Genomic DNA, 113683 nt, shown 5'->3' with positions numbered 1-113683 from the left:
CCCCGGCCCGGCGAGCGCCCGCTGCACGGTGTCGCCGAAGGCGTGGACCTCCTCGCCCGAGCCGTTCTCCACCGCCACCCGGAACCGGCGCACCGCCCCCGCCCGGCCCAGCACCGCCCCCGGCCGGTCGTCGTACGCGAAGCTGCCCGCGCCGTGCGCGGGCACCGGGCCGGGCAGGGCCAGCACCGGCGCGGGCGTGGTCGGCTCGGGGCTCGGCGACAGGCTCGGCGAGGGGCTCGCCGACGGCGTCGGCGGGGCGCTCGACGGCCCGGACGGCTGGCCCGCCGACCCGTCACTGACCAGCACCTCGGCCCCGGCGGACGGCCGTTGCACCGCCACCGCGACGGAAGCCCCGGCGGCGGCCAGGAACGCGAGCACCACGATCACCGGTCGGCGGCGACCGGCAGGACGGGCGGGGGCGGATCGGCCGGCGGCGCGGCGCGGACGGGTGGCGGTGGGCATCCGGCTCAGCCTGCCATGTCGCGGGGTCGAGCACCCTCCTCCGTACCGCTGAGCAGGTCACCGTCGGGCGTGTCGGCGGGCCCCAGCATGGCGACGACCGCGCCGTCCCGCGTCCCGGCCGGCAACCCGTCCTCGCGCGTCCCGGCCGGCACCGGGTCGTCCCGGGTCTCCGCGAGCAGGGCCAGCACCGCCCGGGCCACCGTGCGGGGGACCTCCAGCTGGGCGACGTGGCCGACCCCGTCGAGCATCAGCAGCCGGCTGTCCGGGATCACCCGGGCGGCCTGCGGCGCCACCCGGACGTCGACCAGCCGGTCCGCCCGTCCCCCCACCACCAGCGTGGGCACCCGCAGGCCGGCGGCCAGCCGCCACAGCGAGTTCGGTCCCGGCAGGTACGACCGCAGGAAGCTGGCGACCAGACCCCGGAATGTCCGGACGTACGCGGCGGCGTAGTGGGCCGCCTGGTAGCGGATCCGGATCTCCTCGACCGCCTCCTGCCGGCGCTGCTCGCTGATCCGGGTCAGGTCGGCGATGCACGCCTCCATCACCTGCTGGGCCATCACCTCCGGGGCGAGCTGGGCCAGCCGCCAGGCGGCCAGCCGCTCGCCCCGGGGGATCGCCAGCAGCGGCAGCATCCGCCCCTGCAACGAGCGGCGGAAGTCGAGGAACGGCAGCGCCGGGGAGACCAGGGTCAGGGTGCGGACCAGGTCCGGCCGCAGCGCCGCCACCCGGACCGAGACCGCCCCGCCCAGCGAGTTGCCGAACAGGTGCACCGGACCCCGCTCGCTGTGCTCGATCCAGCGGACCACCCGGTCGGCGAAGGCCGGGATGGTGTACCGCCGGCCGGGCTCGCTGCGACCGAAGCCGGGCAGGTCGATCGCCTGCCCGTCGAGCCGGTCGGCGAGCAGCCCGGCCAGGTCCGTCCAGTTCTGCGACGAGCCGCCGAGGCCGTGCACGTACAGCGCCGGCTCGGCGTCCGGACCGGTGGCCGGGGTGTCCCGGACGTACGTGACCGTGCCGTCGAGGCGTACCGCCCGGCCGGGCCAGGGTGGCGGGACGTCGTGCGCGGGCAGGCGGTCGTCCGGCCAGAGGGAGGCGGGCTTCATGGCATCCAGTCTTCCCGCCGTGACCCCACCCAACACCGGCTCCCGGTCAGGCCAGCAGGGCCTCCAGCCGGCGGTTCACCGCCGCCAGGGTCGCCCGGACCATCGCCTGCCGGGGGTCACCGGCGACCAGGGCCGAGCCGGCGAGCTGCTCCACCCAGCCGTCGCAGACCAGCAGCACCACCACGGTGGCCACCTCGCAGTTGCCGAACGGCAGCACGGCCGCGTGCTCCACGAAGCAGCGGCCCCGCTCCGCGGTCGACGCGGCCCGCCCGAGCAGCTCGTCCACCGCCGCCGCGGCGGCCACCGCGCAGAGCCGGAGCACGTACCCGTCCACGGCCGGCCCGGTGGCGTGACCCTCGGCCGTCCGGTCGCCCGCGATGAGGCGTACCTCGACGGTCGCGTCGAGACCGAAGGTGCTCACCTGGACGTGGTCGATCACCACCCGGGGCCCCGGCGCGCCGCCGGTGTCCAGCGGTCGCGAGGGCGCGGTCTCCGTCGTGGTCATCTGGCCACCGGAGTACGACGTACCGACCGTCGCCGGGCTGCCGGTGGCCCCACCGGCCGGGGCGGTGGCCAGGGAGGACTCCTCCACCGCGGCGCGGCCCCGGTGCGGGGCGGCCTGCCGGCGGCGGCGCGGCGGCTCGACGCCCTCCTCGGCCGGCCGCTCGACCAGCCGGCCGGTGCGGGACTCGGGCGCGGCGGGGCGCCCCTCCCGTACCTCGGTCGGCCGGTCCTCCGCCGGCCGCGGCTCGGCGGCCCGCGACGCGGCCGAGCGGCGGCGGACCGGGGGCGCCGGGGTGGCCGGCGCGCCGGGCAGGTTCTGCGGGGCGGCGGCCAGGCCCATCCGCTCCTGGAGCAGGCGGGCCACCACCCGGCTCACCTCGGCCGGGTCGGCGCCGTCGGCCAGGTCGAGCCGGAGGCTGTGCGCCCCGGCGGGGGTACGGCGCAACGCCGCGTCCCGGACGCCGGGCACCTCGCGGACGGCGTCGAGGATCGCGTTGACGTCGAAGCCCTCGGGCCGTTCCCGCAGCGGCGCGGGCTCGTCGTCACGGCGCAGGTGGGTGGCGATGCGGGCGAGTTCCGGGGTCTCGGCGGACGGTTCCACGGCTGGCGGCTCCGGCACGACGGGCACGTCAGGTTCGGCGGGGACGCGCTGCGGCAGCACCGCCGCGGGCTCGGCCGGCCGGTGGTCGGCGACCGGCTCGGCCGGCGGCACCGGATCCGGGGCGGACCGGCGGGCCGCGTAGGCGGGCGCGCTCGTCGGAGTGGACGCGGGGGTGCGGTCGAATCGGGCCGGCCCGCTCGTGGCAGAGACCTGGCCCTCCGGGGTCGGCGGCTGGCCGGGCCGCTCGCCGGCCTCCTCGGCCACGCCCCGCGGCCGGTACGACGTGCCGTCGCGCTCCTCCGCCCGCCGGGTGCCACCCGCGTACCCGGACGGGGCGCCGGCGGACGTCTCCCGGGGCACGGGTGGGGCGCTGGTCGGTGCGGCGTGCGGCGGTGCGCTGAACGGGGTCACCGGGACGGGCGGCCCGGCCCAGGCGGGCCGTTCGGGGGTCTCCCGGGCGGCCGGCTCGGGCACCGGGTGCGGCTCAGGGTTGCCCCGGGACGGCTCGTACGCCGGGAACTGCTCGGCGCGCGCCGGCTCGTACGGCCGCGCCGGCTCGGGCGCCCACTCGGCGGCCCGCTCGTCGCGGGCCCGGCGACCGACCGGCCCGTCCTCCCGGTGGTCACGGCCCACCGGCTCCGCCTCGGCTGCCCGGCGACCGACCGGCTCCGCGTCTGCGGCGCGGCGGCCCGGCAACTCCTCCTCGGCGCGACGGCCGACCGGCTCGGGTTCGGCGGCGCGGCGGCCGACGGTCTCGTCCTCGCGGGTCGGTCGGGCGGCCGGCTCCTCCTCGCGGGCCCACGGTGGTGCCCAGCCGCCGCCCCAGCTCGGCCGGTTCCAGCTCGCGCGGGACCAACCCGGCTCGTCGGCGGGCGCGGCCCGGCGCTCGTTCGCCGGCCCGGCCGCCCGGTCGTCGGCGTTCATGGCCCGCGGCTGCTCGGCGCGGCGGTCCTCGCCCGGTCCCGCGTCGCGATCCGCGGGCGGCGCGGAGGCGGGACCGCCGGCCCAGCCCTGTTCGGCGACCGGCCCGGCCGGGGGCGCCGAGGCGGGACGGTCGGCCCAGTCCCGACCGGCGGGCGGCGCCGAGGCGGGGCGGTCGGACCAGTCCCGGCCGGCGGGCGGCGCGGAGGCGGGGCGGTCGGACCAGTCCTGTTCCGTGGGGGGCGTCGGAGCGGAGGGCTCGGCCCAGCCCCGGGAGAGCGAGGGCGGCTCGGTCTGGTGGCGGTCGGCCCACCCGCGGGAGAGCGACGGGGGCTCGTCGGCGGCGGCCCGCTCGACGGAGGGGGCGTGGAACCCGGGTGGCACCTCGAAGCCGGAGGCGGCGGCGCCGACCGGGGGCACCTGGAGGGCCGGGGGTGCGGACGACGGGACGCCGCCCTCCGCCCGGTACGGGGCGGGGCCCGCCGGCGGCTCGTCGGAAGCGTGCCGGGCCGGCCCGGACTCCGCGTCGGCGGCCGGCTGCTCCACCGCGGGCGCCGGCCGCTGGGCCGGTACGACCAGCCGGTCGCCGTCGGTCTCGCGGCGGGGCTCGTCGAGGGGCGGAGCACTCACCGGCGCCTGGCGGGTCACGGGCGACTCCTCCCCGGCGTGCGACACGCCGTTGACGTGGTGGCCGTTGACCCGGGCCGACGGCTCCGCGGCGGGCAGCCCCGGCAGCGGGGCCGGGAGGTCGCCGTGGCGGGGTGACGAGGTGGCCCAGCCGGCCAGGTCGGACCGGGGCCAGCCGCCGGGTGCCGGCGCGCCGCGGGCCCAGCCGGTGGCCGGGGGCGCCCACCCGCTGCCGGTGCGGGCCAGGTCGTCGTGCTGACCCGTCCCGTCGCCGTGCTCTCCCGGGGTGGCGGCTCCGGGTTGCCCTGATTCACTCACCGCGCGCTCCTTGGTCGCCCCCGCTGAGGCTACCGTGTGGTGACAGTGGCGATAAGTTACAGCGGCGGGCCAATTCCGGGACGGGTTCACGAGCCCCGACCGGTTCGGGTGATAAGTGCCGGCTCGTACGAAGAAACTCGGAGGTTCCCATGACCGCTGTGGGGAACGGTGCACAGACCGCCGGCCGGCCCACCCGCCTGCCCCGCTCGGCCCGACGCAAGCAGCTGCTCGCGGCCGCTCAGGAGGTGTTCGTCGCGCAGGGCTACCACGCCGCCGCGATGGACGACATCGCCGAGCGCGCGGGGGTCTCCAAGCCCGTGCTCTACCAGCACTTCCCGGGCAAGATGGAGCTCTACCTGGCGCTGCTGGACACGCACTGCGACGCCATCGTGGCCAAGGTGCACGACGCGATGCGCGGCACCAACGACAACAAGGAGCGGGTCGGCGCCTCGGTGCGCGCGTACTTCGACTTCGTCGACCACGAGAGCGAGGCCTTCCGGCTGGTCTTCGAGTCGGACCTGCGCAACGACCCGGCGGTCCGGCAGCGGGTGGAGCGGGTCGAGCAGGGCTGCATCGCCGCGATCACCGACACCATCATCTCGGACACCGGCGTCAGTCGGGCGCACGCCGAGCTGCTCGCCTCCGGCCTGGTCGGGGCGGCGGAGACGGCCGCCCAGTTCTGGCTGGCCGGGGGCCGGCAGGTGCCCAAGGCGGAGGCCGAGGCGCTGGTCGCGGCCCTCTCCTGGCGCGGTATCGCCAGCTTCCCGCTGCAAGGTGAGTCAGCCTGAACATCGGGCCGCCAGATCGGATAGCCTTCCCACGGCGGCTTTTTCGCCCCAGTTGAGGAGGCACAGTGGAGGTCAAGATCGGCGTGCAGTACGCGCCGCGGGAGCTGGTCCTGGAGAGCGCGCAGTCGCCGGCCGAGATCGAGCAGATCGTGACCGACGCCGTCGCCAAGGGTGAGGGCACCCTCTCCCTGACCGACGAGAAGGGCCGGCGGGTCATCGTGCCGGTCGGCAAGGTCGCCTACGTCGAGATCGCGGAGGCCGCGCCCCGCGCGGTCGGGTTCACCGTCCGCTGATTCCCTGCCGGCGCCGCCGTGGCGGGGCGCCCGCCACGGCGGCGCCGGGCTCAGTTGTTCAGCCCCGCGGCCGTCATCCGCGCGCTGTGCGCGTCGGTCAGCCGGCGGAACAGCGCCGGCACGTCGACACCCTCCCGGCGGGCGATCAGCGCGGTGAGCGCGCCCCGGTCGGCGGCGGCGACCCGCCCGGCCTGAGAGAGCGCCTCCCCGACCAGCCGCCGCGCCCACATGGAGAGCCGGTTGGCCACCCGCGGGTCGGCCTCGATGGCCGCCCGGATCTCGGCGGCGGCGAACTCGGCGTACCGGGAGTCGTGCAGCACGTCGAGGATGAGCTGGCGGTCGCGCCCGTCCAGCCCGTCGGCGATCTCCCGCAGGAAGTCGTCGGTGATCGCGTCCCCGACGTACGCCTTGGTCAGCGCCTCCAGCCAGTCCTTCGGCTCGGTCGAGTCGTGGTACGCCTCCAGCGCCTCGGCGTACGGGGCCATGGCGTCGTCGGGCGTCGCGCCGAGGGCGGTGATCCGGTCGGCGATCCACCGGTAGTGCGCGATCTCGGCGGCGGCCATCTCGCAGAGCGCCGCCCGGCGACGCAGGTCGGGGGCGAGGCGGGCGTCGGCGGCGAGCCGGTCGAAGGCGAGCAGTTCGCCGTACGCGACGAGGCCGAGCAGATCGACGACGGCGGGGTCAGGGGCGGGCACCAGGGCAGGCTACCGCCCCGATGATCTGTGGTCCAGGTCACACCAATCACCCCCGGGCGTCGGCCGGTCACCCGGAATGAGGACTCCCCAGGGCTGGTTCAGGTAGGATGAGACAGTTGCCGTGGGCACCGATCCGGTCAGCACCGCTGTTCGACAGCTCAGCTGATCACCGCCGGTCCCCGGCGCGCGTGCGGCCCGGTCCGGCTCGGCGTACCGCCCCCGACCGTGTGGCCCGCGCCATACCGATCGCGCCCTGAGGACATGAGGGGCGCACCACGAGAGGGCACCCCCACATCCATATGAGCGAGCAGATTCAAGGCCAGCCGCTGGCGGCCACCGCTCCGGTCCGTCCGGAAGCTCCCACCTTCGCCGCGCTCGGCGCCCGTCAGGAGACCGTAGAGGCCCTGGCCGCCGCCGGCATCACCCGCGCCTTCGCCATCCAGGAGTACGCGCTGCCGATCGCGCTGCGCGGCGTCGACCTGATCGGCCAGGCGCCGACCGGCACCGGCAAGACCCTCGGCTTCGGGATCCCGCTGCTGGAGCGGGTCTTCGCCCCGTCCGAGGGCAGCGACGGCCTGCCCCAGGCGCTGGTCGTCGTCCCCACCCGTGAGCTGGGCATCCAGGTCGCCAAGGACCTGGACGCCGCTGGCCGCACCCGCGGCGTGCGCGTGCTGCCGATCTACGGCGGCGTGGCGTACGAGCCGCAGATCGAGGCGCTGCGCAAGGGCGTCGAGATCCTGGTCGGCACCCCGGGCCGGCTGCTGGACCTGGCCAAGCAGAAGCACCTGCGGCTCGACCGGGTGCACGCGCTGGTGCTCGACGAGGCGGACCGGATGCTCGACCTGGGCTTCCTGGACGACGTCGAGAAGATCCTGGCGATGCTGCCGGAGGACCGGCAGACCATGCTCTTCTCGGCCACCATGCCGGACCCGATCGTCGCGCTGTCCCGGCGCTTCCTGCGCCGCCCGGTGACCATCCACGCCGGGCACACCGCCGAGACCGGCCCGTCGCCGCAGACCCAGCAGCTGGCCTACCGCACCCACTCGCTGAACAAGGTCGAGATCGTGGCGCGGATCCTCCAGGCGGAGGGGCGCGGCCTGACCATGATCTTCACCCGCACCAAGCGGGCCGCCGACCGGGTCGCCGAGGACCTCGACTTCCGCGGCTTCGCGGTCGCCGCCGTGCACGGCGACCTGGGCCAGGGCGCCCGGGAGCGGGCGCTGCGCGCGTTCCGCGCCGGCAAGATCGACACCCTGGTCGCCACCGACGTGGCCGCCCGCGGCATCGACGTCACCGGGGTCACCCACGTCATCAACTACGACTGCCCCGAGGACCAGGACACCTACACCCACCGGATCGGTCGCACCGGCCGCGCCGGCGCCAGCGGTGTCGCGGTGACCTTCGTCGACTGGGACGACATGCCCCGCTGGCGGATCATCGACAAGACCCTGGGCCTCGACATGCCGGAGCCGCCGGAGACGTACCACACCTCCGAGCACCTCTACACCGACCTGGACATCTCCCGGGAGGTCACCGGCACCCTGCCGACCGCCGAGCGCACCCGCGCCGGGCTGTCCGCCGAGGTCGAGGAGGACCTGGGCGGCGGCCGGTCCCGACGGGGCGAGCGCGGCGCGCGGCGCGGCGAGGGCCGGGGCCGGGAGCGCCGCCGGGGTCGCGAGGGCGACGCCGCCGCGCCGGCCGAGGGCGACCCGGCCGCCGAGGCCGCCGGCGAGGAGGGCACCCGCACCCCGCGTCGCCGCCGGCGCCGCCGCGCCGGCGAGGTGGTCGCCGGTGAGCAGCCGACCGCGGTGATCTCCACCGAGGGCGGCGCCGAGCCGGTCGCCGCCGCCGAAGGCGAGTCGGCGCCCAAGCCGCGTCGCCGCCGGCGCCGTCGTGGCGGCGGTGGTTCGGGCACCGGTACGCCGGCCGAGGCGACCGCCGACTGACAAGCGGAAAGTGACGGCCCTCGGACCCCGGTCCGAGGGCCGTCGTCCATCCCCTGTCCACTCCGCTCGCCGCAGTCCGGGGCCTCCCGACGCGGTTGACCTGCCGGTTCTCCGCAACCCGGGTGCATCACGCGCGACCGCTGCGCCGGTGGCTGCAGAGCTGCTCTGCAGCCATGGACGCGACACGACCGGGCGGGTGCACCGGGGCCGCTGCCCGTGACGACGAGGAAGATGGAGCAATGCCGGAACCGTTGGACACCGCCCTGACCGAGGTGCGGGCGCTGCTGCTCGACCCCGCCCTGACCCGGGCGGTCGCCGCCGGCCGACGCCGCGGGCAGCGCCCCACGGTGGTCCGGGCCGAACTGCGCCCGGTCACCCTCAAGGCCGGCCCCCGGCTCCAGATCTCCACCTCGGACGGCACCCGGCCGTACACCCGGAACGTGGCACCGGGCGCGGAGGCCGGCGCGGCCGTCGACGCGCTGCTCGCCGAGCCCTTCGGCAACTGGCACGTGGAGACGGCCGACACCACGCTCCAGCTCCGGGTGACCAAGTCGGGCGAGGCGCAGGTGCACCGGGCGGGGGCCAGCCGACCCGCCCCCGAGCCGGGCGGCCACGACCGGGCCAAGGACTGGCTGCTCGACCCGGGCGACCCGATCTTCGCCGAGATCGGCGGCTCGGCGGCCAAGCGCCGGCAGGTGGACGCGTTCCTGCGCGCGCTGGCGGCCACCCTGCCGGACGACCTCGCCGGGCCGCTGCGCGTGGTCGACCTGGGCTGCGGCAACGCGTACCTGACCTTCGCCGCGTACCGGTACCTGGCGCGGCGCGGGCTGGACGTCGAACTGGTCGGCGTGGACGTCCGGGAGGACCAGCGCCGCCGCAACACCGAGCTGGCCGAGCGGCTGGGCTGGGCCGACCGGGTGCGCTTCGTGGCCGGCACCATCGCCGACGCGGTGGTCGAGCCCGCCCCCGACCTGGTGCTCGCGCTGCACGCCTGCGACACCGCGACCGACGAGGCGCTGGCCCGTGCCGTCCGGTGGGGCGCCCGCTGGGTGCTCGCCGCCCCGTGCTGCCACCACGACGTGGCGGCCCAGTTGCGGGCCCGACCGGCGCCCGCGCCGTACGAGCTGCTCACCCGGCAGGGCATCCTGCGCGAGCGGTTCGCGGACGTGCTGACCGACGCGCTGCGCGCCGGGCTGCTCCGGCTGCACGGGTACCGGACCGAGGTGGTGGAGTTCGTCGACTCCGCGCACACCCCGCGCAACCTGCTGATCCGGGCCCGGCGGACCGGCGGCGCGCCGACCGCAGGCCAGCACGCCGAGTACCGGGAGCTGATCGACCAGTGGGGCGTCACGCCCCGGCTGGAGACGCTGCTCGCGGAGGCGGGGCCGGCGGCGGCGCGGAGCGCCTAGCGGACCGGTCACGCCGCCGCCGCGACAGTTGACGCGGGGCAAGCGAACCGATCGCGACCACGGGACCTTCCGACCGATCAGTCAGTTACTTCGGCACCCGGCCGTACTAACCTCTTAGGCGCACCGTCCGGTGCTCCGGCCGGGAAGGATGACCCCGCAGGATGGGTTCGGCAGACGTTTCGCCACAGATGGCCTTCGCGCGCTTCGTCCGGCGCGCCATCGACGACGCCCGCGAGGCACGCGGCTGGACCGTGACCGACCTGGCCACGCACACCGGCGTGGGGCGCTCCACCGTCTTCCGCTGGCTGGCCGGCGACTGGCAGGACTACCCCGAGCTGGCCAAGGTGCGCGGCTTCTGCGCCGCCCTCGACCTGCCCGTGGCGGCGGCCTTCCGTGCCCTGGGCCTGCCCGACGCCGGTCCGGTGCCCCGCCGTCGCGGCGGCGAGGACGCCCCGGTGGAGGCGGACGTGCGGGTGATCCTGGAGCGGCTGGCCGACCCGACCGTGCCGGCGGAGGAGAAGCACCACATCCGCGACCTGCTCCGCTACCTGGCCCGCCGCCCGGTCCGCCGGGCAGGTTGACCGCTCACTCGATGACCAGGGTGAACTCGGCGGTGCGGACCACCCCGCCGACCTGGAAGTCGAGGAACATCCGGTAGCGGCCCGGCCCGGGCACCGTCGTCCAGAACGTCACGGTGCCCGGCTCGACCTGCGGGTCGGGGTGTACGTGCAGGTAACCGAGGTCCCCCTCGCGCAGCGCGACCAGGTGGCCGTACGCGCCCAGGTAGCGCTCCAGCGGGGCGGGCGCACCACCGGTCCGGACGGTGAACCGCATCGGCACGCTCTCCCCCGGCTTCGGGGTGCCCTGGTGGTCGACGGTGAACCCGTCGACCGTGGTCGAGGCGGCCGGGGCCGGCAGCGGCCGGGGCGCGTACGGGCCGGCCGCGGCCAGGTCGACGCCGAGGGTGACGGCGGTCTGCCGGCCGTCGTCGGCGACCACGGTGAAGTCGGCGTACGCCCGCCAGACGCCCGCCTCCGGCAGGGTCAGCGGCACCGACCAGGTGCCGTCCGCCGCCATGGTCGGGTGCAGGTGCCGGTAGCCGGTGAGGTCGCGGCGCACCACGATCAGGTGCATCGGCTTGTCGTGCACGACGGCGAACCGGGTGGCCGGCCGACGCCGCTCGTCCCGGATCTGGAACCGCAGCTCACCGGCCCGGCCGACGGGGAACTCCACGGCCGACGGGGCGAGGGTCCAGCCACCCGAGCTGATCGACAGGCCCGCCGCGTCGGCGCCGCCGGCCTGGGTGACGTCGGCCCCGCCGTGCGCGTGCGCGCCGGTGCCCGGGGCGTGGGTGTGTCCCGCGGCCGCCGCCGGGACGCCGCCGGACGTGGCGTTCGGCGGCGGGTTCAGCCGGCCGAGGCCGAAGCCGAGCAGCACGGCGATCACCAGCCCGCCCACCACCAGGGCGAGTCGCAGCGTGCCCCGGTCCACGCCGAGGGGCGCACGAGGGTCGGCGGGCGACTCCGCGACGGCGGGCGACTCCACAGCGGCGGGCGGCTCCGCGCCGGTGGACCGGGCCAGCTCGGCGGACGGCGACTCAGGCAACGCCGCCGGCCAGGTCGTAGCCGGCCTCGTCGACGGCGGCCCGGACCATCTCCACCGGCAGCGGCACGGCGCTGATGACCGTGGCCGTGCCGGCGGCCAGGTCGACCTCGACCTGCTCGACGCCGGGCAGGGCGGAGAGCTCCTCGGTGACCGCCCGCACGCAGTGCCCGCAGGTCATCCCGGTGACGGCGTACATCTGGACGACGGGTCGCTGCTCGGTCATGCCGTCACCTCGCTGCGCTCGCTCATGGCATCACGGTACCGGCGACCGGAGTGCCGGCCCGCGGACGGTCCGTGACCGTGGCAACTCTCGCAATCCCGCCGGCCCGGGAACTTTCCCCGCCCCGCGGACGACAACAGCTCGGCGCCGCTGACGCCCCCGAAGCCGTCGACGACAACCTCAGCCGGCCACCGCGAGGGCCAGGGGCAGCACGTCCGGGGCGCCGGCCCGGCGCAGCAGCCGGGCCACCATGGTCAGCGTCCAGCCCGAGTCGACCAGGTCGTCGACGAGCAGCACCGGCCCGTCCAGCCCGGCCAGGGCGTCGGCCAGCTCGTCGGGCAGGGCGAAGGAGTCGTGCAGCGCGCGTACCCGCTGGGCGCTGTTGCCGCGCGGCCCGCCACCGGCGGACGGGCCGGTCGGCACGACCCGGCCGAGCAGCGGCAGCCGGCCCACGGCGGCGATCCGCTCGGCGAGCGAGCCGACCAGCGCCGGGCGGGTGCGGGAGGCCACGGCGACCACCCCGACGGGGCGGCGTGGCCAGGGGTCGTCGCCGTGCGCCCAGGCCTTCAACACCTCCACCACGGCCGCCGCCACGTCGTCCGGGACCGGGCCGTCCGCCGCCTCGGGCCCGACCAGGCCGCGCAGCCGCCCACCCCAGCCCAGGTCGGAGAGGCGTCCCACGGCCCGCCCCGGCAGCGCCTGCTCCGCCGGGGGGATGCGCCCCTTCAGGGGTACGCCCACCGCCTCCAGGCCGGTCGGCCAGAGCTTCTTCGGCGGGATCTCCACGCCGGGCCGGCCGAGGAACGTCTGCGCGGCGGTGAGGGCGGCGTCGGAGACCTCGGCGGTGAACAGCGGGCCGACGCAGTTGTCGCAGCGGCCGCAGTCGACCGCCCCGGTGTCGTCCAGGCACTCCCGCAGGTAGCGCATCCGGCAGCCGGACGTGGCCGCGTACTCCCGCATGGCCTGCTGCTCGGCGGTGCGGGCCTGGACGACGCGGCGCAGCCGGGCCTCGTCGTAGACCCAGGGCTCCCCGGTGGCCAGCCAGCCGCCGCGCACCCGGCGGACCGCGCCGTCCACGTCGAGCACCTTGAGCATCAGCTCCAGCCGGGCCCGGCGCAGGTCGACGATCGGTTCGAGGGCCTGGGTGGAGATCGGGCGGTCCGGGTGCAGCGCGGCGAGCACCGCCCGGACCTGCTCCTCGGGCGGGAAGGCGAGCGAGGCGAAGTAGCGCCAGATCGCCGCGTCCTCGACGCCGGGCAGCAGCAGCACCTCGGCGTGTTCCACGGCCCGGCCGGCGCGGCCGACCTGCTGGTAGTAGGCGATCGGCGAGGGTGGCGCGCCGAGGTGCACCACGAAGCCGAGGTCGGGCTTGTCGAAGCCCATGCCGAGGGCGCTGGTGGCGACCAGCGCCTTGATCTTGTTGTCGAGCAGGTCCTGCTCGGCGGCCCGCCGGTCGGCGTCCTCGGCCTGCCCGGTGTACGCGGCCACCGACCAGCCCCGGGCGCGCAGGAACTCGGCGGTCTCGCCGGCCGCCGCCACGGTGAGCGTGTAGATGATGCCGGAGCCGGGGAGCCGGTCCAGGTGGTCGGCGAGCCAGGCCAGCCGGTGCGCCGGGCTGGGCAGGTCGACCACGCCGAGCCGCAGCGACTCCCGGTCCAGGCTGCCCCGCAGCACCAGGACGTCCGGTCGCGCCGCGGCCGGAGCGGCCAGCTCGGTGCCCAACTGCTCGGCCACGTCCCGGGTGACCCGGGCGTTGGCGGTGGCGGTGGTGGCCAGCACCGGCGTCCGCTCGGGCAGCTCCGCCAGGAAGGTACGCAGCCGGCGGTAGTCGGGCCGGAAGTCGTGCCCCCAGTCGGAGACGCAGTGCGCCTCGTCCACCACCAGCAGGCCGGTGGTGGCGGCCAGCTTGGGCAGTACGCCGTCCCGGAAGTCCGGGTTGTTGAGCCGTTCCGGGCTGATCAGCAGCACGTCGACCGCGCCGGCGTGGATCTCGGCGGTGATCTCGTCCCATTCGTCGAGGTTGGCCGAGTTGATGGTGCGGGCCCGGATGCCGGCCCGGGCGGCCGACTCGACCTGGTTGCGCATCAACGCCAGCAGCGGCGAGACGATCACCGTCGGGCCGTGCTCCCCGCCCTCGCGCAGCAGCGCGGTGGCGACGAAGTAGACCGCCGACTTGCCCCACCCGGTGCGCTGGACGCAGAGCACCCGGCGCCGGTCCACGACGAGGGCCTCGATGGCCCGCCACTGGTCGTCGCGGAGCCGGGCGTGGTCACCGGCCAGCCGCCGCAGCACCGCCTCGGCCCGCTCCCGTACGGCCCCTCGATCCTGGCTCATCCGGCATTTCTACCAGGCGTCGGCCCGGCGGCCGGGATCACGCAGGGCCGCTCGGTGCCGGCGGCGGCAGGAAGAGCAGCAGGTCCCGGAGCTGCTCGGTCGCCGCGAGCGGCAGTTGGCAGCGTGCGCCCAGTTCCTCCAGCGATCCGTACGGGCCGCGCAGCCAGCGGTCGACGGCGACCTGCCGGCGCTGCTCGCCGCTCAGTCCGGGCAGCCCGGCCAGCACCTGGTCCGGGACCGCGTTCAGGTCGACCAGACCGCCGTCGTCGAAGGTTCGGGGCAGGTCGGGCCGGCCGATACGCAGCTCGTACCGGGCCGCCGGGTAGTGCTGGAGCAGGTAGCGGGCCTGTTCCCGACGTACCCGTTGCTGCTCGGCGACGCGCTGCCCGCCGCGCCAGAACAGGCGGCTCACCGCCGACCACAGGTCCGGGTTGAGCAGCAGCACGTGCACGGTCCCCACCAGCCAGCAGACCGCCGTCGCGCCGAGCAGGTACAGGAACTGCGAGTCGGGGAGTTCCTCGTTGTCCGGCACCTCCTGAAGCGTGACGACGGCCAGGCCGACGACGAGCAGGAAGTAGCCGACTCCGGCCACCGCGAGGCGCCAACTGCGCCGCCACAACGCGTACGCGAGGACGACCGCCCAGGTGAGAACGCCGAATGACAGCAGCGCGGCGGAGACGCCGGCGACGGTGGCGACGACGCGTACCCACCGGGCCGACCGCCGCTCCGTCCACCCTGCGCCGGACGGCTGGTGCACCCCGACGAGGAATCCCGGCGGGCCGGCCCCGACCGGTGCGGGAGCCGACCGTGCGGCGAGCGGCTCGGGTGCCGCGGAGGGTGGCTCGGCCACGGGCCGCTCGTCCGATCGGTCCGGCTCCGTCACCGCCGTCCGCTCCCCGGCGGGCCTCACGGTCGTGGCGACGGTTATTTCCCCGCCGGGAGGCCGGCGAGCAGGCGGGCCGGCGTCGACCGGGGCCGGGTGCAGCGTCGGGTCCGACCGCAGCATCCGGCCGTGCAGCTCCCGGAGTACCTCGCCGGGCTCGATGCCGTACTCCTCGCGCAGCAGCCCGGCGAACTCCCGGTACGCGGCGAGCGCCTCCGCCTGCCGTCCGCTGCGGTAGAGCGCCAGCATCAGCTGCTGCCGCAGCCGTTCCCGTACCGGGAACTCGCGGACCAGCTCGACCAGTTCGCCGACCAGTTCGCCGTGCCGGCCGCTGGCCAGCTCCAGCTCGACGCGGGTCTCCAGGGCGACGGCGCGCATTTCGACCAGCCGGTGCCGGGCGGTTTCGAAGAACGGCCCGGCGAAGCCGGTGAACGGCTCGCCCTGCCAGAGCTCCAAGGCGGCGGTCAGCTCGGCCAGCGCCTCGGACGTACGCCCCGCCGCGTGCCCCTGCCGGGCCCGGTGTACCCCGCGCTCGAACCGGACCGCGTCCACCGCCTCCGGCGGGACCCGCAGCAGGTATCCGGCGTCGGTCAGGGTCAGCACCTGCCCCGGCGTACGCGGGGATCGGTCGGGTTCGAGCACCCGGCGCAGCCCGGCGACGTACTTCTGTACCACGTTGGGGCCGTTCGCGGGCGGCTCCTCCGGCCAGACCGCGTCGACGATCTGCCCAGTGGGCACCGGACGGCCGGCGGAGAGCAGCAGCACGGCGAGCACCGCGCGCTGCTTGCCGGGGCCGAGGTCGAGCGGGCGGTCGGCGTACCAGGCGCGATGGGGACCGAGGAGCGCGAAACGCAGCTGCGCTGGTTCCGGCGTGCCCGGCGGCACCTGCGTTCCTGACATGCGACTTTCCGCTCCTGATGCCCGGGGCGAGGCCGGACGGCAGGGCCCGGCAGCCGGACGGCAGCATATCGGCAGCCGAACCGCCGTGGCGGGCCGCAGCATCGTCGTCGGCAGAGGCCACGAAAAGCGAGAAAGAGAAACTGCGATGACACAGGAAACGGGCAGCACCGGGACCGTCCGCCGGACGCTGGGCACGGTCGCGGCCGTGCTGGCCGCCACCACCCTGCTCGCGGGTTGCGGGCCGAAGAGCGAACAGGCCGCCGCACCGGGGACCGGCTCGGCCGCCAACCCGAGCGCCGACCCGAAGCGGGCGCTGTTGGCCGCCGTCCCCGACGAGGACGCGGGTACCTTCCGGTTCACCGGCAAGGACGCCTCCAGCAGCCTGAGCGGGCGGATCGACCCGGCCGCGAAGGCGATGGAGCTGCACCTGGCGATGCCGCCGGAGGACGGCGTCACCGTGAAGATGTCGTTCCTGGTCATCGGGGACAAGGTCTGGATGAAGGCGAGGTTCAGCGGGCAGCCGGGCCTGCCGAAGCTGCCCGACAAGTGGCTGGCGCTGGACAAGGCCAAGCTCACCGACGCCGACGGCGTGCCCAGCTACGACGGCGCGGACCAGGGCAACGCCGGCCCGCTGCTCGACGCGGCGACCTCGGTCGCGCAGCAGGGTCCGGGGACGTACGCCGGGTTCATCGACGTGACCGGCGGCGAGGCGGCCAAGGCGCTGGACGACGGCGAGGCGGCGGCGCTCGGCGAGGCCGGCAAGCACGTGCCGTTCACCGCGCAGGTGGGGCCGGACGGGCACCTCACCTCGCTGGTGCTGAAGATGCCGGCGGCCGGCGAGCGGAAGGCGTACGACTACGTCGTCAGCTACGCCGGCTACGGCAGCACCCCGAAGATCACCGAGCCGGCCGGAAGCGCGGCGACGAAGGCGCCGGCACTGGCGTACGAGCTGCTGAACAGCTGATCCCACGACGAGCGGAGGGGCGGCGGCCACACGGGGGGTCGCCGCCCCTCCTCGTCGGTTCCGACGGTCAGCGGCCGAGGACCGAGCCGCCGTTGACGCCGAGCACCTGGCCGGTGACGTAGCCGGCGGCGGGGCTGACCAGGTAACGGACGGCCGCCGCGATGTCGTCCGGTACGCCGGCCCGGCCGACCAGGGTCGCCGCGACCCGCTTGGCGTGCCCCTCCGGCGTCATCCGGTCGCCGAAGAACTCGGTCTCGGCGACGTATCCGGGGCTGACCACGTTGACCGTGATCTGGTCCGGGCCGAGCTGAGTGGCCAGGTCGTACGCCCAGCCGTGCAGCGCCGCCTTGGCCGCCGAGTACGGCCCGGCCCCGCCCCGCTGGGCGGCGATCGAGCTGAGCAGGAGCACCCGGCCGCCCGGACGCCGCAGGGCGGGCAGCAGCGCCTCGGTGAGCAGGACGGCGGTGAGCACGTTGGCGTCCAGGTTGGCCCGCCACCAGGCCGCCACGTCGACGAGGGTGTCGGTGGGCCCGCCCAGGTAGCCGCCGGCGTTGTTCACCACCGCGTCGACGGTCCGCTCCCCGACCGCCGAGACGACCCCGGCGAGCTGCGCCGGATCCGTCAGGTCCGCGGTCACCGCACTGACCGCCGCCGGCCGCCCGCACTCCGCCCCGATCCGCTCCGCGGTGGCCAGCAGCACGTCCGCCCGCCGCCCCACGATCAACACCTCGAACCCATCGGCGACCAGCCCCCCGGCGACGGCGGCCCCGATCCCGGTCCCACCCCCACTGACAACCGCGAACCGCTCCCCCACGCCCGCCCCTTCCACGTTGATCAAGGAGTTTGCGTCATCCTACGGCGGATTCCCGACGCAAACTCCTTGATCAACGGGGCGGTCACCTCCGGCGGAGGGTGGTCACCTCCGGCGGAGGGTGGTCAGCGGCGGCGGAGGGTGGTGAGGAGGGGGTGCAGGCGGGTGCGGAGGCTGGTGAGGCCGCCCGGGAAGAAGTAGACGGCCAGGATGAAGACGGTGCCGAGGACGAACAGGGGCTGGGACAGCGGGTGGCTGAGGAAGGCCGGGAGGCTGTTCACGGCGTCGCTGGAGCCGAACGCGGTCAGGCGGTGGTCCAGGTACATGTAGAGGATGCCGCCGAGCACCGGGCCCCACCGGGTGCCCGGACCGCCGAGCACCACCATGACCAGCAGCGACAGGGTCAGTTCGGACGACGTCACGTGCGGGCTCGCCCCGCCCACGACCAGGCAGTAGACCACCCCGCCGGCGCTCGCCAGCCCGCCCGCCAGGGTGAACGCGACCAGCTTGAACCGGTACGGGTCGAGCCCGAGCACCCCGATCCGCCGCTCGTCGTCGCGCAGCCCGGCCAGCACCCGCCCGGTCGGCGAGCCGCTCACCCGGTGCACCACGAAGACCACCAGGGCCAGGTACGCCAGCGCCAGCCAGTAGAGGTTCACCGTGTTGGCGACCCCCACGAGGGCGGACGGCAGCCCGGACACGTCCAGCGGCAGGCCCTCCTCGCCGCCGGTCCACCCACCGAAGTTCCGGGCCACCAGGATGGCGCCGACCTGGGCGAAGGCCAGCGTCACCATGGCGAAGGCGATGCCGACGGTGCGCAGCGCGACCGCGCCGAGCAGCGCGGCGAGGACCGTACCGCCGATGATCGTGAACAGCGCGGCCTGCCAGAGCGGCAGCCCACCCTTGGTGACCAGCACGTCGGTCCCGTACACGCCGGCGGCGAAGTAGAGGGCGTGCCCGAAGGAGAGCATCCCGGTCCGCCCGAAGAGCAGGTCGTAGCCGGCGGCCAGGCCGCCGAAGACCAGGCAGATGGCGAGCAGTTGCAGGGTGCCCGGCGAGTTCAGCGGCCCCTCGAAGATGCCCGGCAGGTTCAGCGTCGAGTACGGCACGATCGCCGCCACCAGCAGGGCGACCAGCGGGGCGTACGGGCGCAGCCCGTGCCACCGCGAGTGTCCGGGGGTCAGCTCGTCGGGCACCTGCGCGGGCGGTGCCTCCACCAGCGAGTCGGTCATGCGTGAGCCACCTTTCCGGCGAGGCCCTGCGGACGCAGCAGCAGCACCACGGCGAGCAGCCCGACCACGCAGATGTCACCCAGGCCGGACGTGCCGTAGTAGTTGACGAACTGTTGCAGCAGCCCCACCGCGACCGCCGCGTACGCGGACCCGACCACCGAGCCCATCCCGCCGATCACCACCACGATGAACGCGAAGATCAGCAGCGAGCCGCCCTGCCCGGGCGAGACGGTACCGAAGTAGACCCCGCCGAGCGCGCCGGCCAGCGCGGCGGCGGCCCCACCGATCGCGAAGACCAGGGTGAACGCCTTGCGGACGTCGATGCCGAGCGCGGTCACCATCTCCCGGTTCTCCACCCCGGCCCGGATGATCAGGCCGTACCGGGTGAAGCGGAGGAAGGCGAGCAGCGCCCCGAGCACCAGCACCGCGGCGACGATCAGCAGCAGCCCGGCGTTCGGCACGTTCGCACCGAGGAGCGAGGTCACGTCCCGGGTCCACGCCGGCCGCGGGAACGACCGCGCGTCGGCGCCCCAGGTGGCCTGGAGCAGCGCCACCCCGGCCAGCGACAGGCCGACGGTGACCAGCACCTGCTCGATGGTGCGGGAGTAGAGCGGCCGGATCAGCACCAGCTCGACCAGCACCGCGACCAAGGCCCCGGCGAGCACGCCGAAGGCGACCGCCACCACGAACCCGAACCCGTCGGGGCCGGCGCCGGGCAGGTTGCCCGCCGCCCACCAGGTCGCGTACGCCCCGACGCCGAGGAACAGGCCGTGCGCGAAGTTGAGCACGTCGGCGAGGCCGAAGACCAGGGAGAGGCCGGAGGCGACCAGGAAGTAGAGCGCCGCCAGGCCGAGCCCGGTCAGGGTCAGCAGGATCACCGTGCTCACGCGTGCACCTCCCCGGACCCCACCCCGAGCAGCGACTTGGTGAGCGCGGTCTCCAGCAGCAGGTCCTGCGCGTTGCCGGTCCAGGCCACCTTGCCGGCGGAGAGCACCACCGCGTCCTTCGCCAGCCGCCGCACCACGGCCAGGTTCTGCTCCACCAGCAGCACCGGCACGGACTCGGCCACCCGTTCCAGCACCTCGGCCACCTCGGTCACCACCTTCGGCGCCAACCCCTTGGTCGGCTCGTCGATCAGCAGCAGCCGGTTGTCGTTGAGCAGCACCCGGCCGATCGCGAGCATCTGCTGCTGCCCGCCGGAGAGCGAACCGGCCCGTTGCCGTCCGCGCCGGTCCAGCTCGGGGAAGAGCGCGAAGACCTTGTCGTACGCCGGGGTGATGCCCCGCCGTTCGGCCAGCCGCAGGTTCTCCGCGACGGTGAGCCCGGCGAACACGCAGCGGTCCTCCGGCACGTAGCCGAGGCCGCCGCGGACCAGCCGGTGGGTGGGGCGGGCCAGCAGGCTCTGCGCGCCCATCCGGATGGTGCCGCGCACCTCGCCGTTGCGCGGGGTCAGGCCGACGATCGCGCGCAGCGTCGTGGTCTTGCCGACGCCGTTGCGGCCGAGCAGCACGGTCACCCCGGTCGGCGCGACGTCGAACGACACCCCCTGGAGGATGTGCAGCCCGGCGATCCGCACCGACAGGTCCTCGACGCTGAGGATCGGTTCCGTCATAGCGACTCCCCCAGGTACGCCTCCTGCACGGTGGCGTTGGCCATCACCGTGTCCGGGGTGTCGCAGGCCAGCAGCGCGCCGTGGTGCATCACGGCGATCCGGTCGGCCAGCTCCAGGATCACGTCCATGTGGTGCTCCACCATGAGCACCGACCGCCCGCTGTCACCGGTCAGCGACTTGATGACGCTGACCAGTTCGGGCACGTCCTCGGCGCTGACCCCGGCCATCGGCTCGTCCAGCAGCATCACCCGGGGCTCCCCGGCGAGCAGCAGGGCGATCTCCAGCTTCCGCTTCTCGCCGTGGGCGAGGGTGCCGGCCAGCGCCGTACCCCGGTGCTGGAGGCCGACCCGGTCGAGCGCCGCGTCGGCGGCGGCGGCCACCTCCCGGTCGGCCGCCGCCCGCCGCCACAGCTTCATCGAGCCACCCCGGTGCGCCTGTACGGCGAGCCGGACGTTCTCCCGCACCGTCAGCGAGCCGAAGACCGAGGACGCCTGGAAGGTACGCCCCAGGCCGAGGCGGGCCCGCTTGTGCGGGGGAAGGGCGGTGATGTCCGCCCCGTCCAGCAGGACCCGCCCGTCGGTGGGCCGGCGCAGGCCGGTGATCAGGTTGAACAGCGAGGTCTTGCCGGCGCCGTTCGGCCCGATCACGCCGAGGAACTCCCCGGGCGCCAGGTCGAGGTAGACGGAGTCGACGATGGCGACCTCACCGATCCGCCAGGTCAGACCGCGGGTGGCGAGCACTGGTCAGCCCTTCATCTGGGTGACCGGCGGCGCGGTCTCGTCACCGGTCAGGGTCTTCTGCGCGGTCGCCGTGTACGCGGTGCCGCTGCCGGCCAGCTTGGCCTGGTACATCGGCTGGAGCAGCGCGTGGTCCTCGGCGCGGATGGTCATCTGGCCCTTGATGCTGTCGAACTGCCAGCCCTCCAGCGCCTTGATCATCTTGTCCACGTCGTCGCCGCCCTCCTGCGCGGCGCGGACGACCATCTGGGCGGCGGCGAAGCCGTCCGGGTGGAACAGGTCGAGGGTGCCGCCCGGGATCTTGGCCTTGGCGGCCTTGGCGGCGTCGGTGTCGCTGGCCCCGTCGAAGTAGTGCGACAGGAAGGAGATCTTGCTGCCGGCGGCGCCGAAGGTGGGCCAGGTGGCGCGGATGTCCAGACCGGTGACGACCGTGGTGGAGGAGAGGACGCCCTGCTGGTCGAGGGTCTGCCACATGGCCGGACCGGTGGTGCCGGCCCAGGCGACGAAGAGCAGGTCCGGCTTGGCGGCCTTGATCTGGCTGGCGAACGGGGTGAACTCGGTGGCGCTCGCCGGGGCCCGGACGCTGCTCACGGTCGCGCCGGCGCCGCCGATGACGTTCTTGACGGCGGCCTCGTTCGCGTCACCGAAGGCGCCGTCCTGGGCGAAGACGACGACCTTCTTGCTCTTCGCGTCGCCGATGAACGACTTGGCGGTCACCACGTCCTGGTACGACTGCCGGCCCGAGCGGAAGGTGTACTTGTTCGCCCCGGTCACCGCGTCGGTGGCGGCCGGGCCGGAGATGAACAGGACCTTGTTCTGCGCGGCGATCGGGGCGACCTGGAGGGCCACGCCGGAGGAGGTGGAACCGGCGATGATCTTCGTGCCCTTGCCGATCAGTTCCTTGGCCGCGGAGACCGCCTTGGCCGGGTCGCCCGCGTCGTCGACCTCGGTGAGCTCGATCTTCCGGTCGCCCACCTTGCCGGTGCCCTTGGTGGCGTAGTCGAGGCCGGCCTTGAAGCCCTCGATGTACTGCTTGCCGTAGCTGGCCAGCGGCCCGGACTGGGAATACACCAGGCCGACCTTGACCGGCGCGGAGTCTCCGCCGCCGGAGGCGGTGTCCTGCGGGCTGCCACAGGCCGTGGTGGCGAGCGCGGCCGCCATCATCGTGGCGGCGGAAAGGAACACCCGTCGCGTGTGCCGGATCGTCATTGCGACTCCAGAGGACAGGGGGAATGTCAGTTGTCGGCTCACGCTAGAAGTGACGTCACCCACGGGCTATGTGGCCGAAACACACAAGTCAGCGAGGGGGGATGGCCGGCTGTTACAACGTCGGCCACCGCACCGTTACGGCCGTGATCCCTGATGGCCGCCTACCCCATGGGCGGACCGGGCGATGTGTCCCGTTCCGCTACCGGGGCGCGGCGGTCCCGCAGTCGCCGTCGTGGTCGGCCGGCAGCGGGCAGCGCCGCCCGCCGTCGAGCAACCGGTCGCAGTAGACCCAGTGGCGTACGGACTGGGCGTCCTCGGTCGACACGGTGGGCCCCAGCCCCGCGAGCTGGCCGAGGCGTATGGCGTCCACATGAACACGGCCTACCGTGCCATGTCCCTGCTGCACGACCGCGAGCTGATCATGGGCCAGCCAGGCCGCTGCACCTACGTCGCCGAGCGCCCCGGACAGTAAATCCTCGACGCCTTTCGACCTGATGTCGTAAACGACTCAAAGAGGCCGGGCACCGGATTGCCGCACGGCCCGGACCTGCCCTGGGCAAGCCGGTCTGAGTCGTTGGTGATATCAGCTCGAAAGGCGCCGAGAAACACCCGTCCGCTGCCCACCGGCCACACCACGTCGAGGTCCGGGAACGGCGCGTGGGGCCCGGCAGCCGCCGGACCCCACGGAACAGATGCGCCGATCAGAGGCCCGCGCGGGCCGCCACGGCGGTGTCCGGCTGGTCGGTGAAGACGCCGTCCAGCCCCAGGCCGAAGAAGAGCTCGTACTCGGCCGTGATGTCGCCCCGGGCGTTCGGGTCGGTGCCGATCCGGTAGTCGGCCGGGAGGAACTGGTTCTCGGCGCGGAAGGTCCAGGCGTGCACGAGCAGCTTCTCCCGGTGCGCGTCCCGGATCACGGCGGTCGGCGCGAGCAGCTTGCCGGCCGCGTCCCGGGGCACGATCAGGTTCTTGTTCAGGCCGACGCCGTCGGCGTATCCGGCCACCCAGCGCAGGCCCGCCGCCGAGGCCAGGTCGGCGTAGGTCCGCCTGTCACCGGCGGCGGTGAAGTCGTACGGGCTCCCCGAGGCGTCCATCAGCTGGACCAGCCGTACGTCGATCATGCCGTCGAGCTTGCGCAGGTTGGCCGTCTCGAAGCTCTGGATGAAGACCGGGTCGCCGCGGTGGGTCAGCTCGTTGGCCTGCAGCGTCGCCACCAGCGGCTCCTCTAGCGGGAGCCCGATCGAGGCGAAGTAGCTGGGGTGCTTGGTCTCCGGGTAGACGCCGAAGCCGCTGGCGCCCCGGTGGCCGATCACGAGCGGCCGGTGGGCCGAGTGGGACCGCTGGACAGCAGACCGGGTCCGGTTGACCGGCAGTTGGTCGGTTCCTGACCTGCCGGTGAATCTGCGGACGGAAGATGACCTGGTGCGCCGCCTGCTCCGTAACCCCGTACGGCTGGTGCCGTTCGGGTTCCTGGCGGTGATCCTGCTCGGCACCGGCCTGCTGATGCTCCCCGGGGCCACCAGCGAGGAGCACTACACCCCGTTCGTCACGGCGCTCTTCACCGCCACCTCGGCCGTCTCGGTGACCGGCATGTCGGTCAACGACACGTCGAACTACTGGAACGACTTCGGTCTGGCGATGATCACCGTGCTCACCCAGCTCGGCGGCCTGGGCATCCTGACCGTCGCGGCGCTCGTGATCCTCGTCGTCTCCCGGCAGCTCGGCCTGCGCAACCGGCTGCTGGTGCAGGCGGAGACCGCCGAGTTCGGCGTCGGCGACGTCCGCCGGCTGCTGGTCCGGATCGCCGCGACGGTCTTCGTCACCGAGGCGGTGATGACGGCCGTGATCACCGGCCGGCTCTGGGGGACCTACCACTACTCGCCGCCGCGGGCGCTCTGGTCCGCCACCTTCCACTCCATCCAGGCGTTCAACAACGCCGGCTTTGCCCTGTACTCCGACGGCCTGGTCGCCTTCTCCCGCGACCCGTGGGTGGCACTGCCGCTGAGCCTGGGCGCGATCATCGGCGGCCTCGGCTTCCCGGCACTCTTCGAGGCCGTCCGGGAGTGGCGCCGGCCCACCGGGTGGGCGGTCGCCACCAAGCTGACCATCTGGGGCAGCGTCGTGCTGATCGGGCTCGGCTTCGGCTACCTGCTGCTCGCCGAGTGGACCAACCCGTACACCATCGGCACCTACGACGCGGCGGGCAAGGTGCTGGCCGCGTTCACCCAGATCGCGCTGAGCCGCACCGGGGGCTTCGACGTGATCAACATCGACCAGCTCAGCGAGGAGAGCTACCCGCTGTTCATCGTGCTCATGTTCGTCGGCGGGGGCAGCGCCAGCACCGCGGGCGGCATCAAGGTCTCCACCTTCTTCCTGCTCGCCTTCGTCATCTGGGCCGAGCTGCGCGGCGAGCCCGACGTGACGGTGGGCGGCCGGCGGGTCGCCACCGCGAGCCAGCGGCAGGCCCTGACCGTGGCGCTGATCAGCGTCGCGCTGGTCGTCAGCGGCACGGTGGGGTTGATCCTGCTGACCGAGAACGTCCGCAGCTTCGCCGCGCTCTTCGAGGTGACCTCCGCGTTCAGCACCACCGGCCTCTCCACCGGCCTCGCCCCGCAGCTGCCGGAACCGGGCCAGTACGTGCTGACCGCGCTCATGTACATCGGCCGGGTCGGCCCGCTCACCCTCGGGTCCGCGCTCGCGTTGAACACCCGACGACGCCTGTACCGCTACCCGGAGGAGCAACCCATTGTCGGCTAGGAAGACGGACGACAGCAGCATCGTGGTGATCGGCCTGGGCCGGTTCGGCGCGCGGCTGGCCGGCTCGCTGTTGCAGCTCGGCAACGACGTGCTGGCCATCGACCACAGCCAGGATCGGGTCCAGCGGTGGTCGTCGCAGCTGGAGCGGGTGGTGCAGGCGGACTCCACCGAGGAGGACGTGCTGCGGCAGGTGGGCGTGGCGGACTTCCGGCGGGTGGTGGTGGCCATCGGGGCCTCGGTCGAGGCGAGTGTGCTCACGGTGCTGGCCCTGGCCGAGTTGGGCATCCCGCAGATCTGGGCCCGGGCCACCTCCGAGAAGCACGCGAAGATCCTCGACTCGGTGGGCGCGCACCACGTGATTTTCCCCGAGGCGGAGACCAGCGAGCGGGTCGCGCACCTGATCGTCAGCAAGATGCTGGACTTCGTCGAGTTCGACGACGAGATCGCGATCGCCAAGGTGCGCGTACCGGAGTCGATGGTGGGACGGTCGGTGCGCGAGCTGACCCCGGACCAGTACGGGGTGATGGTGGTCGGCGCGAAGCTCCCCGGCGAGCGGTTCCGCTACGCCAGCCCGGACACGGTGCTGCGCCGCGACAGCGTGCTCGTCGTGGAGGGCAGCATCATCCAGGTGCAGCGCTTCGCCTCGCTGGGCTGAGCCTCACTTCTTCTTCGCCCCCGTGCCGCCGTGACCACCCGCCCTGCGGCTGCTTCACCTGCCTTTTCCCTTGCCGTCCTCCTTGCCCTTGCGGGGCTTCTCCGGCCTGACCCGGTCGCCCCCACCGCCCGAGGTGGTGTGGGAGCCGGTCTTCGCGGTGGTCGGCTTCGCCGGTGGCGTGGTCGGGGGAGGGGTCGTCGGCGTCGACCCGGCCACCCCGGAGACCTGCACGCCGCAGGTGCTGTCGCCGACCTTGAACTCCACCGGCAGCGGGTTGACCCCGGTGTAGCTGCCGGTCAGCGAGACCTTCCTCGACGCGCCCGGGGCCAGCGCCGACTCCGCGGCGGGCGGCTGGAGCAGGACCGTACGTCCCTGCTGGCGGACCGCCGGCTGGGCCGCCGTAACCGTCTGCCGGCCGGGGAAGGTGAAGCTCATCGTCCAGTCCCGCAGCTCCCGCCGGCCGGTGTTGGTCAGGGTCAGGTCGGCGGTGAAGTCCTTGCCGGTGTCCTGGCGCAGCACGTAGTCGACCGCGCAGGGGATCGGCTCCGGCAGGCTCATCCGGGCCTGCGTCGGCTCGACCCCGCCGCTGGCCGGGCTCTTCGAGGTCACCCCCCACATCGCGGCGGTGACCGCGACCAGGCCCGCCGCGGCCACCCCGGCCTCGACCTTGCGCCGCCGCGCCACGGCCTTGCGGGTACGGGTGCGGACCGCGGAGAAGGGCAGCGCGTCGGTCTCCGTCGACCAGGGCAGGATCGTCGTGCCCGCGTTCTCCATCAGCGCGGGGTCGAACCGGCCGAGCGCCGGGGAGACCGGCACGATCGCCGCGATCCCCGCCGCCTCGGCGAGGGTGCGCGCCACCTCGGCGGTCGCCGGCCGGTCCTCGGGGCGCTTGGCGAGGCAGCGCCGGACCAGCTCCTCGACCTCGTCGGGCAGCCCGACGACCGGGGGCATCGGGTCCGGGTCGTTGTACATGTGCGCCCGGAGCATCTGGGTGGTGGTGCTGGCCTGCCAGGGCAGCCGGCCGGTGAGCATCCGGTACAGCAGCAGGCCGACCGCGTACACGTCGGTGGCCGGGGAGACCTGGCCGTTGTCCAGCCGCTCTGGGGCCAGGTACGCGGGCGTGCCGAGCAGGGCGCCGTCCGGGCCCTTCTCGCTCTCCCCCACCAGCGCCGAGATGCCGAAGTCGACGACCTTCACCCCGGTCGGCGTGAGCATCACGTTGCCCGGGGTGACGTCCCGGTGCACCACGCCCCGGGCGTGCGCGGTGGCCAGCGCCGAGGCCACCTCCGCGCCGATGGTCACCGCCTCCCGCCAGGGCAGCTGCCCGCCGCGACCGAGCCGGCTGCTCAGCGGGCCGCCGTCGACCAGCTCCATGACCACGTACGGCACGGTCAGCCCGACCTGCTCGGACTCTCCGTAGTCGTACACGTTGGTGATGTTGGGGTGGCACAGCCGCGCGGCCGCCTGCGCCTCGATCCGGATGCGGTGCCGGAACGCCTTGTCGCTGGCAAGCCGGGAGGCGAGCACCTTGATCGCCACCTGGCGACCGAGCACCTCGTCGTAGCCGCGCCAGACCACCGACATGCCGCCCGCACCGAGCTGCTCGACCAACCGGTACCGCTCACCCAGCAGCTGTGCGCCGCTCCTGATCGCTGCACCCATGGTCGGTGCTGTTGCCCGGAGCTGGCCGTCGTACACCTGGCGGGTCGAAATCGGTCAGCGATGTCACCCGTTCAGGCGGTCGCGAGGAGCTGGTCCACCGGGGCGTAGTCGTCGGTCAGCACCAGCGCGTCCCCGACAAACGCGGTGAGCTCGTCCCCGTCCAGCAGCGTGGCCGGCTCGGGGAGCAGCCGCAGCCGGGGCGGGATCCCGGTCAGCGGCAGCGGCGCGTCCGAGGCCACGATCAGGAAGTTCGCGCCGTGCCGCCCGGCGATCGCGCCGGGCGGGGCGATCAGCGCGACGTGGCGGAACTCGGCCGCCACGGTGGCCAGCTCGGCCCGGATGAACCGGTCGGGCGGGTAGTCGATGACGTTCTGCACGTAGATCCCGCCGGGGCGGAGCACCCGCCGGATGTCGGCGGCCATCTCCCGGGTGGCCAGGTGCCAGGGCACCACCAGGTGGCCGAAGGCGTCACCGACGATGAAGTCCCGGCTGTCGGTCGGCTCCGCGCCGAGCAGCACCCGCGCGTCGCCCACCCGGGCGCGCAGCTGCGGCCCGGTGCGGACGCCCAGCTTCCGCCGGTCCAGGTCGACCAGGCCGCCGTCGATCTCGAAGACCAGGTTGTCGCTGCCCGGCCGGGTCGCGGCGAGGTAGCGCGGCATGGTGAAGCCGCCGCCGCCCAGGTGCAGCGCGTCCACCCGCCGGCCGTGCGGCGCGGCCAGGTCGGCGACCAGGCCGATCCACTGGGTGTACGCGTACTTGAGGTGGGTCGGGTCGGCCAGGTCGACGTACGAGTGCTCGGCGGAGTTGAGGAAGAGGGTGCGCCCCTCGGTCCACTGCTCGTCCACCTCGACCCGGGCGCAGTGGTACGCCGTCTCCACGTCGCACGGGTTCGGGGCGACCGCGGAGAGCCCCGCCCCGGCCAGGCCGAGCACGGCCAGGGCGGCCCTGGCCCGGCCCGGCGCGGGCAGCCCGGCCCCCGCCTGCCGCCGCAGGTACGCCCCGAGCACCAGCCCGGTCACCCCGAGGACGGCGGCCAGCCCGAGCACGATCACCGTGCTGGGCAGCGCCGCCACCAGCACGAAGCCGGTGACCAGGGTGGCCGTGATGCCGCCGAGGGTGCCGATGCCGGAGAGCCGCCCCACCACCTGCCCGGTCCGACGCAGATCGGCGAGCTGGAGCTTGACCACCAGCGGGGTCACCCCGGCCAGCAGCGCCGCCGGCACCAGCACCGCCAGCGCGGTCAGCAGGAGCACGGCGCTCGCCGCGCCGCCGCGCAGCGCCTCGCCGGCGTACCGGACGACCGGGAGGGTCACCGCGGTGGCGATGCCGGCCAGCACCAGCGCCGGGGCGAGCAGGGCGCGCGGGTCCCGCCGGTCGGCGAGCCACCCGCCCATCCACGCCCCGTACGCGATGGCACCGAGCGCCATGCCGATGACCGAGCTGGTCACCTGGAGGGTCACCCCGACGTACGGGCCGACCAGGCGGAGCGAGACGGTCTCCAGGACCAGCACAGCCCCGCTGGAGAGGAAGACCAGGAACGCGGCGAGCCCGTTCGGCAGGGCCCGGGGCGGGGTCGGCGCGGCCGGCGCGGACCCCACCACGACGTCGGACGATGTGCTGCTCACCGTCGCGATGTTACGCAGCGTTCGGGGCGAATCGGGTCAGTACATCGAAATATGAACATGGTTTGTGTGGTCGGCGGCCGGACTGCCGCCGCCGCTGTACGCCCGCCACCCGGTGTTCGGCATCCAGATCTGCCGGTACCAGATCACGTACATGATGCCGAGGCGGCTCGCGTTGTTCTTGGCCCAACTGGCCAGGCTGTCCCCGTACGCCTTGTCCCCGCCGGTGGCCGAGACGTTCTCGAAGCCGCCGCTGGCGGCGGAGAAGTCGCAGGCCCGGCCCTTGGGGTGCTCGCCGTCGCCGCCGCTGCGGTAGCAGGAGACGTAGCGCTTGTAGCCGGCCGCCTGGGCCTGCTGGAGCATGTGCAGTGTGCGCGGCGTGATGCAGCCGGAGGTGGTCGGGTCGTTCACCGAGCAGGACTCGGACGGCCACGAGCCGTCCGGGTTACGCGGGGCCGGCTTGGCCGACGAGGAGCCGCCGCTGAACCCGGAGCCGGCGCCGGAACTCACCTTGGCCAGCGCGATCTCGGCGTCCCGCTTCTTCTTCGCCAGGATCGCGAGCTGCTTCGCCTGTTCGCGCACCTCGGTGTCGATGGCCAGCTTGGCCTGGGCCGCCTGGGTCTTGGCCTCGTGCAGGTCGTGCAGCCGCTTGCTGTCCCGCTGGGCCATCACGTCCAGTTCGTTGGCGCGCTGCAGGAAGTCGTTCGGGCCGGAGCTGGCCAGCAGCATCGACACCGGGGTGAGCCGACCCACCCGGTACGACTGCGCCGCCACCTCGCCCACCTGCGCGGTCAGCTCAACCAGGCGTACCTCGATCTGCTTGTACTGCACCGCGAGCGCGGCCTGCCGGCGCTTGGAGTTGTCCAGCCGGGCCTTGGCCTCGATGTGCCCCTTGGCCGCCGCTTCCAGCGCGGCCCGGAGCTGCTTGCTGCCGCCCTCGTTCGGAGCGCTCGGGCTGGGCGCCGCCGCGGCCGCCCCGGCCGGGGCGAGACCGGCGCCGAGCAGCAGGGCCGCCGCGGCGAGCAGGGCGAGCAACGGCCGGCGGACGCGCCGCCGGATGAGCCTGGTCCTGGGCACGAAAGCGTCCTTCCGTCGACCGCCGGCCCCCCGGTTGACCTCTGCGCGGCGGCGGCTCCGCCGGCGCCGGACGGCGGCCTGCTGGCGGAAACCGCCGGTCACGATACCGGACCACGCCCGCCGCGCCAGGCCCGCGACCTGGGGCCACGCTCATCTTCTACGCAGCGTGCCGACGCCGTCCCGCCGAAGTGACGATCATGGGCGACGGGCGACAGGCGACGGGCGACGGGCGACGGGAAGTCGCATCTCCTCTCTGCCTGTCGAGCTGATATCAGTAACGACTCACCGTCGGCGGTCGGTGCCACGGCGGCATCACCGCGCCCCAACCACCCGGCTTGTCGGCGTGGGCGCTGAGTCGTTTCTGGTATCAGCTCCAAAGGAAGCGTCGACCCAGGTCGCCGCCGCCGGCAAGGAAGCCGTGATCCAGGTCGCTCCCGCGCCACGAGCGGCACCGCTCAGCCGTCCAGCAGCGCCGACCGCACCTCGTCCCAGATCTCCGCGCTGGCCGCGACCAGCAGGCCCCGGCCGTCGTCGGCGGGGTGGTAGTCGGTGCCGTCGAAGCGCCGGGCCACCCCGCCGGCCTCGCGCACCAACAGGGTGCCGGGGGCGTGGTCCCAGGGCAGGGTGCGCCAGAAGAGGACGAACTGCTGCGCGCCGGTGAGCACGTCCAGGTACTCCCGGCCGGCGCAGTGCTGGCCGGGCAGCAGTTCGCCGATCCGCGCGCCGCCGCCCTCCACCACCCGGCGGGTGTTTGGCGGGAGGAACCGGGTCATCGCGGTGCCGCGCAGCGCGCCGACCTCCGGGGCCGGCCCGGTGGTCCGCACGGTCGCTCCGTCCAGCCGGGTACCCGCCCCGGCCCGGCACACCGCCATCGTCCCGTCCAGCGGGTCGTACACCCAGGAGGCGGCTGGCACGCCGTCGGTCAGCAGCGCCACCATCAGGGCGAACGGCCGCCGGCCGGCGGCGAAGTTGGAGGTGCCGTCGATCGGGTCGACCAGCCAGACGTCGCCGCCGCCGCGCAGGTGCCGCAGCAGGTCCGGATCCTCGGCGACCGCCTCCTCGCCGACCACCACGGAGCCGGGGCGCAGCCGTCGCAGCCGGGCGGAGATCAGCTCCTCGGCCCGGCGGTCGGCGACCGTGACCAGCTCGCCGGGTGCCTTCTCGGCGATGTCCGCGTCGTCGAGCCGGCGGAACATCGGCACCACGACCTCCGCCGCGGCCTCCCGCAGCAGCGCGCCGACATCGTCCAGCAGCCGGTCAGCCACGCGGCGGCAGCTTGACCACGCTGACGAAGAACTCGTCGATCTGGCGGACCACCGAGATGAAGCGCTCGAAGTCCACCGGCTTGGTCACGTAGGCGTTGGCGTGCAGCTGGTAGCTGCGCAGGATGTCCTCGTCGGCCTGGGAGGTGGTGAGCACCACGACCGGGATCCGGCAGAGCTGCTCGTCCTTCTTGATCTCCGCCAGCACCTCCCGGCCGTCCCGGCGGGGCAGGTTCAGGTCGAGCAGGACCAGGTCGGGGGTGATCGCGTCCGCGTACTGGCCCTCGCGGCGCAGGTAGGCCAGCGCCTCGGCGCCGTCCGAGACGACCGTGAGGCGGTTGCGGAGCTTGTGCTCCTCGAACGCCTCCTGGGTCATCAGCACGTCGCCCGGGTCGTCCTCGACCAGGAGCACCTCGATCGGGCTCTTGCCGTCCGCCGGCGCGGTCATCCCACCGTCTCCTTCATGCCACCCGTTGTACCGTCTCCGGCCGCCCCCTCGGGCGTCTCCCCCCGTACCGACGCGTCCGCCTGCCCGACGACGGGCGATGCCGTCAGGGTGTCATCCGGACCGTCCACGGTCGCCGCCGACTCCCCGGTCGACTCCTCACCGGCCGCCGACTCGGCCTCCGCCCGCGCTGCCTCGACGTCCTCGGGGAGCGCCGGCAGGGTGAACCGGATCGCGGTGCCCTCCTCGGTGTCGGTGTCCACCCAGACCCGACCGCCGTGGTACTCCACGATCTTCTTGACGATGGCCAGGCCGATCCCGGTGCCCGGGTACGCGTCCTTGGAGTGCAGCCGCTGGAAGATGACGAAGATCTTGTCAGCGAACTCCGGCTCGATCCCGATGCCGTTGTCCCGGCAGGTGATCTCCCACTCGTCGTCGACCAGCCGGGCCGACACGTGGACCCTGGGCGGCACGTCCGGCCGGCGGAACTTGATCGAGTTGCTCACCAGGTTGGCCAGCAGGTTGGTCAGCAGCGGCTCCTCGCCACGGATCACCGGCAGCTCGTCCCAGGTCAGCTCGGCGTCGGCGTACTGGCGGGCCGCCTCGGTCTGGCCCGCGACGTCGCCCATCACCTTGTTCAGGTCGACCTCGGTGAAGCCGGTGGTGAGGCGGCCGATCCGGGAGAAGGCGAGCAGGTCGTTGATCAGTCGCTGCATCCGCTGCGCGCCGTCCACCGCGAAGGCGATGTACTGGTCGGCGCGCTCGTCGAGCTGGCCCGCGTACCGCCGCTGGAGGAGCTGGCAGAAGCTGGCCACCTTGCGCAGCGGCTCCTGGAGGTCGTGCGAGGCCACGTACGCGAACTGCTCCAGGTCACGGTTGGACCGGGTCAGCTCCTCGGCCTGCTTCTGGAGCTGGCTGTTGACCCACTCGATCCGCTCCCGGGCCTCGCGTACCTCGTCCAGCTCCCGGGCGATCTTCTGCCGCATCAGGTCGATGTCGTCGGCGAGCCGGCGGAACTCCGGCGGGCCGGACCCCTCGATGTGGTGCCGGTAGTCGCCCTCGGCGACCTCCCGCACCTGGCCGACCAGGGCGGCCAGCGGCCGGATCAGGCTCCGGTCCAGCGAGACCAGGGTGACCGCGCCGGCCACCGCCACCACCAGAGCAGCGATGATCAACAGCACCACGAGCACGTTGCTGGTGGCGTTCACCCGGTCGGCGGTCTGCTGCCGGACGACGAGGATCTCCTCCTGGAGCCGGTCGACCGCGGCCCGGATCCCGTCGAACTGCTGCCGGGTCTGGTCGGTGATCAGCGCCCGGCCGGCGGCCGGGCCGCTGCGCTCGGTCGTGGTGATCACCGGCTGGGCGACCTCGGTCCGCCACTGCTCCGCCCGCTGCTCGACGACCGCCAGCGCACTCAGCACGCCCGGGTAGTCGGCGGCCAGCTTCCGCATCTCGTTGGCGGTGTCGTGTTCCCGCTTCACGCCGTCCGCGTACGGGGCCAGGTCCTTGCGGTCGGCGTTCACCGCGTACCCGCGGACGGCGGTCTCCTGGTCGAGCAGGGCGCTCATCAGCTCCTGGGCCTGGACCCGGAGCGGACCCGTCTTGAGCAGCACCGCGTCGATCTGCTGCCGGTTCTTCGCGGCGAGGGCCGCCTCCGCCGCGGCCAGCCCGAGCAGCAGCACCAGCACCACGCCGAGCAGCGCCAGCACCCGGCGACGCAGGGTCCAGCCGTGCTGGTACGCCTTCATCGGCCACCGCCCCGGCTGACCAGCAGCATGGCGACGTCGTCGGCGAGCGGACCGCCGTTGAGCTGCTCGGCCCGGCCGACCAGCCAGGCGGGCAACTCCGCCAGGGACACCGACCGGTTGGCGGGGTCGGCGAGCAGGCCGGTGAGCCCGGAGACGTCCAACCGGTCGTCGCCCGTGCCCACCCGGCCCTCGATGAGGCCGTCGGTGTACATCAGCAGGGACCAGTCATCCGTGTCGAACTCCAGGTCGAAGGCAACGGTCCGGCGTGGTCGTACGCCGAGCAGCAGTCCCCCCTTGGCCGGCACCGGGGCGACCCGGCCCCCGCTGAGCAGCAGCGGCGGCGGATGTCCCGCGAGTCGTACGGTGGCCCGGTTGGCCGCCAGGTCGAGCCGGGTGGTCGCCACCGTGGCGAAGATCTCCTGGAGCCGCCGCTCGCTCATCAGCACCTGCTCCAGCGCCGGCAGCACCTCCTCGTCCGGCACCCCGGCCAGGATCAGGGCCCGCCACGCCACCCGGAGTTCCACGCCGAGGGCGGCCTCGTCCACCCCGTGCCCGCAGACGTCGCCGACGATCATCTCGATCCGGTCCGGCCGGGTCTGCACCACGTCGTAGAAGTCGCCGCCGATCAGCGCGGCGTGCCGGCCGGGACGGTAGAACGTGTGCACCGACACCTGATCGGTGGTCATCAGCGGCTGCGGCAGCAGACCCCGCTCCAGGCGGGCCGACTCGGCTTGGCGCAGCTCGACCTCGCGCAGCCGGCGGGCGTTCTCGTCGGCCCGCTTGCGCTCCACCGCGTAGCGCAGGGCGCGGGCCAGCAGCACCCCGTCGACCTGCCCCTTGACCAGGTAGTCCTGGGCGCCCTCGGCGACCGCGACGATGCCCAGGTGCTCGTCGGAACGGCCGGTGAGCACGCAGACCGCGGCCCCGCTGGACATCTCCAGCACCTGACGCAGCCCGTCGAGGCCCTGCGCGTCGGGAAGGCCCAGGTCGAGCAGGACGCAGTCGACCCCCATCACCCGCTGCCGGGCCTCGCTGAGGCTGGTGGCGACCAGCAGGTCGATCATGGCGTTGGTCTCGGCGAGCAGCTCCCCGACCAGGAAGGCGTCACCCTCGTCGTCCTCGACCAGCAGGACCCGCAGCCGCTCACCGGGCGGCAGGCTACCGCGAAGCCCGTGGCCGGCCTGCGGCACGACGGAGGAACCGGGCACACCGGTCCCCCGGTGCGGCCGGGTCACCGCCGCGAGACGCGGGAATTCGCTGGTGATGTCGGGCTCCTTCCGAGTGCCCTGCTGATCCTGTATCAGACAACGGTCGCACACAACACGACCGGAGTCGGCGCGGGCGGGGCGGGCGGACCCACCCTCGGAAGAGCGACCGGGCAGACGCCCGATGTTACGCCGCGACCGGGCCCGGGCACGGAACGCACCGGCCGGGCGGGGAGTGCCGCCGCCGGCCGTGGGGGTGCAGGATGATGCCACCCCCGACCCACCCCGAGGAGTTCCCGTGGGCGCACCCCCCACCCGCCCCGCCGACCGGGCGCTGGCCCGCCCGCGCCGCCGGCCGCTCGCCGCCGTCGTCGCGCTCGCCGCGCTGCTCGCCGTCGGCGCGGGCGTCCTGGTCGACCTGGCCACCCCGGCGCCGCGCCCGGCCGACGCGCCGGCGGACCAGTTCAGCGCCGCGCGGGCGTACGCGAATGTGACGGTCATCGCGGCGCGGCCGCACGTGGCCGGCAGCGCCGCCAACGACCAGGTCCGGGACCACCTCGTCGGCGTGCTGCGCGGGCTGGGCCTGGAGACCGAGGTGCAGGACACCGTCGCCCCGGAGGCCGGGCAGCTCAGCGGGGCCGCCGGCGGGGCGACCCTGGCCCGGGTACGGAACGTGGTGGCCCGGCTGCCCGGCACGGACTCGACCGGACGGGTCTTCCTGGTGGCCCACTACGACTCGGTGCAGTCCGGGCCGGGCGGCAACGACGACGCCGCCGGCACCGCCAGCATCCTGGAGGTGGCCCGGGCGCTGACCGCCGGCCCACGCCCCCGCAACGACGTGGTCTTCGTGCTCACCGACGCCGAGGAGGCGTGCCTCTGCGGCGCCTCCGGGTTCGCCGCCAGCCATCCGCTGGCACGGGACGGCGGGGTGGTGCTCAACCTGGAGGCGCGCGGGTCGACCGGCCCGGTGATCATGTTCGAGACGTCCCGGAACAACGCGAAGCTGGTGGACGTCTTCGGGCGCGCCGCCCCGCACCCGGTGGGCACCTCGTTCGCCGTGGAGATCTACCGGGCGCTGCCCAACGACACCGACTTCACCGCGTTCCTGGACCACGGCTTCGTCGGGCTGAACTCGGCGTACATCGACGGCGGCGCGGTCTACCACACGCCGCTGGACACGCCCGCCGCGATGGACCGGGGCAGCCTCCAGATGCACGGCGACAACGCGCTCGGGCTGGCCCGCGAGTTCGGCCGCACCGACCTGCGCGACCTGCGCTCCGGCCACGACGCCACCTACTTCCCGGTGCCGGGCGGGCTGGTCCGCTACCCCGGCTGGCTCACCCTGCCGCTGGCCCTGCTCGCCCTGGTCGCCGTCGGGGTGCTCGGCTGGCTGTTGGTCCGGCGCGGCCGGGCCACCGTCGGGAAGCTCGCCGCGGGCGTGGGCCTGACGCTGGTGCCGATCGTCGCCGCCCCGCTGGGAGCGTGGCTGCTCTGGGCGGCGATCACCACGATCCGCCCCGGGTACGCCGAACTGCTCGACCCGTACCGGCCGGTCTGGTACCGGCTCGCCGTGGTGGCGCTCGCCGCCGCGGTCCTGTTCACCTGGTACGCGCTGACCCGCCGCCGGGTCGGCCCGGCCGCGCTGGCGGTCGGCGGGCTCACCTGGCTGGCCCTGTTCGGGGTGCTGCTGGCGGTGCTGGTGCCCGGTGGGGCGTACCTGACCACCTTGCCCGCGCTGGCCGGCGCGCTCGCCGGCCTGGCGGCGCTGGCCACCCGGCTGGACGGCCCGTGGCCGGTGGTGGCGGTGACCCTGGCCGGCGCGGTGGCCGTGATCATCCTGCTGCCCACCGTGGTGCTGCTCTTCCCGGCGCTCGGCATGGCGATGGGCGCGGTGGCGGCGCTCTTCGCGGTGCTGCTCGGGCTGGCCGCGCTGCCGGTGGTCGACCTGCTGCACCCGCAGGCCGGCGGCCAGCGGGGCCTGGTGGCGCTGCGGGCCCGCCGGCTGGGCGCGGTGCCGGCCGTAGCCGCCGGGCTCGCCGCCGTGGTGCTCGCCGGGGTCGGCCTGGCCGTCGACCGCTTCGACGCCGCCCACCCGGTGCCGACCCACCTGATGTACGCCCTGGACGCGGACACCGGAAAGGCGCAGTGGCTCAGCCACGAGGACGAGCCCCAGCCGTGGACCGACGGCTACGTGAACGGCACCGCCGACGTGGCCGACGAGTTCCCCGGGCTGGGCGACGGCGAGTTGCGGGCCGACGCGGCACCGGCGGCGAACCTGCCCGCCCCGAAGGTGGAGGTGCTCTCGGACATCGAGACGTCCCACGGCGACCGGCGGATCCGCGTACGGGTGGTGCCGCAACGCCCGGTCCGCCTGCTCTCGCTTCACCTCAACGCCGCCGCGCTGGGCAGTGCCGGGTTGAGGGAGGCCACGGTCGCCGGGCGACCGGTCGACCTCGACGGTGTGCTGTCGCTGGGGTTCATCTTCCACGCGCCGCCGCCAGAGGGTGTCGAGTTCGACCTGACCTTCGAGCCCAGCGGGGAACCCCTGCGGCTGCGCGCCATGGACGCCAGCGACGGCCTGGACCAGATCCCCGGCTTCCGCCCCCGCCCGCCCGACGTCGGCATCGTTGGCTCCCACAGCTCCGAGATGCTGGCCGTCGCCAAGACCTACACCTTCTGACCCCCTCCCCCGCGATCTTGCACTTGTGACCCCGGCGAAAGGGACGAAAGTCCACCAAACGCCAACCACAACTGCAAGATCGCGGGGGAACCAGGTCGGAGGCCAAAAAATTCTTGGGACAGATGTCGAGAGGGGGAGGGTCAGCTTCTACCCCTGGATGAAGGACCGGATCGGAGCCCAAGGAGCAAATCGATGACGAAGGTCATGACCGGAGCCACCATGTCGTTGGACGGCTACATCGCGGACGCGTCGCACGGTGGGTTCGAGCACCTCTTCCAGTGGTACGGCAACGGCGACGTGGAGACTCAGATGGCCGGCATGACGGTGCGCACGTCAGCGGCGAGCGCGGAGCACCTGCGCGAACTGCACGAGCGGACCGGGGCGCTGGTCGTCGGCCGGCGGCTGTTCGACATGACCAACGGCTGGGGCGGCCGGCACCCGATGGACGTGCCGGTGGTCGTCGTCACGCACCGCGTGCCGGAGGGGTGGGACCGGGAGAGCGACTCGTTCGTGTTCGTCACCGACGGCATCGAGAGCGCGATCGACCGGGCGAAGGCCCTCGCCGGCGACAAGCAGGTCGGCGTCAACGGCGGCACCATCGCGACCCAGGTCTACGCGGCCGGCCTGCTCGACGAGGTCCACGTCGACCTCGTCCCGGTGCTGCTCGGTGCGGGTATCCCGCTCTTCGCCGACCTGAAGGTCGCACCCGTCCAGTTGGAGGGGCCGACGAAGATCGTCCAGGGCAACGGGGTCACCCACCTGGCCTACCGGGTACGGAAGTCGGCCTGACGAGCGGGGCCGGCGCGGCGACGCGCCGGCCCACCACTACTTCCAGCGGAAGTGGACGAAGAGGCGGCCGAAGTTCTTCGAGTCCTTCTCGACCCGGTGGTAGAGCTGCTTGACGTCCTTCTGGTCGAGGAACCGCAGCACCTTCTTCTTGAGCTGGCCGGAGCCCTTGCCGGGGATGATCTCCACCAGGGTGGCCTTCTTCGCCACCGCCTCGTTCATGATGTCGCGCAGGGCGCGGTCGATCTCGTAGCCCCTGTTGTAGATGTCGTGGAGATCGAGCTTGAGCTTCACGGAACCATCCTAGATACGACGAAAGGGCAGCCCAGCCGGGCTGCCCGTCGTCATGGCGTCAGCGACCGCCGCTGACCTTGCCCTCCACCCGGCGCAGCGCCGACGTGTAGTCGGCGTTGGTCGAGTACATGGCCGCCGCGATGCGCAGGTGCCGCAGCGCGTCGACGGGCCGGTTCAGCCGCTCCAGGGTCCGGCCCAGCACGTGGTGCGCGTAGTGGTCGCTCGGGTCCCGGTCGACCAGCTCGCGCAGCTGCTCCTCGGCCCGGTTGAGCTGGGCCGACTGGAAGTACGCGCGGGCCAGCAGCTGCCGTACCGAGGAGTTGCCGGGCTCCGCCTCGACGATCGGCTCCAGCAGCCGGGCCGCTCCGGTCGGGTCCCCCGCTTCGAAGAACATGGTCGCCCGCCGGTACTCCGCCAGAAGATCCATTCGACCCACCCCCTCGTGTCGCGCCGCCCTTTGTCCGACGCTGACACAACACCAGCCGTACCGCGAGTGTTCCGGGAGGCGGAAATCGCGCTCAGGGGGTCGGGTCGTACCGGTCGCCCACGAGTTCCCAGGCCCGGACACCGCCCACGATTCCGGCCGTGTTCGGGACGACCACGACATCGTCCCCCATCCGGGCCAGCTGGTCGGGGCGGATCAGCCGGGAGTTGCCGCCGCCGAGGTAGAGCCGGTCCCAGCGGAAGACCGGGCGCAGCCCGTCGACCACCTGCCGGATCCGCCGGGACCAGAAGGCGTCGCCCAGGCGTCGGCGTTCCGGCTCGCCGACGTACGTGTCGTAGGTGGTGTTCCAGCGCACCGGCGCGTGGGACAGCTCCAGGTGCGGGGCGAGCACCCCGCCGTCGAAGAGGGCGCTGCCCAGCCCGGTGCCGAGGGTCAGCACCAGCTCGCAGCCGGTCCCGGCGACCACCCCGGCGCCGTGCACCTCGGCGTCGTTGAGCACCAGCGCCGGGATCCCGAACGCCTCCGCCAGGGCGCTGCCCGCGTCGTACCCGGACCACTCGGCGACCAGCGCGGGGTCGACCTTGCTGCGCGGGCCGGAGCGGGTCACGTAGTGCGGGGTGGCGACCACCACCCCGTGCCGGATCATGCCGGGCATCCCCACCGTGAGCCGGTCCGCGGCGGGCAGCTTGCCGCCCAGTTCGAGCAGCGTCTTGACGAAGACCGCGGGCGGCAGCGGGTACGGCGTGGGCACCCGCAGCGGCTTGGCCCGCATGGTCCCGGCGGCGTCCAGCACGGACGCCTTGATCCCGCCGCCGCCGCAGTCGATCGCCAGAGTGGTCACCACGGGAGTGAGTCTCCCTCACCTCTGTCCCCCCGCGAGGCCCGGTCATCCGATCGGCCGCGGGTCGCCGGCTCGGTAGGCTCGCTCTCCTGATGAGCGCCACGTTGATTGCCAAGGACCTCACCGCCGGCCACGGTGACCGCCTGCTCTTCGCCGACCTGGACCTGGTCGTCGCCCCAGGCGACGTGATCGGGCTGGTGGGGGTGAACGGCGCCGGCAAGTCCACGCTGCTGCGTACCCTCGCCGGGCTGCAACCCCGCGAGCACGGCTCGGTGGCGTTGAACCCGCCCACCGCCACCGTCGGCTACCTGCCCCAGGAACCGGAGCGCCGGCCGGGCGAGACGGTCCGGGACTTCCTGGCCCGGCGGACCGGGGTGGCCGCGGCGCAGGCCGCGCTGGACGCCGCCACCGAGGCGCTCGCCGCCGAGGCCGAGGGCGCCGACGACGCGTACGCCGGGGCGCTGGAGCGCTGGCTCGACCTGGGCGGGGCGGACCTGGAGGAACGCGCCGAGCAGGTCGCCGCGGAGCTGGGGCTGACCGTCGACCTGGACCACCCGATGACCGCCCTCTCCGGCGGCCAGGCCGCCCGGGCCGGGCTGGCCTCGCTGCTGCTCAGCCGCTACGACGTCTTCCTGCTCGACGAGCCCACCAACGACCTGGACCTGGCCGGGCTGGACCGGCTGGAGCGGTTCGTCACCGGGCTGCGGGCCGGGACGGTGCTGGTCAGCCACGACCGGGAGTTCCTGACCCGGACGGTGACCCGGGTGCTGGAGCTGGACCTGCACCAGCGGCAGGTCCGGCACTACGGCGGCGGCTACGCGGCCTACCTGGAGGAGCGGGAGGTGGCCCGCCGGCACGCCCGCGAGGAGTACGAGGAGTACGCCGAGACCCGGGCCGACCTGGAGGCGCGGGCCCGGACGCAGCGCGCCTGGATGGAGAAGGGCGTCAAGAACGCCCGGCGCAAGGCCACCGACAACGACAAGATCGGCCGAAAGTTCCGCACCGAGTCCACCGAGAAGCAGGCGGCGAAGGCCAAGCAGACCGCGCGCCTGATCGAGCGGCTGGAGGTGGTCGAGGAGCCGCGCAAGGAGTGGGAGCTGCGGATGGAGATCGCCGCCGCGCCCCGCGCCGGCGCCGTCGTGGCCTCGCTCCGGGGCGCGGTCGTACGCCGGGGCGGCTTCACCCTCGGCCCGGTGGACCTCCAGATCGACTGGGCCGACCGGGTGGCGATCACCGGGGCGAACGGCTCCGGCAAGAGCACGCTGCTCGCGGCGCTGCTGGGCCGGCTGCCGCTGGACGAGGGGTACGCGGCGCTCGGCCCCGGCGTGGTGGTGGGCGAGGTCGACCAGGCCCGGGGGCTCTTCCTCGGCGACCAGCCGCTGGTGGACGCCTTCGGCGCGGCCGTACCGGAGCTGCCGCCGGCCGAGGTGCGGACGCTGCTGGCCAAGTTCGGGCTGCGCGCGGACCACGTGCTGCGGCCGGCGGCGACCCTCTCCCCCGGCGAGCGGACCCGGGCCGCGCTGGCGCTGCTCCAGGGACGCGGGGTGAACCTGCTGGTGCTGGACGAGCCGACCAACCACCTGGACCTGCCGGCGATCGAGCAGCTGGAGTCGGCCCTGGCCACGTACCCGGGGACGCTGCTGCTGGTCACCCACGACCGGCGGATGCTGGACGCGGTGAGCGTCAACCGGCGGCTCCGGGTGACGGCCGGCCGGATCGCCGAGGATTGATCCCGTGCCGGCCCGGTCGCGCCGGGTGACAATGACCCCATGCTCAAGTGGGAGTACGCGCTGCTGGTCCGCCGCCGCCAGGCCGCCACCACCGACACCGGGTGGGAGGTCGTCTTCATCTGGTACGGCCCGGACGGCTCGATGATCGACGTCACGCCGTACGGCGACACCGCGCTGGCCCACCTGAACCGGGCCGGTGACCAGGGCTGGGAACTGGTCGCGATGAGCGAGGATCCGTCCCTGCCGGGCAACAACGAGCTGCACCGCTACCACCTCAAGCGGCCGAAGGCCCCCGCCCCGCCGCCCCGCCAGCGGATGCGCGGCACCGGCCGGGCGCGGCGCACCATCGCCGGCTGACCCCGCCCGCACCGCGCCGTAGCGGCGGCGCGGGAGGCGGCTCTCCGCCGGATCGGAGCTGCGGATTCAGGCATACCGGGCGAGGATGCGGGTATCGCGCCGCGCGGAGGTGGCGCATGGTGGCGATGGCGCATTCCGCACCCTCGGCCGAGCGGCTGGTCAAGATCGACGGGTACCTCGCCGAGGCGTGGGCCGATCTGGCCGCGCACGACGACCGGCTGCGCGGGCTCGCCGTCGAGGTGCGCTTCGACCGGGGCGTGGCGCACCTGACCGGCGCCGTAGCCGATCCGGCCGAGCTGCGGCTGGTCCGGGACCTGGTGGGCCGCCTCGCCGGGGTGCTCGGCGTCTGGTCGCGGGTGGGCGTCGGCGGCCGGGCGCCGGTGGTGGTGGACCTGGGCTGCGGGGCGACCAAGCAGTGGCCAGGCAACCTGGGTCTGGACATCTACCCGGCGCGCGGGGTGGACGCGGTGGCCGACCTGTCCGGCTCGCTGCCGCTCGCCGACGACTCGGTCGACGTGTTCTTCGCGGTGCACATCCTGGAGCACCTGATCGACTTCCTGCCGCTGCTCGACGAGTGCCACCGGGTGCTCCGGCCGGGCGGCGTCCTGCACGTGATGAGCCCCTGGTGGCGGCACGTGAACGCGGTGGCCGACCCGACCCACGTACGGCTGCTGGACGTGCAGACGTTCAAGGGCATCTGCGGCCAGCGCCCGCCGGGCACCCCGCGCTGGTACCCGCTGCACGCCGGCTGCGACGGGGCCTCGATCTTCGCCGACCTGACGCCCCTGCCCGCCGACGCCCCGGCGCCGCCGGCGTCCCACCTCGCCCGGTTCTTCGACTGAAGACGGCCGGGGCGGCGGCCGGTCAGGGCAGGTCGGGGGCGCTCTCCCGGAGCGCCAGGTGGTGCGGAGCCACGAGTTCCCTCGGCGGCCCGTCCCGGTCCCCGGCGAGGCGGCCGGCGAGCAGGTCGACGGCGAGCCGGGCGATCCGCTCCTTGTCCGGGGCGACGGTGCTCAGCGTGGGGATGGAGAAGCGGCCGTCCTCGATGTCGTCGAACCCGGCCACCGCCACGTCCTCCGGCACCCGCAGGCCCGCCTCGTGCAGCGCGCGCAGGGCGCCGAGGGCGAGGGTGTCGTTGAAGCAGAAGACCGCGTCGGGGCGTACGCCGCCGGAGAGCAGGTGCCGCATCGCCGCCGCGCCGTCCGCGCGGTGCCAGGCCGGCGCGGGCGCCACCAGGCGCTCGTCGTAGCTGATGCCGGCCTCGGCCAGCGCCGCGGCGTAGCCGGCCAGGCGGAGCCGGGCGCTGGCGCCCTCCGGGGTGCGCTGGGAGCCGATGGCGGCGATCCGGCGCCGCCCCAGGCCGACGAGGTGCGCGGTGATCTGGCGGGCGGCGGCCACGTTGTCGATCATGACGTGGTCGGCGGGGCCGTGGTCGACCCGCTCGCCCAGCAACACCATCGGCATGCCGTCCAGGCCGGCGAGGTCGTCGGCGGTGAGCGCGAGCGGGCTGAAGATCAGGCCGTCGATCATGTGGTCGCCGATCCCGCTGGCCGCCTTCCGTTCCTGCTCCGGGCCGCCGCCGGTCTGGTCGATCAGCACCGTCCAACCGTGCTCGGCGGCCGCGGTGACGACGTGTCGAGCCAGTTCGGCGAAGTACGGGATGTCCAGCTCGGGCACGGCCAGGGCGATCACCCCGGTGCGGCCCTTGCGCAGGTTCCGCGCGGACAGGTTCGGCCGGTAGTTGAGCTCGGCGATGGCCTGCTCGACCCGGGCCCGGGTGTCCGGCCGGACGTGCTGGTAGCCGTTGACCACGTTGGAGACGGTCTTCACCGACACCCCGGCCCGTTCCGCGACGTCCTTGAGCCTGTGTCGCACCCTTCCTCCCCTGTCGGCGCTGCCGGCACTGTACCGCGTCGCCGGTTCTTTACAACGTTGGTTACAACGTTGTAGAAACTCCTTGTACGGGGTGACCGAGGTCACCTCAGCCGGTACGAGGAAAGGTGGCAACCCCCGTGCGGAACGCACAGCTGACGATCGACCCGGCCTTCACCGTCGGAGCGGCCGACCGCCGCCTCTTCGGCTCCTTCGTGGAGCACATGGGGCGCTGCGTCTACGGCGGGGTGTACGAGCCCGGGCATCCCACCGCCGACCCGCGCGGCTTCCGCCGGGACGTCCTGGACCTGACCCGCGAGCTGGGCGTCTCGGTGGTCCGCTACCCCGGCGGCAACTTCGTCTCCGGCTACCGCTGGGAGGACGGCGTCGGGCCGGCCGGCGACCGGCCCCGCCGGCTCGACCTGGCCTGGAAGACCATCGAGACCAACGCGTTCGGGCTGAACGAGTTCATGAGCTGGGCGGCCGAGGCGGGCGTCGAACCGATGATGGCGGTGAACCTGGGCACCCGGGGCGTGCAGGAGGCCTGCGACCTGCTCGAGTACGCCAACCACCCGGGCGGCACGCAGCTGTCCGACCTGCGCCGCAAGCACGGCGCCGAGGAGCCGTACGGGGTGCGGCTCTGGTGCCTCGGCAACGAACTGGACGGCCCCTGGCAGGTGGGGCACAAGACCGCCGACGAGTACGGCCGGCTCGCCGCCGAGACGGCGCGGGCCATGAAGATGATCGACCCCTCGATCAGCCTGGTCGCCTGCGGCAGCTCCAACCGGGGGATGCCGACCTTCGCCGCCTGGGAGGCGACCGTCCTGGAGCACACCTACGAACACGTGGACTACATCTCCGCCCACACCTACTACGACCCCTCCGACGGGGACCGGGCCAGCATCCTGGCCTCCGCCGTGGACATGGACAACTTCATCCGGGACGTGGTGGCCACCGCCGACCACGTGGCCGCCAAGCTGCGGCAGAAGCGCCGGCTCAAGATCTCCTTCGACGAGTGGAACGTCTGGTACCAGTCCCGCCTCCAGGCCGACCTGGACCGGCGGGGCTGGGTGGAGGCGCCCGCACTGATCGAGGACGACTTCACCGCGCTCGACGCGGTGGTGGTCGGCGACCTGCTGATCACCCTGCTGCGGAACGCGGACCGGGTCGGGGTGGCCTGCCAGGCGCAACTCGCCAACGTGATCGCCCCGATCCGCACCCGTACCGACGGGCCGGCCTGGCGGCAGAGCATCTTCCACCCGTTCGCCCTCACCGCCCGGTACGCCCGCGGCACCGTGCTGCGGACCGAGCCGGTCTGCCCCACCTACGAGACGAAGCGGTACGGCGAGGTGCCGGTCCTGGACACCGTCGCGGTACGCGACGAGGAGAGCGGCGAACTGGCCGTCTTCGCGGTCAACCGGGGCTCGAACGACCTCGCCCTGGACCTCGATTTGCGCGGCCTGCCACGACTCTCCGCTCAATCGCACACCACCCTCGCCGCCGGCGCCGAACCGGCGGCCACGAACACCGAGGCCGAGCCCGATCGGGTGACGCCCCGGCAGCTCAGCACCCCCACCGTCGAGGGCGGCCGCTGCACCGTGGCGCTGCCCGCCTGCTCCTGGAACCTGCTGCGCTTCGCGGCCCAGCCGTGACCAGGCAATACTGCATCCCGTCCCCCAAGGAGCACACATGATCCAGAACGAGATGAGCCGCCGGCGCCTGCTCGGCCTCGGTGTCGGGCTCGGCACGGCGGCCACCCTGGCCCTGGCCGGCTGCGGCGGCGGCAGCGCCACCAAGTCGACCACGGCCGGCAACGGTGGCAAGGACTACACCGGCCCCAAGGTCGACCTGAAGCTGTGGAACGGCTTCACCGGCGGCGACGGCGACATCTTCAAGAAACTCGTCGAGCAGTTCAACGCCGAGCACCAGAACATCGCCGTGAGCGTGATCACCTACCAGTGGGACGACTACTACAGCAAGCTCCCCGGCGCGGTCTCCAGCGGCAACGGACCGGACATCGCGGTCATGCACATGGACCAGCTCGCCACCTTCGCCGCCCGGGGCGTCATCACCGAGCTGGACGACGTGGCCAAGGCGCTGGAGCTCAGCGAGGGGGACTTCGCCCCCACGGTCTGGAAGGGCGGCCTCTACCACGACAAGCGGTACGGCATCCCGCTGGACATGCACCCCCTGGGCTTCTACTACAACAAGGCGGTCATGCAGAAGGCCGGCCTCGACCCGAACAAGCCGCCGACCACCCGGGAGGAGTACGAGGCGGCGCTGACCGAGCTGAAGAAGTCCGGCGTGCAGGGCTTCTGGGTGAGCCCGTTCCAGTTCACCGGCGGCATGACCTTCTACAGCCTGCTGCACCAGTGGGGCGGGACGCTCTTCGACGCCGATGTGGCGAAGGCGACCTTCAACTCGGATCCGGCGGTCGAGGCGTGCACCTGGCTGGTCGACATGATCAAGCAGGGCCACTCGCCGGCGAACGTCGGCCAGGACGCCGACTACCTGGCGCTGAAGAGCGGCAAGAACGCGTTCAACTGGAACGGCATCTGGCAGATCAACGACCTGAAGAAGAGCCCGAGCGTGCAGTGGGGCGTGGCGCCGCTGCCGAAGATCGGCAGCCAGCCGGCCGCCTGGGCGAACTCGCACAACTTCACCATCGTCAAGCAGCGCAGCGCCGACGCCAACAAGGTCTCCGCGGCCAAGGTGTTCATCAACTGGCTCAGCCAGCACTCCCTGGACTGGGCCAAGGGCGGCCAGGTGCCGGCCCGCAAGGCGGTCCGGGAGAGCGCCGACTTCACGGCGCTCACCGAGGTCAACTCGCTCGCGCCCGAGCTGGAGTACGCCGCGTTCCCGCCGGCCGTCCCCGGCCTGGGCGAGGTCATGACCACCTTCTACAACTCGTTCAACGAGGCGGCGCTGGGCAAGAAGTCGCCGAAGCAGGCGCTGGACGACGGGGTGGCCAAGGCGAACAAGCAGCTCGAGGACAACCGCAAGAAGTACGGGAGCTGATCCGCCGTGGCGGACGTGATCGAGGTGGGGGCGGCGCGGGACGACGCGCCGCCCCCGGCGGGGCGTACCCGTCGCCGGGGCGGCGCCACCGAGCGGGGGCACTGGGCGACCCCCTACCTCTTCCTCGCGCCGTACCTGGTGCTGTTCCTGGTCTTCGGCCTGGCGCCGATCCTGTTCGGGGTCTGGATCAGCCTGCACCAGTGGGACCTCCAGCTCCCGAACCGCCCGTTCGTCGGGCTCGGCAACTACGGGGACCTCTTCTCCAGCGACTCGGCGATCTACGCCGACTGGTGGTCCAGCGTCCGGGCGACCGCGATCTTCACCGTGCTCTCCGTGCCGCTGCTGGTGGTCGTCCCGCTCGGGCTGGCGCTGCTGCTCAACCGGGCCTTCCCCGGGCGGACCTTCTTCCGGGCGGCCTTCTTCGCCCCGTACGTCCTCGGCGTCGCGGTGATCGGCCTGCTCTGGCGCTTCCTGCTGGACGCGAACCTCGGTCTGGTCAACCGGCTGCTCGGGATGGTCGGTCTGCCGTCCGACACGCCGTGGGTCACCGACGTGCCGTGGGCCTGGGTCTCCCTGGTCGGCGTGACCGTCTGGTGGACGTGCGGCTTCAACGCGGTGATCTACCTGGCCGGGCTCCAGGACATCCCGGCGGAGCTGTACGAGGCGGCCCGGGTGGACGGCGCCAACGGCTGGGACCGGTTCCGGCACGTCACGCTGCCCGGGCTGCGGCCGGTGCTGCTCTTCGTGCTCACCACGACCATCCTCGCCTCGGCGAACGTCTTCGGGCAGTCGTTCCTGATCACGCAGGGCGCGCCGGGCGAGCAGACCCGGACGGTGGTCTGGCGGATCGTCGACGAGGGGCTGCGCGACTACGACGCGGGCCGGGCGGCGGCGATGAGCGTGCTCTTCGCGCTGATGCTGGCGGTGGTCAGCATCGTCAACTTCCGGCTGTTCCGATACCGGGAAGACTGAGGGGGCGACCATGACGACCGTGCGCCGGGTGGCGCGCTACGCCGTGCTGATCCTGATCACCGCGGTGTTCGTGACCCCGCTGGTGTGGATGCTCCTCACCTCGCTGAAGACGTACGACAACGCGCAGCAGGACCCGCCCAGCTGGCTGCCGAACCCGTTCTCCACGTACGGCTACGACCAGATCGTCAACAACACCGCCAATCCGGTGCTGCGCTGGTTCGTCAACAGCATGCTGGCGGCCAGCCTGCACACGCTGCTGGTGCTGGCCACCGCGTCGATGGCCGCGTACGCCCTGGCCCGGCTGCGGTTCCGGGGCCGGAAGCTGAGCTTCGCGCTGATCGTCGGGACGCTCTTCCTCCCGCCCACCTCGCTGATCATCCCGAACTTCGTGATCGCCGAGCGGCTGAACTGGATCGACACCCTGACCGTGGTGGTCGTCCCCGGCGCGGCGAGCGCGTTCGGGGTGTTCTTCCTGCGCCAGTTCTTCCTCTCCATCCCGCGCGAGCTGGAGGAGGCGGCGGTGCTGGACGGGGCGAACCACTGGGAGGTGTTCACCCGGGTGCTGCTGCCGCTGTCGAAGCCGGCGCTGGCCACCCTGGCGGTGCTGTCGTTCCTGACCAACTGGAACGACTTCCTCTGGCCGGTCTACGTGCTGTTCAGCCCGGAACGGCTCACCCTGCCGGCCGGCCTCGGCCTGCTCCAGGGCGCGTACGTGACCGACTACCCGGTCATCATGGCCGGCGCGGTGCTGGCCAGCATCCCGGTGCTGATCCTCTTCGTACTCGCCCAGCGGCACGTCATCCAGGGCGTCTCCCGCAGCGGCCTGAAGGGATGACCGGAAGCGGACCGCGGCGGCTCGGCGCGGCGGCGGCCATCGCCGCCGCGCTACTCGCCGCTGGCTGCGGCAGCCAGGAGAAGAGTTCCCCTTCGAGTACGGCGGAGGACGCCCACGTGTTCACCAACCCAGTGGTCCGGACGGACGCCCCGGACCCGCAGGCGATCCGGGTGGGTGACACCTGGTACCTGTTCCACACCAACTCGGGAGGCCGCAACGTCCCGGTGCTCAGCTCGCCGGATCTGGTGGAGTGGGCGCCGGCCGGGGACGCCCTGCCGGAGCTGCCCGACTGGGCCGACGCCGGCAGGACCTGGGCGCCGGAGGCGATCCAGCTCGCGCCGGACCGGTTCGTCCTCTACTACACCGTCGCCGACCGGGCCTCCAGGCGGCAGTGCGTGGGGCGGGCGGTGGCGACCACGCCGTCGGGGCCGTACCGGGACGACTCGGCCGGGCCGCTGATCTGCCAGGCGGAGCTGGGCGGGTCGATCGACGCCAGCCCGTACCGGGACACGGACGGGAGCCTCTGGCTGCTCTGGAAGAACGACGGCAACGCGATCGGGGTGGACACCTGGCTCTGGTCCCAGCGCCTCTCCCCGGACGGACTCCGGTTGACCGGTACGCCGGTGCGGCTGTTGAAGCAGACCGAGCCCTGGGAGGGCAGCCTGATCGAGGGGCCATTCTTCCACCGGCACGACGGGACGCTGTATCTCTTCTTCGCCGCCAACGCCTACGACAAGGCCACGTACGCCGAGGGCTACGCGATCTGCGAGAGCCCGGCCGGGCCGTGCGTGAAGGCCGCGGAGAACCCGATCCTGAAGGCCAACGACGTGGCCTCCGGCCCCGGGCACGCCTCGATGGTGGAGCAGGACGGCCGGACCTGGCTGCTCTACCACGCCTGGCCGCCGGGGCAGGAGGGCAGCACCGACCCGGGTCGGCAGGTCTGGCTCGACGAGGTCGTCTGGACGGACGGCAAACCGGTCGTCAAGGGCCCGACCGCCAACCCCCAACCCCGCCCCTGACCCGCCCCGCCACCAGCCCGCTACCGGGCGTGTCGGAAAGGTCACGAATCGCCCTGTGGGCCGGCTCACCCCTCGGACATTCGGGCCCACCTGGGCGTCGATCCGCCCGGAAGTCTTGCGCGTCATCGGGATTGATGAAAGTTTTCTACCGGCGACAGATGTTCTGCGGCGAATCTTGCCGGATGCGCCCGGGGCGTCCGCCGCCACCGACACTGCCCCGGGAGCCCCAACGAAGGGACTGCACCGCATGAAGGCAACTCGGCTCGGCGCCGCCGGGCTGGCCGTGGCGCTGCTCGGCGCGCTCGTCGCCGGCACCCCCGCGGCCGCCGCTGAGAACGACACCACGACCGACCCCACCTCGACCACCTGCGTCACCGACCCGGCCACGCCGAAGCGGCAGTTCCGGGCCATGTGGATCGCCTCGGTGACCAACATCGACTGGCCCACCAAGGCCTCCCAGACCGCCCCGGACCAGGTCGCCAAGCAGAAGGCAGAGTACCTGGGCTGGCTCGACCTGGCGCAGAAGCTGAACCACAACGCCGTCGTGGTCCAGGTCCGCCCGACCGCCGACGCGTTCTGGCCCTCGCCGTACGAGCCGTGGTCGGAGTACCTGACCGGCGTGCGGGGCCAGGACCCGGGCTGGGACCCGCTGGCCTTCCTCGTCGAGGAGTCGCACAAGCGGAACCTGGAGTTCCACGCCTGGATGAACCCGTACCGGGTCTCCATGCCGGCCCCCAGCGGCGCCGGCGCGGACATCGCGAAGCTGGCCCCGAACCACCCGGCCCGCCAGCACCCGGACTGGGTGTTCGCGTACCCGCCGGCCGGGGTCGCCGGCAGCCGGCTCTACTACAACCCCGGCATTCCCGAGGTCCGCGAGTTCGTCGAGACCGCGATGCTGGACGCGGTGCAGCGGTACGACGTCGACGCCGTGCACTTCGACGACTACTTCTACCCGTACCCGAGCGGCACCTACCAGTACCCGGACGACGCCACCTTCGCCCAGTACAACCGCGGCTTCACCAACAAGGCCGACTGGCGACGGGACAACATCAACCTGCTGGTCCAGGAGATGAACGCCAAGATCAAGGCGGTCAAGCCGTGGGTGAAGTTCGGGGTCAGCCCGTTCGGCATCTGGCGCAACAAGTCGGTCGACCCGAACGGTTCGGACACCACCGGCTCGCAGTCGTACGACATCATCTCCGCCGACACCCGTAAGTGGGTCAAGGAGGAGTGGATCGACTACATCGTGCCGCAGCTCTACTGGTACATCGGTCAGTACCCGGCGGCCGACTACGCCCGGCTGGTGCCGTGGTGGGCGGAGCAGGTCCGCGGCACGAACGTCCAGCTCTACATCGGACAGGCCGACTACAAGAGCGGCGAGCCGGCGTACGGGTCGTTCTGGATGAACCCGAACGAGCTGTCGAACCACCTGACACTCAACCGGTCGTACCCGGAGGTGCTCGGCAACGTGCACTTCTCCGCGGTGCAGGTGAAGGCGAACCGGCTCGGCGCCACCGACATCTACGCCGCCGAGCACTACTCCCGCCCGGCGCTGGTGCCGGCCATGTCCCAGCTCCCGTCGCAGCCGCTGCTCGCGCCGGTGGTCACCGCCGCCGACCGGCAGGACGACGGCGTACGCCTCAGCTGGCGGCAGCCGGCGAACGGGGAGGGCCCGCTCGGCACCGCCACCTCGTACGCGATCTACCGGTTCGACGGCACCGGCCTGGCCGACCGGTGCGGCTTCGCCGACGCCGCGCACCTGGTCGCCAGCGTGCGGGGCACCGACGGTGACCTCCAGTCCTGGGTGGACACCACGGCGGCGGCCGACGCGCACTACACCTACTACGTGAGCGCCGTGGACCGGTCCTGGAACGAGGGCCCGGTCAGCCCGCCGCGCTTCGTGCGCTGACGGTCGAACGAATGCCCCGGACGCCACGGCGTCCGGGGCATTCGTCTGTTTGGACGCATGTCACCAAGAGGTCGCCCCGACCATCGCTGGACGTCGCCGAATTGATCGACACTGATCGACATCCGGCTATCCCCCGGTGTCCCCGCCGTCGCCCACCCCGCGGAGGTTCCCGTGTCCCGACGTCTCGCCACCGCCCTCGCCGCCGGCACGTTCTCCCTGCTCACCGCCCTCGGCGTGGCCGCACCCGCGGCCGCCGCGGTGAGCACCGAACAGAAGCTCTCCGTCCTGTACAGCTGGACCCAGACCAGCGCCACGAGCTACAACGCCTGGAACGCCGGCCGGCTCAACAAGGCCGCCTGGGCCGACTACAACTTCGACTGGTCGACCGACTACTGCTCGTCCAGCCCGGACAACCCGCTCGGCTTCAACTTCAGCCTCTCCTGCTACCGGCACGACTTCGGCTACCGCAACTACAAGGCGATGGGCCAGTTCTCCGCCAACAAGTCCCGGCTGGACAGCGCCTTCTACGCCGACCTGAAGCGGGTCTGCGCCACGTACAGCTTCGTCGTCCAGCCCGCCTGCTACAGCCTGGCCTGGACGTACTACCAGGCGGTCAGCGTCTTCGGCTCGGTCGCCGCGGTGAAGCAGGCCGACCTCGACCGCGCCGCCCGGATCAAGGCCGACGCCGAGCGCCGCGCCGCCCTGCGCTGAACACTCCCCCGTTGACCAGGGCGTCCGCGCCGGCCTTCCGACGCGAACACCCTGGTCAGCCCGTGGTGGAGCGGGGGAAACGGGGCGAGGTGGGGCGGCGGGGAGCGGGGGCGGTGGTGAAGCGGGGAGAGCCGGTCGCCAGGTCGGGATGCTCGACCTCGAGGGCGAGCGCCGCCGCCTCCTCGAGGGCCAGCTCGCCACCCGCCAGGTACGCGGCGTCGAACGCCCCGTCGCCGAGCACCCGGCGCAGCTCCACCTGCCGCTCCAGCCAGTACGGGCCGTAGATGCCGGGGGTGACGCGCAGGTTCGCCCGGGTGGCCTGGGCCGCGCCGAAGAGCCGGGCCGCGACGAGCGGTGCGCCGCCCAGCGCGCAGCGCACCGCGATCGCGTTCACCGTGTCGCAGGCCCGACCCAGGTAGCCGTGGCTCATCCGGGAGCGGAGCGCCACCAGCAGGTGCTCGTGCGCGGCCACCAGATCCCCCCGCGCCAGCGCCACCATGCCGAGCAGCATGTCGACCGAGCGCCGGCCCCGCTCCACCGGGCGGGCCGCCTCCACCGAGCGGGCCGCCCCGAGCAGCTCGGCCGCCTCGTCCAGCGCGCCCCGGCGCCACAGCAGCTCGGCCAGGTTGTAGACGGCCAGCAGCGCGTCGGAGACCACGTCCTGCGCGTACGCCCAGTCGATGACCTCCCGGCAGACCCGCTCCGCCTCGGCGAACTGTCCCATGTCGACCAGCGGCGCGGCCCGGCCCGCCAGCACCCGGGCCAGCAGCCCCAGGTCGCCGGCCTGCCGGGCGGCCGCCTCGGCCCGCTGCGAGTAGCGCAGCTCCTCGGCGAACTCGCCGTCCGCGCCGGCGTGCAGCGAGTGCATGTGGTACGCCGCCGCCAGCTCCGCCTCCGGGATCGGCTCGCCGGTCTCGGCGATCCGGCCGTACAGCCGGAACAGCCAGAGCCGCCCCTCCCGGGCCAGCCCCCGCTCCCGCCACCACTGGTCCAGCCCGCCGGCCAGCCGCAGGCCGGAACGGGCACTGCCGCCGGTGGCGCACCAGCGCAGCGCGGCCCGCAGCTCCCCGGCGAGCGGGTCCAGCGCGTACAGGGAGAGGGTGACCGGGCGGCCGTCCGGGCCCAGGTGGGCCTGCTCCAGGGCGTGCCGGGACCAGGCGACGTGCCGGTCCCGGGCGGTCTGCTCCTCGCCGGCCTCGATCAGCCGGCGCGCCGCGTACGCCCGGATCGGGTCGAGCATCCGGTAGGTGCTGCCCGCGGCGTGCGGCTCGGCCAGCACCATCGACTTGTCCACCAGCACGGAGAGCGGGTCGAGCGGGTCGTCGTCGAGCAGCCACTGCACCGTCGGCAGGTCCACCGGGCCGGCGAAGACCGCCAGCCAGCGCAGCAGTCGGGCCGAGCGCGCCCCCAACGTCCGGTACGACCAGGTCACCGTGGCCTGCATGGTCAGGTGCCGCTCGCTGGCCGAACGCTGCCCGGCCCGGGTCGCCGGGGTGGGCGGGGCGGCCCCCGTCGCGGCGGCCACCAGGTCGACGGTGTCCTGCTGGTTACCGGTCCAGCTGGCCTCCACCGGGGACGGCTCGGGCTCCTCCCGGCCGGCGTCCAGCGTGCCCAGCATGTCGTCCAGGCGCTCGGCGAGCTGCCCGGCCGAGAGCACCCGCAGCCGGGCGGCGGCCAACTCGATGGCGAGCGGCAGCCCGTCCAGCCGGCGGACCACCCGGCGCAGGTCCGCCTGCTCGGCCGGGTCCGGCGACCGGCCGCCCCGGGCCGCCGCCATCCGGTCGAGCAGCAGGGCCACCGCGTCGCTCTCGCCGCCGTCGGGGCGGGGGTCGACCGAGAGCGGGGGGATCCGCCAGACCACCTCACCGGGCAGCCCGAACGACTCCCGGCTGGTGGCGAGCACCCGCACGCCCCGGCCACCGGCCAGCAGCCGGGAGATCACCTCCGCCGAGGACGCCGGCTGGGCGTCGCAGGTGTCCAGCACGATCAGCATCCGGCGGGCGGCCGCGTACTCGACCAGGGTGTCGATCATCGGGCGGCCGGGCTCCGGCCGGAGCCCGAGCACGGCGGCGATCTCGAACGCCACCAGGCCCGGGTCGGTCACCGCGGCGACGTCGACGAACCACACCCCGTCCGGGTACGCCTCGACGATCCCCGAGGCCAGCTCCACCGCCAGCCGCGTCTTGCCCGCCCCGCCCGCGCCCAGCACGGTCACCAGGCGGTACGTGTCGACCAGCCGGCGCAGCTCGGCCCGTTCCGCCTCCCGGCCGACGAACGAGGTGACCTGGGTGGGCAGGTTGTGCGGCACCGCGTCCGCGGTACGGGGGCGCGGAAAGCTCCGCTCCAGGCCGGGCGCCACCAACTGGAACAGGCGTTCCCGGTCGTCGAAGCCGCGCAGCCGGTGCAGGCCGAGGTCCAACAGGGACGCCCCGTCCGGCAGCGACTGCGCGTGTCGGGCGGTGGCGGCCGAGCAGAGCACCTGTCCACCGTGGGCGGCGGCGGCGACCCGGGCCGCCCGGTGCACCTCGGGGCTGGCGTACTCGCCGTCGCGGGGTTCGGCGTACCCGGTGTGCAGGCCCATCCGCACCCGGGGCGCGGCCTCCGGGGTGGGCCAGTCGTGACTGGACAGCGCGCGCTGCGCGGTCAGGCAGGCGGTCAGCGCGGTGGCCGCGTCGCCGAACGCGAGGAAGAACGAGTCCCCCTCGGTCAGCAGCTCCGCCCCGTCGGTGCCGGCCAACGTGTCGCGCAGCAGGCGACGGTGTTCCCGCAGCACCGGGCGATAGCCCGGACCGAGCAGCTGGGCCAGCCGCGTCGAGCCCTCGATGTCGGTGAACACGAAGGTCACCCATCCGCTCGGGAGGTGGATCCGTAGCGACATGCGTGGAACCTCCGCCCCCTGACGTCGGGTTCATGCTGCCCTATGATCGCGCCGTCACGCATCGTGAGAACGGTCGGGCAGATTCCGACTCAAGGTGCCAAAGGATCACACCGCCGGCAAGGTACGGATCGACCGGCGAGCCGAGGTCGGCGGGCCGATCAGCAGCCGCAGGCGCCGCCGCAGCAGCCGCCACCGGCCGGCGCGGCACCGCCACCGACCGGACCGCCCCCGCCCCGGCCGGTGACCGCGACGGTGGACAGCAGCTTCACGGTGTCGGCGTGTCCCTGCGGGCAGGACGCCGGGCGGCCGGCTTCGGCCATCGGCCGGTTGACCTCGAAGGTGTCGCCGCAGGAGCGGCAGCGGAACTCGTACCGGGGCATGCCTCCAGCGTACGGCCGGGCCTGACGCCACGGCGGCCATGGGTGATACTCGACGGGTGGTGGACGGCGAGGAGCGACTGACCATTCGGCCCCTGCGACCGGCCGTGCCGCCCGACGGCGTCGGCGCCTCCCGGCCCGTCCCGAAACCCCGCCGCACCACCGGGCCTGGCCCGGCGGACGGCCCCGGGACCGACGGCGAGCCGGCCGACACCCCGGCGGCCGGCGCAAAGCCGGCCGACGCTCCGGCGGGCGTCACCGAGCCGGCGGGAGCCACCACGACCGACGCCACCCCAGCGGGCACCGACGCGAAGCCGCTGAGCACCGGCCCCCAGGCGCAGCCGACCACTCCGGACGCCGGCACGACGGACGGGCCGGGCACGCCCACCGCCGCCGGGGTCCCGGCGGTCCGGCCGACGGCGGACGCCACCTCGACCGACGGCACGGCGGCGGCCACCGCGCCGGAGAGCACCACCGACACCGAGGCCGAGCCGGCGAAGGACGAGCCGGGGAAGGACGAGCCGACGGGCGGTCGGCGGCGGCGCAGGCCGTTCGCGCACGCGCTCCGGGTGCCCACGCCCCGGCAGCTCACCGTCGGCGCCGCCCGGGCGACCCGCGCCTGGTCCCGCCGCCCCAGCGGGCGGACCACCCTGTCCGGCCTGTTCCTGCTCGTCCTGATCGCGGCCACCGCGACCGTCGGGGCGCTGCTGGTGCCGGCCGCCGTCCGCAAGCCGCAGCCGGTGGCGGTCGACGCCACCGCGACGGTCCCGGGGAGCGCCGTGCCCGAGGGTGGCGCGGTGCCCGGCGGGACCCTGACCCCGGGGCCCGGCGACCCGCTGGCGACCCTGACCCCGACGCCGACCGGGCCCGTCGTCGGGCCGGTGACCGGCCGCCCGTCCGACGCCCTGGCCGGGTGGGCGCAGCAGGTCAGCCAGCGGACCGGCATCCCGGTGGTGGCCCTCCAGGCGTACGGCTACACCGAGCGGGTGCTGGAGCAGACGCACCGGAGCTGCCAGCTCAGCTGGACCACGCTGGCCGCGATCGGGTACGTCGAGTCCCGGCACGGCTCGGCCAACGGCGCCACGCTCCGGCCGGACGGCGTCTCCGCCCCGGAGATCGTCGGTCCCGCGCTCAACGGGCAGGGCGGCACGTCCCGGATCCCCGACTCCGACCAGGGCCAGCTCGACCGCGACACCGTCTGGGACCACGCGATCGGCCCGATGCAGTTCATCCCGAGCACCTGGCAGACGGTCGGCGCGGACGGCGACAACGACGGGGTCCGGAACCCGCACGACATCGACGACGCGGCCCTGGCCGCAGGCAACTACCTCTGCCTCGGTGGCCGGAACATGAGCATCCCCGGCGACTGGTGGGGCGCCATCCTCTCCTACAACGACGTACGCCGGTACGCCCAGGACGTCTTCGACAAGGCCAACGAGTACGGGCGACTCAGCCGTACGTGACGTGACCGGTTGGATACATTCGAGAACTGAACCCTTCCCCCGGACAGCGGTTCCCGGCAAGCTAGACGAGTGATGGTGCGCGAGTGGGACCCCCGGACCGCGTCGTCCGCCGAGATCGCGTCGCTGCTGGACACGCTGAACGCGGTCCTGGCGGCCGACCTGCCGCTGGATCCACCGTGGCGGGAGAGTTCCCTGCGGGAATACCTCTCCGAGGTAATGCCGGGTGAGCGGCGGATCTCCTGGATCGCTCAGGCCGACCCGGCCGCCGACGGCACGCCGGGTGCCATGCTCGGCCACGTGAACGTGCTGCTCCTCGGCGGGATCGGGGTGCTGGAGGTGCTGGTCCACCCCGAGGTCCGGCGCACCGGGCTCGGCCGCGAGCTGCTGCGGGTGGCCGCCCGCCGGGTCTGGGACGAGGGTTTCCAGTCGATCGGCGTCGAGGTGGTCGGCGACACCCCGGCCGTGGCGTTCTACGAGTCGCTCGGCTTCACCCGGGAGTACGTCGAGACCCGCAGCGTGCTCGACCTGGGCGCGGTCGACTGGCCGGCGCTGACCGAGATGGCCGGCGGCGTCGGTGCCGGCTACCACCTGGAGTTCTGCCCCGGCGGCCTGCCGGACGACCTGTTGGAGGCGTACGCGCGGGCCAAGGCCGAGGTGCGCGACGTCGACGACGGCGAGCTGCGCCCCAGTTCGTACGACCCGCAGCGGCTCCGGGACAGCCTCGACACGCTGCACCGGCGGGGCATGAAGCCGTACATCGTGCTCGCCCGGCACGAGCAGACCGGCGAGGTGGCCGGGTTGACCGAGGTGGTGGTGCCGGCGCAGCACCCGACCCGAGCCGACCAGTACGACACCATCGTGGTCCGGGACCACCGCGGCTACGGCATCGACCGGGCCATCAAGGCGCGGATGCTGCTGGAGCTGCGCTCGGCCGAGCCGGAGCTGGCCGAGGTGCAGACCTGGAACGCGCAGGCCAACGAGGCGATGTTGAAGGTCAACGCGGAGCTGGGTTATCGTCCCGACCGCGACTGGTGCGAATACGGCGTGGACGTCGCCGAACTGGTGCACCGGCTCGACAGCCATCGCTGAAGGGTGTTCACCAAACGGCTGCCCGGGGGATGGACGGCGGACCGGAAAGCCCCTTAACGTGCGTTAGTTCCTGTCCACCCATCGTGGAGGCTTCATGCGCCCGCGCCGCTCCATCGCCGCGCTCGCGACCACCGCCGCCGTATCCCTGACAGCGGTCGGCCTCGCACCCCCCGCGGCCAGCGCCGCGTCCACCGACCTGTTCATCTCGGAGTACGTCGAGGGCTCGTCCAACAACAAGGCGATCGAGCTCTACAACGGCACCGGCGCTCCGGTCGACCTGACCGCCGGCGGTTACCAGCTCCAGTTCTACTTCAACGGGGCCACCACGTCGACGAACGTCCCGCTGAGCGGCACCGTCGCCGCCGGTGACGTCTTCGTCTTCGCCGCCTCCTCGGCCGCGCCGGCGATCCTCGCCCAGGCCGACCAGACGTACGGCGGTTCGCTCTACAACGGCGACGACGCGGTCGTGCTGCGCAAGGGCACGACCGTGGTCGACTCGATCGGGCAGGTCGGCGTCGACCCGGGCACCGAGTGGGGCACCGGGCTCACCAGCACGGCCGACAACACCCTGCGCCGCCTCCCCTCGGTGACCGCCGGCGACACCGACCCGTCGGACGGCTTCGACCCCGCCGCGCAGTGGGTCGGCTTCGCCACCGACACCTTCGACGGGCTGGGCAGCCACAGCGCCGACAACGGTGGCGGCCCGGTCGACCAGCCGGCGACGCTGAGCTGCGGCGGCACGCTGACCGTGGAGGCCGGCGCCACGGCGACCCGCCAGGTCACCGCCACCGACGCCGACGACACCGTCACCGACCTCGCGGTCACCTCGGTCAGCCCGGCCCCGGCGAGCGGCTCGATCAGCCGTACCGCGTTCACCCCGGCGGCCGCGGCCGGCGGCACGGCCACCGCGACCGTGACCGCGACCGGCCTCCCGGCCGGCTCGTACGCGGTCACCATGACCTCGACGGACGCCGACGGCGGCACCGCGACCTGCACCTTCACGGTGCAGGCCACCACCCTGCTGTCGGTGGGCGAGGTGCAGGGCGGCGGTGCCCGGTCACCGCTCGCGCCGGCCAGCGGCAACGGCACCAGCTCCACGCTGTACGACGTGCGCGGCGTGATCACCCAGAAGTCCCTGACCCTCAGCTCCTCCGGCGCCGACCAGAACGGCTTCTACCTGCAGAGCCGGAAGGGCGCCGAGGACGGCGACCCGCTCACCTCGGACGGCATCTTCGTCTTCATGGGCTCGTTCACCACGCTGATCGGCGGCTACGCCCCGACGGTCGGCGACGAGGTGGTGCTGCGCGGCCGGGTCTCGGAGTACTTCAACCAGACCCAGCTCTCCAGCACCTCCCTGGTCCGGAAGCTGGACTCCGGCCTGGACGTGGACACCGCCGTCCGGGTGGACGACGCGATCCCGCCGGCCGACGCGGCCGCCGCCAACCTGTTCTGGGAGCGGCACGAGGGCGAGCGGATGCGGGTCCGCTCGGGCAGCGGGGTGTCCGCCCCGCGGCACATCTACGCCTCCACCGCCGACTCCGAGTTCTACCTGCTGGACCGCGAGGACCCGATCATGCAGCGGACCGACCCGTACGCCCGCCGGGTGTTCCGGGACGCGCACCCGCTGGACGACATCCCGGGCACCCTCTTCGACAACGGCAACAACCAGCGCATCCTGATCGGCGCCGGGGGCGTCAAGGCGACCGCCGGTGACTCCCGCGCGCTGCTGCCCGAAGCCCGGACGTACGACACCCTGACCGAGGACGCCTACGGCGCCGTCTCGTACGCGTTCAGCAAGTACAGCGTGCAGCCGGAGCAGGTCACCCTGACCGGTGGCGCGGACCCGTCGGAGAACAACCCGCCGCAGCCGGCCGACCGGAACGCCGAGGTCGCGGTCGCCACGTACAACGTGGAGAACCTGTACGACTACCGGGACGACCCGTTCGACGGCTGCGACTTCGCCGGCAACTCGGGCTGCACCGGGGTCTCCCCGCCGTTCGACTACGTGCCGGCGAGCGAGGCCGCGTACACCGAGCGGCTGAACGTGGAGGCCCGGCAGATCGTCAACGCGCTGCACAGCCCGGACCTGGTGCTGGTGCAGGAGGCCGAGGACCAGGACATCTGCTCGGTCACCGATGGCGCGCTGGTCTGCGGCGACACCGACAACGCCGACGGCGCGCCGGACACCATCCAGGAGCTGGCGCTGGCCATCGCGGCAGACGGCGGCCCCGTGTACGCGGCGGCGTACGACCGGACCGGCGCGGACGCCCGGGGCATCACCTCGGCGTTCCTCTACCGCACCGACCGGCTGACGCTGGCCGAGGCGGCCGCCGCGGACCCGCTGCTGGGCACCGCCCCGACGGTCCAGTACCGCTCGGCGGGCCTGCCGTCCAACGCGGACGTGCAGAACCCGAAGGCGTTCAACGCGGTGCTGCCGACCGACGTGGACCGCTCCACCGGCGTCGACGGCTCGAACGTCTACACCCGGGCGGCGCAGCTGGCCAAGTTCACCGTGGCGGCGGCCCCCGGCTCGACCGAGCACTACACGCTCTGGGCGGTCAGCAACCACTTCTCGTCCGGCCCGGACACCCGGGTCGGGCAGCGGCGGGAGCAGGCCGCGTACGGTGCCGCGCTGGTGCAGGCCGTCGAGGCGGACGACGCGGACGCCCGGGTCATCTACGGCGGTGACCTCAACGTCTTCCCGCGCCCGGACGACCCGATCGCCACCGGGGACGACCCGACCCCGTCGGACCAGCTCGGCCCGCTGTACCAGGCCGGCATGCACAACCTCTGGGACGACCTGGCGGCGGACGTGCCGGCGGCGGCCTACTCGTACACGTACAGCGGGCAGGCGCAGACGCTGGACAACCTCTTCGTCAACGACAAGCTCCACGGTGACCTGGTGCAGGTGCGGGCGGCGCACATCAACGCCGACTACCCGACCGACGCCGAGGGCCTGGGCGACCGGGGGGCCAGCGACCACGACCCGCAGGTGGCCCGGTTCCGCTCCCGTCCGTCGCTGAGCGTGGCCGACGCCTCAATGCTGGAGGGCGACAAGGGCGACAGCACCCTGACGTTCACGGTGACCGTCTCCCGGCCGCTCTCCGAGCCGGTCCTGCTCTGCGCCGCCACCTACGGCACCACGGCCCAGGCCGGGTCGGACTACGACGCGTACGTCGGCTGCCGGACGCTGGCCGCCGGCCAGACGTCGCTGACCTTCCCGGTGACCGTCCGCGGTGACAGGAAGGTCGAGGCGGACGAGCAGATCAAGCTGTACGTGGCCGGCGTGCCGGGGATCCGGCTCGCCGACCCGGTCGCCGTCGGGACCATCCTGAACGACGACTGACGCGCGAACCGGCGCAGCGGCCCGTCGTCCGGCTCACCAGCCGGGCGGCGGGCCGCTCCGGTATCCGCGGCGCTGGGGATCCGGCGGGGGCGGAACGGTCCGGTACTTGGCCACCCGCACCTCCCACTGGCTGCGCCGACGTAGGGCGTCCCGGTAGGCCCGGTCGCGGTAGAAGGTCTCCGGCGGCCGGGCCAGGCCGTACCGGTCGGCCCACCACTCCCCGGGCTCGGGATCGGTGATGACGTCGAGGTGGGACGGATACCGCCGCTCCGCCCCGTCACGAAGGTCGGCGCGGTCGCGCATCGGCTTGAGCACCCGACCGACCTCGTCCACCACGACGAGACGGAAGCCGGCCGTCCCGATGATCCGGAGCAGCATGGCGAGGCTCGGGGTGAGGCTGCCCGCCTCGATGCGCCCGATGGTGGTCGGATGCACCTGGGCGAACCGGGCCAGCTCCCGCTGGCTGGCATCGGCGCGACGGCGCACCGCGCGGACGATCCCCGCAGCCGGCCACGGGACGTCGAGAGGTTCGGTGAGCAACGCGGGCGGCTCGGCGGCGTTCGCTGCTACCTCGCCTGTCGCCTCGGTCGGACTGGCGGAATCGGTCACCCCGCCACGCTCGCGCCCAGAGCGCCATCGCGGCAACCCTGCCCGGTCCTGCTGTGGACAACCGGGGGACCTGTGGAAATCCTGCCGGCACGGGTCCCGACCCCGCCGCCCCTGACGGGCCACCCGGGCAACTACGTAAAGTGAACGTCACGCTGCGTCATACCCCCCGCCCGCAACTCACTCCGAGATCACCAGCCAAAGCCCCCAATCGGACAAAAACCCGGCCGCCTCGCCAGCCACCACACTCCCTGTCGCAGCCTTTGCTCTGCAGCCATCGACGCAGCGGTAACTCTCCGTCGTCCGATGCGTGGATGGCTGCAGAGCAAAGGGACCGAAGGGTGGGGCTCCCGGTGCCGGGCGTCAGCACGGACTGTGACTTCGCGGGCAGCGCCGCTCGGAGTGGAGCGGCAACGCCTCGGCGTGGCGCAGCGGTCGGCGTGGCGCAACGATCGGCGTCGCGGTTGGCAGGGCTCAGCCAGAGGCTCTCCGTCGGGCCTCGGCGAGCAGCGCGGCGGCGAGGGTCTCGGGATGGGTGAGCATCACGTCGTGCGGGCCGTCCACGGCGACCAGGTGGTAGCCGAGGGCGTCGGCCAGATCGGCGAACGGGAAGGTCTGCGGGCGGCAGTAGACGCCGGTCCCCGGTATCCGGTCGACGGCTGCGGTGAGGCGCGTCGATTCGGTGAAGGTCCGCAGTGGCTGGGGGCGGAGGCGCCGGCGCAGCCAGGCGGCGTCGGCGGGATCCTCGATGCCGAAGGCGGCCGGGTCTGGCGCGGGTATCCGCCAGCCGTCACCGGTCGCCTGCGCCGAGGCGCGGACCGCGTCGGTGAACCAGGCCGGGGCCAGCGTGGACATGCTCGCGCCGTCGACACCGGCCCAGCCGTCGACGAGCACGATCCTGCCCACCCGCTCGGCACGGCGGTCGGCCGCCTCGCGTACGACCAGGCCGGCGTAGCTGTGTCCGACGAGGACCACCTCGCGATCACCGGGAACCGCGTCGAGGGCCGCGACAACCTCGTCGACGTGGGTCCGCAACCCGATGTCGCGGTCGTGGGTGAGGTCGGGCGCGATGACGTGCGCGCCGGCGGCTCGTAGCAGCGGGACGACCCGACCCCAGGCCCAGCCGCCGTGCCACGCGCCGTGTACCAGGACGAAGGTCGAAGGGTGGTGGTCCATACGACGCTCCTCAGTGCTCGTCGTCTTGCTCCCGGCAAAGTTGATCGTATACGTTGAACTTCCTGTTTTTGAAGTTGATGGTTCTTAATCAGGAAGCATTAGGAGGCATAGCATGACGAAGGTGCTCTACACGGCTGAGGCGCGGGTGACGGGAGGTCGCGCCAACGGGCACGGCCGCACGGCCGACGGCCAACTCGACGTGCGAATCCGGATGCCGAAGGAACTCGGCGGCGACGGGGACGGGACGAACCCCGAGCAGCTGTTCGCGGTCGGCTACGCCGCCTGCTTCGAGGCGGCACTGGCACTCGTCGGGCAGCGCACGGGTCTCGTGGCGGACGACACCACGATCGACGCGAAGGTGATGCTCCTGCCGATCGGGCAGGGGCGGCTCAAGCTCGCGATCGAGCTGGCCGTCACGCTGCCGTCGGTCCCGGACGCCGAGCAGGCCGCCGACCTGGTCCGCACCGCGCACCAGGTCTGCCCGTACTCCAACGCAACCCGGGGCAACGTCGACGTCACGCTCGTCGTCAACGGGGCGCCGCTGGCGCACTGACGCGCCGGCAGGGACCGCTACGCGGTCGCCTCTTCCGCCGTTCGGGCCTGCGGGGCCGGCCGGCGGAAGAGGTCGCGGAGTCGGCGCGCGGCCTGCTCGTCACCGGAGACCGAGGCCGTGCCGTCCCGCAGCGCCTCGGCGAGACCTGTCCAACCCGCGGCCAGCAGCTCGGCGAACACGTCGGCCGTGGTCTCGACGACGACGTCCGGTCGCTGCGCCGGTCCGTGCGCCGACTCGATCATGCCGTCGTCGACGCGGGCATGGAACACCTCGTCGTCGACCCGGAACTCGTACACGGCCCGCAGGCCGGTGGCCGCGTCGGCGTCGAAGGTGACCTGCATGCCCAGCACCGCCCAGCCCGGCCGGAACGCCTCGTCCTCGCCCCGCTGCCCCAACGCCCACTTCAGGCCCCATCGGGCGAGCGCGAGCACCGCCGGGCCGAGTTCGGCGCCCGCGTCGGTGAGGGCGTACGCGGGAGTCCGGGCCGGCGGAGGGAGCGTCACCGGGCGCACCAGGCCCTCCTCCTGGAGGTACTTCAGCCGGGACGCCAACAGTCCGGTGCCCATGCCGGGCAGGTTTGCCAGCAGGTCGCCGAAGCGCTTCGGGCCGGTCAGCATCTCCCGCACGAGCAGCAGCGTCCACCGCTCCCCGACGATGTCGAGCGCGTGGGCGGTGGCACAGAACTGGTGGTACGACCGGCGGCTCACACTTCAGAATTCTAGTGCGCCAACTTCAAGTTCATAGCCGCCAACGGCATGGTCACAGGTCGCAGAGCCGGCGGCCGGAGCGGATGTCGTCGAGGGCGGCGTGCAGCTCGGCGATCCGCCGTTCCGCCTCGGCCGTGAGCCGGTCGTGCAGTCGCTGCCAGTCGGCCAGGCCCGGCTCGGGCGGCAGGGCGGCGAGCAGGTCCCGGATCTCGCCCACGCTGAGGCCGATCCGTTGGGCCACCCGGGCGACCCGCACCCGGCAGGCCGCGTCCGACCCGAACCGACGCTGGTTGCCGCTGGTCCGGGTGGCCGCGATCAGGCCCTCCCGCTCGTAGAAGCGGATCGCCGATCCGCTCACGCCGCTCTCCCGGGCCACCTCGCCGACCGTCAACGTGCCCACCGTCACTCCTCCGCGCCGCTTGACTTCAACAATTGTTCCAGTTTTAGCGTCGGGTGCATGACAGAGCAAGAACCGCAGACTCCGTTGACCCTTGCCGTGATCGTCGGCAGCGTCCGCCGTCCCCGGGTGGGCCGGCTCGTGGCCGACTGGTTCACCGACCGGGCCGCCCGCCGCAGCGACGTGAAGGTCGACCTGATCGACCTGGCCGAGGTGGCGCTTCCCCTCGCGGACACCCCGCCCGGCGGCAACCCGGCGAGCCCGATCGCCGGCCGACTGGCCGACGCCGACGGGTTCGTGGTGGTCACCCCGGAGTACAACCACAGCTTCCCGGCCGCGCTGAAGAACGCGATCGACCAGCACCACCGGGAGTGGGCGGCCAAGCCGGTCGGCTTCGTCTCGTACGGCGCCGGCTCGGGCGGGGTCCGCGCGGTGGAGCAGCTGCGGCTGGTCTTCGCCGAGCTGCACGCCACCACCACCCGCACCGGCGTGGTGCTCACCGCGCCCTGGGACCGCCTGGACCGGCAGGGCCGGCTGGTCGACGACGGGCCACTGGGCCGGGCCGCCGACGCGACGCTCGACGAGCTGACCTGGTGGGCCGAGGCGCTCCGGACCGCCCGCCGCAACCGGCCGTACGGGAGCTGAGATGGACCGCGCCGCGTACCGGCTCGGCTGGTACCTGACCCTCGGCGGCCTGCTCGCGGTCATCGACGCCACCGTGACGGTGGTCGCCGTACCCCGGCTGGCCGAGGAGCTGGCCGCCGGCCTCGCCGCGATCGGCTGGGTCACCAGCGCGTACGCCCTCGCCCTGGTCGCGGTGATGCCCACCGCGGCCTGGGTGATCGGACGCTTCGGCGCCCGGCGGGCCTACCTGGCCGCGCTGATCCTGTTCACCGCCGGCTCGCTGCTGGCCGGCTGTGCCTGGGACGTCGGATCGCTGATCGCCTTCCGGGTCGTACAGGGCCTGGGCGGCGGTCTGCTCAACCCGGTGGGGATGGCGATCGGGCTGGCCGCCGTGCCGCCGGACCGGCGCGGCCGGATGATGAGCCTGGCCGGACTGCCGGTGCTGGTCGGCCCCCTGATCGGGCCGGTGCTCGGCGGAGCGCTGCTCGACCACACCACCTGGCGGTGGATCTTCTGGATCAACCTGCCGGTCGGGATGGCGGCAGTGCTGCTCGGCCGGTGGTTGCTGCCGGCCACGGACGCCCGGCCGGGAGCCCGGCTCGACCTACCCGGGCTGCTGCTGCTCTGCCCGGGGCTGACCCTGGCCGTGTTCGGGCTCAGCGTCACCGGCGAACGGGGTGGGCTGCTCAGCGCGCCGGTGCTGGTCCCGCTGCTGGCCGGCGGCGTGCTGGTGGCCGCGTTCGCCCGCCGGGCCGGACGGGTGCCGCACCCGCTGCTGCGGCTGTCGGTGCTACGGACGCCGGGCATGGCGGCCGGCGCGGCCACCGTCGGGCTCTTCGCCGCCGGCTACTTCGGGTCGTTCCTCATCCTCCCGGCGTACGTGCAGATCGTGCGGGGCGACTCGGCCACCCTGGCCGGCACCCTCGGCATCCCGCAGGCGGTGGCCACCGGGCTGATGCTCCAGGTCGCCACCCGGCTGGTGGACCGGGTCTCCCCGCGGCTGATCGTCGGGCTCGGGATCGCGACCGCGGTGGCCGGGACGGCCGCCCGGGTGGCGGTGCTCGACACGGACACCTCGTACCCGCTGCTCGCGGTGCTCGGCGCGGTGACCGGGCTGGGCACCGGCGCCGTCCTGATGCCGACCATGGCCGCCGCCAGCCGCGGCCTGTCCCGGGACGACATCCCGGCCGGTAGCACCCTGCTCAGCACCGTCTCGAACACCGCGGTGGCGGTGGGCACCGCGCTGGTCGCCGCGGCGCTCTCCTGGCTGGTCGGCCGGTACGCCCCGACGCTGGGCGACGGCGGCCTGATCACCGCCACGCGGCTGGCACCGGCCGAGCGGATCAGGTACGCGGCCGACCTGACCCAGGCCGTCCGGCTCGCGCTGGCGGCGTCCGGCGTGCTGCTGGCGCTGGCCGGGCTGACCAGCCGCCGGCTGCCGGCGGGCCGGGCGGGCACGGGTGGGCGCCGCCGGCCCCGAGTGCTCAGTAGCGCTGGCGCAGCAGCTGGGCGGCCTCGACCGCCCAGTAGGTGAGGATGATCTGCGCGCCGGCACGCCGGATCGAGGTGAGCGTCTCCAGCATCACCCGCTCGCGGTCGATCCAGCCGTTCGCGGCGGCCGCCTCGACCATCGCGTACTCGCCGGAGACCTGGTAGGCGGCGACCGGGACGTCCACCGCGGCCCGGACCGCCGACACCACGTCGAGGTACGGCAGGGCCGGCTTGACCATCACCAGGTCGGCGCCCTCGGCGACGTCCAGCTCCACCTCGCGCAGCGACTCGCGCAGGTTCGCCGGGTCCTGCTGGTAGGCGCGCCGGTCGCCCTCCAGCGCCGACTCCACCGCGTCGCGGAACGGGCCGAAGAAGGCGGAGGCGTACTTCACCGCGTACGCGAGCACCGAGACGTCCTGGTGGCCGGCGGCGTCCAGGGCCCGGCGGACGACGCCCACCTGGCCGTCCATCATCCCGGACGGCCCGACCATGTGGACCCCGGCGTCGGCCTGGGCGACCGCCATCCGGGCGTACGCCTCCAGGGTGGCGTCGTTGTCCACCGCGCCGTCCGGGGTGAGCAGGCCGCAGTGCCCGTGCGAGGTGAACTCGTCCAGGCAGAGGTCGCTCATCACCACGGTGGCGTCGCCGACCTCGGTGATCACGTCCCGGATGGCGACGTTGAGGATGCCGTCCGGGTCGATGCCGCCGGAGCCGGACTCGTCCCGGGTGGCCGGCACCCCGAACAGCATGATGCCGCCCACCCCGGCCTGGACCGCCTCGACGGCGGCCTTGCGCAGCGAGTCCCGGGAGTGCTGGAGCACCCCCGGGAGCGACGCGATGGCGCGCGGTTCGGTCAGCCCCTCCTTGACGAACATCGGCACGACCAGCTCGGCCGGGTCGACGCGGGTCTCGGAGACCAGCCGCCGCACGGCCGCGTTACGGCGCAGCCGGCGGGGCCGGATCTCGGGGTACGGCATGAGGGCCTCCCTGGACGATCAGCGGAACCGGAGCGCGGTCGGACCCTGCACCTTCGAGCCGCGGCGCTGCTTGGCCGGCATGGCGGCGAGCTTCTCGCGCAGCTCGACGGCGTAGGCGGCGAGCGCCTCCACCAGGTCGGGCACCGAGGCGTGCTGAGGCTGCACGTCGACCCGCAGGCCGAACTCCGTGGCGGTCTCCGCCGTCTTGGGCCCGATCACGGCAACAACGGTACGCGCGTGCGGCTTCCCGGCGATACCGACCAGGTTCCGGACCGTGGAGGACGAGGTGAAGAGGACCGCGTCGAACCCGCCCGACTTGATCGCGTCGCGGATCTCGGCCGGCGGCGGGGCCGCCCGGACGGTCCGGTACGCGGTCACGTCGTCGACCTCCCAGCCGCGCTCGGTGAGCCCGGCGGCGAGGGTCTCGGTGGCGATGTCGGCGCGCGGCAGCAGCACCCGGCCGACCGGGTCGAGGATCTCGTCGTGCGGCGAGAACTCGGCCAGCAGGCCCTCGGAGGACTGCTCGCCCGAGGGGACCAGCTCCGGCTGGATGCCGAAGGCCCGTACCGCCTCGGCGGTCGCCTCGCCGATGCAGGCGATCTTGACGCCGCCGAAGTGCCGGGCGTCCAGGCCGTGCTCGGCGAACTTCTCCCAGACCGCCCGGACCGCGTTCACCGAGGTGAAGATCACCCAGGCGTACCGGCCGTCGACCAGGCCCTTGACCGCCCGCTCCATCTGGGCGGGGGTACGCGGCGGCTCGACCGCGATGGTCGGCACCTCGCACGGGATGGCCCCGTACGCGCGCAGCCGGGCGCTCATCACGCCGGCCTGCTCCTTGGTCCGGGGGACGAGCACCTTCCAGCCATACAGCGGGCGGTTCTCCCACCAGCTCAGCTTGTCCCGCTGGCCGACGCCGCCGCCCACGGTCAGCACGACCCGGCCGGTGAAGCCGAGCGCCGCCGCGACGAAGGAGTCCACGGTCGACGTGGTGGTGTACTGCGTCTCGCCGGTGCCGTCGCCGGTCACGCCGACGCCGGTGGTGCCGTCCACCCCGGCGGCCAGCAGGCCGTCCCGGACGGCGGCCAGGTCGCCGGCGTCCACGGCCAGGGCCAGCGAGCCCCGGTTGACCGCGGCGGCCAGCGCGTCGAAGTCCAGCGTGCTGACGTCCTCGACGTCGGCGGCGGTCCGTACGCCCGGCAGCGGCACACCCGCGTAGGTGGCCACGCCCTCGGCCTGGCCGATGCCCGGGACCACCTCGAAGTGCGCGGCGGTACGCGCCACCGCCTGCACCTCCTTGACCACCGAGTCGTGGCCGAACGGGTCCCCGGCGACCAGGTGCACCGCGTTCTGCCCGGAGCGGGCCGCGGAGATCAGCACCTTCGCCACGTCCCCCGGTACGCCCTCGGCGGGGCTGAACTCGGCGTCGGACTTGGCCTGGGCGCGGACGTGCTCGAGCAGCGACTCGGGGACTCCCCGGTCGTACACCACCTGGTCGGCGTCGACCAGGGCGTCCAGCGCCCGGCGGGTCAGCAGGCCCGGGTCGCCGGGTCCGGCCCCGACGAACGCGATCCGGCCTACGGGCTTACGGGTGCGGGTCATTCTGTGCTCCCAAATTGCTGGGTCCCCGGGCCGGCGTGTCCTTCTTGGCCGAGGATCGAGTCGGCGCCGAGTTCGAGGAGTTCGGCGGCGAGTGCCTTGCCGATCTCCGCCGCGTCGGCGGGCGTTCCGGTGCGGGACAGCCGGAGGTCACGGGTGCCGTCCGGGCTGATCACCGCCCCGCGCAGGTAGATCTCCTCACCGGCGTCACCCTCGGCGAGTTCGCCGTAGGCGGCGACGGGTGCGCTGCACCCGGCCTCCAGGGTGGCCAGCAGTGCCCGCTCCGCGATGACCGCGGCGCGGGACGGTGCGTGGTCGAGCACGCCGAGCAGCTCGACCAGGTCCTGGTCGTCGATCCGGCACTCCACGGCCAGCGCGCCCTGGGCGGGCGCCGGCAGCATCAGCATCGGATCGAGCGTCTCGGTGATGACGTCGGTCCGGCCGAGGCGGGCGAGCCCCGCCCGGGCCAGCACGACGGCGTCGAGGTCCGCGTCCGGGCCGAGCACCCGGCCGAGGCGGGTGTCGACGTTGCCGCGGATCGGGGTGACCTCCAGCTGCATGCCGAGGGCGTGCAGCTGGGCGATGCGGCGCAGCGCGCCGGTGCCCACCCGGGCGCCGGGCGGCAGCTCGGCGAGGGTGCGGCCGTCCCGGGCGACCAGCGCGTCCCGCGGGTCCTGGCGCTGCGGCACCGCCGCGATGTGCAGCCCGGCGGCCGCCGCGGTGGGCAGGTCCTTGTACGAGTGGACGGCGAAGTCGATGGTGCCGGCGGTCAGCGCGTCCCGCAGCGCGGAGACGAAGACGCCGACGCCGAGCCGGTGCACCGGCGCGGTGGAACGATCGCCGGCGGTCACCACCTCGACCAGCTCGACCTCGCGGCCGGTGGCCGCGGTGAGGGCCGCGGCGACGTGGCCGGACTGGGCCATCGCCAGGGCGCTGCCCCGGGTGCCGAGGCGCAGGGGGGCGGTCATCGGGCACCTCCGGTGGGCGGGACGTCTGCGGCGTCGAACGACGGACGGCCCTCGACGGTGACGCCGTCGGGCACGACCACGTCGGGCACGGTGTCGACCGGGGAGGTCTGCGGCACCTCCAGGTCGAACAGCTCGCGCAGCAGGGCGGCGTACTGGTCGCCGCCCGGCTCGGCGGCGAGCTGGCGGACCCGTACGGTCGGCTGGTGCAGCAGTCGCTGCACCACCCGGTGCACGGTGCGGGCGACCTCGGCGCGCTGGTCGTCGCTGAAGTCGGGGCGGCGCTGGGCGAGCCGGCGCAGCTCGGCGGCGACCACGTCGTCGGCGCGTCCGCGCAGCGCGGCCACGGTGGGCGCCACGTCGGCGCCGCGCAGCCAGCTGAGGAACGCCTCGACCTCGGCGGCCACGATCCGGGCCACCTCGGCGGCGTCGGCCGCGGCCGGACCGTCGGCGAGGATCGCGGCCATCCGGTCGATGTCGATCACCTCGACGCCGGGCAGCGCGGCCACGCCCTCCGCGACGTCCCGCGGGACGGCCAGGTCGAGCAGGACCAGCGGGCCCCGGTCGGCGTCCCGCCGGGCCAGCGCCCGGGTCACCACGTCGCGGGTGAGGACCGGCTCGGTGGCCGCGGTGGCGGCCAGCACGACGTCCACCGTGGAGAGCGCGTCGACCAGCTCGGCCATCGGCACGGCGTTCGCGCCGTACGACTCGGCCAGCCGGGCGGCCCGGTCGGCGCCCCGGTTGGTGACCGTGAGCGGCCCGGCGCCGAGCCGGGAGAGGGTGGCCACGCCCAGCGACCCCATCGCGCCCGCGCCGACCACCATGGCGGGCCGGCCGGCCAGGTCGCCGTCGAGCAGCCCGGCGGCCAGGTCGAGGGCGGCGGTCACCACGCTCTGGCCGGCCCGGTCGATGTTGGTCTCGGCGTGCGCCCGCTTGCCCACCCGCAGCGCCTGCTGCATCAGCTCGTGCAGCAGCCGCCCGGCCGAGTCGGCGCCGGCGGCCGAGTGGTACGCGTCCCGGAGCTGGCCGAGGATCTGCGCCTCGCCGACCACCATCGAGTCCAGCCCGGCGGCGACCCGGAAGACGTGGTCCACGGCGGCGGCGTCGTAGTGCACGTAGAGGTGGTTGGCGAGCGCCGCCGGCGGGCAGCCGGCCTGCTCGGCCAGGACGGCGCAGATGTCCCCGAGGCCGCCGTGGAAACCGGACACGGCCGCGTACACCTCCACCCGGTTGCAGGTGGAGACGAGCACGGCCTCGGTCACGTACGGCTGGGCGACCAGGCGGTCCAGGGTGCGGGTGAGGTCCGCGGGCGGGACCGCCAGCTGCTCCAGCGTCGCGACCGGGGCGGTGCGGTAGGACGCGCCGACGACGAGCAGTTTCACGTGCCGATCGCCTCCTGGGTGTCGGTGGCCGCGAGCCCGCCCGGCAGGGCGGTGAGGGCGGACCCGCCGGTGGCGGGGAGCGCGGTCAGCGACGCCTTGCGGTGCTCGTGGAAGGACAGGATCTGCAGCTCGATCGCGAGGTCGACCTTGCGCACGTCGACCCCCTCCGGAACCGAGAGTACGCAGGGAGCGAAGTTGAGGATGCTCGTCACGCCGACTGCGACGAGCTGGTCGGCCACCGCCTGGGCGGCCGGCGCCGGGGTGGCGATCACGCCGATCGAGATCGACTCCTCGACGGCGACCCGGGGCAGCTCGTCGATGTGCCGGACGACCAGGCCGTTGATCTCCTCGCCGACCCGCGACGGGTCGGCGTCGAGGAGCGCGGCGATCCGGAAGCCGCGGCTGGCGAAGCCGGCGTAGCCGGCCAGGGCGTGACCGAGATTACCCACGCCGACCAGCGCGACGGCCCGCCGCTGGGTGAGCCCGAGCACGAACTCGATCTGGTCGATCAGCAGCCCGACGTCGTAGCCGACGCCGCGGGTGCCGTACGAGCCGAGGTGGGAGAGGTCCTTGCGCAGCTTTGCCGAGTTCACCCCGGCGGCGTTGGCCAACCCCTCGCTGGAGACCGTCTCGTGGCCGGCCTCGGCGAGCGTGTGCAGGGCACGGAGGTATTCCGGCAGCCGTGCCACGGTCGCCTCGGGCAGGTCCGGGAGCGCCGGTACGGCACCGGCGCGGCCGGGCGCGCCAGGGTGACGGTGCTGACTCATGAGACTCCGTGCGGTGCGATCCTCGACCAGCGACGGTGGCCGGTCGTTCCGGGACTCCCGCTGGCGACCGATGTTGCCGGCTGTGCTAGCAGGGCGCGTCGGAACTACAGAGTAGGCGCTTGTGAAGGGGTGCACAAATCGCGATCTTGCTGGCTCGCGACGCGCCTCCACCTGCCCCTCCATCCCAACAAGATCGATAGACCGCGCTCCTTCGGCGCCGCTTGGCGATTATTGCTCAATCCCGACTTCTCTGACCAATCGCACGCGCCCGGTCGCGGTGTGTCACCGCCCAGGGGAGGCGCGTCTCACCCCGGGGTAGGGAGAACCCCACCCTGGAGAGGCCCGCGCACGGGATGGGGCCGGGCCGGGTCCGGGCCATAGCCTCGGGGCATGACCGCCGTACCGCTGGCCACCCGGCCCACTCCCACCACACCCGCCGCCGGCCTCCTCCGGCAGCTCCTGCGCGATTCCGGGTACGTGCTGTTCGGCCTGCCGCTGGCGCTGGTGGGCTTCGTGGTGGCCGTGGCGGGGATCTCACTCACCGCCGGGCTGCTGGTCACCACGCTCGGCCTGCCCGTGCTCGCCGGCACCCTGTACGCCGCCCGCGCGCTGGCCGACCTGGAGCGGCTCCGGCTACCCGCCGTGCTCCGCCAGCCCCGGGTCCGCCCGGTCTACCTGGCGCCGCAGCCGAGGTCGGGGTACTGGCGTCGGATCCTGACGCCGATGCGGGACCCGCAGTCCTGGCTCGACCTGCTGCACGCCTTCGTGAAGCTGCTGGTGACGCTCCCCACCTTCGCGGTGGTGCTGATCTGGTGGGCGGGCGGCCTGGCCGGCACCCTCTACGTCGCGTACGACTGGGCGATCCCGCGCGGCCCGGACGACCAGGACCTCAGCGAGCTGCTCGGGATGGGCCCCGGGGCCGCCCCGCGGATCGCCCTGAACACCGCGATCGGGATCTTCTTCCTGCTGACCCTGCCGCTGGTGGCCCGGGCCTGCGCCCAGCTCCAGGCCGGGCTGGCCCGCTCACTGCTGACCGGGGTGGCCGAGATGAGACAGCGGATCAACACCCTGGAGGACCAGAAGCGGGCCGCCGCCTCCGCCGAGGCGTCCGCCCTGCGCCGGCTCGAGCGGGACATCCACGACGGCCCGCAGCAGCGGCTGGTCCGCCTCGCCATGGACCTCGGCCGGGCCCGCCAGCAGCTCGCGGCCGACCCGGAGGCGGCCCGGCGCACCCTGGACGAGGCGGTCGTCCAGACCCGGGAGACCCTGGCCGAGCTGCGCGCCCTGTCCCGGGGCATCGCGCCGCCGATCCTGGTCGACCGGGGCCTGCCCAGCGCCCTGGCCGCCCTCGCCGCCCGTGCCCTGGTCCCCACCGAACTGGCGGTCGACGACGACCTGGGCACCCCCGGCGGACGGCTGGACCCGGCGGTGGAGAGCACCGCGTACTTCGTGGTGGCCGAGGCGCTGACCAACGTCGCCAAGCACAGCGGGGCCACCGCCTGCCGGGTCGAGGTGACCCGCAAGGTCGGCCGGCTGGAGATCAGCGTCCGGGACGACGGGGTGGGCGGCGCCCACCTGGCCAAGGGGCACGGGCTGGTCGGCATCGCCGACCGGGTCCGGGCCGGCGGCGGCACCCTCGAGGTGACCAGCCCGGCCGGCGGCCCGACCCTGGTCCACGCCGAACTCCCGCGATGAACCCCGACGGGGACGTGGTAGACACCGGACCCATGCGGGTGGTGATCGCGGACGACGCCGTACTGCTCCGGGAGGGGCTGGTCCGGCTGCTGACCGAGTCGGGGCACGAGGTGGTGGCGGCCGTCGGCGACGGCGACGCCCTGGTCGAGGCGGTGGTGACGCACCGGCCGGACGTCGCGGTGGTGGACGTGCGGATGCCGCCCTCGCACACCGACGAGGGGCTGCGGGCCGCCGTCGAGGCCCGCCGGCGGGTGCCGCGTACGCCGGTCCTGGTGCTGTCCCAGTACGTCGAGGTGTCGTACGCGGACGACCTCCTCGCCACCACCGGCGGGGCCGGCGGGGGCGGAATCGGCTACCTGCTCAAGGACCGGGTGGCCGCGATCGACGAGTTCCTCGACGCGCTGAACCGGGTGGCCGCGGGCGGCACGGTGCTCGACCCGGAGGTGATCGGCCAGCTGCTGGTCCGGCGGCGGCGCGACGACCCGCTGGGCACCCTGACCCCGCGCGAGCGGGAGGTGCTCGCGCTGATGGCCGAGGGCCGCTCGAACACCGCCATCGCGCGGGCCCTGGTGGTCAGCGACGGCGCGGTGGAGAAGCACGTCCGCAACATCTTCACCAAGCTGGACCTCCCCCCGGACGCCACCAACCACCACCGCCGCGTCCTCGCCGTCCTCACCCACCTCCGCGCCTAACCCCGGCCCCCACCCCCTACCCCCGCCCTACCCACTGGGTTGATCAAGGGGTTTGCGTCCGAATCCCGCGGATTTTTGACGCAAACTCCTTGATCAACGGGGCGACGGCGGGGGATCAGGGGAGGCGGGCGCGGGGTGGGTCAGGGGAGGGTGCGGGCGAGGGTGACGGCCTCCGTGAGGGTGTCGGCGACGGGGTGGCCGGAGGCCCGGAGGCGGGCCGGGTCGGAGAGGCCGCCGGTGTAGAGGACGGAGGCGGCCCCGACCGATCCGGCGGCGTCGGCGTCGTCGAGCGAGTCGCCGATCAGCACCACCTCACGGCCGTCCAGCCCCAGCTCGGCCAGGTGCTTCTCCAGCCACTCGGCCTTCGGCCCGCCGCCCACCGCCGCCCGCAGCCCGTCCACCCGGGTGAAGTGCGGGGTCAGCCCGTACGTGTGGACCGTCGGGATCAGCTCGTCGTGGAACCACATGGACAGCAGCGACTGGCTGCCCGGCCAGGCGGCGATGGCGGCGGTCGCGTCGGCGGCCAGGGCACAGTTGGTCAGCCCGGCCCGGTACGCGTCGTGGAAGATCCGGTCCAGCGCGCCGAACGCCTCGTCGTCGATCGCCCGTCCCAGCATCTCCGCGTAGTAGTCGGCGATCGGCCGGCGGAACCGCACCCGGTGCTCGTCGGCGCTGACCACGGGACCGCCGGCGCTGGCGAAGGCGACGTTGGTGGCCCGCACCACCAGGTCGAGGTCGTCGAGGAGGGTCCCGTTCCAGTCCCACACCAGGTGGCGCCGCGCAGTGGTCATCGCTGCACTGTAAGGGGCGGCTCAGAGCTGCGGGGTGGTCAGGTCCCGCAGCAGGCGCTCCTCCTCGACCCGCCAGTAGCCGTGCTCCTTGCCGTCGAGCAGCACCACCGGCAGCCGGTCGCCGTACTCGCGTTCCAGCTCGATGTCCTCGGTCACGTCCTTCTCGACCCAGCTGTCGCCGGTGACCGCCACCACCCGGTCGAGCGCCGCCTTCGCGTCGTCGCAGAGGTGGCAGCCGGGCCGGGTGATCAGGGTGAGCCGGGCGTCAGTGGACATCGGGTACCTCCGTGCGGATCTCGGTCGGCGGCGCCGGGGCCGGCACCGGAGGCGCCGCCGGGCGGAGCTCGGTCTTGCGCACCTTGCCGATCGCCGAGTACGGCAGGCTGTCGACGAACTCGACGGCGGTCGGGCACTTGAACCGGGCCAGGTTACGCGCGCAGTGGTCGAGCAGCTCCGCCGCCGTCACCGGGGAGCCGGCCGCCCGCACCACGTACGCCCGGACAGTCTCGCCGGTCCGCGGGTGCGGCACCCCCAGGACGGCCGACTCGGCCACCCCCGGATGCGCCTGGAGCACCAACTCCACCTCGTGCGGGTAGACGTTGAAGCCGTTCACCAGGATCAGCTCGCCGAGCCGGTCGACCAGGAACAGGTTCCCGTCCTCGTCGGCGTACGCCACGTCGCCGGTGGCCCACCAGCCGTCCGGGTCCGGCCCGCCCCGCCCGTCCGGCCAGTAGCCGCTGAACAGGTTGGCGCCGCGGACCACGATCTGCCCCGGGTCGGTGCCCGAGGCGTCGTCGGAGAGGTCCAGCTCGTCGGCGTCCTCCTCGACCGCCGGCACGCCGTCCCGCCACAGGTCCGCGCCGTCCGGCCCGACCAGGCGCAGCCCGACGCCGGGGAGCGGGCGGCCGATCGAGCCCGGTCGGGGCTCCCCGTCGACCAGGGTGGAGGTGAGCACCGGCGCGGTCTCGGTGAGCCCGTACCCGACGTGCACCGGGTGCCCGGTCAGCTCGGTGAAGCGCGCCGCCACCGCCGGCGGCAGCGGGGCCGCGCCGCACACCGCGACCCGGACCGAGGCCAGCGCCGCCGCGACGTCGCCCTCCGCATCGGCCCAGCTCAGGAACATCGACGGTACGCCGACCAGCACGCTGACCCGGTGCCGGGCGATCTCCGCCAGTCCCCCGGTCGGGCCGGGCTCGTCGACCAGCACCCCGGTCGCGCCGTGGTGCACGACCGCCCCCAGCCCGGAGTTCAGCCCGTACGCGTGGAAGAGCGGCAGCGCGAGCAGCACGGTGTCGTCGGGGCCGACCACCGGCGGGGTGATCCGGCCGATCTGCTCGTGGTTGGCGGCCAGCGCGCGGTGCGACAGCATCGCGCCCTTGGGCCGGCCCTCGGTGCCGGAGGTGTAGAGCAGCACGGCGAGGTCGTCCCCACCGCGGGTGGGCAGGTCGGCCGGGCCGTCACCGTCGGTGACCGGCGGCGCGGTGTGTACGGCGGCCAGCGCGGGCAGCTCGTCGGCGGCGATCCGGTCCCGCACCTCGGCCGCGCAGACCAGCACGGCCGCGCCCGAGTCGGTGAGCACGTGCCGCAGCTCCCGGGCGGTGAAGCCCGGGTTGACCGGCACCGCCACCAGGCCGGCGCGCAGCACGGCGAGGTACGTGACCACGAAGTCCGGGGTGTTGCCGAGGGCGATCGCGACCCGGGGCGGATGGGTGTCCCCGGGGGACGGCGGCGCCGCGGCGGCCAGCGCGCGGGCGGTGGCGGTGACCGAGGCGTCCAGTTCGGACCAGGTCAGGGTCCGGTCGCGCCAGTGCAGCGCGGGGCGGTCGCCGTGGGCGACGGCCGCCCGGCGGAGCCGGACGGCGAGGTTCGGCGCGGAGCTGTCGGCTGCGTCCTGCACGGTGGCTGAGTCTGGCACAGCCGCGTCCGCCCGGCCACGTTCCGCCGCGCCCGCCGCACCCGCACGGGCAGCGTCACGCCCGGCCGCCCGCCGGGCCGGGAGTCCTGTGGACGGGACCGGGTGGGCCGCGCCGGGGGACTCCCAGGTGTGGGAGGCTGGTCTGCCGGGGCCCGCCGGGCCCGGTTCCCGGGCAGGGCGGATCGGCCCCGCGGGGCGTCCGCCGCGACACGCCGAGGGCGGCAGGAAAATCGCTCCGACCAGGACTTTCCACTCCGGACCAGCTTCCGGCGCGAAAGTCAACCACACACGACGGACAACGGGTCCGCCATCGGTGCGACCGGGCGGGAAATACTTCCGCTCTGTGTAACGGACTTGCCACGCGCGGGTGACGTTGGCCCTATCATCACTCGGGTCGGCTCACCCCATTTGCCGTGAGTCGACACCCCTCAGCCCGAGGAGGCCCCCGTGCCATTGAGCGCATTGGACCAGCACCTCAAGGTGACCTGCCGTCCGTCGGCACGTCCCGGAACGGCCCTGCCCGGCCGGGGCGTACCCGGTCCCGCCGCGACGCCGCAGCGCCCGGTGCGGCCGTCCCCCGCCTGGATCGGGGAGGCGCGGTGACCACCTTCGGCTACGCGGAGCGGCCGGCCGGGTTGACCGGCCCGATCCAGCGGACCCCGGTCAACGAACGGCTGGAGTTGCCGGACGAGGCCCGCACCTCGGCGGAGAGCATGTGGAGCCTCGCCGCGGTACGGAGTGAGGGGATGCGGCGGGGTCGCAACCGCACCCACCACAACGAGGCGCCGGCGCGTCCCGCGGTGCCCGGGAGCAACGCGAAGCCCGCCAGCGCCCGGCTCGGCTCACCGTCCCGGCCGACCATGCCGGCGCAGGGCCGCCGCGGCGAGGTCACGGCCAACCCGGAGCCGTCGGCCGCCGAGACCGCGGTGCTGCCGGCGGTCCCCGCCGCCGACACGGCCATCCTGCCGGCGGTGCCCGCCACCGCGGACACCGGCTACCCCAGCCGCCCCGACCCGTCCGACCCGGCGACCGAGGTCTGGGCTCTGGTCGAGCGGGCGCAGGCCGGCGAGGCCGAGGCGTTCGGCCTGATCTACGACCGGTACGTGGACACCGTCTTCCGGTTCGTCTACTTCCGGGTCGGCAACCGGCAGCTCGCCGAGGACCTCACCTCGGACACCTTCCTCCGGGCGCTCAAGCGGATCGGCAGCTTCACCTGGCAGGGCCGCGACCTCGGCGCCTGGCTGGTCACCATCGCCCGCAACCTGGTCGCCGACCACTTCAAGTCCGGGCGCTACCGGCTCGAGGTCACCACCGGCGACGTGCTCGACGCCGACCGGGAGGACCGGGGGCCGGAGGGCAGCCCGGAGGCGGCGGTGGTCGAGCACATCACCAACGTCGCCCTGCTCACAGCGGTCAAGCAGCTCAACCCGGAGCAGCAGGAGTGCATCGTGCTCCGCTTCCTCCAGGGCTTCTCGGTGGCCGAGACGGCCCGGGCCATGGGCAAGAACGAGGGCGCGATCAAGGCGTTGCAGTACCGGGCGGTGCGGGCCCTGGCCCGCCTCCTGCCCGACGGCTTCCAGCCCTGATCCCACGGCACCTCCGAACCGTCCCGGGCGGCCCGCCGGGACGGGTACCCGTCTCTCCCGTCGGCCCGTGACGACGATCACGCTTCGTGATTTCGCCGCCCGCCGCCCCGTAACCGGCACCCGGCGCGGTCCGTTTCTCCGGGTGCGACCAGTGGTTGTCCGGCGTCCCCCGGGCCACCCGGTCCGGCGGGCACGGTTGGCCGTCTCGGTCAGCCGTCGGCGTCACGCTGCCACCGGTCGCTGGTGACGACGACGGCCAGCCCGGCCGTGACCAGCGAGAGGGGGTGCCTGCGGTGGACAGCAACCTCTTCTCCCGTCGGCGTGCCGAGCGCTTCGCGCAACTCCTCGACGAGGCCAACGGCGGCCGGCGGCACCACGTCCGCTCCCGCGCCGACGACGAACTCGCCGCACTCGTCGCGGTGGGTCAGCGGCTCGCCGCCGACCGGCCGACCGTCGAGGTCGACGGGGAGTTCCGCACCGGGCTGCGCGCGATGCTCGTCGCCACCGCCGAACGGGAGGCCGCGGGAGCGCCGGCGAAGAGCCGGGCCGGCACGGCGGGCACCGGCGTACGCGGATCGCTGCTGCCGGCGGTGACCGGCCGCCGCGCCCGGGCCCGGGGAGCCATCCTGGTCGGCATCGCCGCCGGGGCGGTGGCCCTCTCCGGCATCTCCGCCGCCAGCGAGAACGCGCTGCCCGGCGACGCCCTCTACGGCATGAAGCGCTCCACGGAACGCGCCCAGCTCGCGCTGACCGGTTCGGACATCAGCCGGGGCCAGCTCTTCCTCGACTTCGCCCGGACCCGGCTCGACGAGGCCGCCACCGTGCACGGTGACCGGCTCGGCTTCAGCGCCGTCCTGGACGACATGGACGCCGACACCCGACAGGGCGTACGCCTGCTGACCACCGTCGCGGCCCAGCGCTCCGACCCGACGGGCCTGGACGCGATCGACGCGTTCCTCACCGGCCAGCGGCGGGCGGTCAGCGGGCTGCTCGACCGGGCGGACCACGCCGACCGGGACCGTACCCGCCGGTCGCTGGCCCTTCTGGACGCGGTGGGCAAGCGGGCCGACGAGCTCCGCGCGGCGATCGCCTGCGGGCTGCCCACCCCGGCGGCCAGCGACGCCCTAGGCCCGGCCCCGGGCGCCTGCCCCGCCGCCCGCTGACCGGCCCCCGGCCCGGCCCGGCGCGACAGCCATTCCCGCCACACTTCTCCCGACGGACATCCGGCCGTCACCGAGCGCCGGATAGGCTCGTGGCGGAGGGCGTACGCGGTCGTCGAGGGGAGGGAGATCGCCATGTCCCGGACCCGGAAGGTGACGGTCAGCACCTCCGACAACTCGGTCCACGGGCACACCGTCGGCTGGTCGGAAACCCCGGAGGCACCCCCGGCCACACCCGACCCGTCCGCCGCCGCCTTCTTCGACGTGGACAACACGATGATGCAGGGCGCGTCCATCTACTGGTTCGCCCGCGGGCTGGCCGCCCGGAAGTACTTCACCACCGGTGACCTGGCCCGGTTCGCCTGGCAGCAGGCGAAGTTCCGGCTGCTCGCCACGGAGCACGCCGGGGACATGTCCCAGGCCAAGGAGGCGGCGCTCGCCTTCATCCAGGGCTGGCGGGTGGACGACGTGGAACGGCTCACGGAGGAGATCTTCGACGAGCTGATGGCGCCGCGGATCTGGGCCGGCTCCCGCAAGCTCGCGCAGCGGCACCTGGACGCCGGCCAGCGGGTGTGGCTGGTCAGCGCCGCCCCGGTGGAGATCGGCCGGGTGATCGCCACCCGGCTCGGGCTAACCGGGGCGATCGGCACCGTCGCCGAGGTGGTCGACGGGGCGTACACCGGGCGGCTGGTCGGCGACCTGATGCACGGGCCGGCCAAGGCCGAGGCGGTCACCCAGCTCGCCGCGGTCGAGGGGCTGGACCTGAGCCGCTGCGCCGCCTACAGCGACTCCGCGAACGACCTGCCGATGCTCTCCACGGTGGGTCACCCGGTGGCGGTCAACCCGGACCCGGCGCTGCTCCGCCAGGCCCGCGAGCGCGGCTGGGACGTCCGCGACTTCCGCACCGGCCGTCGCGCCGTCAAGATCGCCGTGCCGTCGACGGCCGCCGCCGGGCTGGTCGCCGGCGCGGTCACCGCCGGCCTGGCCCTGCACCGCCGCCGCAACCGCACCGACTGACCGGCCGGGTCAGGGGCCGAACGGGTCGGGGCGGCGTTCGAGGAGCTGGTGCAGGGTCTGCTGGATGGTCTCCCGGACCTGGTCGGCGAGGTTGAACACGACCAGCGGATCGTCCGCCGAGTCGCGCAGATGCGCGGTGGGGATCGGCGGGCAGAACTGGATCAGCCACTTGCTCGGCAGCGGCACCATGCCCAGCGGCCCCAGCCAGGGGAAGGTCGGCGTCACCGGGAAGTACGGCAGCTTGAGCAGCCGGGCGAGCGGCTTGATGTCGGCGAGCATCGGATAGATCTCCTCGCCGCCGACGATCGCCACCGGCACGATCGGCGTGCCGGTACGCAGGGCGGCCGAGACGAAGCCGCCCCGGCCGAACCGCTGGAGCTTGTACCGGTCGGAGTAGAGCTTGCCGACGCCCTTGAAGCCCTCGGGGAAGACCCCGACCAGCTCGCCGTTGCCGAGCAGCCGTTCCGCGTCCGGGTTGCAGGCCACCGTGCCGCCGGTCTTGCGGGCGATCTCGGAGACCACCGGCATCCGGAAGACCAGGTCGGCGCCGAGCAGCCGCAGGTAGCGGTGGGCCGGGTGCCGGTCGTGCAGCGCGGTGGCCAGGACCAGCGCGTCCAGCGCCACGGTGCCGGAGTGGTTGCCGACCACCAGTCCGGCGCCGGCGTCCGGCACGTGCTCGATCCCGCTGACCTCGGTGCGGAACCAGTCCCGGTAGAGCAGCCGGACCAGCGGGTGGAAGACGGCGTCGGTCAGGTCGGGGTCGAAGCCGAACTCGTCGACCTCGTAGTCCCCGGAGAGCCGGCGTCGCAGGAAGGCGAGTCCCTTCGCGACCTTCCGGTCCCAGTGGTCCCCCGGCCGGTCCGCGACCGCCGGCCCGGGTGCCGTGCCGGCCCCGGCGTCGCCTCCCGACCGCTCGCCGGCCGTCCGCTCGCCGGGCCGACCCGCCGCCGGCACGCCGGTGTCGCCCGGCGCGCCCGCCGCGCCGCCCGGCACCTTCTTCGCGACGGCCTTCTTGGCCACAGCCTTCTTCGCCACAGCCTTCTTGGCGACGGTCTTCTTGGCGACCGCCTTCCGCGTGGCCGCGTCATCGCCGGCCACGTCCGCCCCGGCACGCGCCGGCTCGCCGGTGGCGTCCGGCTCGTCGGCGGAGGTGTCCGGCTCGTCGGCGGCCCCCTGGCCGCCGGTCGGCACGGGCTCGGCGGCGGCCATCGTGGCCCGCCGGTGCCCGTTGCGCCGCGCCGGCTCCGCGTCCGGCGCGGGCACCGCCGGCGGTACGTCGTAGCGGGCCTCGCCGCGCTCCTCCGCCCCGCTCACGAGCGCTCCCGTACGGCCGCCCGGACCTGCCGGATGCTCTCCAGGACGAGCTGCTCGGCGGCGGCGAGCTGGTCCCGGGTCACCACCACCCCGCCGTGGTGGGCGCGGATGAAGTCGTCGAACGCGGCGGCGGTCGTCCGCGGCGTGAAGCCGTACTCGCGCTCCAGTCTGCTGGTGTCCACCACCCGACCGTGCACGAAGAGGTCCACCTGGTCCAACCCGTACCGGCCGAAGCCCATGCTGCGGGCGATCGCGGCGACCCCGGCGAGGCCCGGTTCCAGCACCGGCACGGCCACCCGGCCGGCCCGGCGGATCGCCTGCGACAGGGAGAGCACCCCCGGCCCGGCGACGTTGTACGTCCCCGGGTGGTCCTCGGCGACCGACCGGTGCAGCACCTCGAGGGCGTCGTCGAAGTGGACGAACTGGAGTCGCGGGTCCCGGCCGAAGACGGTGGGCACCACGGGCTGGGAGAAGTAACGGGTGAGCGTGGTGTCGGCGGTGGAGCCGATGAACGGCGCGAAGCGCAGCACGGTGGCGGTGACGTCGGGGCGCCGGCGGCGGAACCCGCGGACGTACCCCTCGATGTCGAGGATGTCGCGGCCGAAACCGCCGCGCGGCACCTCGCGCGGCTCGGTCTCCTCGGTGAAGACGGCGGGGTCGCGGAACGACACCCCGTACGCGGCGGTCGAGGAGCGGACCACGAGCTTGCGCAGCCGGGGCGCCCGCTGGCAGGCGGCGAGCAGCTGCATGGTGCCGATGACGTTCTGTTCCTTCATCGCCGCCCGGCCGCCGTGCTGCGGGTCGGGGGCGGTGACCAGGGCCAGGTGCACCACCGCGTCGACGTCGAGGTCGATCAGCAGGCCACCGAGCGAGTCGAGGTCCAACCGCACCAGTTCGACCCCGGCCAGCAGATCGGTGAGCTCGGGGTTCGGGGCGGCCGGGTCGACCCCGATGACGCGTTCGATGCGCGGGTCGGCGGCGAGGCGGGCGGCGACGTGCGCGCCGAGGTAGCGGCCGACCCCGGTCACGACGACGACCCCCGGAGCACCTGGGGTGCCACCGGGGGTCATGTCGTGCGCCTTGCGCGGCAGGCGGGATCGAGCCGGGACGTCCACGGCCTGATCACCTGAGCCTCCGAGGGTCGACAGTTGGCAAGTGGTGCCGGATGCCGGGCGGGGGCCCGGCTCCGGTCACTTGCCGAGGCGGCGACGCTGGACGCGGGTCTTGCGCAGCAGCTTGCGGTGCTTCTTCTTAGCCATGCGCTTGCGGCGCTTCTTGACCACCGAGCCCATACGACAGCCTTTCGATGCAACGTGCGGGGCGGACCGGGAGACACCACCGCCGGTGGCGTCGTGACCGCTTGCGGACAACGGACCGGACCAGCGTGGTGGGCAGGGCACACCAGGGTGCGGTCACGGTCGGGGTCCAGGGTAGCCGGAGTGCGTCAGCAGGACCAACGCGCCCCCGTCGATGCCCCTTTCGTCGCACTCGACGGCCTGGCCGCCGAGGCGTCAGGCGGTCTCCTGGAAGGCGCCCCGGAGGTATTCGTGCACGGCGTGCTCGGGCACCCGGAACGACCGGCCGACCCGTACCGCGGTCAGCTCACCGCTGTGCACGAGACGGTAGACCGTCATCTTGGACACCCGCATGACCGTCGCCACCTCGGCGACGGTCAGGAACTTGACATCCGACAGCCGTGCGTCGGACTGCGACCCGGCCATGGCTCACCGACCCATTCCCATGCCCGGCGCGTGCCACCGGACCGGTTCATCCGGCCACGACGAGCAACGCGCGTGTTACCAGTACGGTAGCGGGGCGGCTGTGACCGGCGCGATCCCTTCCTTCGAATGATCATGGAATGTCCCCCGGTTGACCTGGCATTTTCCGCCTCGAAGGGCGTCTCGTCCCGTTCCCGGCGGCCCCCCGCGGCCGCGACCGTCCCACCCGCCTCCGGCCGTCACTCGGCCCGCAGCGCCACCACCGGATCGAGCTGGCCCGTCCCCGCTGCAGCCGGGTACGTCACTCGGCCCGCAACGCCACCACGGGGTCGAGCCGGCCCGCCCGTTGGGCGGGTACGACGCCGAAGACGATGCCCACCGCCGCCGAGACGCCGAACGCCAGCGCCAGCGACCACCAGGTGATCGCCGCGGGGATCGGCGATACCGCGTCGACCAGCAGCGCGGTGCCGACGCCGAGCGCCATCCCGGTCAGCCCGCCGATCGAGGTGAGCAGCACGGCCTCCAGCAGGAACTGGACCCCGATGTCCCGGGGCCGCGCGCCGACCGCCTTGCGCAGGCCGATCTCGCGGGTCCGTTCGCGTACCGAGACCAGCATGATGTTGGAGACGCCGACCCCGCCGACCAGCAGCGAGATGCCGGCGATGGCGGCCAGCACGCCGGTCAGCACGCCGAGGATGTCGCCGAGCACGCCCAGGATCTGCTGCTGGGTGACCGCGCTGAACTCGGTGTCCGGGTGCCGCCGGGACAGTTCGGCGACGATCCGGTCGCCCAGTTCGCCGATCCGCTCCCGGTCCGGGGCCTTGACCGCGATGCCGTCGATCCGCGAAGTCCCCCAGAGCCGCTGCGCCGCGGTCACCGGGATGTGCACCTCGTCGTCGCGGTCCACGCCCAGGCTCTGACCGAGCGGGGCGAAGACACCGATCACCCGGAACCGGACCCCGGCCAGCGCGATCTGCTGGCCGAGCGGGTCCCGGTCGGGGAAGAGCGCCCGCGCCACGGAGGCGCCGAGCACCGCGACCCGCCGGCTGGTGTCCACGTCGGCCCCGGTGAGGTAGCGCCCCCGGGCGAGCGAGCGGGTGAACACCGCCGGAGTGCTCTCCAGCACCCCCTGCACGGTCGTGAAGTCGGAGCGGCTGCCGGCCCGGACGGTCGCCCCGGACGTGACGGTGACCGCCACCCGCCCGGGGTCACCGACCACGCGGGAGACGGCGTCCACGTCCTTGAGGTCGAGCGGCGACACCACCGGGGCGGTGCCGACATCGATCCGGCCGGGCACCACCAGCAGCAGGTTGGAGCCGAGCCCCTCCACCTGCTGTTCGACCTTGTGCTTGGTGCCGGTGCCGATGGCCACCAGGATGACCACCGAGGCGACCCCGATGATCACCCCGAGCATGGTCAGCGCGCTGCGCATCCGGTTGGCCCGCAGCGCGTCCAGCGCCACCCGCCAGGCCTCGGCAACCCTCACCGGACACCTCCGGACCCCGGCTCCGTGTCCGGCGGCGGCCCGGAAAGGCGTCCGGCGGCTCCGGCGGCGCCACCGGAGCCACCGGACGGGTGCCCCGGGCCGCGTCCGGACGCGAACCGGGGCTCCGCGCTGGGAGCGTCGTCCAGTGTCTCAGGTCGGCCGCCGACGCCGGACAGCGGTCGATCATGACGGGTGTCCGACCTGATCAGACCGTCGCGGACGGCGATCCTCCGGCGGGCCCGGCCGGCCACCTCCTGGTCGTGGGTCACCATCACCAGGGCCACCCCCGACTCGGCGTTCAGCCGTTCCAGCAGCTCCAGCACCGCCTCGCCGGTGGCGGTGTCCAGGTTGCCGGTGGGCTCGTCGGCGAGCAGCACCGCCGGGTCGGTGACCAGCGCGCGGGCGATCGCCACCCGCTGCTGCTCGCCGCCGGAGAGCTGGTTGGGTCGGTGGTCCAGCCGGTGCCCGAGCCCGACCCGGCCGAGCATCGCCGCCGCGCGCTCCCGCCGCTGCCGGGCGCCGATCCCCCGGTAGACCAGCGGCAGCGCCACGTTGTCCACCGCGGACGTCCGGGGCAGCAGGTGGAACGCCTGGAAGACGAAGCCGATGGTCTCGTTGCGCAACGTGGCCAGCTCGGGCGCGGACAGGTCGGCCACGTCCCGGCCACCGATCACCAGCCGGCCGTCGGTCGGCCGGTCCAGCCCGCCGAGCAGGTGCATCAGCGTGGACTTGCCGGAGCCGGACGGCCCGATCACCGCCACGTACTCGCCGGGGTCGATGGTGAGGGACACGCCGCGCAGGGCCGGCACCGACACCCCGTCGAGCTGGTACGTCCGGGACACGTCGACCGCCTCGATCGCCGGCACGCCGGCGGGGAGCGTCCCGGTCACCGGCCCGCCCGCCGTCCGGGCGCCGGTGCCCGGCTCACTTCAACTCCTGGCCGTCGTGCACCCGGTCGGTACCGCGCACCACGATCCGGTCGCCGGCCTCCAGGCCGCTCACGATCTGCACCAGGTCCTGCCCCTGCACGCCGACGGTGACCGGCACCCGGTCGGCCCGGCCGTCGCGCAGCACCCAGACCGCGTCCCGGCCGTCGGCGGAGAAGACCGCCGAGGCGGGTACGGCCACCGCGTCGGCCGCCTCGCGGACCCGGAGGTGGACCACCGCGTTCATGCCGGGGCGGGGCGTCGGGGCGGGCTCCCCCTCGCCGAGCCGCCCCGCGCCAAGGCTGAGCCGGACCCGGTAGGTGACCCCGCCGCGGGCGGAGGTGGTGGGCAGCACGTCCACCGAGCGGACGGTGGCGTCGTAGCTCGCGCCGGTCACCGCGTCCAGTTCCACCGCGGCGGTCAGGCCGGCCCGGACCAGCAGCACGTCGGTCTCGTCGACCTCGGCGAGCAGCCCGAGCTGGCCGGTGTCCACCACGGTCAGCACCGGCGTGCCGGCGGTGACCCGGCCGCCCGGCGGGACCGCGTCGTCCACCCCCGGCGGTGGGCCGCCCTGGCTGGCGGTGCCGAGCGCCGACGGGTCGAGCCCGGGCACGTTGCCGCCGGCCGCGCCGAGCAGGCTGCCCAGGTCCGCCGAGCCGGCGGCCCGGGTGCCGCCGGGCTGCACCACCCCGGCGATCGGGGCGCGCAGGGTCAACGCGTCGACGGTCGCCTTCGCCAGGTCGTACGCCTGCTGGGCCTGGAGGCGCTGGGCGGCCGACAGCGCACCGAGGGCGCTGCTCAGGCCGGCCACGCCACGCTGCACGGCGGCGACCGCACGGTCGGCGGCGCGGGCGGCCGACTCGTACTGCTGCTGCGCCGACTCCACCTGGAGCAGCAGCGCGGACCGTAGCTGCGGGTCGCCGACCTTCCCGGCGGCCTGCCGGGCGGCGTCGAACGCCTCGGCGGCGGCCTGGTCCGTACCGCGCCGACGGCCGCCCAGGTCACCGACGCCGACGCCCCGGCCGGCCCGCTTCGCGGCCCGCAGCGCCTCCCGCGCCTGCCGGAGCCGGTCCTGTGCGGACGGCGAGCTGATCACCGCGAGCACCTGGCCACGGGTGACCCGCTGTCCAGGCTGCACGCGCAGGCTGGCCAGGGTGCCGTCGGCCGGGGCGGTGAGGGTGGCGGCGGCCCGGGCGGTCACCGTGGCCGGCGCGTCGATCACCTCTGCCACCGGACTCCGGCCGACCTGCGCGACCGTGACGGGGGCCTTCTCGTCGCCGCAGGCCGCGGCCGTGGTGCCGGTCAGGGCGACGACGGCGAACAGGGCGATGAGCAGGCGGGGGCGGGCGGCCGCGGGCAGCCGCGGCGGGTGGGTGCGGGCCACCGGCCCATGCTACGGGTCGTCGCCAACCGCCGACCCGCTGTGCCCCGGGCCGCCCGGACGTCAGCCCGCCACCGCGCGGACGTACCCGACGCAGTCGTCGTGCAGGGCCGACCACGGCTCGCCGAACACGTCGGCGGCGGCGACGTCCACCGGCCGCCGCTCGTGCACCACGGCCCGGAAGAAGTCCAGCACCCGCTGCTCGCCGTACCGGTCGACCAGGTGACGGACGGCCAGGTAGCCGACGCCGTAGGCGCCCCCGACCCGGTCGTCGGCCGCGTCGTCGGCGGGGGCCAGCGCGTCCAGCCGGCCGTTCCACCCGCCGTGGACGAGCCGGCGCACCTCGGCCAGGCCCTCGTACCGGCCGACCGGCTGGCCGTCCGCGCCCGCGTACTCGGCCAGCCCCTCCACCAGCCACCAGCTCGACCGGTCGGAGTAGCCCCGGTCGGGCAGCGAGGCGGCGTGGGTCAGCTCATGCCGGAGCAGGTCGTCGATCCCGGCGGGCGCGAGGCTCTGCGCGTTCAGCACGACGTCGTGGTGTCCGCCACCGACGCCGACCGCGTACCCGGCCGTCCACTTCGGGCGGCCGCCGCCGTACCAGCGCTGCCACTCCGTCCGCCCGGCGTAGAAGACCAGGTAGCGGTCCGGCGGGGTGCCGGCGAGGGCGTACCGGTCGGCGACCGCCGCGGCGGCCTCGGCCTGGGCGAGCAGTGCGGGCAGCTTGGCCCGCTGGGCGGGCGTGGTGGCGACGACCGTCCGCTTCCCGACCGCCACCGCGAGGTCACTGACCTCCCAGGGGCGGGCGCCGGCCGGCTTCGCCCGGGACTCCTCGACCGCGACCAGTCGGGGCTCCGTCCCCGCCAGCCGCCACCGGGTGCCGATCTCCACGCTGCCCGGGGTGCAGCCGGGCACCACGAAGCAGTAGCCGACGGTGACCGCCAGCCGCCACTCCCCCGGGCGCCCGGCGACCGCGGCCGGCAGGCCCTCGGCCGCCGGCCGCCACACGGTCACTCGCAGCGCGCGCAACGCGGCGTACCGGCGGGCCAGCGCGGGGCGGGCGGCCGGTTCGGCCACCGCGAGGAAGCCGGCCCGGTCGCCGCCGAGCAGCGCGCTGGCCTGCCGGTCGAGCTGGGCGGTCATCCGCTGGCCGAGCCGCCGGCCGGCCGCCGTGGCCGGGTCGTCGGCGCGGCCCGCCGCGGGACGCCCGGCCGCGTCCCCCACCAGACCGACCAGGAGTACGCCGGGCACCCCGCACGCCACCAGGACGAACACCAGCGCGAGCACGACCCACAGCGACCGCCGCCGCTGCCACCGTCCCGGTGCGGCCGGCACGGTTGGTACGTTCGGCGCGGCCGACGTCCCTGGCGCGGGGCTCGCCGAAGCCGGGCCAGCGGGCCGCTCGTCACCGTCGGTCACCGGCGAAGGGTACGACCAGTCGGGGCGATCCGGCCAGAGCCAGTCGTGACCCAATCAGCTTCCACCTCGCTCCCGCACCCGAACGAAGTGTTCCGAGCCCCTGTCGAGCTGATATCGCAGACGACTCACGGATCGGGTGGCCGCGCCGTACACGATCGTGGAGGTGAGTGGCCCCGGGAAGGAGCCGAACGCACAGCCCCTGGAAGAGCCGGTTGCCGCCGAGATCCTCTGCTCCGGCAGGCTCGGCGAGGGCCGGGTCGGTGAGTCGTTCGTGATATCAGCTCGACAGGCGTTCGACCAGTGGCATCCGGGGCTGGAGAGAAGCCGGGCGCGGGGCGCACAGCAGGGCGGGTGGCCTCAGACCGGGTCGCCGAGCGCGGTGAGCAGGGCCTTGTCGACCGCCCAGAGGGCCACCAGCACGGCCCCGTATCCCGGGCGCCCGGCCAGCGCGAGCAGCAGCCCGCCCGTGACGAAGCAGGCGGCCTGGACGCCGAGCTTGGCCGGGGCGGGCAGTGACACGCTGGCCCGCGGCGAGCAGAACAGGCCCCACACCACGGCGATCAGCAGCGGCGCGCCGAGGCCGGCGAGCAGGCGTACGGGCCAGCCGGCGTCGCGGGTGAAGCCCCACCAGCCGGCGGCGGCGAGCAGCGCCAACTCCAGCAGGAAGATGAGCGCCAGCAGCAGAGCCTTCATCAGGACCTCCAGTCCCGGTACGCGGTGTCCAGCGCGGCCACCATCTGGTCGAAGGAGCGGTCGATCTCGCGGGGCAGCCCGAACCCGCCGGCCGCCTCCAGGGTGATGAAGCCGTGGACCGCCGCCCGGAACATCCGGGTGGCGTCGACGGCCTCGTCGCCGGTCAGGCCGTACCCGCGCAGGATCGCGTAGATCGCGCCGACCGCTCGCTCGGCGGCGGCGAGGTGCTCGGGGTCGTCGGGGTCGGGCGCCCGCTGGGTGGCCGGGTAGCGGCCGGAATGCTTGCGGGCGTACTCCCGGAACGCGGTGGCGACGGCCCGGAGCGCGTCGCCGCCGGCCCGGCCCGCGGCGGCGGCGGTCAGCTCGTCGGCGACCTCGGCGGTGGCCAGCACGGCGAGCTTCTGGTGCAGCGCGTCGATGCCCTTGACGTGCTTGTAGAGGCTGGGCAGCGCGACGCCGAGCCGGCCGGCGAGCGCCGCCAGGGTGAGCCGGTCGTGCCCGACCTCGTCGGCGAGCACGGCCGCCTCCCGGACCACCGTCCGCGGGGTGAGGCCGGCCCTAGGCACGGGAGGTCACCGCCAGGAACTCGGCGAGGTCGGCGGCGGTGGCGTCCGGCTGGTCGGCGGGCGGGTAGTGGCCGGAGTCGGCGATCATCCGCGCCTCGGCGGTGGCGAAGAGCCGCCGGGCGGCCCGCGCCTCCGCGCCCGGGTCCTTGAAGTCCGGATCCTTCGTGCCCATCAGCACCAGGACCGGCTGCCGCACCTCCCGGGCCCGCGCGGTCCAGTGCGGCTCGACCGGCTCGACCACCCCGCGCACCGCGGCCATCCGGCCGCGCAGCTTGGCCACCATCTCCTTCCGGTACGCGGCGTCGTCGTCCGGCCGCCCGCACGGGAAGAGCGTGCGGTGGAACATCCCGAACAGCCGGGGGCTGCGCAGCACGGCCGCCTGGGCCAGCCGCAGCACAACGTTCGGCCGCGCCTGGGAGACGAACGGGCTGACCTGCACGATGCCGTTGACCAGGTCGGGCGCGTCGAGGGCGGCGAAGACGACGGCCGCCCCGCTGGACGAGCTGCCGACCAGGGTGGCCGGGCCGCCGCCGAGCGCCCGCACCACGGCGAGCAGGTCGGCACCGACCTCCGCCGGGGCGTACGTGGGCCAGTGCGGGCTGGAGTCGCCGTGCCCCCGCACGTCGACCGAGGCCACCCGGTAGCCGGCCGCCACCAGCCGGGGCACCAGGTGGCGGAAGGCCGCCCGGTTCTCCCCCATGCCGTGCGAGAGGACCACCAGCGGGCCCTCCCCGTGCACCTCGTACGCGATGGTTCCGCCGTCCCGCGCCACCTGGCTAATCGTCATAGCTAAAAAGCTAATGCCATTAGCTTTTGCCGTCAAGCCGTTGCCGGAAACACGGAACGGGCCGGCGGGACACCCGTCCCACCGGCCCGTTCGACGAACCGTCAGCTCACTTCTTCGAGACCAGCGCACGGCCGAAGAACATCAGGTTGGCGGGGCGCTCGGCCAGCCGGCGCATCAGGTAGCCGTACCACTGATCGCCGTAGGGGACGTAGGTCCGCACGGTGTAGCCGTCGCCGACCAGGCGCCGCTGCTCCTCGGGGCGGATGCCGTACAGCATCTGGAACTCGAACCGGTCCGGACCGCGGTCGAACCAGCGGGCCCGGTCCTCGCCGATGGCGATCAACCGCGGGTCGTGGGTGGCCAGCATCGGGTAGCCGTCCCCGGACATCAGCACGTTCATGCAGCGCACGTACGACTTGTCCACCTCGCGGGCGGACTGGTAGGCCACCGACTCCGGCTCCTTGTACGCGCCCTTGCAGAGCCGCACCCGGGACCCGGCGCCGGACAGCTCCCGGCAGTCCGACTCGGTGCGCCGCAGGTACGCCTGGAGCACCGCACCGGTCGACGGGTAGTCCTTGCGCAGCTTGGCGAGGATGTCCAGGGTCGAGTCGGTGGTGGTGTGGTCCTCCATGTCCAGGGTGACCGTGCTGCCCGCCGCGTCGGCCGCCGCGCAGATGGCCCGCGCGTTGTCGTACGCGAGCTGCTCGTCGAACATCTGGCCGAGCGCGGAGAGTTTCACGCTGACCTCGGCGGCCGGGGTGAGTTCGGCGGCGGAGAGCAGGCGCAGCAGCTTGAGGTACTCGTCCCGGGTGGCGTTCGCCTGCTCGGGAGTGGTGGTGTCCTCGCCCAGGTAGTCGAGGGTCACCGCTTGGCCGTCGGCGACGAGCGCGCGGGTCGCGCGCAGCGCGTCGTCGGTGCCGGCGCCGGCGACGAACCGGCGGACGACGTCCCGGGTGAACGGGGCCGTCGCGACGAGCCGCTCGACCTGGGATGACCGGGAGGCGGCGAGGATGACGGAACGGAGCATGAGCCGAGCGTAACGCCCGCCCAGGGGGCCGCGCCGGGGGGCGGCCGGCAACGTCACGCAGCGTTCCCGGGGCCGCCGGGCTGGCGCGGATCAGCTACAACGATCACGTGGAACGCACCCCCCGACGCCGGCTCCGGTCGGCCACCGTCCAGCTCGGCACGCTGACCGTCCTGGCGCTCACCCTCTCCGGCTGCAACACCGGCTACGACGACGATGACGACTGCGCCCTCGGCCCGGCCGGGGGCGGCGGCGACACCGTCGCGCTGGCCCTGCGGGTCCCCGCCGCGGCCGCCGCCCGGGACACCCCCGCCCCGGCCGCCGCCGCGTTGCCCGACCGGGGCGGCTTCGGCACCCACCTCGCCTCCTGCGGCGGCTGACGTGCGGCGCGAGGTGAGCACCCCGCGCCCGGACTGGGACGCCACCATCCGCAGCCAGGGCCTGGTGTACGTCGACACCGAGCTGCCCGACGGCGGGATCATGTCGTACTGGGACGAGACCGCCGCGTACGCCTTCGAGCTGGACGAGGTGCTCCGGCTGGAGGAGGCGACCGAGGAGCTGCACCGGATGTCGGTGGCTGCCGCCGAGCATGTCGTGGCCCGCAACCGGTACGCCGAGTTCGGCATCCCGGCCTGGGCGGCGGAGGCGGTCGCCCGGTCGCTGCGCGAGGCCCCGCCGACCCTCTACGGCCGCTTCGACCTCTGGTACGACGGCAGTTGGCCGCCGAAGCTGCTGGAGTACAACGCCGACACCCCGACCGCGCTGGTCGAGGCGAGCATCGTGCAGTGGTACTGGCTGGAGCACACCCGGCCCGCCGCGGACCAGTGGAACAGCCTGCACGAGCGGCTGGTCGGGGCGTGGGCGAAGATCGGCGCGGGGCTGCACGACCCCCGGGTGCACGTGGTCTGGTCCGAGGAGGAGGAGTCCGGGGAGGACCAGATCACCGCCGGCTACCTGGCCGAGACGGCCCGCCAGGCCGGGCTGGACGTGACCTTCATGCCGATCCAGCGGATCGGCTGGGACGGCCGGCGCTTCGTGGACGGGGACGACCGGCCCATCACCACCTGCTTCAAGCTCTACCCGTGGGAGTGGATGCTGGCCGAGCCGTACGGGCCGCCGGCGCTGGAGCCGGGCACCCCGACCACCTGGATCGAGCCGGCCTGGAAGCTGCTCCTGTCGAACAAGGCGCTGCTGGCGGTGCTCTGGGAGCTGTACCCGGGGCACGAGTACCTGCTGCCCGCGTACCTGGACTCGCCCCGCGGGATGACCGAGTACGTGGCCAAGCCGCTGCTCGGCCGCGAGGGCGGCTCGGTACGCATCGTGACCCGCGGCGCCGAGTTCACCAATCCGGGCGACTACGGCGACGAGGGCTTCTGCTACCAGGAGTTCCGGGCGCTGCCGGAGTTCGCCGGCAGCCGGATGGTGCTGGGGAGCTGGATCGTCGACGGCGAATCGGCCGGGGCCGGCGTACGGGAGAGCGAGAGCCTCATCACAGACGGTTACGCGCGGTTCCTGCCCCACTACATCGACGCGCCGCGTGCCCCGTGAGTCGTCTACCGTTGGGGTCGTGAACTTCGACGCGTACGCCCGGACCGGCGTTGATCTCGTCAACGCCCGTCTGGACGACCTCGACGACCTGCGGGCCCTCTTCCCCGACGACAACGCGTGGATGCGCGACGAGGTCGCGGAGCGGGATCTGGCGGTCTTCCGGCGGGCGCAGAAGCGCCTGCGCGACGTCTTCGAGTACGGCACCTCGGGCCGGGACGCCGAGGCGGTGACGGAGCTGAACACGCTGCTGGAGGCCTTCCCGGTGCAGCCGCGCATCTCCGGCCACGACTCCAGCGACTGGCACATGCACGTGACCAGTCGGGGTGCCTCGGTCTCGTCGGAATACCTGGCCGGCGCCGTCTGGGGCCTCTCGGTCTGGCTCTGCGAGTACGGCAGCGCCCGGTTCGGGGTCTGCGCCGACGAGCGCTGCGGCAACGTCTACCTGGACACCTCGTCGAACTGCTGCCGGCGGTTCTGCTCGGAGCGCTGCGCGACCCGCTCGCACGTGGCCGCGCACCGCGCCCGCAAGCGGGCGGCCGTCGGCGAGCAGGTCACCGTCCCGGCACAGGCGGAGACCCTCACCCCGGTCAGCTGACCCGCCCCACTGCCCGGAGGGTCAGGCGTCGACCGGGGAGGGGGCGGTGAGGTTGGCGCGGGCGAATTCCAGCGCCTCCCGGAGGTCGGCCTCGCGGACGGCGCGGCTCTTCGCGCCCCGGGTGGTGACCTCCACCGCCACCGAGCCGGTGAAGCCCCGGCCGGCCAGCGAGCGGAGCAGCTCCGCGCAGGGCTGGCCGCCGCGCCCGGGCACCAGGTGCTCGTCGCGCCCCTCGCCGGTGCCGTCGCCCAGGTGCACGTGGACCAGGCCGGCGCCCATCCGGTCGGCCATGGCCAGCGCGTCGGTGTGCGAGGCGGCGCAGTGCGACAGGTCCAGGGTGTACGAGGTGTAACCGGTGTCGGTCGGATCCCAGCCCGGGACGTACGGGACGAACTGCCGGCCGGCCATCCGCACCGGGTACATGTTCTCCACCGCGAAGCGCAGGCCGCCGAACTGCTCCTCGATCTTCGCGAGACCGTCGGCGAAGTTCCGGGCGTAGTCCCGCTGCCAGGTGAACGGCGGGTGCACCACGACCGTGGGCGCCTCCAGGGTCTCGGCAAGCTCGGCGGCCTTGCGCAGCCGCGCCCAGGGGTCGGGGCTCCACACCCGCTGGGTGACCAGCAGGCAGGGCGCGTGCACGGAGAGGACCGGGACCCCGTAGTGGTCGGCCAGGCCGCGCAGCGCGCCGGGGTCCTGGCTCACCACGTCGGTCCAGACCATCACCTCGACGCCGTCGTACCCGGTCGCCGCGGCCAGCTGGAACGCCGCCGCGGTGCGCTCAGGAAACACCGAGGAACTGGACAGGAGCACCGGGACGTGGGAAGTCACACCCCTCAGGGTAGCCGCCCCCGGCTCGGCGCATCGGGACGAGCAACCGCAAAGCGCCCACGGTGACCGGCCGGGATCACACCGGTGCCAGCTGATCCAGCCGGCGGAGGATGACCCCCTCCCGCAGCGCCCACGGGCAGATGTCCAGCCGGTCCACGTCGAGCCGGCGCAGCACCGCCTCGGCCACCACCGCCCCGGCGAGGAGCTGGTGGGCCCGGGCCGCGCTCACCCCCTCCAGCTCGGGCAGCTGGGCCGGCGGGATGTGCCGGATGAACCCCAGCACCTGCCGCAGCCCGGTGCGGGTCAGGCTGCGTGGGGCCCAGAGACCCGCGCCGGAGGGCGCGGCCCCGGCGAGCCGGGCCAGCGTCCGGAACGTCTTCGAGGTCGCCACCGGTCGCTCCCAACCCACCTCGATGAGCTGGTCCCGCACCGGTTCGAGCTGCGCGTCGACGTACTCGCGCAGCTCCTCGACGGCCTCGGCGGACGGCGGGACGGTGCCGGAGGGGTCCACCCGCAGCCGCTCCCGGCTCAACCGCCCGGCGCCCAGCGGCAGCGAGATCGCCACGTCGGGCTCCTCGTCGATGCCGGCGGCCAGCTCCAGGGAGCCGCCGCCGATGTCCATCCCGAGCAGCCGGCCGGCGGACCAGCCGAACCACCGCCGCACCGCGAGGAAGGTCATCCGCGCCTCGTCCGCGCCGGAGAGCACCTCCAGGCGTACGCCGGTCTCGTCGCGGACCCGGGCCAGCACGTCGCCGGCGTTGGTGGCGTCGCGGACCGCACTGGTCGCGAAGGCCAGCAGGTCGTCGGCGTCCAGCCCGTCCGCCGCCGCACGGGCCATGCCGACGGCCTTGACCAGGGCGTCCGCGCCCGCGTCGGTCAGCGCGCCGTCCGGGCCGAGCTGCTCGGCCAGCCGGAGCACCACCTTCTCGGAGTGCGCCGGCCAGGGGTGGGCGCCGTGGTGGGCGTCGACCACCAGCAGATGCACCGTGTTGGAACCGACGTCGAGGACACCCAGTCGCATGCTCCCGACCCTATGGCCCGACACTTTCCCCGGCTCGCCGGCCGGCCCGGGTCACCCCGCGTACGCTGGGCCGGGTGACAGGGCAGATCGAGCTGCAGGTGCTGGTGGACGACCCCGACGACCCGCGCAGCCGGGAGGTCGGGCTGGACTTCCCCCGGGAGTGGATCGAGTTCGTCGACCCGGCCGACGAGAAGCACGTGGTCCGGGCCGACCTGACCTGGCTGCTCTCCCGCTGGACCTGCATCTTCGGCAAGGGCTGCCACGGCATCGTCGCCGGCCGGGCCGCGGACGGCTGCTGCTCGCACGGGGCCTTCTTCACCGATTCGGACGACGAGAAGCGGGTCCGGGCGGCGGTCAAGCGGCTCACCCCGGAAACCTGGCAGCACTTCCGCAAGGGCTTCAAGAACTGGACCGAGAACGACACGATCGACGGGAAGAACCCGGCCCGGCGTACGGCCACCCGGGACGTCGACGCGCCGTGCGTCTTCCTCAACGACGCCGACTTCCCAGGCGGGGGCGGCTGCGCGCTGCACGCCCAGGCGCTGCGCGACGGGGTGCACCCGCTGGAGTACAAGCCGGACGTCTGCTGGCAGCTGCCGATCCGCCGCGACCAGGACTGGCACAAGCGGCCGGACAACACCAAGGTGCTGATCTCCACGCTCGCCGAGTTCGACCGGCGGGGCTGGGGCGCGGGCGGGCACGACCTGGACTGGTGGTGCACCTCCTCCACGGACGCCCACGTCGGCGCCGAGCCGATGTACGTCTCGTACGCCCCGGAGCTGACCGCGCTGATCGGCGCCCCGGCGTACGCGAAGCTGGCCGAACTCTGCGCCGCCCGCCTCCGTCAGGGCCAGGTCGCCCCCCACCCGGCCAGCGAGTAGGGAAGGGCCCCTCCTGACACCGTGCGAGCCGGCTGCGTTCAGCCCGGGCGGTGCAGGCGGGTGGCGGCGACCGCCGCCCCGGCCAGACCGGCCGCGGTGCAGGCGAGCACCCCGGCGGCACCGGTGCCGGCCGCGAGCGCGCCGGCCGCGCTGGGGATGAGCACCTGGCCGAGCCGGTTGCCGGTGAGCCGCAGCGACATCGCCCGGCCGCGCAGGCCGGGCGGGGCCACCTCGGCCAGGAACGACATGGTCAGCGGCTGGCCCGCGCCCAGCCCCAGCCCGGCCACGGTGACCACCCCGACCAGCACCGGGAACGGCAGCGGCGGAAGCAGCAGCGCGAGCCCGACGGCGGAGAGCGCCACGGTGCCGACCAGCACGACCCGCCGCCCGAGGGCCGCGACCAGCCGGCCGAGCAGCAGCCGGGAGGCCATCGAGGCGACCGCCCGGACCCCGAGCAGGATGCCGATCGAGCCGGCGGCGATGCCGCGTTCCGCACCGAGCGCAGGCAGGTAGACCAGGCTGATGTCGACCGCCGCCAGGACGACGCAGCTCACCGTGAGGGCGCGGACCAGGCCGGGCTGGCGGAGCAGGTCGCGCAGGCCGCCGGCGGCGGCCCCCTCGGCGGCCTCCCGGTGGTGTCCGGACGGGCGCAGGAAGAGCGCGACGGCCAGCAGCGGCAGCGCCACCACGGTGGCGCCGAGGAAGATGGCCCGGGTGTCCGGGATCGTGCGGTCCCCGCCGAAGAGCACGATCAGGCCGGGGCCGAGCGCCTGTCCCAGTGAGGCGGCGAAGGTGTAGTAGCCGAACGCGGCGTCGTACCGGTCGGCCGGGGTGCGGTTCGCGACCAGGGCCTGCTGGGCCACCACCGCGCAGAGGTGCGCGGTGCCGAGCGCCATGCTGGCCAGGACCAGGCCGACCACCGAGCCGGCGAGCAGCACGAAACCGAGGCCGGCGGCGACCAGCAGGACCGACCCGGCGAGCGCCACGCGGCGCTCGCCGAGCCGGTCCACGGCGTGGCCGGAGGGGACGGCCAGCACCAGGGGTACGACGGCGAAGCTGGCCCCGAGCACGCCCAGCCATGCTCCGGGCACCTCCAGCTCCAGCGCCCGGTACGCGGACGCCGGGCGGAGCATGAAGGTGACCGCCTGCACCGCGACGGTGTGCGTGAGCAGCAGGCCGGCCTGCACGCGCCCGGGGACCGCGGAGCCCCCGGGCGCCACTCAGCCGGCCTTCACCGCGAGGACCGGGCAGGGCACCCGGAGCAGGATCTCCTGGGCGGCCGACCCCATGATCAGCTTGCCGACCGCGGTCCGGTGCCGGATGCCGATGACGACCAGCGAGATCTCCTCCGTCTCGACGATCTCGACGATCTCCTCGGCCGCGTCCCGGCCGCGCATGAGCTGCCGGACGTTGTGCGGCACTCCGGCGGCGACCAGTTCGCGGACCACCCGGTCCAGGTCGTCCTCCTGGGCGAAGCGCGGGTCCACGTACGCGTCCCCGCGTGAGGTGTTCACCACCAGGATCGGCTCGTCCCGGAACCGGGCCTGCTCGATGGCGGCGTGCAGGGCCGCCTCCCCCAGCGGCGAGGGGACGTATCCCACCAGGATGGTCATGCGGCCACCAACCTTCCGCGCAGCGGACGGACCACGAACCGGCCGATCAGCGGCCAGAGCAGCACCACGGCGATCGTGGCGTAGATCACCCAGGACACCCAACCACCGATCAGCCCGTGCAACTCGCCGCCGGAGAGCTGCAGCGCGCGCCGGCCGTGCAGCTCGGCGCGCGGGCCGAGGATGATGCCGACGATCAGCGGCAGGATCGGCAGCCCGAAGCGGCGCATGCCGAAGCCGAGCAGACCCAGGGCGAGCAGCAGGAACAGGTCGAACGGCTGCGCGTTCACCGCGTACGCGCCCATCGAGGCGAAGAAGAGGATCCCGGCGTAGAGGTACGGGCGCGGGATCCGCAGCAGTCGCGCCCAGGCCGGGGCGAGCGGCAGGTTGAGCACCAGCAGCAGCAGGTTGCCGATGAAGAGGCTGGCGATCAGCGTCCAGACCAGGGTGGACTCCTTCGAGAAGAGCAGCGGGCCCGGCTGGATCCCGTACCCCTCGAAGGCGGCGAGCATCACCGCGGCGGTGGCGTTGGTCGGCAGGCCGAGCGCCAGCATCGGCACCAGCGTGCCGGCGGCCGAGGCGTTGTTCGCGGCCTCCGGACCGGCGACGCCCTCGATCGCGCCCCGGCCGAACTCCTCCGGGTGCTTCGACAGCTTCTTCTCGGTGACGTACGACAGGAAGGTCGGGATCTCCGCCCCTCCGGCGGGCACCGCGCCGAACGGGAACCCGTACGCGGTGCCGCGCAGCCAGGGCTTCCAGGACCGCTTCCAGTCCTGCTTCCCCATCCACGGCTGGCCCACCGGGATCACCTCGCCGGCCTTGCGGCGCAGGTGCGCGGCGATCCAGAGCGCCTCGCCCACGGCGAAGATACCGACCGCCACCACGACCACGTCGATACCGTCGGCCAGCTGCGGCAGCCCGAAGGTGAGCCGCTGCTGGCCGGACTGGTCGATCCCGATCACGCCGATCACCAGGCCGAGCAGCAGCGAGGCGAAACCCCGGACCCGGGACGCGCCGAGCACCGCGGTGACCGACACGAACGAGAGCAGCATCAGCGCGAAGTAGTCGGGCGAGCCGAGGCTGACCGCGAACGACACCACCGGCGGGGTGACCACCACCAGCAACAGGGTGGCGATGGTGCCGGCGACGAACGAGCCGATCGCCGCGGTGGCCAGGGCCTGCGCGGCCCGGCCGGCCTTCGCCATCTTGTTGCCCTCGATCGCGGTCACCACCGACGACGACTCGCCCGGGGTGTTCAACAGGATCGAGGTGGTCGAGCCGCCGTACATGCCGCCGTAGAAGATGCCGGCGAACATGATGAACGCCTGGGCCGGCTCCATCCCGTAGGTGACCGGCAGCAGCAGCGCCACCGTCATCGCCGGCCCGATGCCGGGGAGCACGCCGACGGCGGTGCCGATGGTCACGCCGAGCACCGCGAACAGCAGGTTCATCGGGGTCAGCACATGGCCGAACCCGTCGAGGAGGTTGGCGAGGTTGTCCATCTACAGGATCCCTTGCAGCACGCCGGCGGGCAGGTCGACCCCGAGCCCGATGGCGAACGTGTAGAACGTGATCAACGACAGCGCGACGGCGATCAGCAGGTTGCGCACGTAGTGCCGGTTGCCCAGCGCGTACGCCGAGCCCCAGAAGAGGATCGTCCCGCTGATCACCCAGCCGAGCCGGTCGATCAGCACGGCGTTGACCAGGAACGCGCCGATCAGCAGCAGCACTGTGCGCCAGTCGATGGGCAGGGTCAGGTCGACGTCCTCGCCGGCCTCCGGCTCACCGGCGCCGCCGCGGGCCACGTCCACGGCGTAGATCGCCGCGATGACGAGCAGCAGCACGCCGAGCAGGATCGGCACCGGCTTGGGGCCGATCGGGTCGGCCGTGTTGATCGCGCTCCCGACCCGGGTCGTCGCGTCGAAGATGACCAGCCCGCCGACCAGGGCGAGAAACGCGCAGACGCCGTACTGGGCCCGGTCCGGCTTCGGGGCCGGCTCGGCCACGGCGTCCGCCGCCGGGTGTGTCCCGGTCGTCACCGCCGGCTCCTCCGGCGTACCCGGTGTGGGGGCCGCTTCGCCCGGCGCGGCCGCCGGGGTCGGCTGCGCCGGAATGTCCGGTACGGCCGGAGGCCGGGACGGCGAGTCGCCGCCCCGGTCCGGTCGCGTCGTCATGCCGCTCATGCCAACCCGAGCTGCTTGAGCACGTCGGCCACTGCCTTGTCCTGCTCGGTCAGGAAGGTGCCGAACTCGTCGCCGGTGACGAACGCGTCGGTCCAGCCACGCTTCTTCAGCTCGGCCTTCCACTCCGCCGAGTCGTGCATCTTGGTCAGCACGTCGATCCAGACCTTCTTGTCGGCGTCGCTGATGCCGGGCGGCGCGACGATGCCCCGCCAGTTGGTGAAGACCAGGTCGATGCCGGCCGACTTCAGGGTCGGCACGTCCTTGAGCGCCTCGATCGGCGCCTCGCTGGTGACCGCGAGGACCCGGATCTGGCCCGCCTCGACCTGGTCGAGGAACTCACCGAACCCGCTCGCGCCGAAGGCGATCTTGTTGCCGAGCAGGGCCGGCAGCAGTTCGCCGCCGCCGTCGTACGAGACGAAGTTGACCTGGCGCGGGTCGATGCCGACGGTCTTGGCGAGCTGCATCGGCAGCAGGTGGTCCGGGCCGCCGGGCGAGGAGCCGCCGCCGACCGCGATGCCCTTCGGGTTGGCCTTCCACGCCGCGACCAGGTCGTTGATGGTCTTGTACGGGGAGTCCTTCGGCACCACGATGGCGCCGGCCTCCTCGATCAACTTGGCCAGCGGGGTGGTCTGGGTCAGCGTCGCCGCCGACTTGGAGGTGTACGAGGCACCGACCACGCCCAGCCCCATCTGCATGGCGAGCTTGCCGTTGCCCTTCTCGTTCACGGTCCGCTGGAGGCCGACCGTGCCGCCCGCGCCGGGCAGGTTGAACACCTGCACGCCGGTGGCGATCTTGGCGTCCTCCATCACCTTCGCGGCGGTCCGGGCGGTGGTGTCGTATCCGCCACCGGGGGTGTTCGGGACCATGATCCGCAGTCCGGCGACCGGCTTGCCGTCGTTGCTGGAGCCGCCCTCGTTCTTGTCGGCGGTGGCGCCACAGGCAGCCAGGGCCAGCGCCGTGGCGGCGGCGACCCCCATGACCAGCACGTTTCTCCTAGTTGCCATCTTGTTTCTCTTCCGTTTCGAATGAGTCCAGCGGCAAGATGGTGGCCTCCACCCGGGCAGCTTGTCTGCGTTGTGTCACCAGCGGAAGTTGAGGTCTTTGTGGTCGCGGTCACGTCCCGGCGCCGTACGCTCGCCGGGCAGCTGTTGGTCCTCCAGCTCGCGATCATCGTCGTGGTGCTGGTGGCGGTGGCCGCCGTCTCGCTGGCGCAGTCGGCGGCGACCTTCAACCGGGTCGAGGGCCGCCGGGTCGCCACGCTGGGCGAACGGCTCGGCGGCAGCCCCCTGCTCCGCGACCAGCTCGACCAGCCCGCACCCGGCGAGGCGATCGCCCCGCTGGTGCGGAACATCCTCGACCAGTACGGCGTCACGTCGGTGACCGTCGCGAACGCCCGGGGACGGGTGGTCGCCTCGACCAACCCGACCCTGGTGGGCACTCCGGTGGTGCTCGGCGACCCGCGGGTGGCGCAGGGCCGGAGCTGGTTCGGCGAGCTGGAGGTCGACGGGTCGCGCGAGCTGGTGGCGCAGGTGCCGGTGCTCGGCGACAACCCGGGCACCAACCTCGGCCGGTACCTCGGCGTGGTGGTGGTCGGCGAGGCGTCACCGACCTGGTCGCAGCGGCTGGTCGGCGCCTCGTCCTACCTGCTCACCTACCTGGGCATCGCCTGCGGCCTCGGGGTGGCCGGGTCGTGGCTGCTGGCTCGCCGGATCAAGCGGCAGACGCTCGGGCTGGAGCCTCGGGAGATCGCCGGGCTGGCCGAGCACCGGGAGGCGCTGCTGCACGGCATCGCCGAAGGGGTGATCGCGCTGGACCCGCAGCACCGGGTCACCCTGGTCAACGCGGTCGGCCGGCGGCTGCTCGGGCTGCCCGAACACTGCCTCGGCCGCAGCCTCGCCGAGCTGCGGATCAGCGGCCGGCTGCGGGACGTGCTGGCCGGCGCGGACAGCGGGCCGGAGGCCCGGGACCAGGTGGTGGTCCGGGGCGGCCGGGTGCTGGTGATGAACCGGATGACGGTCCGCAAGGACGGCCGCCGGCTCGGCTCCGTCACCACGCTGCGGGACCGGACCGAGCTGGCCCGGCTGGAGCAGGAGATCGGCGGTTTCCGCAGCACCACCGAGCTGCTCCGGGCGCAGACGCACGAGTTCGCCAACCAGTTGCACACCATCTCCGGACTGATCCAGATCGGCGAGCACGACGAGGTGGTCCGGTACGTCGACGCGCTCAGCCGGCACCGCGCCTCGCTGGACCTCACCGTCACCAGCCGGATCCACGACACGGCGGTCGCGGCCCTGGTCATGGCGAAGTCGGCGCTCGCCGCCGAGCGCCGGGTGGAGCTGCGCATCTCCGAGCGGACCGGGCTGGACCGGCTGCCGCCGGAACTGGCGGCCGACGTGGCCACCGTGCTGGGCAACCTGGTGGACAACGCGGTCGAGGCGGTGGCCGGCGACTCGTCCGGCCGCCCCGCCTGGGTCGAGGTCGAGCTGCGCCAGGACGCCGCCTCGGTGGAGATCGTGGTCCGCGACTCCGGTCCCGGGGTCGCGCCGGAGCTGGCGCAGGAGGTGTTCACCCACGGCTTCACCACCAAGGCGGCCCAGGGCGGCGAGCGGGGCATCGGCCTGGCGCTCACCCGGCTGGTGTGTCACCGTCGCGGCGGCGAGGTCGCGGTGACGAACACCGACGAGGGAGCGATGTTCACCGCGCGGATGTCGGTGCCGGCGAGCGTGCGGCAGGAGGCGAGATGATCGACGTACTGGTCGTCGACGACGACTTCATGGTGGCCCGGATCCACCGTGGCTTCGTCGAGCGGATCGACGGTTTCCGGGTGGTCGGCACCGCCAGCACCGGCGAGCAGGCGGTGGCCGCGGTGGACGAGCTCCGGCCCGACCTGGTCCTGCTCGACCTCTACCTGCCCGACATGTTCGGCCTGGACGTGGTGACCCGGATCCGGGCCGCCCGGCACGACTGCGACGTTTTGGTGATCAGCGCCGCCCGGGAGGCCGAGGCGGTCCGCCGCGCGGTGCGCTACGGGGCGGTCAACTACCTGCTCAAGCCGTTCGGCTTCGACGAGCTGCGCACCCGCCTGGAGCAGTACGCCGCCCGCCGCGCCACGCTGCGCGCGGCGGTCGTCGCCGACCAGGCGGACGTCGACCGGGTGCTCTCCCGCAGCGGCTCGGTGGCCGCCGTCCCGGCGCTGCCCCGGGGGCTCAGCCCGGAGACCGCCGAGCTGGTGGAACGTGCCCTGCGCGAGCACGACGGGACGCTCTCGGCCAGTGAGTGCGCGGACCGGGTCGGCATCTCCCGGGTCAGCGCCCGCCGCTACCTGGAGCACTACGCCGGCAGCGGCCGGGCCGAGGTGACCCTCAAGTACGGTGCGGCCGGCCGTCCGGAGCGCCGCTACGCCTGGGTGGCCTGACCGGGCCGGGGGCGCGGCGGTGCGGCTCAGCCGAGCGCGGCGTCGACCAGGGCCCGGGCGGAGCGCTTGGCGGCCTCGGCGACGGCCGGGTCGCCGTCGAGCACCCCGCCGGCCAGGCCGCCGTCGAGCAGCAGGGTGAGCTGGCGGGCCAGCAACTCCGGTTCGGCCGCGCCGGCCCGCCGGGCCAGGTCGGTCACCCAGGCCCGGACCACGTTCTTGTGCTCGACGGTACGGGCGTGCACCGGGCTGCCGGCGGGTGACTCGGCGGCGGTGTTGATGAACGCGCAGCCGTGGTACCCGTCCCGGCGGCAGGCCCCGACCAGCGCGTCGAACATGCCGACGAGCTGCTCCCGGGGGTCGTCGCCGGCGTCCCGGGCGGCGGCCCGCAACGCCCCGAACCACGCCTGGTCGACCTTGTCCAGGTACGCCAGCACCAGGTCGTCCTTGCTCGGGAAGTGCTTGTAGAGGGTGGCCTTGGCGACCCCCGACTCGGCGATCACCGTGTCCACGCCCACGCCGCGCGGCCCGTACGCGTAGAAGAGCCGGAACGCGGTGTCCAGGATGCGCTCCCGGGCGGAGCCGGCGGGCGTACGGGGCATCAGTCCTCCTCGGTGACCCGGCGAAGTCTACAGACCGGTCGGTCTACGGCCGTAGTGCACCTGTGACAGCGCTAACCGAGGCTCGACCTGGCGCGGTAGACAGACCTGTCTGTTAGTGTCACTTCGACGAGCGCGAGGCATCGGCGTCGCGCGATCACGGAGGACGGAATCGACATGCGCATCGCAGTACTGGGCACCGGCATGGTCGGCCGGACGATCGCCGGGCGGGCGGCGGAGCTGGGGCACGAGGTCGTGGTCGGCACCCGCGACGTGACCGCCACCCGGGCCGGTGACTGGTCCGACTGGGCGGCGTCGCACCCGCAGGTCGGCCTGGCCGGTTACGCCGAGGCCACCGCCGACGCCGAACTGGTGGTGAACGCGACCAGCGGGGACGGCTCCCTTTCCGCGCTGACCGCCGCAGGCGGGGAGAACCTGGCCGGCAAGGTCCTGCTCGACATCGCCAACCCGCTCGACTTCAGCAAGGGCTTCCCGCCCACCCTGTCGGTGGTCAACGACGACTCGCTGGGCGAGCGGATCCAGCGGGCGTTTCCGCGTACCCGGGTGGTGAAGGCGCTCAACACGCTCACCGCCGACCTGATGGCGTACCCCCGGCAGCTCGCCGACGGCGACCACAGCGTCTTCGTCTCAGGCGACGACGCGGAGGCCAAGAAGGTGGTGACCGAACTGCTGAGCAGCTTCGGCCACACCGACGTGATCGACCTGGGCGACATCACCACCGCCCGGGGCACGGAGATGCTGCTGCCGGTCTGGCTGCGCCTCTACGGCCGGCTCGGCACCGCCGCCTTCAACTTCAAGATCGTCCGCTGACCACGGAGACGCCGCTGGCCGGCACCCCTGTGTCGGGGTGCCGGCCAGCGGCTTTCGTGTGCTGTGTGGGTCAGCTGTTCCAGTGCTGGGCGACGATGTCGGCGGCCTGCTGCTCCCACTGGGCGTAGGCGTCCGGGTACGCCGAGACCTGCACGGTCTGGGCGGCCTCGGTCAGCGGCATGTCCTGCCACCCGTCGACCTGCTTCAGACCCTTCTCGAACGCCAGGGTCGAGTACTCGGGGTCGGTGATCTGCTCCGGAGTGCCCCAACCGCTGGAGGGGCGCTGCTGGAACAGGCCCAGCGAGTCGTGGTCGTTCTTGTCGCCGAGGTGGCCCAGGTTCTCCAGCTTCGACTCCTGCAGGCTGGTGGCGATCGAGATCACCGCGGCCCGCTCCGGCAGACCCGCCTTCTTCGTCGCGGCGATGATCGCCTTCGCGTTCGCGACCTGCTCGTCGTTCAGGTCGATCCGCGACTGGGCGCCCTGCACACCATGCGGGATCAGCTTGCTGGCGTCCGGCTTGTCGGCCTGGACGGCCGCGACCGGGGTCAGCGCGGTGGCCGGGGTGGCCTCGTGGTGGTTCAGCGGACCGGCGGCCAGACCACCGGCGAACGCCAGACCAGCAATACCAAGCACGCTCTTACGAATGATCGTGTTCACGAGAAGCTCCATTCGGGGGTTGGCGCACACACGCCGATGGGGGTCGGCGGGTGCGCAAGCACCGTCAGGCGCTCAAAAAGGGGGGAAAGTCTCTCGGGGGGTCATCCGGCTCGCGGGGCGGGGCCTCTTCGCGGCGCCGGGACCATGTGTAACGACCGGCGACCCGGCATCATTCCGGGCCAGCCACCCCGCAGCGCGGGGCGGTCTTCCTCGGCCGTTCACCCGTGTTCAACGACCCCCGGCCGCCCACCATTCCGGCCCCGGGATGCCGCCCGTCACTCGCAAACCGGACACACCACCCACCAACGACCGGTCCGCCCAGCCCTCGGCACGGTTCAGCCCAGAACCCGACACGCTCAGGCCAGCACCTGGGCACGGTTCAGACCAACACCCGGCATGGTCAGCCCGACACCCGGGCGCGGTCAGCCCAACGGCCCGGAACGGTCAGTGGAACACCATGGACGTCACCGGAGCCCGGAAACCTCCATGACGTTCCACCCAGCGACGCCGCGCTGCGGGACAAGCTCTGACGTACACCAGACGCCACCCTGCGGCCCGCAGGGCTCGGACGGCGCAGGACCACGACGCGGGTGTGGCCCGCCGTGACCGGCGCAGGGATCAAGCCTGACCGCCCGGAGCCGGGCACGGCGGGCCACACCCGACAAGGGCGACCACAAACGGACCGAAAAGCCGCCGGAGCCAACACACCCGGCAAGCGCGACCGTCACGGCTCGAACTTGTACCCCAGCCCCCGGACCGTGACGATGTACCGCGGCGCGGACGGCTCCGGCTCGATCTTCGAGCGCAGCCGCTTGACGTGCACGTCCAGCGTCTTGGTGTCGCCCACGTAGTCGGCGCCCCAGACCCGGTCGATGAGCTGCCCCCGGGTGAGCACCCGGCCGGCGTTGCGCAGCAGCAGCTCCAGCAGTTCGAACTCCTTGAGCGGCAGCTGCACGGGCCCACCGTCGACGGTCACCACGTGCCGCTCGATGTCCATCCGGACCGGGCCGGCGGCCAGCGTCGGCGCACCCGACTCGGCCGCCTCGGTGCTCTGTCGGCGCAGCACGGCCCGGATCCGGGCCACCAGCTCACGCGGGGAGTAGGGCTTGGTGACGTAGTCGTCGGCCCCGATCTCCAGGCCGACCACCTTGTCGATCTCGCTGTCCCGGGCGGTGACCATGATGATCGGGACGTGCGACCGCTGCCGGAGCTGGCGGCAGACCTCGGTGCCCGACATCTCCGGCAACATCAGGTCGAGCAGCACGATGTCGGCGCCGGTCCGGTCGAACTCGGTGAGGGCGGAGGGACCCGTCGCGGCGACGGAGACCTCGAAGCCCTCCTTGCGGAGCATGTAGGACAGGGCGTCGGAGAACGATTCCTCGTCCTCGACCACCAGTACGCGGCTCAACGGGGTGTTTCCTTTCCTGTCGGTCAGGCCTGCCGGAGCTCGGCCGGGCCGGCCTCGATCTCAGCGGAGTTGAGTGTCGCCTCCAGGTCGTCCGGGGGACGGGCGGGCAGCCGGAGGGTGAACGTCGACCCCCCACCAAGAGTGCTCGACACATCCACCCGACCGCCATGGTTGTTGGCGATGTGCTTGACGATGGCCAGGCCCAGGCCGGTGCCGCCGGTGGCGCGGGAGCGGGCCTGGTCGGCCCGGTAGAACCGCTCGAAGATCCGGTCCACCTCGTTCGGGGCGATGCCGATGCCCTGGTCGGCCACGGCGATCTCGACGTGCTCGTCCGTGGCCCGTACGGTCACCCGGACGGTGGTGTCCTCGCCCGAGTAGTTGATCGCGTTCTCCACCAGGTTGGCCACCGCGGTGGCGAGCTGGCTGTCGCTGCCGTACACGGTGAGGCCGCGCTGGCCGTCCACGACGATCTCCACCCGGCGGGCGGCCGCACCGGTCCGGGTCCGGTCGATCACCTCGGCGATCACCCAGTCCACCGAGACCGGCTCGGGGGCGGGCTGCGGCTCGGCGCCCTGGAGCCGGGTGAGTTCCAGCAGTTCCTGCACCAGCCGGCCGAGCCGGGTCGACTCGTGCTGGATCCGCTCGGCGAACCGCCGGGCGGCGATCATGTCCTCGGAGAGGTCCGCCGCAGGGCCGTCGCCGGCCGGCTCGGTGGCGTCCACCAGCGCCTCGGCCAGGAGTTGCAGGGCGCCGATCGGGGTCTTGAGCTCGTGGCTGACGTTGGCCACGAAGTCCCGCCGGACCCGGGCCAGCCGGTGCGACTCGGTGACGTCGGCCGCCTCGACCGAGACGTAGCCGGCGCCGAGCGCCATCGCGCGCAGGTGCACGCCGAGTGGGTTGTCGCCCGCGCTGTCGCGACCACGCGGCAGGTCCAGCTCGATCTCGCGCCGCACGCCCGTGCGACGGACCTGCCCGGCCAGGGTACGGATCAACGGGTGGGCCGCCACGGAACCGGGCGCCGTGCCGGTACGGAGCAGGCCCATCGCCCGCGCGGCCGGGTTCACCAGCACCGGCACGTCGTCCGGGCCGAGCACCACCACGCCGGCCCGCAGCGAGTCGACCGTCTTGCGGCCGAGCGAAGAGAGCCCAACCTGCACGTCGTCGGGAATCGCGGGCCTCCCTGCACTCCGACGGGAGCTTCCGCTCCCCGACGCGGCCAACCGGCGCCGCCAGGCCCGGACGGGTTCGGACAGCAGCAACCCGGCGACCAGCCCGGTCACCAGAGCCACGGCCACCGCGGCCGCCACCGCCCATTCCACCCGGCGATCGTAGAGTCATTGTTTACCTGGCGATCGGTCAGAACGGGACGAACCACTCTCACTTCCGCGAAAGTTCACTCCCGGGTCCCGCGTCGTTCACCCGCGTTCACCTCGATGCCGGCTCCCCCGGCCTACGGTTGGTCGCGCACCTGCTCACGCCGTACGCGGCCCTCCCCGGCCCGCGGCGACACCGAACCCAGGAAGTGACGATGCGCGACGAGTTCCGGGCCGACCTGCAGATTGTCAGCCAGCTGCTGGTGGACATGGCGGAGGGGGTGCGCGCCGCCATGCGCCAGGCGACCAAGGGCCTGCTCACCGCCGACCGTGCGGCGTCGGAGACCGTGATCGCGCGGGACGCCGAGATCGACGACCTCTACCGGCACGTCGAGGAGCGGGTCTGTGACCTGCTGGCCCGGCAGGCGCCGGTCGCCTCCGACCTGCGCGCCATGATCACAGCCCTGCACGTGGCCGCCGACCTGGAGCGGATGGGCGACCTCGCCGACCACGTCGCGAAGACCGCGCTGCGCCGGCACCCCTCGCCCGCCGTGCCGGCCGAGCTGCGGCAGGTCTTCACCGACATGGCCGCCATCGCCGACCGGATGGCCGAGAAGATCGGCTCGGTGCTGGCCAGGCCCGACGCCGACCTGGCGGCCGAGCTGGACCGCGACGACGACGCCATGGACGACCTGCACAAGAGCCTCTTCGGCGTGCTGCTCGGCGACGACTGGCCGTACGGGGTGGAGACGGCGATCGACGCGACCCTGCTCGGCCGCTTCTACGAGCGCTTCGCCGACCACGCGGTGAACGCCGGCGAGCACGTCGTCTACCTGATCACCGGCCAGGCCGCGCCCTCGCCGAACTGACCCGGACCGCACGAAGGCCCCCGGTCACCCGGGGGCCTTCATCGTCGCGCTCAGCGGCCCTGGTTGGCGACCGCGGCGGCGGCGTCCTTGGCGGCGTCCGGGTCCAGGTACGTCCCGCCGAGGACCTGCGGGCGCAGGTCGGGGTTGAGGTCGTACCGCAGCGGGATGCCGGTCGGGATGTTCAGCTTGGCGATCGCCTCGTCGGAGATCTGGTCGAGGTGCTTGACCAGGGCGCGCAGCGAGTTGCCGTGCGCCGCCACCAGCACCGTCCGGCCGGCCAGGATGTCCGGCACGATCGAGTCGTACCAGTACGGCAGCATCCGCTCGACGACGTCCTTCAGGCACTCCGTACGCGGCATCAGCTCGGTGGGGAGCAGGGCGTACCGGGCGTCACCGGCCTGCGACCACTCGTCGTTGTCGTCGATCGGCGGCGGTGGCGTGTCGTACGACCGGCGCCAGAGCATGAACTGCTCCTCGCCGTACTCGTCCAGGGTCTGCTTCTTGTTCTTGCCCTGCAGGGCGCCGTAGTGCCGCTCGTTGAGCCGCCACGACCGGCGCACGGCGATCCAGTGCCGGTCGGCGGCGCTCAGCGCCAGCTCGGCGGTGCGGATCGCGCGGCGCAGCACGCTCGTGTGCACCACGTCGGGCAGCAGGTTGTGCTCGCGGAGCAGCTCACCGCCGCGCCGCGCCTCGCTCTCCCCCTTGGCGGTCAGGTCGACGTCGACCCAGCCGGTGAAGAGGTTCTTGGCGTTCCAGTCGCTCTCGCCGTGCCGCAGCAGGACCAGCGTCCCGACGGTGGGCCCCTCGCTCGCAGTCATGCGGATCATCCTGCCGTACCGGACGGACGGACACGCGGGGACCGGTCGTGACGACCACCACGTGGAAAAGCTGGTGACCGGCGTTCCCGCCCGGCACTAGGTTGTAAGGCATCCGAGATAGCTCGGTCATTACCGAAAACGGGGGCGCGGGATGCGGACGGTGCAGGGCTGGTTCCGGGACACGACAGGCGGGCTGCCGCGGGCGTTCTGGTACCTGTGGACCGGCACCCTGATCAACCGGCTCGGCTCGTTCGTGCTGGTGTTCCTCGCCATCTACCTCACGCAGGAGCGCGGCTTCTCGGCGTCGCAGGCCGGCCTGGTGATCGGGCTCTGGGGCGTCGGCGGCGCGGTCGGCACCACGGTCGGCGGCACCCTGACCGACCGGTGGGGACGCCGCCCCACCCTGCTCACCGCGCACCTGGGCGCGGCCACCATGATGCTCGGGCTGGGTCTGGCCCGGCCACTCTGGGCGGTGGCCCTGGGCGCGCTGCTGCTCGGCACCTTCGCGGAGGCGGCCCGCCCGGCGTTCGGCGCCATGATGATCGACGTGGTGCCGGAGAAGGACCGGCTGCGTGCCTTCTCCCTGAACTACTGGGCGATCAACCTCGGCTTCGCCTGCGCCGCGGTGCTCGCCGGGTTCGCCGCCCAGGCCGGCTACCTGCTGCTCTTCGTCGTCGACGCGGCCACCACCCTGATCACCGCGCTGATCATCTTCACCCGGGTACGGGAGACCCGCTCGGCCACGACCGGCCCGGCCCGCACCGGCGACCGGGCTCCGGCCGGGGCGCTGCGGACCATCCTCACCGACCGGGTCTTCCTGGGCTTCGTGACGCTCAACCTGTTCGCCGCGCTGGTCTTCCTCCAGCACATCTCGATGCTGCCGATCGCCATGGGCGACTCCGGCCTGAGCCCCGCCACGTACGGCTCGGTGATCGCGCTCAACGGGGTGCTGATCGTGGTCGGGCAGCTCTTCGTACCCCGGCTGATCAAGGGCCGGAGCCGGTCGCACGTCCTGGCGCTCGCCGCGCTGGTGACGGGCATCGGCTTCGGGCTCACCGCGTTCGCCGACGCGGCCTGGTTCTACGGCCTCACCGTGCTGATCTGGACCGTCGGCGAGATGCTCAACTCGCCGTCCAACGCCACCCTCATCGCCGAGCTCTCCCCCGGTTCGCTGCGCGGCCGCTACCAGGGTGTCTTCTCGCTCTCCTGGCAGCTCGCCGGGGCGAGCGCCCCGATCCTCGGCGGCCTGGTCCGGGAGCACGCCGGCAACACCGCACTCTGGTTCGGCTGCGCCGCGATCGGTGGCGTGATGGCGGTGGCGCACCTGATCTCCGGCCCGGCCCGGGAGCGGCGGGCGGCACAGCTGCGGACGCCGGCCACGCCGGTCCGGCCGGTCACGGTGTCCCGCACCCCGGCCCCCGAGGCGGGCGAGGCCGCGGCCACCGCACCCGCCGAGCCGGTCCACGCCTCCTGAGGTACGCCCGGACGCCGCCAAGCCCCCGCCCTGCGCGGTCGACTCCACCCCCCCCGGCCGGGCGCAGACCACACCCGGTGGGCAACCGGTCACCGAGCCGATCGGCCGGGTGCACATGCCCTGGCACCGCCTGTGGAGCTGATGTCACAGACGACTCAGCGATCCGGCGAAGGGCGGGCAAGGCCCGGAACGTCATTGCAATATTGACCCGATGTGTCCGATCCATCCCACCGGCCGGGAGCACTCGACCGGGGAGCCGTCCTCACCCCCTGCCGCTTGAGTCGTTGGCGATATCAGCTCCAAAGGCGCTCGCCAGCATCCTCCCGGTCCTGGTGATCAGGGCCACGCTGGCGCGCGGCGGCGCGGCTCCCTAGGGTCCCAGGCGGGGCAGTTAACAAACTTTCATGGAGGACGGGTGCGCGGCCTGCGGCGCTGGTGGGACGACTCGGCCGGCGGGCTCCCCGCCACCTTCTGGTACCTCTGGTCCGGCCTCCTGATCAACCGGGCCGGCTCCTTCGCGATGCTCTTCCTCTCGCTCTACCTGACCGCCGCGCGCGGGGCGTCGCCGTCCCTGGCCGGCGCGGTGGTCGGGGCGTACGGGGCGGGCGGCGCCGTGGGCACGCTGCTCGGCGGGGTGCTCGCGGACCGGTGGGGCCGGCGGGCCACCCTGCTCGCCGCGCACCTCGGCGCGGCCGGGCTGATGGTGGCGCTGGCGTTCAGCCGGGAACTGGCCGTCATCGCCGTGCTCGCCGCGGTGCTCGGGGTGACGCACTCGATGCCCAGCCCCGCCTTCGTCGCGGCCATCGTGGACGTGGTGCCGGAGGACCGCCGCGCCCGCGCGTTCAACCTCCAGTTCTGGGCGTTCAACCTGGGCATGGCGGTGGCGTCGCTGCTGGCCGGCGTGCTCGCCGAGGCGAGCTTCCTCGCGCTCTTCCTGGTCGACGCCGCCGCGACCCTGGCGGCGGTCGCGGTCATCGCGCTGAAGGTCCCCGAGACGCTCG

Annotated in this window: 106 protein-coding genes (2 of these 106 running past the window's edge); 41 read left to right on the top strand and 65 right to left on the bottom strand. The window is 73.7% G+C overall.

Annotated elements, in window-relative coordinates:
* The 3 genes in view from ACGFI9_RS16765 to ACGFI9_RS16755 are tightly spaced (at most 46 nt apart) and all read right to left on the bottom strand, a layout consistent with a single transcriptional unit that may run on beyond the window.
* Nucleotides 1–462: the 5' portion of a DUF3152 domain-containing protein gene (locus ACGFI9_RS16765; protein WP_393178850.1), read on the bottom strand. 432 nt of this gene lie to the left of the window's left edge; only the first 462 of its 894 coding nucleotides appear in the window; the start codon lies at nt 460–462; its stop codon lies off the left edge, out of view.
* Between the two features lie 5 nt (nt 463–467).
* Nucleotides 468–1565 (bottom strand): alpha/beta fold hydrolase, encoded by a 1098-nt coding sequence (locus ACGFI9_RS16760; protein WP_393178849.1) that lies wholly within the window; start codon nt 1563–1565, stop codon nt 468–470.
* 46 nt (nt 1566–1611) lie between these two features.
* Nucleotides 1612–4536: a hypothetical protein gene (locus tag ACGFI9_RS16755; protein WP_393178848.1), complete on the bottom strand. Its 2925-nt coding sequence runs from the start codon at nt 4534–4536 to the stop codon at nt 1612–1614.
* Nucleotides 4537–4685: 149 nt separating this feature from the next.
* Between ACGFI9_RS16755 and ACGFI9_RS16750 the strand changes: the two genes are divergently transcribed.
* On the top strand, nt 4686–5324 hold the full coding sequence (locus ACGFI9_RS16750; RefSeq protein ID WP_074472473.1) for a TetR/AcrR family transcriptional regulator: 639 nt from the start codon (nt 4686–4688) through the stop codon (nt 5322–5324).
* Between the two features lie 65 nt (nt 5325–5389).
* Complete coding sequence (locus ACGFI9_RS16745) at nt 5390–5617, top strand: DUF3107 domain-containing protein (RefSeq protein WP_302771394.1); 228 nt, start codon at nt 5390–5392, stop codon at nt 5615–5617.
* A 50-nt stretch (nt 5618–5667) separates the two neighbouring features.
* Here ACGFI9_RS16745 and ACGFI9_RS16740 read toward each other — a convergent pair whose 3' ends face one another.
* Entirely contained in the window at nt 5668–6312 is a 645-nt protein-coding gene (locus ACGFI9_RS16740) for a ferritin-like fold-containing protein (protein WP_393178847.1), read from the bottom strand.
* A gap of 299 nt (nt 6313–6611) precedes the next feature.
* Between ACGFI9_RS16740 and ACGFI9_RS16735 the strand changes: the two genes are divergently transcribed.
* The 3 genes from ACGFI9_RS16735 to ACGFI9_RS16725 all read left to right on the top strand — a co-directional run bounded on the left by ACGFI9_RS16735 (nt 6612) and on the right by ACGFI9_RS16725 (nt 10248).
* Entirely contained in the window at nt 6612–8258 is a 1647-nt protein-coding gene (locus tag ACGFI9_RS16735) for a DEAD/DEAH box helicase (RefSeq protein WP_393178846.1), read from the top strand.
* A gap of 239 nt (nt 8259–8497) precedes the next feature.
* Nucleotides 8498–9667 carry a class I SAM-dependent methyltransferase gene (locus tag ACGFI9_RS16730; RefSeq protein WP_393178845.1) on the top strand — a complete coding sequence of 390 codons (1170 nt, stop codon included), beginning with the start codon at nt 8498–8500 and terminating at the stop codon, nt 9665–9667.
* 161 nt (nt 9668–9828) lie between these two features.
* Nucleotides 9829–10248 carry a helix-turn-helix domain-containing protein gene (locus ACGFI9_RS16725; RefSeq protein WP_393178844.1) on the top strand — a complete coding sequence of 140 codons (420 nt, stop codon included), beginning with the start codon at nt 9829–9831 and terminating at the stop codon, nt 10246–10248.
* A 4-nt stretch (nt 10249–10252) separates the two neighbouring features.
* On the opposite strand, the gene ACGFI9_RS16720 is transcribed toward ACGFI9_RS16725, so the two are convergent.
* The 4 genes from ACGFI9_RS16720 to ACGFI9_RS16705 all read right to left on the bottom strand — a co-directional run bounded on the left by ACGFI9_RS16720 (nt 10253) and on the right by ACGFI9_RS16705 (nt 15609).
* Nucleotides 10253–11272, bottom strand: a complete 1020-nt coding sequence (locus ACGFI9_RS16720; protein ID WP_393178843.1) for a hypothetical protein — start codon at nt 11270–11272, stop codon at nt 10253–10255.
* Complete coding sequence (locus tag ACGFI9_RS16715; protein WP_393178842.1) at nt 11265–11495, bottom strand: heavy-metal-associated domain-containing protein; 231 nt, start codon at nt 11493–11495, stop codon at nt 11265–11267. Before ACGFI9_RS16715 ends, ACGFI9_RS16720 begins: the two co-directional genes overlap by 8 nt.
* A gap of 177 nt (nt 11496–11672) precedes the next feature.
* A complete protein-coding gene (locus ACGFI9_RS16710) occupies nt 11673–13826 on the bottom strand; it encodes a DEAD/DEAH box helicase (protein WP_393178841.1) in 2154 nt (717 codons plus the stop codon).
* A gap of 37 nt (nt 13827–13863) precedes the next feature.
* Complete coding sequence (locus ACGFI9_RS16705) at nt 13864–15609, bottom strand: BTAD domain-containing putative transcriptional regulator (RefSeq protein WP_393178840.1); 1746 nt, start codon at nt 15607–15609, stop codon at nt 13864–13866.
* Between the two features lie 145 nt (nt 15610–15754).
* Here ACGFI9_RS16705 and ACGFI9_RS16700 point away from each other — a divergent pair, with 145 nt between their 5' ends.
* A complete protein-coding gene (locus ACGFI9_RS16700) occupies nt 15755–16573 on the top strand; it encodes a hypothetical protein (RefSeq protein ID WP_393178839.1) in 819 nt (272 codons plus the stop codon).
* Between the two features lie 67 nt (nt 16574–16640).
* Here ACGFI9_RS16700 and ACGFI9_RS16695 read toward each other — a convergent pair whose 3' ends face one another.
* The 8 genes from ACGFI9_RS16695 to ACGFI9_RS16660 all read right to left on the bottom strand — a co-directional run bounded on the left by ACGFI9_RS16695 (nt 16641) and on the right by ACGFI9_RS16660 (nt 23484).
* A complete protein-coding gene (locus ACGFI9_RS16695; protein ID WP_393178909.1) occupies nt 16641–17387 on the bottom strand; it encodes an SDR family NAD(P)-dependent oxidoreductase in 747 nt (248 codons plus the stop codon).
* A gap of 122 nt (nt 17388–17509) precedes the next feature.
* Nucleotides 17510–18616, bottom strand: a complete 1107-nt coding sequence (locus ACGFI9_RS16690) for a branched-chain amino acid ABC transporter permease (RefSeq protein ID WP_393178838.1) — start codon at nt 18614–18616, stop codon at nt 17510–17512.
* On the bottom strand, nt 18613–19503 hold the full coding sequence (locus ACGFI9_RS16685) for a branched-chain amino acid ABC transporter permease (protein WP_393178837.1): 891 nt from the start codon (nt 19501–19503) through the stop codon (nt 18613–18615). The genes ACGFI9_RS16690 and ACGFI9_RS16685 overlap by 4 nt, the downstream gene beginning before the upstream one ends.
* Nucleotides 19500–20228 (bottom strand): ABC transporter ATP-binding protein, encoded by a 729-nt coding sequence (locus tag ACGFI9_RS16680; protein WP_393178836.1) that lies wholly within the window; start codon nt 20226–20228, stop codon nt 19500–19502. Before ACGFI9_RS16680 ends, ACGFI9_RS16685 begins: the two co-directional genes overlap by 4 nt.
* Entirely contained in the window at nt 20225–20968 is a 744-nt protein-coding gene (locus ACGFI9_RS16675) for an ABC transporter ATP-binding protein (RefSeq protein ID WP_393178835.1), read from the bottom strand. Before ACGFI9_RS16675 ends, ACGFI9_RS16680 begins: the two co-directional genes overlap by 4 nt.
* A 3-nt stretch (nt 20969–20971) precedes the next feature.
* Complete coding sequence (locus ACGFI9_RS16670) at nt 20972–22174, bottom strand: substrate-binding domain-containing protein (protein WP_393178834.1); 1203 nt, start codon at nt 22172–22174, stop codon at nt 20972–20974.
* A gap of 199 nt (nt 22175–22373) precedes the next feature.
* Nucleotides 22374–22544 (bottom strand): hypothetical protein, encoded by a 171-nt coding sequence (locus ACGFI9_RS16665; protein ID WP_393178911.1) that lies wholly within the window; start codon nt 22542–22544, stop codon nt 22374–22376.
* Nucleotides 22545–22875: 331 nt separating this feature from the next.
* A complete protein-coding gene (locus ACGFI9_RS16660) occupies nt 22876–23484 on the bottom strand; it encodes a glycerophosphodiester phosphodiesterase family protein (protein WP_393178833.1) in 609 nt (202 codons plus the stop codon).
* 109 nt (nt 23485–23593) lie between these two features.
* Between ACGFI9_RS16660 and ACGFI9_RS16655 the strand changes: the two genes are divergently transcribed.
* Both ACGFI9_RS16655 and ACGFI9_RS16650 read left to right on the top strand, forming a co-directional pair.
* A complete protein-coding gene (locus ACGFI9_RS16655; RefSeq protein ID WP_393178832.1) occupies nt 23594–24928 on the top strand; it encodes a TrkH family potassium uptake protein in 1335 nt (444 codons plus the stop codon).
* Entirely contained in the window at nt 24918–25583 is a 666-nt protein-coding gene (locus ACGFI9_RS16650) for a potassium channel family protein (RefSeq protein ID WP_393178831.1), read from the top strand. Before ACGFI9_RS16655 ends, ACGFI9_RS16650 begins: the two co-directional genes overlap by 11 nt.
* Nucleotides 25584–25637: 54 nt before the next feature.
* On the opposite strand, the gene ACGFI9_RS16645 is transcribed toward ACGFI9_RS16650, so the two are convergent.
* The 7 genes from ACGFI9_RS16645 to ACGFI9_RS16615 all read right to left on the bottom strand — a co-directional run bounded on the left by ACGFI9_RS16645 (nt 25638) and on the right by ACGFI9_RS16615 (nt 34634).
* Nucleotides 25638–27245, bottom strand: coding sequence for a serine/threonine-protein kinase (locus ACGFI9_RS16645; protein WP_393178830.1), 1608 nt, complete (start codon nt 27243–27245; stop codon nt 25638–25640).
* 71 nt (nt 27246–27316) lie between these two features.
* The gene (locus tag ACGFI9_RS16640; RefSeq protein WP_393178829.1) at nt 27317–28870 is read right to left on the bottom strand and encodes a fused MFS/spermidine synthase; all 1554 of its coding nucleotides are present in this window, start codon (nt 28868–28870) and stop codon (nt 27317–27319) included.
* Nucleotides 28871–28906: 36 nt separating this feature from the next.
* Nucleotides 28907–29944, bottom strand: a complete 1038-nt coding sequence (locus ACGFI9_RS16635; RefSeq protein ID WP_393178828.1) for a coiled-coil domain-containing protein — start codon at nt 29942–29944, stop codon at nt 28907–28909.
* 455 nt (nt 29945–30399) lie between these two features.
* Nucleotides 30400–31209: an inositol monophosphatase family protein gene (locus tag ACGFI9_RS16630; RefSeq protein ID WP_393178827.1), complete on the bottom strand. Its 810-nt coding sequence runs from the start codon at nt 31207–31209 to the stop codon at nt 30400–30402.
* Nucleotides 31202–31654, bottom strand: coding sequence for a response regulator (locus ACGFI9_RS16625; protein WP_393178826.1), 453 nt, complete (start codon nt 31652–31654; stop codon nt 31202–31204). Before ACGFI9_RS16625 ends, ACGFI9_RS16630 begins: the two co-directional genes overlap by 8 nt.
* Nucleotides 31651–33399, bottom strand: a complete 1749-nt coding sequence (locus ACGFI9_RS16620; RefSeq protein WP_393178825.1) for an ATP-binding protein — start codon at nt 33397–33399, stop codon at nt 31651–31653. Before ACGFI9_RS16620 ends, ACGFI9_RS16625 begins: the two co-directional genes overlap by 4 nt.
* Nucleotides 33396–34634 (bottom strand): PP2C family protein-serine/threonine phosphatase, encoded by a 1239-nt coding sequence (locus ACGFI9_RS16615; protein WP_393178824.1) that lies wholly within the window; start codon nt 34632–34634, stop codon nt 33396–33398. The genes ACGFI9_RS16620 and ACGFI9_RS16615 overlap by 4 nt, the downstream gene beginning before the upstream one ends.
* Before the next feature lie 268 nt (nt 34635–34902).
* Here ACGFI9_RS16615 and ACGFI9_RS16610 point away from each other — a divergent pair, with 268 nt between their 5' ends.
* Together ACGFI9_RS16610 and ACGFI9_RS16605 are read left to right on the top strand one after the other, a co-directional pair.
* A complete protein-coding gene (locus tag ACGFI9_RS16610; protein ID WP_393178823.1) occupies nt 34903–37284 on the top strand; it encodes a M28 family peptidase in 2382 nt (793 codons plus the stop codon).
* Between the two features lie 192 nt (nt 37285–37476).
* On the top strand, nt 37477–38073 hold the full coding sequence (locus ACGFI9_RS16605; protein WP_393178822.1) for a dihydrofolate reductase family protein: 597 nt from the start codon (nt 37477–37479) through the stop codon (nt 38071–38073).
* Between the two features lie 36 nt (nt 38074–38109).
* Here the strand turns inward: ACGFI9_RS16605 and ACGFI9_RS16600 are convergent, their stop codons facing one another.
* From ACGFI9_RS16600 to ACGFI9_RS16590, 3 genes are all read right to left on the bottom strand, one after another.
* Nucleotides 38110–38364 carry a Smr/MutS family protein gene (locus ACGFI9_RS16600; protein WP_123240206.1) on the bottom strand — a complete coding sequence of 85 codons (255 nt, stop codon included), beginning with the start codon at nt 38362–38364 and terminating at the stop codon, nt 38110–38112.
* Nucleotides 38365–38422: 58 nt separating this feature from the next.
* Nucleotides 38423–38791 carry a tetratricopeptide repeat protein gene (locus tag ACGFI9_RS16595; protein WP_393178821.1) on the bottom strand — a complete coding sequence of 123 codons (369 nt, stop codon included), beginning with the start codon at nt 38789–38791 and terminating at the stop codon, nt 38423–38425.
* Nucleotides 38792–38882: 91 nt separating this feature from the next.
* Nucleotides 38883–39653 carry an ROK family protein gene (locus ACGFI9_RS16590; RefSeq protein ID WP_393178820.1) on the bottom strand — a complete coding sequence of 257 codons (771 nt, stop codon included), beginning with the start codon at nt 39651–39653 and terminating at the stop codon, nt 38883–38885.
* Between the two features lie 89 nt (nt 39654–39742).
* Here ACGFI9_RS16590 and ACGFI9_RS16585 point away from each other — a divergent pair, with 89 nt between their 5' ends.
* The 3 genes from ACGFI9_RS16585 to ACGFI9_RS16575 all read left to right on the top strand — a co-directional run bounded on the left by ACGFI9_RS16585 (nt 39743) and on the right by ACGFI9_RS16575 (nt 42579).
* The gene (locus ACGFI9_RS16585; RefSeq protein WP_393178819.1) at nt 39743–41380 is read left to right on the top strand and encodes an ABC-F family ATP-binding cassette domain-containing protein; all 1638 of its coding nucleotides are present in this window, start codon (nt 39743–39745) and stop codon (nt 41378–41380) included.
* 39 nt (nt 41381–41419) lie between these two features.
* Nucleotides 41420–41737, top strand: a complete 318-nt coding sequence (locus ACGFI9_RS16580) for a hypothetical protein (protein WP_393178818.1) — start codon at nt 41420–41422, stop codon at nt 41735–41737.
* Between the two features lie 116 nt (nt 41738–41853).
* On the top strand, nt 41854–42579 hold the full coding sequence (locus tag ACGFI9_RS16575) for a methyltransferase domain-containing protein (protein ID WP_393178817.1): 726 nt from the start codon (nt 41854–41856) through the stop codon (nt 42577–42579).
* Between the two features lie 22 nt (nt 42580–42601).
* Here the strand turns inward: ACGFI9_RS16575 and ACGFI9_RS16570 are convergent, their stop codons facing one another.
* Nucleotides 42602–43612: a LacI family DNA-binding transcriptional regulator gene (locus tag ACGFI9_RS16570; protein ID WP_393178816.1), complete on the bottom strand. Its 1011-nt coding sequence runs from the start codon at nt 43610–43612 to the stop codon at nt 42602–42604.
* A gap of 137 nt (nt 43613–43749) precedes the next feature.
* Between ACGFI9_RS16570 and ACGFI9_RS16565 the strand changes: the two genes are divergently transcribed.
* The 7 genes from ACGFI9_RS16565 to ACGFI9_RS16535 all read left to right on the top strand — a co-directional run bounded on the left by ACGFI9_RS16565 (nt 43750) and on the right by ACGFI9_RS16535 (nt 52073).
* Nucleotides 43750–45261 carry an alpha-N-arabinofuranosidase gene (locus ACGFI9_RS16565; protein ID WP_393178815.1) on the top strand — a complete coding sequence of 504 codons (1512 nt, stop codon included), beginning with the start codon at nt 43750–43752 and terminating at the stop codon, nt 45259–45261.
* A gap of 37 nt (nt 45262–45298) precedes the next feature.
* The gene (locus ACGFI9_RS16560; RefSeq protein WP_393178814.1) at nt 45299–46627 is read left to right on the top strand and encodes an ABC transporter substrate-binding protein; all 1329 of its coding nucleotides are present in this window, start codon (nt 45299–45301) and stop codon (nt 46625–46627) included.
* A gap of 6 nt (nt 46628–46633) precedes the next feature.
* Nucleotides 46634–47599: a carbohydrate ABC transporter permease gene (locus ACGFI9_RS16555; RefSeq protein ID WP_393178813.1), complete on the top strand. Its 966-nt coding sequence runs from the start codon at nt 46634–46636 to the stop codon at nt 47597–47599.
* 10 nt (nt 47600–47609) lie between these two features.
* Nucleotides 47610–48434 carry a carbohydrate ABC transporter permease gene (locus tag ACGFI9_RS16550; RefSeq protein ID WP_393178812.1) on the top strand — a complete coding sequence of 275 codons (825 nt, stop codon included), beginning with the start codon at nt 47610–47612 and terminating at the stop codon, nt 48432–48434.
* A complete protein-coding gene (locus tag ACGFI9_RS16545; RefSeq protein ID WP_393178811.1) occupies nt 48431–49453 on the top strand; it encodes a glycoside hydrolase family 43 protein in 1023 nt (340 codons plus the stop codon). Before ACGFI9_RS16550 ends, ACGFI9_RS16545 begins: the two co-directional genes overlap by 4 nt.
* Before the next feature lie 247 nt (nt 49454–49700).
* Nucleotides 49701–51362 carry a glycoside hydrolase family 10 protein gene (locus ACGFI9_RS16540; protein ID WP_393178810.1) on the top strand — a complete coding sequence of 554 codons (1662 nt, stop codon included), beginning with the start codon at nt 49701–49703 and terminating at the stop codon, nt 51360–51362.
* Nucleotides 51363–51533: 171 nt separating this feature from the next.
* Nucleotides 51534–52073, top strand: coding sequence for a phospholipase (locus ACGFI9_RS16535; RefSeq protein WP_393178809.1), 540 nt, complete (start codon nt 51534–51536; stop codon nt 52071–52073).
* Nucleotides 52074–52128: 55 nt separating this feature from the next.
* Here ACGFI9_RS16535 and ACGFI9_RS16530 read toward each other — a convergent pair whose 3' ends face one another.
* Nucleotides 52129–54951 carry an ATP-binding protein gene (locus ACGFI9_RS16530; protein ID WP_393178808.1) on the bottom strand — a complete coding sequence of 941 codons (2823 nt, stop codon included), beginning with the start codon at nt 54949–54951 and terminating at the stop codon, nt 52129–52131.
* Between the two features lie 158 nt (nt 54952–55109).
* Nucleotides 55110–55331: a zinc ribbon domain-containing protein gene (locus ACGFI9_RS16525; protein WP_393178807.1), complete on the bottom strand. Its 222-nt coding sequence runs from the start codon at nt 55329–55331 to the stop codon at nt 55110–55112.
* Nucleotides 55332–55387: 56 nt separating this feature from the next.
* On the opposite strand from ACGFI9_RS16525, the gene ACGFI9_RS16520 reads away from it, so the two are divergent.
* From ACGFI9_RS16520 to ACGFI9_RS16510, 3 genes are all read left to right on the top strand, one after another.
* A complete protein-coding gene (locus ACGFI9_RS16520; RefSeq protein WP_393178908.1) occupies nt 55388–56791 on the top strand; it encodes a lytic murein transglycosylase in 1404 nt (467 codons plus the stop codon).
* Between the two features lie 72 nt (nt 56792–56863).
* A complete protein-coding gene (locus ACGFI9_RS16515; RefSeq protein WP_393178806.1) occupies nt 56864–57880 on the top strand; it encodes a GNAT family N-acetyltransferase in 1017 nt (338 codons plus the stop codon).
* Between the two features lie 94 nt (nt 57881–57974).
* On the top strand, nt 57975–61226 hold the full coding sequence (locus ACGFI9_RS16510; protein WP_393178805.1) for a lamin tail domain-containing protein: 3252 nt from the start codon (nt 57975–57977) through the stop codon (nt 61224–61226).
* 33 nt (nt 61227–61259) lie between these two features.
* Here the strand turns inward: ACGFI9_RS16510 and ACGFI9_RS16505 are convergent, their stop codons facing one another.
* Both ACGFI9_RS16505 and ACGFI9_RS16500 read right to left on the bottom strand, forming a co-directional pair.
* Nucleotides 61260–61835, bottom strand: a complete 576-nt coding sequence (locus ACGFI9_RS16505; protein ID WP_393178804.1) for a helix-turn-helix transcriptional regulator — start codon at nt 61833–61835, stop codon at nt 61260–61262.
* A gap of 471 nt (nt 61836–62306) precedes the next feature.
* On the bottom strand, nt 62307–63008 hold the full coding sequence (locus tag ACGFI9_RS16500; RefSeq protein WP_393178803.1) for an alpha/beta fold hydrolase: 702 nt from the start codon (nt 63006–63008) through the stop codon (nt 62307–62309).
* Between the two features lie 112 nt (nt 63009–63120).
* On the opposite strand from ACGFI9_RS16500, the gene ACGFI9_RS16495 reads away from it, so the two are divergent.
* Complete coding sequence (locus ACGFI9_RS16495; RefSeq protein ID WP_393178802.1) at nt 63121–63561, top strand: organic hydroperoxide resistance protein; 441 nt, start codon at nt 63121–63123, stop codon at nt 63559–63561.
* Nucleotides 63562–63578: 17 nt separating this feature from the next.
* Here the strand turns inward: ACGFI9_RS16495 and ACGFI9_RS16490 are convergent, their stop codons facing one another.
* Both ACGFI9_RS16490 and ACGFI9_RS16485 read right to left on the bottom strand, forming a co-directional pair.
* On the bottom strand, nt 63579–64268 hold the full coding sequence (locus tag ACGFI9_RS16490; protein WP_393178801.1) for a winged helix-turn-helix transcriptional regulator: 690 nt from the start codon (nt 64266–64268) through the stop codon (nt 63579–63581).
* 52 nt (nt 64269–64320) lie between these two features.
* The gene (locus ACGFI9_RS16485; protein ID WP_393178800.1) at nt 64321–64668 is read right to left on the bottom strand and encodes a MerR family transcriptional regulator; all 348 of its coding nucleotides are present in this window, start codon (nt 64666–64668) and stop codon (nt 64321–64323) included.
* Between the two features lie 57 nt (nt 64669–64725).
* On the opposite strand from ACGFI9_RS16485, the gene ACGFI9_RS16480 reads away from it, so the two are divergent.
* Nucleotides 64726–65310 carry an NADPH-dependent FMN reductase gene (locus tag ACGFI9_RS16480; RefSeq protein WP_393178799.1) on the top strand — a complete coding sequence of 195 codons (585 nt, stop codon included), beginning with the start codon at nt 64726–64728 and terminating at the stop codon, nt 65308–65310.
* Nucleotide 65311: 1 nt separating this feature from the next.
* Nucleotides 65312–66823, top strand: coding sequence for a DHA2 family efflux MFS transporter permease subunit (locus ACGFI9_RS16475; RefSeq protein WP_393178798.1), 1512 nt, complete (start codon nt 65312–65314; stop codon nt 66821–66823).
* Here the strand turns inward: ACGFI9_RS16475 and hemB are convergent.
* The 5 genes from hemB to ACGFI9_RS16450 are packed head-to-tail and all read right to left on the bottom strand — an operon-like array spanning nt 66774 to nt 72467.
* On the bottom strand, nt 66774–67757 hold the full coding sequence (gene hemB, locus ACGFI9_RS16470; RefSeq protein WP_393178797.1) for a porphobilinogen synthase: 984 nt from the start codon (nt 67755–67757) through the stop codon (nt 66774–66776). The two genes, ACGFI9_RS16475 and hemB, sit on opposite strands and share 50 nt — an antisense overlap.
* 18 nt (nt 67758–67775) lie before the next feature.
* Nucleotides 67776–69356: a uroporphyrinogen-III synthase gene (locus ACGFI9_RS16465; RefSeq protein WP_393178796.1), complete on the bottom strand. Its 1581-nt coding sequence runs from the start codon at nt 69354–69356 to the stop codon at nt 67776–67778.
* Nucleotides 69353–70321, bottom strand: coding sequence for a hydroxymethylbilane synthase (gene hemC / locus ACGFI9_RS16460; RefSeq protein WP_393178795.1), 969 nt, complete (start codon nt 70319–70321; stop codon nt 69353–69355). Before hemC ends, ACGFI9_RS16465 begins: the two co-directional genes overlap by 4 nt.
* Nucleotides 70318–71700, bottom strand: a complete 1383-nt coding sequence (locus tag ACGFI9_RS16455) for a glutamyl-tRNA reductase (protein WP_393178794.1) — start codon at nt 71698–71700, stop codon at nt 70318–70320. The genes hemC and ACGFI9_RS16455 overlap by 4 nt, the downstream gene beginning before the upstream one ends.
* Nucleotides 71697–72467 carry a redox-sensing transcriptional repressor Rex gene (locus ACGFI9_RS16450; RefSeq protein ID WP_393178793.1) on the bottom strand — a complete coding sequence of 257 codons (771 nt, stop codon included), beginning with the start codon at nt 72465–72467 and terminating at the stop codon, nt 71697–71699. The genes ACGFI9_RS16455 and ACGFI9_RS16450 overlap by 4 nt, the downstream gene beginning before the upstream one ends.
* Nucleotides 72468–72857: 390 nt before the next feature.
* Here ACGFI9_RS16450 and ACGFI9_RS16445 point away from each other — a divergent pair, with 390 nt between their 5' ends.
* Both ACGFI9_RS16445 and ACGFI9_RS16440 read left to right on the top strand, forming a co-directional pair.
* Nucleotides 72858–74162, top strand: a complete 1305-nt coding sequence (locus tag ACGFI9_RS16445; RefSeq protein ID WP_393178792.1) for a sensor histidine kinase — start codon at nt 72858–72860, stop codon at nt 74160–74162.
* Nucleotides 74163–74194: 32 nt separating this feature from the next.
* The gene (locus tag ACGFI9_RS16440) at nt 74195–74854 is read left to right on the top strand and encodes a response regulator (RefSeq protein ID WP_393178791.1); all 660 of its coding nucleotides are present in this window, start codon (nt 74195–74197) and stop codon (nt 74852–74854) included.
* A gap of 140 nt (nt 74855–74994) precedes the next feature.
* Here the strand turns inward: ACGFI9_RS16440 and ACGFI9_RS16435 are convergent, their stop codons facing one another.
* Genes ACGFI9_RS16435 through ACGFI9_RS16425 form a run of 3 tightly spaced genes read right to left on the bottom strand, consistent with a single transcriptional unit; the run spans nt 74995 to nt 77542 of the window.
* Nucleotides 74995–75645 carry an HAD family hydrolase gene (locus tag ACGFI9_RS16435; protein ID WP_393178790.1) on the bottom strand — a complete coding sequence of 217 codons (651 nt, stop codon included), beginning with the start codon at nt 75643–75645 and terminating at the stop codon, nt 74995–74997.
* 21 nt (nt 75646–75666) lie between these two features.
* A complete protein-coding gene (locus tag ACGFI9_RS16430; protein WP_393178789.1) occupies nt 75667–75921 on the bottom strand; it encodes a glutaredoxin family protein in 255 nt (84 codons plus the stop codon).
* A complete protein-coding gene (locus ACGFI9_RS16425) occupies nt 75911–77542 on the bottom strand; it encodes an AMP-binding protein (protein ID WP_393178788.1) in 1632 nt (543 codons plus the stop codon). Before ACGFI9_RS16425 ends, ACGFI9_RS16430 begins: the two co-directional genes overlap by 11 nt.
* Nucleotides 77543–78159: 617 nt before the next feature.
* Between ACGFI9_RS16425 and ACGFI9_RS16420 the strand changes: the two genes are divergently transcribed.
* The 3 genes from ACGFI9_RS16420 to ACGFI9_RS16410 all read left to right on the top strand — a co-directional run bounded on the left by ACGFI9_RS16420 (nt 78160) and on the right by ACGFI9_RS16410 (nt 81323).
* A complete protein-coding gene (locus ACGFI9_RS16420; RefSeq protein WP_393178787.1) occupies nt 78160–79146 on the top strand; it encodes an ECF subfamily RNA polymerase sigma factor, BldN family in 987 nt (328 codons plus the stop codon).
* Nucleotides 79147–79439: 293 nt separating this feature from the next.
* Nucleotides 79440–80309, top strand: a complete 870-nt coding sequence (locus ACGFI9_RS16415) for a DUF5667 domain-containing protein (protein ID WP_393178786.1) — start codon at nt 79440–79442, stop codon at nt 80307–80309.
* A gap of 132 nt (nt 80310–80441) precedes the next feature.
* The gene (locus tag ACGFI9_RS16410; RefSeq protein WP_393178785.1) at nt 80442–81323 is read left to right on the top strand and encodes an HAD family hydrolase; all 882 of its coding nucleotides are present in this window, start codon (nt 80442–80444) and stop codon (nt 81321–81323) included.
* A 9-nt stretch (nt 81324–81332) separates the two neighbouring features.
* Here the strand turns inward: ACGFI9_RS16410 and ACGFI9_RS16405 are convergent, their stop codons facing one another.
* From ACGFI9_RS16405 to ACGFI9_RS16350, 12 genes are all read right to left on the bottom strand, one after another.
* Nucleotides 81333–82133, bottom strand: coding sequence for a lysophospholipid acyltransferase family protein (locus ACGFI9_RS16405; protein WP_393178907.1), 801 nt, complete (start codon nt 82131–82133; stop codon nt 81333–81335).
* A gap of 500 nt (nt 82134–82633) precedes the next feature.
* Complete coding sequence (locus ACGFI9_RS16400) at nt 82634–83707, bottom strand: NAD-dependent epimerase/dehydratase family protein (protein ID WP_393178906.1); 1074 nt, start codon at nt 83705–83707, stop codon at nt 82634–82636.
* A 120-nt stretch (nt 83708–83827) separates the two neighbouring features.
* Nucleotides 83828–83929 (bottom strand): 30S ribosomal protein bS22, encoded by a 102-nt coding sequence (locus tag ACGFI9_RS16395; protein WP_007465623.1) that lies wholly within the window; start codon nt 83927–83929, stop codon nt 83828–83830.
* Between the two features lie 219 nt (nt 83930–84148).
* The gene (locus tag ACGFI9_RS16390) at nt 84149–84358 is read right to left on the bottom strand and encodes a helix-turn-helix domain-containing protein (protein ID WP_377528757.1); all 210 of its coding nucleotides are present in this window, start codon (nt 84356–84358) and stop codon (nt 84149–84151) included.
* Nucleotides 84359–84656: 298 nt separating this feature from the next.
* Entirely contained in the window at nt 84657–85841 is a 1185-nt protein-coding gene (locus tag ACGFI9_RS16385) for an ABC transporter permease (RefSeq protein WP_393178784.1), read from the bottom strand.
* Nucleotides 85838–86731 carry an ABC transporter ATP-binding protein gene (locus ACGFI9_RS16380; RefSeq protein ID WP_393178783.1) on the bottom strand — a complete coding sequence of 298 codons (894 nt, stop codon included), beginning with the start codon at nt 86729–86731 and terminating at the stop codon, nt 85838–85840. Before ACGFI9_RS16380 ends, ACGFI9_RS16385 begins: the two co-directional genes overlap by 4 nt.
* A 34-nt stretch (nt 86732–86765) precedes the next feature.
* Nucleotides 86766–88151 carry an efflux RND transporter periplasmic adaptor subunit gene (locus ACGFI9_RS16375; RefSeq protein WP_393178782.1) on the bottom strand — a complete coding sequence of 462 codons (1386 nt, stop codon included), beginning with the start codon at nt 88149–88151 and terminating at the stop codon, nt 86766–86768.
* A 60-nt stretch (nt 88152–88211) separates the two neighbouring features.
* Entirely contained in the window at nt 88212–89480 is a 1269-nt protein-coding gene (locus ACGFI9_RS16370) for a hypothetical protein (RefSeq protein ID WP_393178781.1), read from the bottom strand.
* A gap of 441 nt (nt 89481–89921) precedes the next feature.
* Entirely contained in the window at nt 89922–90257 is a 336-nt protein-coding gene (locus ACGFI9_RS16365; RefSeq protein WP_393178780.1) for a YrdB family protein, read from the bottom strand.
* The gene (locus ACGFI9_RS16360) at nt 90257–90823 is read right to left on the bottom strand and encodes a TetR/AcrR family transcriptional regulator (RefSeq protein ID WP_393178779.1); all 567 of its coding nucleotides are present in this window, start codon (nt 90821–90823) and stop codon (nt 90257–90259) included. Before ACGFI9_RS16360 ends, ACGFI9_RS16365 begins: the two co-directional genes overlap by 1 nt.
* On the bottom strand, nt 90816–91610 hold the full coding sequence (locus ACGFI9_RS16355; RefSeq protein ID WP_393178778.1) for an alpha/beta fold hydrolase: 795 nt from the start codon (nt 91608–91610) through the stop codon (nt 90816–90818). Before ACGFI9_RS16355 ends, ACGFI9_RS16360 begins: the two co-directional genes overlap by 8 nt.
* Nucleotides 91611–91716: 106 nt before the next feature.
* Nucleotides 91717–92637, bottom strand: a complete 921-nt coding sequence (locus ACGFI9_RS16350; RefSeq protein WP_393178777.1) for a proline dehydrogenase family protein — start codon at nt 92635–92637, stop codon at nt 91717–91719.
* Nucleotides 92638–92744: 107 nt separating this feature from the next.
* On the opposite strand from ACGFI9_RS16350, the gene ACGFI9_RS16345 reads away from it, so the two are divergent.
* From ACGFI9_RS16345 to ACGFI9_RS16335, 3 genes are read left to right on the top strand one after another with little or no spacing between them, the layout of a single operon-like run.
* Nucleotides 92745–93014, top strand: a complete 270-nt coding sequence (locus tag ACGFI9_RS16345) for a hypothetical protein (RefSeq protein ID WP_393178776.1) — start codon at nt 92745–92747, stop codon at nt 93012–93014.
* Nucleotide 93015: 1 nt separating this feature from the next.
* The gene (locus ACGFI9_RS16340; protein WP_393178775.1) at nt 93016–94182 is read left to right on the top strand and encodes a glutathionylspermidine synthase family protein; all 1167 of its coding nucleotides are present in this window, start codon (nt 93016–93018) and stop codon (nt 94180–94182) included.
* Between the two features lie 19 nt (nt 94183–94201).
* Nucleotides 94202–94777 carry a CGNR zinc finger domain-containing protein gene (locus ACGFI9_RS16335; RefSeq protein ID WP_393178774.1) on the top strand — a complete coding sequence of 192 codons (576 nt, stop codon included), beginning with the start codon at nt 94202–94204 and terminating at the stop codon, nt 94775–94777.
* Between the two features lie 21 nt (nt 94778–94798).
* On the opposite strand, the gene ACGFI9_RS16330 is transcribed toward ACGFI9_RS16335, so the two are convergent.
* Together ACGFI9_RS16330 and ACGFI9_RS16325 are read right to left on the bottom strand one after the other, a co-directional pair.
* Complete coding sequence (locus tag ACGFI9_RS16330; protein ID WP_393178773.1) at nt 94799–95605, bottom strand: sugar phosphate isomerase/epimerase family protein; 807 nt, start codon at nt 95603–95605, stop codon at nt 94799–94801.
* 76 nt (nt 95606–95681) lie between these two features.
* A complete protein-coding gene (locus tag ACGFI9_RS16325) occupies nt 95682–96626 on the bottom strand; it encodes a Ppx/GppA phosphatase family protein (RefSeq protein ID WP_393178772.1) in 945 nt (314 codons plus the stop codon).
* A gap of 74 nt (nt 96627–96700) precedes the next feature.
* Between ACGFI9_RS16325 and ACGFI9_RS16320 the strand changes: the two genes are divergently transcribed.
* Complete coding sequence (locus ACGFI9_RS16320) at nt 96701–97507, top strand: hypothetical protein (protein WP_393178771.1); 807 nt, start codon at nt 96701–96703, stop codon at nt 97505–97507.
* Between the two features lie 38 nt (nt 97508–97545).
* Here ACGFI9_RS16320 and ACGFI9_RS16315 read toward each other — a convergent pair whose 3' ends face one another.
* The 5 genes from ACGFI9_RS16315 to ACGFI9_RS16295 are packed head-to-tail and all read right to left on the bottom strand — an operon-like array spanning nt 97546 to nt 102304.
* On the bottom strand, nt 97546–98694 hold the full coding sequence (locus ACGFI9_RS16315; RefSeq protein ID WP_393178770.1) for an MFS transporter: 1149 nt from the start codon (nt 98692–98694) through the stop codon (nt 97546–97548).
* A gap of 33 nt (nt 98695–98727) precedes the next feature.
* Complete coding sequence (locus tag ACGFI9_RS16310; RefSeq protein ID WP_393178769.1) at nt 98728–99120, bottom strand: universal stress protein; 393 nt, start codon at nt 99118–99120, stop codon at nt 98728–98730.
* Complete coding sequence (locus ACGFI9_RS16305; protein ID WP_393178768.1) at nt 99117–100619, bottom strand: tripartite tricarboxylate transporter permease; 1503 nt, start codon at nt 100617–100619, stop codon at nt 99117–99119. Before ACGFI9_RS16305 ends, ACGFI9_RS16310 begins: the two co-directional genes overlap by 4 nt.
* Nucleotides 100620–101291: a tripartite tricarboxylate transporter TctB family protein gene (locus ACGFI9_RS16300; protein WP_393178767.1), complete on the bottom strand. Its 672-nt coding sequence runs from the start codon at nt 101289–101291 to the stop codon at nt 100620–100622.
* Nucleotides 101292–101296: 5 nt separating this feature from the next.
* Entirely contained in the window at nt 101297–102304 is a 1008-nt protein-coding gene (locus ACGFI9_RS16295; protein WP_393178766.1) for a Bug family tripartite tricarboxylate transporter substrate binding protein, read from the bottom strand.
* Between the two features lie 99 nt (nt 102305–102403).
* On the opposite strand from ACGFI9_RS16295, the gene ACGFI9_RS16290 reads away from it, so the two are divergent.
* On the top strand, nt 102404–104044 hold the full coding sequence (locus ACGFI9_RS16290; RefSeq protein ID WP_393178765.1) for an ATP-binding protein: 1641 nt from the start codon (nt 102404–102406) through the stop codon (nt 104042–104044).
* Complete coding sequence (locus ACGFI9_RS16285) at nt 104041–104715, top strand: response regulator (protein ID WP_393178764.1); 675 nt, start codon at nt 104041–104043, stop codon at nt 104713–104715. Before ACGFI9_RS16290 ends, ACGFI9_RS16285 begins: the two co-directional genes overlap by 4 nt.
* 26 nt (nt 104716–104741) lie before the next feature.
* Here ACGFI9_RS16285 and ACGFI9_RS16280 read toward each other — a convergent pair whose 3' ends face one another.
* On the bottom strand, nt 104742–105314 hold the full coding sequence (locus ACGFI9_RS16280; protein WP_393178763.1) for a TetR/AcrR family transcriptional regulator: 573 nt from the start codon (nt 105312–105314) through the stop codon (nt 104742–104744).
* 174 nt (nt 105315–105488) lie between these two features.
* Between ACGFI9_RS16280 and ACGFI9_RS16275 the strand changes: the two genes are divergently transcribed.
* Nucleotides 105489–106142: an NADPH-dependent F420 reductase gene (locus ACGFI9_RS16275; RefSeq protein ID WP_393178762.1), complete on the top strand. Its 654-nt coding sequence runs from the start codon at nt 105489–105491 to the stop codon at nt 106140–106142.
* 70 nt (nt 106143–106212) lie between these two features.
* On the opposite strand, the gene ACGFI9_RS16270 is transcribed toward ACGFI9_RS16275, so the two are convergent.
* The 3 genes from ACGFI9_RS16270 to ACGFI9_RS16260 all read right to left on the bottom strand — a co-directional run bounded on the left by ACGFI9_RS16270 (nt 106213) and on the right by ACGFI9_RS16260 (nt 109527).
* Nucleotides 106213–106800 (bottom strand): hypothetical protein, encoded by a 588-nt coding sequence (locus tag ACGFI9_RS16270; protein WP_393178761.1) that lies wholly within the window; start codon nt 106798–106800, stop codon nt 106213–106215.
* A 724-nt stretch (nt 106801–107524) separates the two neighbouring features.
* Entirely contained in the window at nt 107525–108208 is a 684-nt protein-coding gene (locus ACGFI9_RS16265) for a response regulator (protein WP_393178760.1), read from the bottom strand.
* Between the two features lie 23 nt (nt 108209–108231).
* Complete coding sequence (locus ACGFI9_RS16260; protein WP_393178759.1) at nt 108232–109527, bottom strand: sensor histidine kinase; 1296 nt, start codon at nt 109525–109527, stop codon at nt 108232–108234.
* Between the two features lie 209 nt (nt 109528–109736).
* Between ACGFI9_RS16260 and phoU the strand changes: the two genes are divergently transcribed.
* On the top strand, nt 109737–110390 hold the full coding sequence (gene phoU, locus ACGFI9_RS16255; RefSeq protein WP_393178758.1) for a phosphate signaling complex protein PhoU: 654 nt from the start codon (nt 109737–109739) through the stop codon (nt 110388–110390).
* 50 nt (nt 110391–110440) lie between these two features.
* Here phoU and ACGFI9_RS16250 read toward each other — a convergent pair whose 3' ends face one another.
* Nucleotides 110441–111208, bottom strand: coding sequence for a phosphoglyceromutase (locus tag ACGFI9_RS16250; RefSeq protein ID WP_393178757.1), 768 nt, complete (start codon nt 111206–111208; stop codon nt 110441–110443).
* Nucleotides 111209–111359: 151 nt separating this feature from the next.
* On the opposite strand from ACGFI9_RS16250, the gene ACGFI9_RS16245 reads away from it, so the two are divergent.
* Together ACGFI9_RS16245 and ACGFI9_RS16240 are read left to right on the top strand one after the other, a co-directional pair.
* Complete coding sequence (locus ACGFI9_RS16245) at nt 111360–112682, top strand: MDR family MFS transporter (protein ID WP_393178756.1); 1323 nt, start codon at nt 111360–111362, stop codon at nt 112680–112682.
* Between the two features lie 415 nt (nt 112683–113097).
* On the top strand, nt 113098–113683 hold the beginning of the coding sequence (locus ACGFI9_RS16240; RefSeq protein ID WP_393178755.1) for an MFS transporter. 671 nt of this gene lie beyond the right edge of the window; the window shows 586 of its 1257 coding nt (coding positions 1–586); its start codon is at nt 113098–113100; its stop codon lies off the right edge, out of view.

The sequence above is a fragment of the Micromonospora sp. NPDC048930 genome (assembly GCF_043197935.1).
Classification (GTDB): domain Bacteria; phylum Actinomycetota; class Actinomycetes; order Mycobacteriales; family Micromonosporaceae; genus Micromonospora.
The sequence above is the reverse complement of the archived record's forward strand: the minus strand, read 5'-3'. Positions and strand labels throughout refer to the sequence as shown.

Coding starts and splice junctions, on each gene's coding strand:
- ACGFI9_RS16760 (WP_393178849.1), bottom strand. CDS start 1,565: ATGAAGCCCGCCTCCCTCTGGCCGGACGACCGCCTGCCCGCGCACGAC.
- ACGFI9_RS16750 (WP_074472473.1), top strand. CDS start 4,686: ATGACCGCTGTGGGGAACGGTGCACAGACCGCCGGCCGGCCCACCCGC.
- ACGFI9_RS16735 (WP_393178846.1), top strand. CDS start 6,612: ATGAGCGAGCAGATTCAAGGCCAGCCGCTGGCGGCCACCGCTCCGGTC.
- ACGFI9_RS16730 (WP_393178845.1), top strand. CDS start 8,498: ATGCCGGAACCGTTGGACACCGCCCTGACCGAGGTGCGGGCGCTGCTG.
- ACGFI9_RS16725 (WP_393178844.1), top strand. CDS start 9,829: ATGGGTTCGGCAGACGTTTCGCCACAGATGGCCTTCGCGCGCTTCGTC.
- ACGFI9_RS16715 (WP_393178842.1), bottom strand. CDS start 11,495: ATGACCGAGCAGCGACCCGTCGTCCAGATGTACGCCGTCACCGGGATG.
- ACGFI9_RS16710 (WP_393178841.1), bottom strand. CDS start 13,826: ATGAGCCAGGATCGAGGGGCCGTACGGGAGCGGGCCGAGGCGGTGCTG.
- ACGFI9_RS16705 (WP_393178840.1), bottom strand. CDS start 15,609: ATGTCAGGAACGCAGGTGCCGCCGGGCACGCCGGAACCAGCGCAGCTG.
- ACGFI9_RS16700 (WP_393178839.1), top strand. CDS start 15,755: ATGACACAGGAAACGGGCAGCACCGGGACCGTCCGCCGGACGCTGGGC.
- ACGFI9_RS16690 (WP_393178838.1), bottom strand. CDS start 18,616: ATGACCGACTCGCTGGTGGAGGCACCGCCCGCGCAGGTGCCCGACGAG.
- ACGFI9_RS16680 (WP_393178836.1), bottom strand. CDS start 20,228: ATGACGGAACCGATCCTCAGCGTCGAGGACCTGTCGGTGCGGATCGCC.
- ACGFI9_RS16670 (WP_393178834.1), bottom strand. CDS start 22,174: ATGACGATCCGGCACACGCGACGGGTGTTCCTTTCCGCCGCCACGATG.
- ACGFI9_RS16645 (WP_393178830.1), bottom strand. CDS start 27,245: ATGGGTGCAGCGATCAGGAGCGGCGCACAGCTGCTGGGTGAGCGGTAC.
- ACGFI9_RS16625 (WP_393178826.1), bottom strand. CDS start 31,654: ATGACCGCGCCGGCGGACGGCAAGAGCCCGATCGAGGTGCTCCTGGTC.
- ACGFI9_RS16620 (WP_393178825.1), bottom strand. CDS start 33,399: ATGAAGGCGTACCAGCACGGCTGGACCCTGCGTCGCCGGGTGCTGGCG.
- ACGFI9_RS16605 (WP_393178822.1), top strand. CDS start 37,477: ATGACGAAGGTCATGACCGGAGCCACCATGTCGTTGGACGGCTACATC.
- ACGFI9_RS16595 (WP_393178821.1), bottom strand. CDS start 38,791: ATGGATCTTCTGGCGGAGTACCGGCGGGCGACCATGTTCTTCGAAGCG.
- ACGFI9_RS16585 (WP_393178819.1), top strand. CDS start 39,743: ATGAGCGCCACGTTGATTGCCAAGGACCTCACCGCCGGCCACGGTGAC.
- ACGFI9_RS16580 (WP_393178818.1), top strand. CDS start 41,420: ATGCTCAAGTGGGAGTACGCGCTGCTGGTCCGCCGCCGCCAGGCCGCC.
- ACGFI9_RS16575 (WP_393178817.1), top strand. CDS start 41,854: ATGGTGGCGATGGCGCATTCCGCACCCTCGGCCGAGCGGCTGGTCAAG.
- ACGFI9_RS16560 (WP_393178814.1), top strand. CDS start 45,299: ATGATCCAGAACGAGATGAGCCGCCGGCGCCTGCTCGGCCTCGGTGTC.
- ACGFI9_RS16550 (WP_393178812.1), top strand. CDS start 47,610: ATGACGACCGTGCGCCGGGTGGCGCGCTACGCCGTGCTGATCCTGATC.
- ACGFI9_RS16545 (WP_393178811.1), top strand. CDS start 48,431: ATGACCGGAAGCGGACCGCGGCGGCTCGGCGCGGCGGCGGCCATCGCC.
- ACGFI9_RS16540 (WP_393178810.1), top strand. CDS start 49,701: ATGAAGGCAACTCGGCTCGGCGCCGCCGGGCTGGCCGTGGCGCTGCTC.
- ACGFI9_RS16530 (WP_393178808.1), bottom strand. CDS start 54,951: ATGTCGCTACGGATCCACCTCCCGAGCGGATGGGTGACCTTCGTGTTC.
- ACGFI9_RS16525 (WP_393178807.1), bottom strand. CDS start 55,331: ATGCCCCGGTACGAGTTCCGCTGCCGCTCCTGCGGCGACACCTTCGAG.
- ACGFI9_RS16515 (WP_393178806.1), top strand. CDS start 56,864: ATGGTGCGCGAGTGGGACCCCCGGACCGCGTCGTCCGCCGAGATCGCG.
- ACGFI9_RS16510 (WP_393178805.1), top strand. CDS start 57,975: ATGCGCCCGCGCCGCTCCATCGCCGCGCTCGCGACCACCGCCGCCGTA.
- ACGFI9_RS16500 (WP_393178803.1), bottom strand. CDS start 63,008: ATGGACCACCACCCTTCGACCTTCGTCCTGGTACACGGCGCGTGGCAC.
- ACGFI9_RS16495 (WP_393178802.1), top strand. CDS start 63,121: ATGACGAAGGTGCTCTACACGGCTGAGGCGCGGGTGACGGGAGGTCGC.
- ACGFI9_RS16480 (WP_393178799.1), top strand. CDS start 64,726: ATGACAGAGCAAGAACCGCAGACTCCGTTGACCCTTGCCGTGATCGTC.
- ACGFI9_RS16475 (WP_393178798.1), top strand. CDS start 65,312: ATGGACCGCGCCGCGTACCGGCTCGGCTGGTACCTGACCCTCGGCGGC.
- hemB (WP_393178797.1), bottom strand. CDS start 67,757: ATGCCGTACCCCGAGATCCGGCCCCGCCGGCTGCGCCGTAACGCGGCC.
- ACGFI9_RS16465 (WP_393178796.1), bottom strand. CDS start 69,356: ATGACCCGCACCCGTAAGCCCGTAGGCCGGATCGCGTTCGTCGGGGCC.
- hemC (WP_393178795.1), bottom strand. CDS start 70,321: ATGACCGCCCCCCTGCGCCTCGGCACCCGGGGCAGCGCCCTGGCGATG.
- ACGFI9_RS16450 (WP_393178793.1), bottom strand. CDS start 72,467: ATGAGTCAGCACCGTCACCCTGGCGCGCCCGGCCGCGCCGGTGCCGTA.
- ACGFI9_RS16445 (WP_393178792.1), top strand. CDS start 72,858: ATGACCGCCGTACCGCTGGCCACCCGGCCCACTCCCACCACACCCGCC.
- ACGFI9_RS16440 (WP_393178791.1), top strand. CDS start 74,195: ATGCGGGTGGTGATCGCGGACGACGCCGTACTGCTCCGGGAGGGGCTG.
- ACGFI9_RS16435 (WP_393178790.1), bottom strand. CDS start 75,645: ATGACCACTGCGCGGCGCCACCTGGTGTGGGACTGGAACGGGACCCTC.
- ACGFI9_RS16430 (WP_393178789.1), bottom strand. CDS start 75,921: ATGTCCACTGACGCCCGGCTCACCCTGATCACCCGGCCCGGCTGCCAC.
- ACGFI9_RS16410 (WP_393178785.1), top strand. CDS start 80,442: ATGTCCCGGACCCGGAAGGTGACGGTCAGCACCTCCGACAACTCGGTC.
- ACGFI9_RS16400 (WP_393178906.1), bottom strand. CDS start 83,707: ATGACCCCCGGTGGCACCCCAGGTGCTCCGGGGGTCGTCGTCGTGACC.
- ACGFI9_RS16395 (WP_007465623.1), bottom strand. CDS start 83,929: ATGGGCTCGGTGGTCAAGAAGCGCCGCAAGCGCATGGCTAAGAAGAAG.
- ACGFI9_RS16390 (WP_377528757.1), bottom strand. CDS start 84,358: ATGGCCGGGTCGCAGTCCGACGCACGGCTGTCGGATGTCAAGTTCCTG.
- ACGFI9_RS16365 (WP_393178780.1), bottom strand. CDS start 90,257: ATGAAGGCTCTGCTGCTGGCGCTCATCTTCCTGCTGGAGTTGGCGCTG.
- ACGFI9_RS16355 (WP_393178778.1), bottom strand. CDS start 91,610: ATGACGATTAGCCAGGTGGCGCGGGACGGCGGAACCATCGCGTACGAG.
- ACGFI9_RS16350 (WP_393178777.1), bottom strand. CDS start 92,637: ATGCTCCGTTCCGTCATCCTCGCCGCCTCCCGGTCATCCCAGGTCGAG.
- ACGFI9_RS16325 (WP_393178772.1), bottom strand. CDS start 96,626: ATGCGACTGGGTGTCCTCGACGTCGGTTCCAACACGGTGCATCTGCTG.
- ACGFI9_RS16310 (WP_393178769.1), bottom strand. CDS start 99,120: ATGACCATCCTGGTGGGATACGTCCCCTCGCCGCTGGGGGAGGCGGCC.
- ACGFI9_RS16305 (WP_393178768.1), bottom strand. CDS start 100,619: ATGGACAACCTCGCCAACCTCCTCGACGGGTTCGGCCATGTGCTGACC.
- ACGFI9_RS16300 (WP_393178767.1), bottom strand. CDS start 101,291: ATGACGACGCGACCGGACCGGGGCGGCGACTCGCCGTCCCGGCCTCCG.
- ACGFI9_RS16295 (WP_393178766.1), bottom strand. CDS start 102,304: ATGGCAACTAGGAGAAACGTGCTGGTCATGGGGGTCGCCGCCGCCACG.
- ACGFI9_RS16285 (WP_393178764.1), top strand. CDS start 104,041: ATGATCGACGTACTGGTCGTCGACGACGACTTCATGGTGGCCCGGATC.
- ACGFI9_RS16280 (WP_393178763.1), bottom strand. CDS start 105,314: ATGCCCCGTACGCCCGCCGGCTCCGCCCGGGAGCGCATCCTGGACACC.
- ACGFI9_RS16275 (WP_393178762.1), top strand. CDS start 105,489: ATGCGCATCGCAGTACTGGGCACCGGCATGGTCGGCCGGACGATCGCC.
- phoU (WP_393178758.1), top strand. CDS start 109,737: ATGCGCGACGAGTTCCGGGCCGACCTGCAGATTGTCAGCCAGCTGCTG.
- ACGFI9_RS16250 (WP_393178757.1), bottom strand. CDS start 111,208: ATGACTGCGAGCGAGGGGCCCACCGTCGGGACGCTGGTCCTGCTGCGG.
- ACGFI9_RS16245 (WP_393178756.1), top strand. CDS start 111,360: ATGCGGACGGTGCAGGGCTGGTTCCGGGACACGACAGGCGGGCTGCCG.